Raw genomic sequence first — 110,810 nt, forward strand, 5'->3', positions numbered from 1 at the left:
CGAGGTCGTCTCGGTGCGGGTGTTCGACCTGCTCACCGCGCGGGGCGACATCGGTGCGGCCGCCGCGCAGGCGCTCGTGCTGGCCGCGATCCTCGCCGTGCTCGTCGGCATCTACCTGAAGTTCTTCGGCAAGCAGGAGGAGCAGGCATGAGCGCGCAGACCACGACCCGCGCCCCGCGCCGCGGCCTGACCCGCGACAGCTTCGAGAACGGCCTGTTCCGTGTGCTCCGCCCGATCGTGATCGTGCTCCTGGTGCTCGCCGCGGTCGTGCCGTTCTACTACATGGTGCTGCTGAGCTTCCGGTCGCTCGACTCGCTGCTGCAGAACCCCGGGGCGCTGTGGATCACGATCGAGGAGCTCGACTTCTCGACGTATCTCGACGTGCTCGCCCCCGTGGATGCCGGTGGGCAGGGCTTCATCGTCTTCATGCGCAACTCGCTGCTCGTCGCGCTGGCGACCGTCGTGCTCACGCTGCTGGTCTCGATCCCGGGTTCGTATGCGGTCAGCCGGCTCGCGTTCTTCGGACGCCGTCAGGTGTCGGGACTCTTCCTCGCGGTGTACTTCTTCCCGGCGATCCTGCTCGCGGTGCCGCTCTTCGTGTTCTTCACGCAGATCGGGCTGCGCGGCTCGTTGGTCGGCCTGCTCATCGTGTACGTCTCGCAGGTCGCTGCCGTGTCGATCTACACGCTCCGGAACTACTTCGCGACGATCCCGGTCTCGCTGGAGGAGGCGGCGGCGCTCGACGGGGCCAGCAGGTTCCAGATCATGCGCAAGGTCAGCATCCCGCTCGCGATGCCCGCCATCGTGTCGAATGGCCTGTTCATCTTCATGATCGCGTGGAACGAGTTCCTGTTCGCGCTGCTGTTCCTCGTCGAGAAGCGCGACTCGTGGACGGTGTCGCTCGGTCTGTCCCAGCTCGCCGGCAGCATCGAGGTCCCCACCACGGTGCTGATGGCCGGGTCCGTCATCCTCACCCTGCCCATCATCCTGCTCTTCTTCGCATCGGAGCGGCTCCTCGTCGGGGGCCTCACCGCCGGTGCGGAGAAGGGCTGAATCACCCGTCGATCCTGGAAGGAAGGCACAGCCCGTGCCCCATGTCGTGCAGTTCTCCGCCGTCCGCGAGGTCGAGCTGGTCGAGATCGAGGCCCAGCCTCTGACACCCGGATCGGTCCGGATCGCCACCTGGTACTCCGGCATCTCGGCAGGGACCGAGCTGACCGCGTATCGCGGGACCAATCCGTACCTCACGTCGACGTGGGATGCCGAGCGGCGGCTGTTCGTGCCTGGCGAGCCGAGCTTCGGCTACCCGGTCAGCGGCTGGGGCTACTCCGAGGTCGGTCAGGTCGTCGAGGTCGCGGATGACGTGACCGACGTGCGCGTCGGCGACGTGGTCCACGGCATCTGGGGTCACCGCAGCGACGCCGTCGTCCCGGCCGCGGCGGTCGCCGGGCGCATCGTGCCCGACGGCGTCGACCCGGTGCTCGGCACCTTCGCCCGCGTCGGCGCCATCGCGCTCAACGGCGTCCTCGCCGCCGACGTGCGGCTGGGCGAGCAGGTCGCGGTCTTCGGGCAGGGCGTCATCGGACTCCTCGCCACCCGGCTCGCGTCGCTCTCGGGCGGCCGGGTGATCGCCGTCGACACGCTGGCCGCCCGCCTCGCCATGGCGACGACCTTCGGGGCCGTCCACGCGGTGGATGCGCTGCGAGAAGGCGGCGCGGGGGAGAGGATCCGCGAGCTCACCGGCGGGGGCGCCGACAGCGCGATCGAGCTCTCCGGCACCGATCGGGCGCTGCACGAGGCCGTGCGTTCCGTCGTGACCGAGGGGCTGGTCGCGGCATCCGGCTTCTATCAGGGCGGGGCGTCGAACCTGCGCCTCGGCGAGGAGTTCCACCACAACCGCGTGCGCATCGTCGCGAGCCAGATCTCCGGCGTGCCGGTCTCGCTCGGGGGCCGCTGGAATCAGGCGCGGCTGGTGCGCACGGTCATGGGCCTCGTGTTCGCCGGCGACGTCGACGCGGGCGCGCTCGTGTCGGATGTCGTGCCGGCGGAGGATGTCGCCGGCGTGTTCGCGCGCCTGGATGCCGGTGACCCCGAGATCCTGCAGGCCGTGCTGCGGTTCGAGGCGGCACCGGAGCAGGTGCAGTGAGCTCCGAGATCCCCGACGACGCCGTCCCCTCGTACCGCCCGTCGTTTCCGGACCGCCTTCTCGGCGTCGGGCTCGTCGGCGCCGGGGCCATCGCGCGCTCCGCGCACCTGCCCGCCTATCGGGCCTGGGATGTGCCGGTGGTCGCCGTGACCTCTCGCACCCGGGCCGACGCCGAGGCGCTCGCCGCCGATTTCGGCATCGAGACCGTGCACGACTCGCTCGACACCCTGCTCGCCGATCCCCGCGTCGAGGTGGTCGACCTCGCGACGGGGCCGACGGGACGCCTCGAGCTCATCGCGGCGGCCGTCGCCGCAGGCAAGCATGTGCTCGCGCAGAAGCCCCTGGTCAGCGACCCATCCGAACTGCCGCGGCTCGCCGAGGTGCTCGACGAGGCCCGAGCGAAGGGCATCCGCGTCGCCGTCAACCAGAACGCGCGCTGGGCACCGGCCTGGCGACTCGCGACGCTGCTGATCCGCGAAGGGCGCATCGGCGATGTCGTCGGCGTCACCCACCTGCATGACAAGCCGCTGCCGCCGCTCGCGGGCACTCCGTTCGACGACGTGCCGCACATGCTGCTGAACGACTACCTCGTGCACTGGATCGACATCACCCGCTGCTGGCTCGAAGGCACGTCGGTCGTGGCTGTCGCGGCATCCGATCATCGCGTTCCCGCGCAGCCCGATGAGGCGCGCAACCCGTGGGGAGCGGACCTGCGCGTCGACGTCTCGTCCGGCGCGAGCGCGTCGATCCGCATCGTCGGGAGCGCCGTGGCGTCAGCCGGGGGATGCCCGTTCTGGATCCACGGGACGGAGGGCACCCTGCGCGGCAGCGTGCTGCTCGGCTCCGACCGGCTCGCGCTCGACCGGGATGGGGAGAGCCGCGAGTTCGCACTGGAAGGGCAGTGGTTCACCGACGGCTTCGCCGGGGCGATGGGCGAGCTGCAGACCGCCGTCGCCGAGGGACGCGAGCCGGAGAACTCCGCCGCGCACGTCACCGCCACCGTCAGGACGACGATCGCCGCCGTCGAATCCGCGCAGGCCGGTGGGATGCCGGTGCACCCGGCCGAGCTCGAACTGACGACAGCCCTCGAAGGGAAGGCAGCAGCGTGACCGTCATCGATGAGATCCCGGTCGGGCCGGACGCCCGTGTGTACGCGGAGGGCTGGCAGAGCTGGAGCCCGACGACGTGGTCCGCTCGCGGGGAGGAGATCCACCGGCCGGCGGAGCCGTGGCAGCATGCCATGCGTTTCCGTCCTGGCACGCCCGTCGCCGACGACGCGTTGCAGGGGGAGGGCCTGCTGGTCGTCGACCCCGGTGACGGGCGTGAGGCGCGTGTGTTCGGCACCCTCGACGCGAGCCGCGAGGTGCCGACGATCCGCGCGTCGTGGCGGGACGATCGGGTCGTCGTGGAGACGGATGCCGACCCCGGGTCCCTGAGCCTGTCGGACCCTGGGTCCCTGAGCTTGTCGAACCCTGGGTCCCTGAGCCTGTCGAACCCTGGGTCCCTGAGCCTGTCGAAGGGCGCCGCCGCGCTCGCCGCCTTCGGAGACCGCTTCGGCGCAGCAGCCGACGCCCGCTTCGGGTGGGCCGCGCCGCGCGTGTGGTGCACCTGGTACCAGTACTTCGAAGAGGTGCACGCGTCCGACGTCATCGAGAACGTGCGCGCGATCGACGCCGCGGGGCTCGACGTCGACGTGGTGCAGATCGACGACGGATGGAGCCTGGGAACCGGCGAGTGGACGGCGCCGAACCCGCGCTTCGGCTCGTTCCCCGACGCGGTCGGCGCCATCCTCGACAGCGGCCGCCGCGCGGGCATCTGGGTGGCTCCCTTCTCGGTCGGCGCGACCTCATCGGTCGCGCGCGAGCATCCGGGCTGGGTGCTCGGCGACGCCGGACGCAACTGGGGCGACGACATGCGCGGACTCGACCTCACACACCCCGGCGTGCGCGATTACCTGACCCGCGTCTTCTCCGACATCCGCGATCTGGGCATCGACTACGTGAAGCTCGACTTCCTCTACTCCGGAGCGCTGCCCGGCAGCCGCCACGACGCGGATGCCACATCCATCTCGGCCTACCGCTCGGGTCTCGAGCTCATCCGCGAGGTGCTCGGCGACGACGCGTTCCTGCTCGGATGCGGCGCGCCGATCCTGCCCAGCGTCGGTCTTGTCGACGCGATGCGCGTGGCCGGCGACACGTTCCACGAGGGCGGCGAGGACGGCTCGCAGGGCCTGCGCGGACAGATGTCGGTCGAGGCGCGGTCGTGGCAGCACGGCCGCTTCTGGACCAACGACCCGGACTGCCTGGTCGCGCGCCCCGAGTTCGCGCTGCGCGAGGAGTGGGCTGACGTGGTGCTCGCCGCCCCCGGCATCCGCGGCTTCTCGGATCGCATCGACGGTCTCGACGCGCGCGGGACGGAACTCGTCCGTCAGCTTCTGAAGGAGACATCGGCATGACCTTGGAGAACGGTCTGCAGGACCGCCTCGCCCCGCTCGTCGCACAGCTCTACCCGGATGCCGCGGCCGAGGTGCTCGCCGCGCTCCTCGACCTGGCGGAGACCTGGCGCGCCCGCCTGACCTCCCCGCGACAGGACGCGGATCATGTCGGGCCGGATGAGCGCACCGCCTATCTCATCACCTATGGCGACTCGTTCCGCCGGCCGGGGGAGACGCCGCTGCACACGCTCGCCGGAGTGCTGCGCGACCACATCGGCGACGTCATCAGCGACGTGCATCTGCTGCCGATCTATCCGTGGACCTCGGACGACGGATTCGGCGTCGTCGACCACCGCCAGGTGAATCCGGCGCTCGGCACCTGGGACGACATCGCCGACCTCCGCGACGAGTACGCGCTCGCGCTGGACTTCGTCGCCAACCACATCTCCAGCTCGTCGCCGTGGTTCCAGTCCTGGCTCGCACGGGACGAGCGGTACGACGGATACTTCCTCGATCCCTTCCCCGAGAACGGGCCCGGATTCGACGTCTCGCACGTCGTCCGCCCCCGCGTCACTCCGCTCGTGCACGAGTACGTGCGCCCCGACGGCACCATGGCGCGGGCGTGGACCACTTTCGGACCCGACCAGATCGACATCGACCCGAGCACGCCCGCCGTGCTCCTCGACCTCACCGACATCCTGCTCGGCTACCTCGCGCGCGGCGCCACCACGGTGCGCCTCGACGCGATCGGCTACCTGTGGAAGCAGTCCGGCACCACCTGCATCCATCTGCCGCAGACGCACGACATCATCCGGATCTGGCGGATCCTCGTCGACGAGCTCGCGCCGGGCACCCTCCTCCTCACCGAGACGAACGTGCCGCACGCCGACAACATCACCTACTTCGGCGACGGCAGCGACGAAGCCCACATGGTCTACCAGTTCGCGCTGCCGCCCCTCGTGCTGCACGCCTTCGTGACAGGCCGGGCGACCGCACTGTCGGAGTGGGCGAGCGGCGTGGGACCCGTCAGTGATACCGCCACCTGGTTCAACTTCCTCGCGAGCCACGACGGCATCGGCCTGCGCCCCACCGAGGGGTTGCTGACGGATGCCGATCGCGCACTGCTCGTCGAGCGGACGCTCGCCCGCGGCGGACGGGTGTCGATGGCCAAGCGCCCCGACGGCAGCGAGGGGGTGTACGAGCTCAACACGAACTTCCTCGAGGCGCTGGTCGACCCGGCAGACCCGGATCCGGATTCCTCCGCGGTGCAGCGCGGCCTCGCCGCCCACGCCATCCTGCTGTCCCTCGTCGGCGTCCCGGCGATCTATCACCACTCGCTGCTCGGGTCGCAGCAGGACCACCAGGGAGTGCAGGACAGCGACATCGCGCGGCGCATCAACCGCGAGGTGCTCGACGCCGACACCCTGCACGCCGAGCTGCAGGTGCCGGGGCGTCGATCCGGCATGCTGGATGGCGTCCGCGCGATGCTCGCGGTCAGACGGGGGGCAGCGGCGTTCTCGCCGTTCGCCGCGCAGGAGATCGCGTTCCTCGACGACCGTGTGCTCGTGGTCCGTCGCGCGGCGGGAACCGATGATGAGGTCGTCGCGGTCGTGAACGTGAGCGACGAGGCGGTGTCGCTGGAGTCGCTGAGCGGCACGGACCTGCTGAGCGGGGTTCATCACGACGGACTCGTGCTGGCGCCGTTCGGCTACGTCTGGCTGGCCGCTCTGCCATCATCGAATCGAGACACCGGCGACCGCCTCTGACGGGGAGGCGACGACCACTCGGGACCTCAGGGAGGGCATCATGGCCGGGCAGACATCAGTCGAGCAGTCATCGGCATGGAAGCGGTTCTGGAACAGGGGCGGATTCTGGCGTGCGCTCCTGCTCGCCGCGGTCTACCTCGGCGTCTATGAGCTGATCGGCTTCCTGCTCGGGCTCGCCGTCCCCGAAGGGAGCGGTCTCCGCGCCGAGAAGGGGAGCGCCGGGGACGTGTTCTTCTCCACGGCGCTGCCCATCATCCTCACCAGCATCCTGCTCTTCGCGTTCGCGGCATCCGTGGGCTGGCTGAAGGAGCTGTTCGCGCGTCAGACTCTCGGCGGCCGCCGGTGGATGTGGATCGCCCTGATCGTCGTGCTCGTCATCAACGTCGGTGCGTTCCTCACCATCGACTACGCGAAGGCGGGGATCACCCTGGTCGGCACCTGGCTGCTGGCCGGGCTCTTCGTCGGCCTGGTCGAGGAGCTCGTCACCCGCGGGTTCGTGATCAACCTCATGCGCAAGGGGGGCCACCGCGAGATCGCCGTCGCCCTCGCCTCGGCGGGCATCTTCGCCGCCCTGCACTTCACGAACCTCTTCACGTCGGACCAGGGGCTGGGGACCACGCTCCTGCAGATCGTCTACACGTTCGCGTTCGGCATCTGCATGTACCTGATCCTGCGGGTGACGCGCACGCTGATCGCGCCGATGCTCGTGCATGCGAGCACCGATCCGTCGATCTTCCTCTTCGGCGCGTTCCCCACCAGCGGCAACCCGCTCGTCCTCCTGCCCGCGCTGAGCACGTACATCGTCATCGTCACGGGCTTCATCCTGCTGATCGTGTTCCTCGTCAGCGAGCGGCGTCGGCGTCGGAGCGAGGTCAGCGCATGACCCGGGTCATCGTCGAGGAGTAGCCTCCACCGAGACCCGGGCGCCAGGGTTCGCCCGCCCCGGGATGCGGTGGGCGGGGAGTGGAGAGCCCCGCCCACCGGCCGCCCGATGAGGGGAGGGCGGCGCTTTCGCTTCCGCCCCGGGACCCCTCCCGAGACGGCTGCTCTTCCAGTGGACCAGAACCGCCTCCACGTTTCTCCGGAAAGGTGTGAAACATGGAGGCGGAGGACGCCGCGGGGTCGGTCGTCAGTCGTCGGTGTCGGTGCCGACGACCGCGAACTCGGCGGTGAAGTCGATGTCGATCGAGCGGTTGTCCGTGGTGAGGACGGAGGCGTCGTAGGGGCTCACGTCGTCGCCGTCGACATCGAGGTCGGTGATCAACCCGTCGGCTTCGGCCAGCGCCGCGGAGACCAGCGAGCGGATCGCCTCGTCGTCGAGCACCAGCGTCGGGCCGGAGTCATCGCCGTCGGCGGCCTCGGTCGAGACGACGGTGGCCGCGAGCTTCTCGTCGACGCGGACCTCGGTCTCGTCGCCCGCCGCGGCGGTCAGCTGCACCTCCCACGCGCCGTCGCGCCTCGCGTCGATCGAGGTGACCTCGCCGTCGGCCGCTCCGCGCGCGGCATCCGCGATCTCGATGAGCTCGTCGGCCGAATCCGTGCCGATCCCGGTGACGGGACCCTGGGCGGACGACGTCGATCGGCCGTCGTCATCGCGGTCGTCGGCGTCGTGGCGAGGGCCGTCCGATACCGAGGTCCGGTCGTCGTCGTCGCCGATCTCGTCGCCGATCGCGGCGCCGACGGCGACGCCGCCTCCCACGAGCACCACGGCTGCCGCGATCCCGCCGCCGATCAGAAGGGCACGGGTGCGTCGGGGCTTGGTCCCGACCGCAGCGGACGCGGCGGGCGGAGCCACCGGGTGCTGACCGGCGGCCGGAGCCTGAGGTGCGGCATCCGTCGTCGGGGTGACGGGCACGGTGGGCTGGTCGTCGCCGTGGTGGGGAGTCTGGTCGGGGGTGGGTGTCTTGTCGTCCATGTGACGATGCTCCCGCGCCGGCACTGAAGCCTTCCTGAAGCGTCCTGAAGAGCTCTTCAGGAACCCGTCAGGAGCTCAGGGGAAGGGTGACGACGAACCGGGCGCCGCCCCAGCGGGAGTCGTCGACGACGACGGTCCCGCCTTCGGCCGCCGCGATGCCGCGCGCGATCGCGAGGCCGAGGCCGCTGCCACCGGCGTCGCGGCTGCGGGCCTCGTCGAGGCGGACGAAGCGCTCGAAGATGCGCTCGCGCTCCTTGACCGGCACGCCGTCGCCGTCATCCTCGATCGTGACGAACACGTGGCGGTCCGCCGGCGTCACCCCGATCGCGAGCCGGCCGCGCGCGTGCCGGGCGCCGTTGTCCGCCAGGTTGCGCAGGAGCTGGCCGAGCAGGCGCGGGTCACCGGAGACGCGGGCGGCCTGGATGCCGGAGCCGTCGACCTCCTGCCCCGCCGCGCGCAGCCGGCGCACCTCGCCGAGGGCCAGGTCGTCGAGATCGACCGGCTCGTCGTGCGGGGTGACGCCCTCGTCGAGGCGCGCGAGGAGCAGCAGCGACTCCACGATCCCCTGCAGCCGGACCCCCTCCTCGGACACGACCTCGGCCAGCTCGCCGATGCTCGTCACGCCCGGGTGCGCCTGCGCCAGCTCGGCGTGCTGTCGGATCGTCGCGAGCGGGGAGCGCAGCTCGTGCGAGGCGTCGGACACGAATCTCCGCTGCGCCGTCGCCGCGGCATCCAGCCGATCGAGCATGCCGTTCATGGTCGTCGCGAGCGCGGCGACCTCGTCGGCAGAGTCGGGCACCGCCACGCGCCGGTGGAGTCGCTCGGCCGTGATGCCGTCGACCTCCTGACGGATGCGCGTCACGGGTCGGAGCGCGCGACCGGTCACGAACCACGTGGTGCCCGCGACGAGCAGGAGCACGAGAGGGACCGCCACGGCCAGCAGCGTCGCGACCGTCGCCAGGGTCTCGGTGTCGTCCTCGACCGACACCGCGAGGACGATCGTCTGGTCGTCGTCGATGTCATCCGAGACGATGAGCATCGGCTCGCCGTCGACGGTCATCGTCTGCGCGTCGTCGGCGACCGGGAGGGGCGTCGACCCCAGTGCCTCGCGGGCATCCTCGCTGGCCGCTCGCACGGTGCCGTCCGCTCCGAGGATCTGCACGAACTCGTCGTCGAGGGTGTCGATGCCGGCGCCGTCGGACGCGCCCTCGCGATCGCCGAGCTGCTCGACGCGCTGCTGGGCCGCCTGCTCGGTGCTGCCGCGCACACTGCTGCTCAGCACGGCGTAGAACGAGACGGCTCCGATGACGAGGGCCACCGCGACGATCAGGGTGGCGCCGAGCGTCGTGCGGCCACGCACGGAACGCCACCAGCGACCGGCCACCGAACGGTCAGCCACCGTCGGCCGCCAAACGGTATCCGGCACCGCGGATCGTCTCGATCGCCTCGCGCCCGAACGGCTTGTCGAGCTTGCGGCGCAGGTGACCGACGTACACCTCGACGATGTTCGGGTCGCCGTCGAAGTCGTCATCCCAGACGCCGTCGATCAGGGCCCGCTTGGTCACGACCTGGCCGCGGTGACGCATCAGGTACTCGAGCACCGAGAACTCTCGGGCGGTCAGGGTCACCGGCGTCTCGCCCCGCCAGACGCGGTGGGCGGCGGGGTCGAGGCGCAGGTCGCCGGCCTCCAGGATCGCCGGTCGGGCGACCGCGCCGCGACGGACGAGTGCCCGGATGCGTGCGACGAGGATCGCGAACGAGAACGGCTTGGTGACGTAGTCGTCGGCACCGGTCTCGAGCGCCTCGACCTGATCCCATTCGCCGTCCTTCGCGGTCAGCATGAGAACCGGCGTCCAGTTCTCCTCGGCGCGCAGCGCCTCGCACACCTTCCAGCCGCTCATCCCCGGCATCATCAGGTCGAGCACGATCGCGTCGTACCGGGTCTCGCGCGCCCGCCAGAGTCCGTCGACCCCGTTGTGCGCGACGTCGACGGCGAAGCCCTCGGCCTCGAGCCCGCGCCGCACGCCGTCGGCCAGGCGCACCTCGTCGTCGACCACCAGGATCCGCATTCCTCCAGTGTGGCGGTCCCACGCTGAATCGGGGCTGAAGCCGGGGCGGGGCGGTCTCACCGCGCGGTCGCGAAGTCCTGCCGGGTGAGGAGCTTCCCGTTCGGCAGCGGATGCTCGACCTGCGCCGTCAGCGACAGGCCGACCGCCGTCAGCGCAGCGGTGAGCCCGCCCGGGTCGACCTCCGAGGCGACCGATGCCAGTCCCGCGAAGGCCGCAGAGTAGCGGGTGCTGCTGACGAGCCCTGCCGTGCCGTTCTGCTGCGTCACGCACGAGAGGATGCCGATCCGCGCGGAGTTGGCGGCGACGAACGCGGCGAACTCCGGCAGCCCCACGTACTCGATGATGAGGTTGGCGAGCAGCAGATCGGTCGGTTCGATCGTGAGCGAGCGGTCGATCGAGCATTCCCGCAGCTGCATCCGCGCACCGAACGCCTCGCCGTACCTGGCGCGGCAGGCATCCAGATAGTCCGGGTTGATGTCGTACCCGGTGAGCGCATCGATCCGGGTCGGATCGACCTCATCCAGGCCGTTGCCGCCGGCGATGCCCAGGATGCCGATCCGGCGGGACGGGTGATCGCGCAGCTGATCGGCCGTGATCCGGCGCAGCAGGTCCAGCTGCCCGACGGACTGATCGCTCATGTGCGACTCGTACACGTCGAGACGGATGTCGCGCCAGGGGTTCGCCTCCATCCGTCCACTCTAGGGACGTGCGCGGTCAGATCTCGCCGAGGTGCTCCTGGATCTCGCGGATGACAGCGCCCAGCACCCCGGAGGCGAGCAGGCCGGGGCCGAGCGGGCCTGCCGTGTCCTCACCGAGGAGCGGCAGCCGGCGGAGTGCATCCGCCGCGTCGGGGGAGAGGCGATCGAGCTGCCAGGCCACCTCCCGACCGCGCACCCCGGGGTTCTCGGGGTGCGCGAGTTCGACGGCCTTCGCCGCGTAGGCCGCCGCCCCGAGCGCGTGGGCGCCCATGTGCGCGACCCCGGCGGCCTGGGCTGCGGCGCGCGCCGCGGCGACTCCGGCCGGCGTGCGCGCACTCGCCGCCGCACGCCCCGCGACGAAGCGGCGGCGGATCTCACCCGCGGCGTCGAGCTCGCCCCGGGCGTACGCCCGGGCTCGGGCGATGGCGTCGGCGGCGCGGTCGTCTTCCGGAGCCTCCACCGCGAACAGCGGCAACACGTGCTCCGCGCAGTCGGCGGCCCAGGCGGCGACGATCCGTCGCTCGGCGTCGCTCAGGGACTGGGGAGAGGCTGTTCCGGCCATGCCGCCCTCACCGCGCCCGACGAGCCGTGCGCGACCGGGCCGCCTCGTGGGCGTCGCGGAGCAGGGCGAGCACGGCATCCGCTGTCTTCTCCGCCGGGTCGATCACGCAGACCCAGCCGGCGGTGCCGTAGAGCGGATGCCGCTGGAACACATCGGCGTCGGTGGCGTGCGCCTCCGTCACGACGAGGGCGTCGGCGCGCTCCCGCCCGACATGGATGTTCACGCGGAACCGGTCGGGGGTGCCGAGATCGGACGACGTGTCGTCGGGGTAGTCCTTCGTGATGATGGTCCCGTAGGGCTGCGTGCGCTCCGGCATCCGGCCGTCGGGGGCGTGGTAGAAGTACGCGTCGCCCCACGAGAGCTCGGGGAAGTCGCTTCCGATCTCGGGGGCGACGACCAGTGCGCCGTCGAACCCGCGGACGTTCTCGATGATCTGCTGCATCTCCATGCTTCAATGATGAGCTTGAAGTGCTTATGTGGACTTCGACGCTAGAAGACAGGAGGATGCCGTGACGAACCCTCAAGTGCCTTCCCTCACGACGGCGCAGGTCGGACGGCTGCTCGGCTATTCGACGCAGCAGGTTCGCGACCTCGAGCGGCTCGGGGTGATCCCCTCCGCCGCCCGCGGAGTAAACGGGTACCGCCACTATCAGGAGAAGCACCTCGTGGCGCTCCGGGCCTATCGGGCGCTCGCCGCGGCCATCGGCCCGGTGCCGGCTCGGCAGCTGATGCCGGTGCTGATAGGCGGCACCGTGGAAGGCGCGGCCGCGCAGATCGACGACCTCCACGCGGCGCTGGCCGGTGAGCGCTCCCGCGTCCGCGAGGCGCTCCGCGGTCTGGACGTCGCCGTGCAGGATTCCACCGAGGTCTTCGGCGACGAGGATGCGATGACGATCGGCGAGCTCGCGCAGGCCCTCGACGTGCGCACCTCGGCCCTGCGCCACTGGGAGCGCGAGGGGATCCTCCATCCGCTGCGCACCGGTTCGTCCGGCTCCCGCTCCTACGGGTCGAGGGCGATCACCGAGGCCCGGGTCATCGCGGCGCTTCGCGCCGGCGGCTACGGCATCCCGCCGATCGCCCGCATCCTCGACCAGCTGCGCGGTCACGCGCTGACCGCCGACGCGCAGCGGATCCTCACCGACCGGCTCGTCGAGCTCACCCGCCGGAGCGTCGCCCTCCTCGCGGCCGCCGGCGCGCTGCACGATCTTCTCGACGCCGCCGCCGCGGGAGGGCTCCGACCTCAGGGAGCCACGGGGTAGTGGCTGGTGATCGCGATGCGGTTCCAGCTGTTGATCACGACCGTCAGCCAGGTCACCGCGGCGATCTGCTTCTCGGTCAGGATGCCGTCGACGTCGATGCCGCGATCATGAAGTCGACCGTGATCGCCGATCAGCGTCACCCGCTCGGCGATCTGCAGCGCCGCCTGCTCCTCGGGGGAGAAGTACTGCGACTCCCACCAGCCCGCGAGCACCGCGAGGCGATCGGCCGTCTCGCCGTGCTTCACGGCATCAGCCGAATGCATCCGCAGGCAGAACGCACAGCCGTTGAGCTGCGAGGCGCGCACCTTGACCAGTTCGACGAGCAGCGGCGACAGCCCGGCATCCGCTCCTGCCTCGGCGGCCTTCGCGGCGAACTCCAGCATCGCCTGGTACGGAGCCGAGTAGATCTTGCCGATGTTCACATGGGACACGTGGTCTCTCCTTCTTCCGGGCGCGTCTGCGCCCCCACCAGGATCGACGACGCAGCCCCGGGAGATGTGAGGCGCTGCGCGCTCCGGCATCCGTAGGCTGTACTCATGACCAAGAACATCTGGACCATCCTCGGCGTGATCCTGGCCGTCGTGATCGCCTGGTGGCTGGTGAGCGCCCTCTTCTCCGTGCTGTGGTTCATCGCCAAGCTGGCGATCGTCGCGGTGGTCGCCGTCGTGGTGTTCGTCGTGATCCGGAGCGTCTTCAGCCGCGCCGACGACTGAGTCGCCCGCGCCGTCGATCCGCCGTGACCATGACGGCCGCGATGACCACGGCGAGGACGTAGAACCAGGTCGCGAACTGGAAGACGGCGGCGTATGCGCCGGCGTCCGCCTGCGCACCCGCGCTCGTCGTCGCGTTCGCTGCCGCAGCGGTGAAGACGACGGTCAGCAGCGCCAGGCCGATGGTTCCGCCGAGCTGGTGCGCCGTGTTGACGAGACCGGATGCCGCGCCGTTGTCCTCCGGTGCGACGCGCGTCATGCCGAACTCGGTCAGCAGGATGATCGCGATCCCCTGCCCGACGCCGAGGACGAGGAGCGGTGGCAGGATGCCGCTGAAGAACGGCGTGTCCGTGTCGATCGCGCTCAGCCACAGCATCCCGCCACCGGCCACCGCGAGCGAGACCAGGAGGAGAAGCGGCTTGCCGATCCGCGCGCTCAGCGGGCGCACGAGGTACACCATCGCGAAGAACATCAGTGTGAGCGGGACGTAGGAGAGTCCGGCGACGACGGCGCTGAAGCCCTGCACGTTCTGCAGGTACTGGCTCAGGAAGTAGAACGTCGAGAACATCGCGCCGACGATGAGGATCCGCACGAGGTAGGCGCCGGATCGGGTGACGTCGCGGAACAGCCCCAGCGGCGTGATCGGCTGGATCGCCCGGCGCTCGATGAGGACGAAGGCGACGAGGAGGGCGACTGCCGCACCGAGGGTGGCGATCGTGACGGGGGCCGTCCAGCCGGACTCCGCGGCGCTGACGAGACCGAAGACGAGTGCGGTCATGCCCGAGGTCACCGTGAGTGCGCCCGGCACGTCGACGCGGCCGGCGGCCCGCGGCGTCTCGGGCAGGAAGCGGGGGGCGAGCAGCAGCACCGCGATGCCGATCGGCACGTTGATGAGCATCCCCCAGCGCCACGACAGCAGATCGGTGAAGAGTCCGCCGACGATGATGCCGGCGCTGCCGCCGGCGCCGATGACCGCGCTGTAGATGCTGATCGCGCGCGTCCGCTCCTCCGGCTGCGGGAAGGACTGCACCAGGAGGGCGAGCGTGGCCGGGATGGCGAACGCGGAGGCGATGCCCTGGAGCACACGAGCGAGGATGAGGACATCGGCCGAAGGCGCGAGGCCCGCCATGAGGGAAGCGGCGGTGAACAGGCCGACGCCCGCAGCGAAGACCCGCCGCCGCCCGAGCAGGTCGCCCGTGCGCGCCCCGAGCAGCAGCAGGCCGCCGAAGGCGAGTGCGTAGCTGTTCTGCACCCAGGAAAGGGAGGTGTCGGTGAATCCGAGTTCGCGCTGGACGTGGGGGAGCGCCGTGGTCACGATCGAGGTGTCGAGCACCATCATGAGCTGGCAGCCCATGATGACGGCGAGGACGACGGTCCTGCGCCAGGCGGGAGGGGTGCCGACGGGGACGTCGACGGATGCGGTGGACATGGAGAACTCCTAAGTAACTGACTGGTTCGTTACATAGCATCGCTCGTGTTATCGGCTTTGTCAACTAACTGGTTACTTGTTAGAATGGGGATCATGGTCAGGGACGCAGAGGCGACGAAGAAGCGCATCCTGGATGCCGCGGAGGAGGAGTTCGCCCGCTACGGCATCGCCGGCGCGCGTGTCGACCGCATCGCCGAGAACGCGCAGGCGAACAAGGCCATGCTCTACCGCTACTTCGACAGCAAGGACGGCCTGTTCGACGAGGTGTTCTCGCAGCGGGTGGTCGCGGTCAGAGACGCCACCGCGTTCGATGCGGAGGATCTCCCCGGCTACGCCGCTCGCTCCTTCGACCTGTACGAGCAGAACCCGAACACGCTCCGTCTGACGAACTGGCACATTCTCGAGCGCGGAGAAGCGGCGCTCGATGTGCTGACGAAGGCGCACGCCGAGAAGCTCGCGCAGATCGAGCGCGCGCAGAGGTCAGGCCATCTGCCGACGGATCGCTCGCCGATCGAGCTGCTCACGGCGGTGCGTGCTCTCGCGATGGCGTGGCACACCCTCACGCCGGAGATGAATCGCGTGCCCCTTCCGGACGCCGCGCGTCGGCGCGAGGTCGTGGTCGAGAACGTCCGGGCGCTGCTCGCCTGATCGCCGCGAGGCTCACACTCATCCCCGGTGATTCGTCGGAGAGGTATGAGACGACTCCATATCCTCGCCCTCGCCCTCTCCGCCGCGCTCGGAGTGTTCGTCGGCGGCTGGGCGTACTTCGCGCCCCAGGGTTTCTACGACTCGTTCCCCGGCGCGCTCGGGTCGTGGGTGTCCGTCGACGGTCCCTTCAACGAGCATCTGATCCGTGACGTCGGCGCGATGTACCTGGCGCTCGCCGCGGCGAGCATCGGCGGACTGCTGTGGCGCAGCACAGTCGGCTTCCGCGTGCTCGGCATCGCCTGGACGGTGTTCGGCGTGCTGCACTTCCTCTATCACGCGCTCCATCTGGAGCACATGTCGCTCGAGTCGGCGATCGGCGAGATGGTCGCCCTGGGTGTCAGCCTCGTGCTCGGTGTCGTGCTGCTGCTCCCCGAGCGCGAGGCCCACAGGCCTACGCGGTGACGCGCGACCCGATGCGGTACTTGGCCGCGCGGTGCGTGTCCTGCACGCGGTCGCCCTTGCCCTGCAGCTTGTGGCGCAGGGTCCCCGGCGTGTACTCCTCCGGGTAGGCGCCGCGGGCGCGGAGCACCGGGATGACATGCTCGATGACGTCCTGCCAGGTGCCGGGCGTGACCGCGTAGGCGAGGTTGAATCCGTCGATGTCGGTCTCGTCGACCCAGGACTGCAGCTCGTCGGCGATCTCCTCGCCGGAGCCGACGACCGTGGGGCCGAGGCCGCCGATCGCGTTGTGCCGGCCGAAGTCGCCGACGGTCCACTCGCGTCCGAGATCCGCCTCTTCCTTCAGGTGCTGCAGCACCGACTGGATCGCGTTCGACTCGACGTTGCCGACGGGCTCGTCCTCGCGGTACTGCGACAGGTCGACGCCCATCCAGCCCGACATGAAGGTCAGCGCGCCCTCGGGGCTCGCGTAGGTGAGGTACTCGGCGTGCTTCGCGGTCGCCTCTTCGCTGGTCGCGCCGGTGATGACCGTGAGCAGCGTGTAGATGCGCGCGTCGTAGCGGTCGCGGCCGGCGGCTTCGAGGGCGTCGCGGATGCGCTTCACGGTTCCCGCGAGCACCTCCTTCGAGGGCGCGGCGACGAAGATGGCCTCGGCGTTCTCGGCCGCGAAGCGCACGCCGCGCGGGCTCGCGCCGGCCTGGTAGATCACGGGAGTGCGCTGCGGAGAGGGCTCGGAGATGTGGATGCCGGGAACGCTGAAGTGCTTGCCCTCGTGCCCGATCGGATGCACCTTCGTGTGGTCGGTGAAGATGCCCCGCTCGCGGTCCTCGACGACGGCGTCGTCCTCCCAGGAGCCCTCCCACAGCTTGTAGAGCACCTCGACGTACTCGTCGGCGTGGTCGTACCGGTCGTCGTGCGCGAGCTGATCCTCCTGGCCCATGTTCCGCGCGGCGCTGGGCAGGTAGCCGGTGACGACGTTCCAGCCGATGCGGCCCTGGGTGAGGTGGTCGAGCGTGCTCAGGCGGCGGGCGAACGGATACGGGTGCTCGAAGGCGGTACCGGCCGTGATGCCGAAGCCCAGGTGCTCGGTGACCGCGGCCATCGCGCTCACGAGCAGGATCGGGTCGTTCACGGGCACCTGCGCGCCGTTGCGGATCGCGGCCTCGTTCGTGCCGCCGTACACGTCGTAGGTGCCGAGCACGTCGGCGATGAAGATGCCGTCGAAGGTCGCGCTCTCGAGCAGCTTCGCGAGATCCGTCCAGTAGCTGATCGTGTTGTACTGGCGCGAACGATCCTCCGGATGCCGCCACAGCCCGGACGACTGGTGGGCGACGCAGTTCATGTCGAAGGCGTTGAAGCGGATCTGACGAGTCATGGAGACCATGAAACGTCACCGGGCCTCAGTAATCCAGCCTCGGTGAAACGCGCGGACACACGGGAGCGGGGAGCCGGAACAGCGGACGACGCCCGCTGCCGGGGAGGCAGCGGGCGTCGTCGGCGGGGGCGGGTGATCAGGAGGAGACAGGCGCCGATGCGGTCGCGATCAGGTCGTCCATGAGCGAGCGGGCGTTGCCGTAGCCCTCCGCGATCGCGGCGTGCTGCATCGCGAGCAGCACGTAGTCGGCGTTCTCGGCGACCGCGAACTCCTTCTCGATGGTCGTCCAGGCGGGCAGCACCCAGGGCTTGTCGTTCGCGCGCGCCGCCGCGATCACACGGCGGAAGTCGTCGAAGTCGGCCTCGGTCTGCCGGTACGCGCCGCGGCCGCTCATGGCGGCCAGGTCGCCGGGGCCGATGAAGATGCCGTCGACGGTGGGCAGCGCCGCGATCGCCTCGACGTCGCGCAGGGCCCGCGGATCCTCGACCATCGGGAACACCTTGATGTCGCGGTCCTGCGCGGCGATCCACTCGTCCGAGTATCCGCGGTAGCTCATCGTGCGGCCGCCCGCGAGGCTTCGCGAGCCGAGCGGCGGGAACTTCGCGAAGTCGGTGACGAGCTTCGCGTGCTCGAGCCCTTCGATGTGGGGGATGATCACACCGTCTGAGCCGAAGTCGAGGGCCTGCTGGATCGCGCCGCGCTCGGGGACCAGCACCTTCGACAGCACCTCGAGCCCGAGGCCCTTGAGCAGCGGGATGAAGCGCTCAAGGATCGAGAGGTCGAACGAGCCGTGCTCGATGTCGAGCACCACGAAGTCGTATCCGAGACCGGCGACGATCTCGCCGATCGCGCTGCTGCCGTCCGACAGCCAGGCTCCCTGCTTGAGCGAATGAGACATGTTGTTCCTTTCTTTCGGTGCCGACGGCGTCAGGCCGAGGCGACCACGGTGAAGCGGCGGTTGGCGAGCGAGGGATTGACGGAGCGCACCTGGGCGACGCGTTCGGGCGTGGCGTCGGCGACCGCGATGCCGCTGCTCTCGCCGATCTCGCCGAGCGTGATGCCCATGGGATCGACGATGATGCTGCCGCCGGTGCCGACGCCGGGTCCCTGCGACACCGCGGCGACATACAGGGTGTTCTCGATCGCGCGGGCGCGGGCGAGCGTGTTCCAGTGGTCCTCCTTGCGGGCGCCCGGCATCCACGCCGCGGGGTAGAGCAGCAGGTCGACGCCGGCGTCGGCGTGCTCGCGCGCGGCCTCGGGGAAGCGCAGGTCGTAGCAGGTCAGCATCCCGATCGTGACGTCGTCGATCGTGAACGTCACGGGGCCGTCGATGTCGCCGGGGCGGATGTGCTCGGACTCGAGGAACCCGAACGCGTCGTACAGGTGGAGCTTGTGGTACACCCGGGAGAGGCCGTCATCCGGCGTCACCAGCACGAGCGTGTTGTATCCGCGCGACTCGTCGTCGATCGACTCGAGCATGCCCGCGACGATCGCGACTCCCGTGCGGCGAGCCAGTCCGGCCAGCGCCGTCACGAACGGACCATCCAGTGCCTCGCCCTGCTTCACGAACTCGGCGTCGAGGTTCGGGACGTCGAACATGGCGAACTCGGGGAACACCACCAGGCGTGCGCCGGCGGCGGCCGCCTCTTCCGTGAGACGGGTGATCTCCTCGAGGTTGGCGGCCTTGTCGCCGCCCGAGACCATCTGGCCGATCGCGAACTTCATGATTCTCCTTTGATCGAGACGAGGCTCTCCGGATCGGAGAGCACGGTGATGCAGTGCTGCACGAAGGCGCGCCCGACCGAGTCGAGTCGGCGTTCGAACCACGAGATCGAGGTGGTGAGTCCCACCGAGGGATTGACCAGCGTGCGGTACACGACGTTGTGCTGCGGGATGTCCGACAGCGATTTCGGGATGAAGCACACGCCCATGCCCGCCGACACCATGGCGGCCTGGTCGAGGTACGAGCCCATGACCTCGAGCGAGCGCGGGGAGAACCCGGCGCGCATGCACGCCGTCACGACGGCGTCGTAGCCGGTCGGGTTGGCGGTGCGCGGACCCTGGAGGATGCGCTCGTTGCGCAGCATCGCGAAATCCACCTCCTCCACGCCGGCGAGCGGATGGTCGTCGGGCAGGGCCACGAGGTAGTCCTCGGAGAACAGCGCGGCCGACGAGAGATCCTTGAGGTCGGGCTCGGTGAGCAGGATCGCGACGTCGATCGACCCCTGCTCGAGCTCGTCCACCAGCAGGGAGGTGGGGATGCTGCGCACCTGGACGGTCGCGGTCGGATGCGCGCGGATGAACTGCCGTACGGCTCCCGCCGGCGAGCTGAACATCATCGCCGGGACGATCCCGACCCGCACCCGCCCGAACTCATGGCTGCGCTGATCGTCGAGCAGCTGCGTGATGTGCTGCATGGCCTCGAGCACGCGCCGGCACCGATAGTAGAACTCGCGTCCGGCCTCGGTAGGCGTGATGGGCCGTGTGGAGCGGTCGATCAAGGCGACACCCACGTCCTTCTCCAGCCGTGAGATCTGCTGCGAGAGTGCGGGAGCGGTGATGAAGAGGCTGTCGGCGGCCTGCTTGAAACCGCCGGCGTCGACCAGCGTGACGAACAGCTCGAGGCGTCGCGTCTCCATGTCTAGGCCCCCCTCAGTGCGTGCCGCTCGGCGCGACGCACCCTCTGGATCTCGGGATCGGGAACCGGCGCCGCCGCGATCAGACGCTTGGTGTACTCATCGACCGGATGGTGCAGCACGTCCTCCGTGGGGCCTTCCTCGATCACGTCGCCATGACGCAGGACCACGACGCGGTTCGACAGGGTCTCGACCACCGAGAGGTCGTGGCTGATGAACAGACACGAGAACCCGAGTTCGCGCTGGAGCGCGAGGAACAGGTCCAGCACCTGCGCCTGCACCGACACGTCGAGCGCCGAGGTCGGTTCGTCGGCGATCATGAGCACGGGGTCGGTCGCGATGGCTCGGGCGATGCCGATGCGCTGACGTTGACCGCCCGAGAGCTCGTGCGGGTAGCGGTCGCACCAGTCGGGGTTCAGCTGCACCTGCTCCAGCAGCTCCTTCGCGCGGGTGCGGCGTGCGCGGGGATCCCGGACGAGTCCCTGCCACAGAAGCGGGTCGGAGATCGCCTGCCCGATCGTGCGCCGAGGGTTGAGCGACGACGCCGGGTCCTGGAACACCATCGTCACGTGGCGGCGCAGCTGACGCAGCGCCCGCCCCGGGCGACCGGTGATGCGTTCGCCGCGGACCTCGAGCAGGCCCTCGGTCACGGGCAGCAGCCCGATCGCCGCCTTGCCGATCGTGGACTTGCCAGAGCCCGACTCGCCGACGAGACCGACGATCTCGCCGCGTGCGACCTCCAGATCGATGCCGTTGATGGCCTGGAACCCGGGCCGCCGCCAGCGTCCGGGATAGCGGATGACGGCATCCTGCAGGCGCAGCACGGTCTCGGGCAACGGGGTGGCGGCGGTCACGCCGTCGATGCGCAGCTTGTTCCTCGCCGCCGACAGGAAGTCGTCCGCCTTGCCCAGGTGCGGCACGGCCGCGAGCAGCGCCTGCGTGTACGGCTCCTTCGGGTGGCGGAAGAGCTCCGCCGACGGGGCGCTCTCCACGACCCGGCCGTCCTTCATCACGACGACCTGATCGGCCACATCCGCCACGACGCCCATGTCGTGCGTGATGATCAGCACGGCCATGCCCATCCGCTCCTGGATCTCGGCGATCAGGTCCAGGATCTCGGCCTGCACCGTGACGTCGAGCGCCGTGGTCGGCTCGTCCGCGATGAGCAGGTCAGGCTCCGAGGAGATCGCCATCGCGATCATCGCCCGCTGGCGCTGGCCGCCGGAGAGCTGGTGGGGATATTGATCGACCTTCTCCTCGGGCGAGGGCATGTGCACGTCGCGCAGCAGCTGCACGGCGCGCGCACGCACCGTCTTGGCGTCGAGGTCATGGTGGCTCGTGAGCGCCTCGGCCAGCTGGTGCCCGATCGTGTAGACGGGATTCAGCGCCGTCATCGGCTCCTGGAAGATGGTCGCGATGCGGGCGCCCCGCAGCGGTCGCAGCCCCTTGTCGCGCATCGGCACCAGGTCGATGCCGTCGAACAGGATGCGTCCGCTGCGCCGCGCGTTCGGGGGGAGCAGATCGAGGATCGACATCGCGGTGACGGATTTGCCAGAGCCCGACTCGCCGACGAGCGCGAGGGTCTGGCGCCGGTCGACGCTGAACGACACGTCGTAGGTGACCTGACGCGGCCCATCGGGGGTGGCGAACTCGACGGACAGCCCGTCGACCTGCAGCAGCGGTTCGGTCATGAGCGCTTCTTCGCTTTCGGGTCGAGGAGGTCCCGCAGTGCGTCGCCGAGGATGCCGAAGGCGAGGATCGTCAGCACGATCACGGCTCCGGGCACGAGCAGCACATGCGGATCGGTGGTGAGGTAGCGCTGGCCCTGCGCGACCATGGAGCCCCAGGACGGGGTGGGCGGCACGACGCCGAGGCCCAGGTAGCTGAGCCCGGACTCCATCAGGATCGCCGCAGCCATCGTGAGCGAGAACTGGACGATGATCGGCGCGGAGACGTTCGCGAGCACGGTGCGGAACAGGATCACGATCGTCGGAGCGCCGAACGTGCGCGCTGCGTCCACGTACTCCTCGCGCTTGATGGAGAGCACCTGCCCGTAGGTGATGCGGGCGAAGATGGGCGCGAAGAGCACCCCGATCGCGATGATGAGCGTGACCGGCCCTGGGCCGTACAGCGTCACGGCCAGCAGGGCGAGCACGATCGGCGGGAACGCGAGGATCACGTCGACCACGAGCCGCATGGTCACGATCTCGGTGAGCCCGTTGAAGTAGCCGCCGAGCAGTCCCAGCAGGGTTCCGAGGACGGTCGCGAGCAGAGTCGCTCCGAGGGCGATGAACAGCTCCACCTGAGCGCCGAACATGATGCGGGAGAGGATGTCGCGGCCGAGCTCGTCGGTGCACAGCAGGTGACCGGGGCTGAACAGCGGCTGCAGTCGCAGGGCGACGTTCTGCGCGATGGGGTCGTACGGCGCGAGCAGCGGGGCGAACGCCATCAGGATGAGGATGACCAGGAGGTAGATCACCATGACCGTCCGCAGAGGCGTGATCGCCTGGCGGACGCGGGGGCTGAGTTTCATGCTCGCCTCACTCGGGGGTCGAGGATTCCGTAGGTGATGTCGACGACGATGTTGATCGCGATGAACAGCATCGCGATCACGATCACGACGCCCTGTACGACCGGGTAGTCGCGCGTCGTGACGCCGTCGACGAGCAGGCTCGACAGGCCGGGGTAGTTGAACACCCTCTCGACGAGGACAGTCGATCCGAGCAGTGTGCCGAAGCCGATGCCGACCACGGTCACCACGGGGGTCAGCGAGTTGCGCAGCACGTGCCGGCGGAACACCGTGAACGGCGCCAGCCCGATCGACTTCGCGGTGCGCACCCAGTCCTGGGACTGCACCTCGAGGACGGCCGACCGTGTCATGCGCGCGATCTGCGCCGCGAAGCCGACTGCCAGCGACACCGCGGGCAGGGTGAGGCTCGTGATCGATCCGAGGAAGTCCTTCGACGGATCGACGTAGCCGCCGGCGGGGAACAGCCCGAGCGTGATCGAGAACACCAGGATCAGCACCGCGCCGAACACGAACACCGGAAGGGCGACGCCGATGGAGCTCAGGGCGGTGACGAGGGTGTCGACCCAGCCGCCGCGTCGGGCGGCGATCGCGCCCATCGCGACGCCGAAGACGATCGACAGCAGTGTGGCGAACACCACGAGGTTCAGCGTGCGGGGGAGGCGGGCGCCGATCGCCTCGAGCACGGGCTGCGAGGTGCGGAACGATTCGCCGAGGTCTCCGGTGAAGACGCCGCTGAGGAACGAGAGGTACTGCGTGAGCAGCGGCTGGTCGAGGCCGAGCTGCTCGCGGAGCGCGGCGACGGCTTCCGGGCTGGGCGCCCCGCCGTCACCGGTGCTCAGCAGCAGCACGGCGGGGTCGCCCGGGACGAGTTGGAGTGCGGAGAAGATGAGGGTGAGGACCAGCAGGACCAGTCCCACCCCCATCGCCAGCCGCTTCGCGATGAAGAGGAGCACGGGTCCTACTTCACCGAGGCGTGCGCCAGGTTGAGCGAGCTGTAGAAGACCAGGAAGCCGGGCAGGGTCTGGAATCCGCTCACCTTGTCGTTGTAGGCGTACGCCTGCTCACGGGTGTTGATCGAGGCGAACGGCACGTCCTCGGCCCAGATGTCGGCGATCTCCTGGTAGATCTCCTTCTTGGCGGCGTCGTCGTCGGCGGCACGCAGACCGTCTTCGATCAGGCCCCGCAGCGTGTCGTTGGAGTAGCCCCAGCCGACGTTGAAGTTGCGGCTGTCGACCACCCAGTTGAGCAGGTACGACGGGTCGGTGATCACACCGGCATCGCCCGAGACGGCGAGGTCGTACTCGCCGGCGTTGCCCTTGCTGACGCGGGTGGACCAGTCGGGGGCGTCGAGTGTCACGTCGATGCCGATCGCGCGGAGGTCCTCCTGCACCGACAGGGCGTTGTCCTGCAGGAACGTGTACTGCGAGGTCGAGAGCAGGGTGGCCGCGAAGCCGTCGGGGTACCCGGCCTCGGCGAGCAGCTCCTTGGCCTTCTTCGGGTCGTAGCTCCACAGCTCGGCGGCAGACGGGTCGTATGCGGGGTCGTCCTCGGGGATCACGATGCCGTCCAGCGGGGCGCCGTTGCTCTGGAACGCGGCGAGCACGGCGTTCTCGCGATTGAGCGCGTAGGCCACGGCCTGGCGCACCTTCGGATCGGCGAACGGGCCCTCCGTCACGTTGAACTGCACGTACTGGAACGGACCCTGCTGCGCGTCGACCGTGAGTCCAGCATCCGCCACCCGCTGGAAGTTCTCCCACGGGACGTACTCGATCATGTCGACGTCGCCGCTGAGCAGCGCGTTGGTGCGCGCTTCGCCGTCGGGGTAGAACTTCACCTCGATGCTGTCGAGCGCGACATCGTCGGCGTCGTAGAAGTCCTCGTCCTTCTCGACGGTGAGGCCGATGCCCTCTTGCAGGTCGGTCATCTCGAAGGGCCCGGCGCCCACCCAGTTGGGGGTGTCGGCGTTGAGCGACGTGTCGGGCACGATCGCGGCGAACGGCAGGGCGAGGTACTGCAGGAACGCCGTGTTCGGCTGGGCGAGGGTGATCGTGACGGTGTCGTCGGCGACCGTGATCTCGGTGACGTCCTTGAGGCCGGCGGCGAGCTGCGATCCGTTGGCGGGATCGCGGTAGTAGTCCAGCGAGTTCTTCACGTTCTCGGCGGTGAGCGGGGTGTCGTCATGGAACGTGAGATCGGGGCGGATGGTGAACACGTAGCTCGTCGGATCCGTGGTGTCGACCGACTCCGCGATACCGGGAACCACGGCTCCCGCCTCGTCGTAGGTCATCAGACCGCGGTGCACCATCGTGAGCAGCTGGTTGACCGCACCGCCCTGCTGCATGCCGGTGATCGGGGTGGCCGGTTCGGCGGAGAGGCCGAAGGTCAGCGTCTGCGGACCATCCGAACCGTCGGCGTCGCCGGAGTCGGACGAGCCTCCACACCCGGCGAGGACGAGGATCGAGGCGGCGCCGAAGGCGACGGCACCGATCCAGCGGTGAGCAGTCCGGCGGTCGTGTCGGGCGGGACGCGGTGAAATGGGCATGACAGAGTCCTTCCATGGTGGCGGGCACCATCGATCGAGATGTCACGAAACACGGAGTGTCACCATCGACGGCTCCGTTGCTCGTCGGGTTGTGAAGGCGTGGGGTGAAACTGAACCCTTCAGATCGATTATGTCCACGGCAGACATAAGCGGGAAGTTCGAGTTCTCAGTCGGAGATAACGCTGCACTTAACCTGTGGGTGATGACCTGGGATTTATCGACCCGATCCGGGCGTCGGGCTCACTCGGCGGCGCGGTCGCCGCCGCGATGGGGGCTCGGATCGGGGGGAAGGATCACCACGGGCGGTTGCGTTCGAGTCTGCGCCCGCCACCAGACCACGAATCCGGTGGCCGTGAAGGCGCCGTAGAACACGTACATCAGCCCGGTCGCGTAGTACCCCGAGCCGAACAGCAGAGGCACGCCGACGACGTCGACCGCGATCCAGATGAGCCAGAACTCGGTCCAGCCCTTGGCCATGCCGTAGGTCGCCAGCAGTGAGCCGACGAAGGTCCAGGCGTCGGCCCAGACCGGCTCCCACGACCCGAGGGCGCGGAACAGCGGAGTGAGCGCCACCGTGCCGATGACCATTCCGAGCACCAGTCCGATGCGCGCACTCGTCGGCGCCCACCGGGGACTCACCCGGCCGCCCTCGGCGTTCCGCCAGCGGACCCATCCGTAGATCGCGACCGCGATGAACATGACCTGCCGGCCGGCCTGTCCGAGCAGATGCGGCAGCGAGTGGTCGGGGCTGAGGATCGAACCGAGGAAGACGGTGAGCAGCAGCACGTTGCCGATGATCCCGACCGGCCACGCCCAGATCTTCCGCCGCATGCCGCCGATCGCGCTCGCGAGGCCGAAGGCGTTGCCCACGACCTCGCGGATGAGCAGCGTCTGCCCGCCCGGCAGCACCCATTGCGAGTTGAAGGCCTCGGCGAGCCAGCGCAGCAGATCCATCGGGGTCAGCGCGCCGCGTCGGGCGCGGGGCGGTCGTCGAGCGTGAGCTGGAGCATGCTCAGGTCGAGCCAGCGTCCGAACTTCGCCCCGACCTGCGGCATCCGTCCGACCTCGGCGAAGCCGAGCCGCTCGTGCAGCACGATCGAGGCGACGTTCCCGCTCTCGATGCCGCCGATCATGACGTGGATGCCGGCCGCGCGGGCTCGCTCGATGAGCGCGGCCATCAGGGTCTTCCCGATGCCGCGGCCGCGCTGATCGCCGCGCACGTACACGGAGTGCTCGACGGTGTGCCGGTAGCCGCTGTGCGGCCGCCACTGCGCGAACGACGCGTATCCGAGCACGCCGCTCTCGTCGGCGGCGACGATGACCGGATACCCGCGTGTCCTCCGATCGGCGAGCCAGGCGGCGCGGTCGGCGACGTCGACCGCGTCCTCGTTCCAGATCGAGGTGGTGTGCACCACGGCATGGTTGTGGATCTCGGTGATCGTGGGGAGGTCCGACTCATCGGCATCCCTGATCTGCACGGCTGTCATCGGGGTCTCTCGTCTTCTGCGCTTCGGGTGCGCATCGCCGACGCTAGCAGGATGCCGGGGGTCAGACGTCGCGCGAGTGCGGTGCCTTCGCGCGGAGCGCATCCCGCACGAGGATCGCGCGGCGCATGTCGACCATGATCGGATCGAAGAACCGCTCGCGGTACCGGGCCTCGCTCACGGCGGAGAACACGAACGGCAGCGAGGCGATCAGCGAGAGCAGCATGGCGGCCTTCAACAGGTTCACCGTGAGCGGCAGCTCGACGCCGGCGACGATGAGAGGCTCGACGATCAGCGGCTGGGACTCGCTGCCGGGACCGAGCCAGATCTCCACGACGCCGATCGGGATCGCGATGCTCCCGATGATGATCAGGAGGGCGGCGAGCAGCAGCGCGAAGAACAGCGCCTGCAGCAGCTGGGCGATGGTCATCGCGATCAGGATGTTGAAGCGCTGCGGTGCACGGAGACGCTGGTGCTCCGCCGGCGCCGGAAGGTGCTCGGCCGGGGTGTCGGCGAGCATCGCCCTCCGCTGGACCTCGGTGGGCGCCTGGGCGTCGTCGTCGATCTCGGACGCGCTGACCCGGAGCACGACGATGCCCGCGAGGATCGCGACGACCAATCCCACGAGGGCGATCGATCCCCAGTGCAGCGCGGACGCCATCTGCCACACCTCGGCCGAGAAGAACGCGAACACGACGAGCATCAGGATCACGGGCAGGGCGATCGACGCCATGTGACCGATCGCCGAGGCGTTGTGCACGGCGAGGCGCGATGCCCAGGAGATCAGGGCGCCGCCGCCCATGCCGGTGACGAGCACGCAGAGGATGAGGACGAGCAGAGCCCAGAAGACCGGGCCGACGGTCGCCCGCGGATTGTTCTGGTAGCCGAAGACGATGATCCCGGCGAGACACGCGATGATGAGCGCGAGCGCGATGAGCGTCCCGATGCCGACCGAGAGCCGGCGCAGGATGGCGCGGGCCGCGACGTAGCCGCCCCAGGTGGCGACGACGGTGAGAGCGAGGACGCCGACGACGACGAGGGTCAGCAGCGCGGCTTCGCCGGCTGTCGAGTCCTCGGCGAACTCGACGGTCAGCTCGATCCCGTCGCCGACCAGGTAGACGAGGATCGCCACGCCCACGATCAGCGGTGCGACGCGGCGGGGGAGATCGGTGAACCAGCGCCTCAGCGGGACGAAGGTGGGAAGCCCCTGCTCGCGGAACCAGCGATCGGCATCGCGCTTCGCGCTCCGGTTGCTCGGGGATGCGGACATGCGATGAGACTACTCGCGGGTCAGACGTGCACGTCGGCGGGGGATTCCTCGCCCTCGTGGAAGCTCGGCTTCTTGCCCAGCATCCGTCCGATGCCGAGCACGATGACGACGATCAGCAGGCCGAGCGCGAGGCCGGCGATCGCCGAGATGATGGTGTCGACGATCCAGACGACGACCGCGCCGGCCGGCTCGAGCGCGTGCTCGACGGCATGCAGCACGTCGACCGGGAAGTGCCAGCCGACCTCGCCGAGGTTCACGAGCACGAGGTGGCCGCCGACCCAGAGCATCGCGACCGTGCCGAGGATGCTGATGAAGCGGAAGACCGCGGGCATCGATCGCACGATCCGGGTGCCGGTGTGACGGACGCGCTGCACCGGGTTCTTCGCCATCTTCAGGCCGATGTCGTCGATCTTCACCAGCAGTGCGACGGCTCCGTAGACGACGCCGGTCATCAGCAGGGCGATCACGGCGAGGATCGCGAGGGTCGTCCAGATGTCGAGACCCGCCTCGAGGTTCGCGAGCGAGATCAGCATGATCTCGGTGGAGAGGATGAGGTCGGTGCGCACGGCGCCGAGCACGAGCTTCTTCTCATCGCGCGCGCCCTCGTCGGCGTGGCCGTGCTGCACGCCGAACCACTCCAGCACCTTCTCGGCACCTTCGAAGCAGAGGTACGCACCGCCGACGATCAGCAGGTACGGCAGCACCCACGGCGCGAAGGCGGTGAGCAGCAGCGCCGCCGGGATGATGATGAGGAACTTGTTCGCGAGCGAACCGAGAGCGATCTTGCCGACGACGGGCAGCTCGCGGGCCGGCGTGATCCCCTGCACGTACTGCGGTGTGACCGCGGCGTCGTCGATCACGACGCCCGCCGCCTTCGCGGAGGCCTTCATCGCGGCGCTCAGGATGTCGTCGACGACGGCGAGAAGTCCAACGGACATGTGTTCCCCCAGGGTCTGTGGTTCAGGGGGCAACTCTATCGAGTCGGGTGAAACTCACAGCCCGCTCCCAGTCCCACGGGACCAAAACGGGACCGGCATCCGTTCTCCTCTAGTGACGGCGCAGCCAGCGACGTCGGACAAGGAGTCAGATCATGTCGAACGACTACGGCAGGACCCCCGAGGCGGTCAGTGCCCTCACGCATCTGCAGTACGAGGTGACCCAGCAGGACGCGACGGAGCCGCCGTTCCGCAACGCCTACTGGAACACCCATGACGACGGCATCTACGTCGACGTCGTCTCCGGCGAGCCACTGTTCTCGTCCACCGACAAGTTCGACAGCGGCACCGGATGGCCGAGCTTCACCAAGCCCATCGATGCGGATGCCGTGACCACGCGCACCGACCGCAAGCTGTTCATGAAGCGCACCGAAGCGCGCTCGGCCGGCGCCGACAGCCACCTGGGCCACGTCTTCGACGACGGACCGCGCGACGCGGGAGGATTGCGGTACTGCATGAACTCCGCCGCTCTCCGGTTCATCCCCGCTGACAGGCTCGAGGAAGAGGGGTACGGTCGCTACAGCCGCCTCTTCGACACCACCACCGATATCTCTGAGGAGCAGTCATGACCGACACCGGAACCATCACCCGCACCCCCGGCACCGAGACCGCCGTCCTGGCCGGTGGCTGTTTCTGGGGCATGGAGGACCTGATCCGCCGCCAGCCCGGCGTGCTCGACACGCGCGTCGGCTACACCGGAGGCTCGAACGACCACGCGACGTACCGTAACCACCCGGGTCACGCCGAGGCCGTGGAGATCGTGTTCGACCCGTCGAAGACGACCTACCGCGACATCCTCGCGTTCTTCTTCCAGATCCACGACCCGTCGACCAAGGACCGTCAGGGCAACGACATCGGCTCGAGCTACCGCTCGGCGATCTTCCCGCTCAGCCCCGAGCAGGAGACCGTCGCGCGCGACACGATCGCCGACGTCGACGCCTCCGGTCTCTGGCCGGGCAAGGCCGTGACCACGATCGAGCCCGAGGGTCCGTTCTGGCAGGCCGAGGAGGAGCACCAGGACTACCTGATCAAGTACCCGAACGGCTACACCTGCCACTTCCCGCGTGCGGGATGGGTGCTGCCGAAGCGTGAGAGCGCGACCGTCTGACCGTCACGGTGCTTCGACAAGCTCAGCAGCCCCGTCCGCTGGGTCCCTGAGCCTGTCGAAGGGCCCTCCGTCTCTCAAGGCGGAGGGCCTTCATCGTGCCCGGGCCTCGTAGGAGCCACCGCCGCGCGCGACGTGGGAGGAGATCTCCGCGTCGGGAGGAGCGGATGCTTCGCATCCTCAGCCCATGCGTGTGATCTCAGCCCGACGATGCGCCGCATGACCCGGGCTTGGGCGTCAGCCCTCCGCGAGGAAGGCCAGCGCGGCTTCCTTGAAGTCCCGCGAGCCCGGCGCGTTGAAGTGGTTGCGGTTCGGGATCTCGAAGAACCGCCCGTCGTGGGCGGCGGATGCCAGGGCGCGCGAACCTTCGATGATCGCGTCCTTCGATCCGGTGGCGAACAGGATCGGGCGGGCGGGCGCATCCGCCGGATCCGGGTCGATCGTGCCGGATGCCCGCATCCCCTCGGCCAGCGCGACGAGCGCCTGCAGGTCATTGCCCGGCACCCGCTCGGTGAGGGCGATGTAGTTCTGCGTCGTCTGATCCGCCACGGGGGTGCCGTCGGCGATGTACGCCCGCACTTGGTCGAGATCCAGCCGTGCGAGGGGGATGCCGTCGGGCACGCCACCGAGCACCGCGCGGCCGATCCGCTGCGGCAGGTCGCGCACGACCTCCCAGCCGACGCGCGCGCCGAGCGAGTACCCCACGTAGAACGCGTCGTCGACGAGGTACGCGTCCATGACGGACTCGACGTCGGTCGCGAGGGTGCGGATGCCGTAGTCCTCCGGCTGATGCGGCTTCGCGCTGTTCCCGTGCCCGCGCTGGTCGAGGGCGAGCACCCGGTAGCCGGCACGGGTCAGCTCGCGCACCCAGCCGGTGAGCACCCAGTTGTCGCGCGCGTTGGATGCGAAGCCGTGCACGGCCACGACGACCGGGGCATCCAGGTCGCCCCAGGTGTAGGTCGCAAGCCGGGTGCCGTCTGCCGCGTACACCTGCTGCGGGTCGGGCATGCTGGTCAGGTCGGAGAGAGGGACAGCCACGGCATCCATTCTGGCCCCACCCGGTGTCGATCAGGGCGGTCGGGATGGTCTTTCTGCGTAACCCTGATGGCGTCAGCCATCACCCGCATGAGAGCGTGAGTGCGGGAGATGTCGCCCACGGCATCCGTGCTCTCGCCGAAGCTGTGCTGCAGCTCGGCGTCGAGTCCCGGACGAGTCTCGAGAGGATCCGCTGATGGCGACACCGGTGATCGCCCCGCGGTCGGGGGAGCGTGCGCCCACCGTCACGCTCTGGATGATGATGGCGCTGACGTTCGTCACCGGGCTGGTCGACGCGGTCGGATTCCTCGGGCTCGATCGAGTGTTCGTGGGCAACATGACCGGGAACATCGTGATCCTCGGCATGGCTGTCGCGGGGGCGGACGATCTGCCGGTGCTCGGGCCCGCGATCGCGCTGGGGACCTTCACCGTCGGGGCGTACATCGGCGGGATGGTCCTTCGTCGCCGTCGGAGGGAGTGGAGCGGCGGGGTGTCTCTCCTGCTCCTCACGGGGGCCTTCGTCCTCGCCCTGCTCGGGGTGGCGTATCTCATCCCCGATTGGGCGGCGTCCGACGTGCTCGAGCTCATCGCCTCCTCGACCACGGCCGCGGCGATGGGCATGCAGGCGGCGGTCGCACGCAGTCTCGCCGTCGCCGACGTGACGACTGTCGTCGTGACCTCCACCCTCACCTCTCTCGCGAGCGAGTCTCTGGTCGACGGCGGGGTGAAGGGTGTGTGGAACCGGCGTTTCGCCGCGATCGCGATCATCTTCGTCGGGGCGCTCGTCGGCGCGCTGCTCCTGCGCTTCGGTGTGGCCGTGCCGCTGCTGCTCGCGGGCGCGCTCACCGTCGCGGTGGTCGCGTTCGGTCATCGCTCGCTCCACACGCGTGCGGTCGCCGTCTGATCGCTCGCTGTTCGCGACCGTGGCGGGCTGACCCGAACCGCCTTCACTTGGATTCGGCGGCCCCCGCGGTGACGGAGGCGAGTTCGGCCGCGCCGAGCGACGAGTGCAGCGGAAGCGTCGGGCGGAGTGCCGCGAGGATGCTCTCGGCCGACGACCCGCTGAACACGAAGACCGGACCGGTCGCTCCGGCATAGGTCTCGTCGTGCCAGCCGATCGCCCCGGATCCGAGGGCGGCCTGGAGGGCGATGGTCACACCCGTCAGATCCTCGGATGCCGCGCTGTGGAGGTGCGTGCGCAGCAGCACGTACTCCGTGGAGCCGACCGGATGCTTCCGCCCGTCGACAGCGACCCATGAGCCGCGGGCGATGCCGTTGCTCTCGAGGACCCCGAGGAGCTCGATGATCGCGCGGTCGATGTCGACCGCCGTCACAGTGAGCTCGATGTCGGCCGCCACGGGCTCGCCCTCGGCCGACAGTTCGGTACCGCCGCCGTCGATCACCGCGGACGCGTCGAGCTGGGGCAGCAGCGTCCCGACGATCCCGTCCTCCTGCGCATGCCGCACGTGCGGCGACATCGGCTGTGCGAAATGGATGGTCACGGCGTGCGTGGAGCGCTGGGGCTTCCGTGAGAACAGGGGCATGCCGATACGGTACTGCGCGGCGTTCCGGCGGAGCCGGCATACCGGTATGCCGTCGGGGCGGCCTCACACGATGAAGGAGATCTCAGGTTCTGAAGGAGCATCCGTGGGATTCGGTCCTGCAGAACGTGAGATCTCCTTCATTCCGTGCGAGGAGACGCGGATGCTGCGCGGCGAGGCCGTGCCCCGCCGCGCAGCGCCGTCTCAGACCGCGCGGCGCAGGGCCTCGCCGAGCGCGGCATCCACGTTCGTCCAGTACTGGAAGAACCGCTCGCGGATCTCGTCGATCGTGATGCCGCGGCCCTGACCGGTCAGGGTCTCGAGGAACCGGGCGCGCTGCTCGTCGTCGAAGACCGTGCGGTACAGGGTGCCGGCCTGACCGAAGTCGTCGTCGTCGAGGTGCAGCGTCGCGGCACTGCGCATGAGCTCGCCGTCGGACTCCCAGCTCGCCTCGACGCCGGCGACCGGGTCGGCCTCGGGCCCGCCGGCAGCGCCGAAGGAGTTGGGCGTGTAGACGCGGTGCTCGGCCGGGTTCGGCTTGTACTGCATCTGGCCCTCGTGCATGTAGTTGCGCACCTCGGCCGCGTGCGGCTGGTTGACGGGCAGCTGGTTGTAGTTCGCGCCGATGCGGTAGCGCTGCGCGTCGGAGTAGGCGAAGACGCGGGCCATGAGCATCTTGTCGGGCGAGATGCCCGTGCCGGGAACCTGGTTGCCCGGCGAGAAGGCGGCCTGCTCGATCTCGGCGAAGAAGTTCTGCGGGTTGCGGTCCAGCGTGAACGTGCCGACCTTGATGCGCGGGTAGTCCTTCTTCGACCACGTCTTGGTCAGGTCGAACGGGTTGAAGCGGTACTCCTTGGCCTCGTCGTACGGCATGACCTGCACGTAGACATCCCACGACGGGTAGTCGCCGGTGTTGATCGCGTCGAACAGGTCGCGACGGTAGAAGTCGGCATCCGATCCTGCGAGCTCCTGCGCCTCGGCGGCGCCCATCGCCTCGACACCCTGCTTCGACAGGAAGTGGTACTGCACCCAGAAGCGCTCGCCCGCGGCGTTGACCCACTGGTAGGTGTGCGAGCCGTAGCCGTTCATGTGCCGCCAGCTGCGGGGGAGTCCGCGGTCGCCCATCAGGTAGGTGACCTGGTGCGCGGTCTCGGGGGAGAGGGTCCAGAAGTCCCACTGCATGTCGGCGTCGCGCAGGCCGGAGTCGCCGAGGCGCTTCTGCGAGTGGATGAAGTCGGGGAACTTCATGGCGTCGCGCAGGAAGAAGGTCGGAGTGTTGTTGCCGACGATGTCGAGGTTGCCCTCGGTCGTGTAGAAGCGCAGCGCGAAGCCGCGCACGTCGCGCCACGTGTCGGGGGATCCCTGCTCGCCGGCGACCGAGGAGAAGCGGAGGAGCGTCTCACTCACGGCGCCCGGCTGGAAGGCCGCCGCCCGCGTGTAGGCCGAGACGTCTTCGGTCACCTCGAACGTGCCGAACGCGCCGCCGCCCTTGGCGTGCGGGTTGCGCTCCGGCACGCGCTCCCGGTTGAAGGAGGCGAGCTTCTCGACGAGGTAGCGGTCGTGCAGGACGGTGGGCCCGTCGGCACCCACGGTCAGCGAGTGGGCGTCACTCGGTGCCGGGGTACCGGTCTGCGTCGTGGTGGCCGGCTTCGCCGGGATGTGCGGATTCGTCATTTCTTCTCCTTCTGCGCGCAGGCGCGACGAGTACCCCTGCCCGGGCGGGCAGGCGGGCGCGTCGGACTACTGCGCGACGTTCTGGCAGCTGGGGCAGAGGCCCCAGAAGGTGACTTCGGCTGTCTGGACGGTGAATCCCCCGGCCGAGGACGGGGTGAGACACGGCGCTTCGCCGACCACGCAGTCCACGTCGCCGATCGCACCGCACCCGGTGCAGACGACGTGGTGGTGGTTGTCGCCGATGCGCCGCTCGTAGAGCGCTGCGGAGCCTGCCGGTTCGATCCGGCGGATGAGGCCCGCCGTCGTCAGGTCCGCAAGGATGTTGTGCACCGACTGGATCGACGTGGTCGGAAGCACGTCGGACACGGCGCGGTAGACCCGCTCCGCATCCGTGTGGGCCATGGAGTCCAGTGCCTCGAGAACGGCGACGCGGCCCGCGGTCGCACGCAGTCCGGCACCGCGCAGTGCCGACTCGAGTGCTGTCTCCATGTCTTCGACCCTACACGGTGTTTTGAGTGATTCAAAAGAAGGATGCTGGCATATCGGTGCTGGCTTCCCAGCAAACTTTCAGGCTATCTTTCAGCTATGGATTCGATCACCTCGCAAGCCGACCTCACGGCGCTCTATGGCGTCTACGGCGTCATCAGCCTCGTCCTCTACGTCATCATCGCGATCGCGCTCTGGAAGGTCTTCACGAAGGCCGGCGAGCCCGGCTGGCTCGCGATCATCCCGATCGTGAACGCCTTCGTGCTCGTCAAGATCGCCGGCTTCTCGATGTGGCTGGGACTGCTCTACCTCATCCCCATCGTCAACATCGTCCTGCACATCATCGTCGCCCTCCGCGTGGGCAAGGGCTTCGGCAAGGACACGGTGTTCTCCGTCTTCCTGCTCTGGCTGCTCTCGGTCATCGGATACCTGATCCTCGGATTCGGCTCCGCGACCTACGACCGCTCGCGCATCTCCTGAGTCCAGCCGACGACGAGACCCTCGCAGCCGCCGGCTGCGGGGGTCTTCTGCGTGCCGGGGTCAGGACTCCGACGGGGCCAGAGGCAGCTCGCGGCCGTAGTTCCACGAGAGGATGGCGGGCTGCTCGCGGTAGTAGCTGAGGACCGATACGGATCCCGCGTCCAGGCTGATCTGCGCGCCGAATCGCGGGGCCTGCCGCAGGAACACGGCCGTCAGGATGCGCAGGAGATGGCCGTGCGCGACCAGCGCCACATCTCCGTCGACCAGGGCGGGGAGCACGCGCGTCAGCACTCGTGAGGCCCGCGCGGCCACTTCCTCCACCGTCTCTCCCGGGGTCTTGCCCCGGATGACGCCGTGGGTGAAGGCGCTCCAGTCGTAGCCGAGCTCCGTGCGGATGTCCTTCGTGCTGCGGCCTTCATATCCGCCGTAATCCCACTCGACGAGAAGCGGATCCACGTCGGCGTGGAGTCCCGCGAGCTCCGCGGTGCGCCGGGCCCGCTGCAGCGGCGAGGTCAACACGAGCGAGAAGTCGTAGTCGGCGACCAGTTCGCCGGCACCCCGGGCGAGGTCCTCCCCGCGAGGGGTCAGCGGGACATCCGTCAATCCGGTGTGCAGACCTGCTCTCGACCACTCCGTCTCGCCGTGGCGCAGGAGCACGAGCTTCCCGGTGGGGTTGTCGGGGGCGGGACGGTCGGGCAGCGGATCGATCGTGGGCACACTGTCAGGCTGTCACGATCAGCGGAGCCTGTCACGATCGGCCGACACATCTGCAGGTTTCGTCCGCAGATCGGGCACATGTCCGCTGATCGAGACCGGCGTCAGCTCTCCGTCGCGCAGTGCGCGGCCCCACGGCTCAGACGGGTCGTGGATCGCGACCGCCAGCGTCGTGTCGGACTGCCCGTAGTAGGCGAACCAGGTGCCCTGGAACTTCACGAGTCCCTCGACGAAGGTCACGTTCGAGACGAGCCCGTGCATGTCCTCGAAGGTCTGCGGGCGCAGCCAGGGTTCCTGCAGACGGGCGATGACCTTCGTCGGCTCGTCGGGGTCGATCGCGATCTGGCCGCAGCGGTAGTCGACGTCGACCGAGCCGTCGTCGTTCACGACGCGGGTGGCGCCGTTCGTCAGGAACAGCAGCAGCCCGTTGTCGGTGACCACCGGGGATGTGCCGATCTCGACGAGTGCCTCGTCCCAGGTGCCGGGGGTCGGCGAGTACATCGGCTCGGTGTCGGCCGTGCCGGGGGTCCAGTGGATGAGGTCGTCGCTGGTCGCCCAGTAGATCGCACCTTCGCCGAAGTACATCCACCACTTGCCGTGCATCCGCTGCGGAACGATGACCCCGGCCTTCGACCAGTTGAACCCGCGAGGGTCCATGGTCTTGAAGGTGTCGAAGTCGTCGAACAGCGGGCCGTGCTTGGTCCAGGTGCGGAGGTCCGTCGAGGTCGCGAGGCACAGCTGGGCGCTCCGGCGATCCCAGCCCGTGTAGGTGAGGTAGTACGTGCCGTCGATCAGCGCGATGCGCGGATCCTCGCAGCCGTACGTCTCGTAATCCTCGGATGGGGACAGGATCGGCGCGTCCTCGCGCGTGAAGTTCACGCCGTCGCTCGACCGGGCCAGGCCGATGTGGGAGACGATGTCGTCGGCGTGTGCCCGATACAGCAGCACGACCTCGTCGCCGTCGACGATCGCCGCCGGGTTGTAGAGGTTCGCCGACTCCCAGCTGTCGCCGCGGGGCCGCAGGATCGGGTTGCCCTCGTAGGGGGTGAACGGACCGAGGGGGAAGGAGGCTCCGGAGAACATGGTGGATGCCCTTTCTGGCTGGACGGCGGCTGCTGGACGGCGTGGAGTCAGCCCTTGACGGCTGCGCCGAGGTCGGTGGCGCGGAAGAACCGCTGGAAGACGATGAACAGGATGACGACGGGGAACGCGAGCGCCGTGGCACCGGCGAGGATCGCCCCGTTCGGGTTGGCGGTGGACTGCGCCACGTTCGAGATGTAGTTCGCGAGGGACACGGCGAGCGGCTGCAGCGTCGCGTCCTTCGTGATGAGGAACGGCCAGAGGAACTCGTTCCACGGACCGATGAACGTGACGAGCACGACGGTCACCAGCACGGGCTTGATGAGCGGGATCGCGACCGATGTCAGCAGGCGGATCTCGCCTGCGCCGTCGATGCGCGCCGCCTCGAAGATCTCCACGGGCAGCGCCTTGAAGAACTGCACGAAGATGAACACCGCGGTCGTGTTGATGAGGAAGGGCAGGATCATGCCCAGATACGAGTCGCCGAGCCCGTAGCTGCGGGTGATCTGCACGTAGAGCGGGATCATCAGCAGCTGGAACGGCACCATCTGCACGAGCAGCATGAGCACCCAGACGACGCCGCGTCCGCGGAAGTCGAGTCGAGCGATCGCGTAGCCCGCCAGGAGTCCGAAGACGACGGTGCCCAGCAGCACGCCCGCCGTGAAGATGAGCGAGTTCAGCAGGGAGCCGACCAGGTCGATCCGCGAGTCGATCGCGACGAAGTTGTCGACGGTCCATCCGCTGGTCGGGAAGAGCTCGTTCGGCGCGTTCGTCGGACTCTCCTGGAAGGCCCCGACCAGCATGAAGTAGAACGGGAAGGCGAACCCGATGGCGGCGACCGTGAGCAGGATGATGCTCAGGATGCGTGGGGCCTTGCTTCTGCGTCTCATCATCGCTCCCTGGTCGCGCGGTTGGCCATCAGCGACAGCATCCCGACGAGGATCACGAGGATCATGCCGATCGCTGCGGCCGTGTCGGGGTTCTGCTGCTGGATGCCCAGCTGGTAGATGAGCAGCACCGGGGTCGACGAGGCGCCGTCGGGGCCGCCGCCGTTGGTGAGCAGGTACGGCTCGGTGAAGAGGTTGGCGCCGGTGATGATCGACAGGATCAGCACGAGCGTGGTGGCGCTGCGCACCCCGGGGACGGTGACGTGCAGGAAGCGCTTGAACGCGCCGGCGCCGTCGGTCTCCGCCGATTCGTAGAGCTCCTTCGGCACGTTCTGCAGTGCCGCGAGGTAGAGCAGGATGTAGAAGCCCAGCTGCTTCCACGTCACGTACAGCGCGATCATCGGCATCGCGAGACCGCTGTTCACGAGCCAGGACGGATCGGGGGCGAGCGGGCCGAGGATCGAGTTGATCAGCCCGTTGCCCGAGAACAGCAGCATCCAGACGCCGACGAGCGAGACGCTCGCCGTCAGGTACGGCACGTAGAAGGCCACCCGGTAGGCGGCCACCCAGCGGATGCCGGAGTTCAGGGCGGCCGCCAGGACGAGCGACAGCACCGCGGTCAGCGGCACGTTGATCACCAGGAACACCAGCGTGTTGCGGAACGAGCCGAGCACGCGCGGATCGGTGAGCACGGTGACGAAGTTCTCGAAGCCCACGAAGGGCCGCTCGACCTCGGTGCCGGGTGCGGTGAAGAAGTAGTCGTGGAAGGCGATGTAGACAGCGAACGCGAGCGGATACGCGAAGATCGCGATCACGAACACGAAGTACGGCAGCGCGAACAGGCCGCCGATCGGCTGCGCACCCAGCCATCGGGTGCGCAACCGCCGGTTGTCGGTCATCAGATCACTCGGCGACGAGCTCGTCGATCTTGGACGAGGCGTTCTTCAGGAAGTCGTCGATCGAGTCCTTGCCGAAGATCACCGCGGGGGAGTATGCGTCGCGGAAGGCCTGCCAGGCCTCGACCGAGTTCGGGATGCTGGGCACGTCGGCCGTGGCCTCGGCCTGCTCGGCGAACGCGACGTAGTTCGGGTTGGCCTCGAAGTAGTCCGCGAAGGTCCCGGTCAGGTCGGTGCGCATCGGCATCTGGCCCGTGGCCTCGAGGAACTGGCCGTCGCTCTCGACGCTGGTGGAGAACTTCAGGAACTCCCATGCCGTGGCCTGGTTCTCGCAGGCCGTGAACATCGAGACGCTCTTCGAGTCGGCGAAGGTGACCGGGTTCTCGCGGCCATCGCTCGTCGGCACGGGCATGAAGCCGACGTCGACGGTCTCGGCGTACGAGGGGATCGCCCAGGGGCCGGCGAGCTGCATCGCGGTCGTGCCGGACGACATCGCGTCATCGGTCGCGGCCTCGTTCGGCGCCAGCTTGTCCTTGTAGATGCTCGCCCAGAACTCGGAGACGGTGCGGCCGGCATCCGAATCGATCGTGGCCTTGCCGTCTTCGACGAGCATCGTGCCGTCGGTCTCGGCGAGGTACAGCGGGTAGAAGTCGAACCACGGCTGGTAGAACTCGCTGGTCGGCGCCGGCCAGATCGCGCTCTGCACGCCCGAGTCGACGATCTTCTGCGCGCCGCCGAGGAACGCGTCGTACGTGTTCATCTGCGGGTCCTCGGGATCGATGCCCGCGGCCGTGAACAGCGCCTTGTTGTACATGACCATGACGGGGTTCGACTTCCACGGCAGCTGGTAGTAGCTGCCGTCGCTGGAGTACGACTCGACGTCTCCGCCGCGCTCGGTGATGTAGTCGCTGCCGCCCTCGATCGTGCTGAGGTCGACGAGGCCGCCCTGCTTGACCCATCCCGAGACGGCTGCAGGTGCCACGTTGTAGACGAGGCAGGGCGCGGTGCCTGCGGTGATCGCGGCGGTGATGGCCTCTTCCGACGACGACCCGGCGGGGATCTCCTGCGCGGTGACCTTCTCGTCGGGGTGCTCGTCGTTCCAGGCCTTCACCACGGCCTGCCCCCACTCGACCTCCTGCTCGTTGTTCGAGAGCCAGACGTCGATGGGGCCGGTGCCCGAGGCATCGCCTTCTCCGCCACCGCCTCCGCCGGCGGAGCATCCGGTGGCGATGAGCGCGACAGCGCCGATGAGCGCGACTGCACGGATCTTCTTCATGGTGTCCTCCTCGACACAGGTGGTGGATCTGATGCGGGTGATGCGGATGCCGACTATGCGGTGCTCTCGCGGAAGTGCACGACGTTGCAGTCGACGATCTCGGTGCGCGGGTGCGCTCCGAGGATGACTTCCCGCAGGATGCGGGCGGCGGCGCGACCGCGCGCCGCCGGGTCCGACGAGACGCTGGTCAGCGCCGGAGAGAGATGGGCCGACAGGTGGTCGTCGTCGAATCCGGAGATCGCGAGATCCTGCGGGATCGAGAGTCCCTGCGAGCGGGCGTAGGAGAGGCCGGCGATCGCCATCGTGTCGTTCGAGTACAGGATGGCGGTGGGGCGCTCGGGCAGGGCGAGCAGCTCTTCGGTGAGGTCGCGTCCGCTGGCGGCGGTGAAGTCGCCCTCGCGGAGCAGCTCGTCGTCGCCGATCTCGGCGAGGTAGGCGTCGGCGCGTGCGCGCGAGTGCACGTAGTCGAGGGGCCCTGCGACGTGGGCGATGCGCTCGTGCCCGGCGGCGCGGAGGTGGGCGATGATCTCGTGCACGGGGGCGGCGTCGTCGGTGCGGACGCACGAGAAGGTGGTCGGCTGGTCGTAGGCGCCGACGAGGACCGTGGGAAGCCCGAGCCCGAGCTCGTCGAGCAGAGGGACGCGCCAGTCGTCGGTGCGGAGGTCGAGCAGGAGCGCGCCGTCTGCGCGGCCATGGCTGAGGGCGCGGTAGGCACGCTCCTCGGCGTCACGCCCCGGCACGACCTGGAGCAGGAGCGCGGTCTCGGTCTCGGCCAGCACGGATTCGACGCCGGCGATGAAGGCGGGGAAGAAGGAGTCGTTCGCGATGACCTCGGGGTCGCGGGCCAGCACGACGGCGACCGCATTGGCGCGGCGGGTGGCGAGTGCCCTGGCGCTCTGGCTCGGCACCCAGTCGAGCTTCGCGGCTGCGGCGAGGACCTTCGCCCTGGTCTCCTCCGAGATCGGGCGGTTGCCGCTGAGCGCGTGGGAGACCGTCGCTTTGGTCACGCCGGCCTCGCGGGCGACATCGGCGATCGTCGTGCGGCTCATGACACCTCCTCGTGGAATCGCACCGGAGCATGCTGCATCAGCGTTGAACCGGTTTGATTGAGAGTAAACCGGTTTGCGTTGCCTTGTCAACGGTGTCCGTGGCGGAACGTCGCGTCAGACGGCGGCATCCCACCAATCGAGCACACGGGTTCCGAACAGGGTGAGCCAGCGCGACGGCTCGCCCTCCGGAGCGTCGACCGCGAACCAGGTGCGGCCCGCGAGCGGCGAGCCCTGCAGCCAGGTGCCATCGGGCCGGCGGGCAGCGCGGACCAGTTCGACGGCCTCCGCCAGCCGGGGATCGGGGCGCGCGCCCTCGAGAAGCGCGGCGTCGCGGAAGTGGTCGAGCGCGGTCAGGGCGCTGTACTGATGGCGGTGCGGGTACGTGTAGCGCGACACGAAGCCGTCGACGACCTCTCCGGTGGACTCCCGGTACAGGAGACGGCGGCGGAGCAGATACTCCTCGCCGCCGTGACGGGCGTCGCGCACGGTCGTGTCGCCGGTGAGGCGCTCGTAGGCCAGCAGCCCGACCGCGGCGTTCAGCGTCGAGTGGAACGACGACCGTGTCGACCGCCCCTCCTCGGCCTCGCAGTTCCAGCCGCCGTCGGCCAGACGATGCTCCACGAACCACCGTGCCAGCTCGCTCATGTCGACACCGAGCCAGGCACCGCTCGCCAGCGTGTAGGCATTGATGCACACGTCGACCTCGCCGTCCCAGAACGGGCGGTCCTCGTATTCCCAGCGGCAGTTCGCGGCGAGCTTCTCGACCGTCCCGTCGAGAGCAGCGGCATCCGCGCCCCACTCCCGGAGATCCTTGAGCGACCAGCTCGTCGCCACCCAGGGCTGACCCTCCGTCTCAGCCTCGGGGCTGTCGAAGAAGCCCGCGGGGAAGTGCGCGCCGCCGGCCCACTGCCCATCGGCATCCTGTCGAGCCAGCAGTGCGGCACCGAAGCCTTCGGTCGCCACCCGCGCCCTGGTCGCCTGCCAGACCTCGGGTGGTGCATCGAGGAGGTCGCGCTCGACCTGCCAGCGCAGCACGGGATCGGAGTCGAGCAGCCAGTCGCGCAGTGCGGTCGAGATCGCCATTCGCGCACGCTACTCCTGATCGGAGACGGGCAGAACCCTCGGCTCAGGCGAAGCGGGTCAGCTGGGTGAGCCGCGTGCGGATGTCGAACAGCTCGTTGCCGCCGATCACGCGGGACTCCGGCAGGCCCTTTCGCAGCAGCAGGGGGAGCGCGCTGCGCCGCACCACGACCACCGGCAGGCCGCGGATGCTGCCGAGCGGGGTGACCGCCTGCGACAGGTCGTCATCGGGCAGGGCGACGACGGCCCCGCTGAACCGCACCCGCGCGGTGCGGGCGACGACGTTGATCTGGGCGAGGAGCGTCGTGACCGGCGCCCGGTGGCCCAGGCTCGGGCCGGTGATCTCTCCTCGTCGGAAGCCGACGACGCCGCCGAAGTCGGCCGACATCACCCCGTAGAGGCCGGAGGGGCCGAGCACGATGTGATCGAGCCGGTCCGCGGCATCCGTCGTCTCCGCATCGGCGGATGCCGAGACGGCCACGCCGTGCCAGAGCGTGAAGCCCATGCCGAGGCCTGCGACCGCCTGGGCCGTCCCCTCCTCGGCGAGGGCGTCGGCGAGCAGGCGCTTGAGCTCCCGCGGAGCCGCCCGCACCAGGGTGGGCGCATACGGGTCGGCGACCTCTTCTCCAGCCCAGTCCTGCAGCAGGGCCACGTACCTGGCGCGCCGCCACGCACCGGGCTCGCCATACGACTTCGGGCGCGGGCGCGTGTCGGTGCGAGCGGTGGGGGCCCGCCATCCGCCCCACTCCGTCTCGACGCCGATGCCGTGGCTGCGGTCGTACGCCGCCCGGCCCTCGGGGGTGCCGACCAGCTCCCACGCGCGCTGCACCCGGATGAACACGGCCGCATCGCCGCCGGTGTCGGGGTGGGTCTGCCGCAGCCGCAGTCGGTAGGCGCGCCGCAGGTCGTCGTCGCCGGTGGTCGACGGGACGCCGAGGACCTCGTAGGCCGACGCCGAGAGCGGGCTGTCGAACATCGCGCTCCTTCCGCCGCCGCAGCATCCAGGCTATTGCGTCGGTGACGGGGTTCCGGTCGCAGGTCCGGCCATCCCGGTTCAGCGGTCGACGAAGCTCATCTGCTGCGGGTTGTACCGGTCGCCCGCGACGCCGACCCGGTCGGCCAGCCGGTCGAGGTCGGCGACCTCGTCGGCCGACAGCGCCACGGCCGACGACGCCGCGTTCTCGGCGATCCGCGTCGTGCGACGGGTTCCGGGGATCGGCGCGATCCACGGCGCGCGGGCGAGCAGCCAGGCGAGGGCGATCTGGCCCGGAGTGGCGTCCTTCGCCGTGGCGAGGTCGGCGACCTGTCGCACGAGCGCCTGGTTGGCCGCGCGGTTCTCCTCGCTGAAGCGCGGGATCGTGCCGCGGATGTCGCCGTCCGCGAAGGACGTGTTCTGATCGACCGTCCCGGTGAGGAATCCCTTCCCGAGCGGGCTGAACGGCACGAAGCCGATCCCCAGTTCACCCAGCACCGGAAGGATGTCGGCTTCGGGATCGCGCGTCCAGAGCGAGTACTCGCTCTGCAGAGCGGTGACGGGCTGTACGGCGTGCGCGCGGCGGATGGTGGATGCGGACGCCTCCGACAGCCCGAAATGGCGCACCTTGCCTTCGGCGATCAGCTCGGAGACCGTGCCGGCGACGTCTTCGATGGGCACCTCGGGGTCGACGCGGTGCTGGTAGAAGAGGTCGAGCACGTCGGTGCGCAGCCGCCGGAGCGACTCCTCGGCGACGCGGCGGATCTGCTCGGGCCTGCTGTCGAGGCCGATGCTGCGACCGTCCTCGATGCGCCAGCCGAACTTGGTGGCGATGACGACCTCGTCGCGGAGGGGCTCGAGGGCCTCGCCCACCAGCTCCTCGTTCACATAGGGGCCGTAGACCTCGGCCGTGTCGAAGAACGTCACGCCGTGATCGAGGGCGGAGCGCAGCACGCCGATCATCTCGGCGCGGTCGCCGGGGTTCGGCCCGTAGCTCTGTGACATGCCCATGCAGCCGAGTCCGACCGCGGAGACCTGAAGACCCTGTCCGAGCGTGCGCATGTGCATATGTGGTCCTTTCGTCGGAGATGCGGCCGTCTGCGCGGCCGTGCCATCGACGCTACGCGCGCCCCGTCGCGCGAGGGAGGGCCTGGCGGAACCTCCCTCCTCGACCGGATCGACCGGATCGACCGAACGATGGAGGCGCCGGATGCCCGTCGGGGGGAAGAATGTGAGGATGCCGTCCACCGAGCCGCCGCCGCGAGAGCCCGCGCACACGTGGGCGAACCTGATCGGGTCGATCCGCATCGGCCAGGCGGTCATCACGGTCGTGCTGCTCGTGATCGGGGCCGTGCGTGCGTCGGCCGACGGCATCCCGCTTCCCTGGGTCCTCGCGCTGTCGCTGGTGTTCCTCGGCTGGTACGGCGGCGGTCTGCTGCTCGGTGAACGCACCGCGGATCGGCGCCTGGCGACCTGGTGGCTGCTCGGGCTGACGCTGATCTGGCTCGGCACGGTCGCCGTCTCGCCCGAATTCGTGTGGCTCGCCTTCCCGCTCTGGCTGCTCGCCGGCTTCGTGATGCGCCTGCGGTGGGCGCTGCTGCTCAGCGCCGTGGTCCTCGCCGTCGTCATCGCCGCCCCGCTGCTGCACACCGGTGCGACGAGCTATGCGAACGTGATCGGTCCGCTCGTGGGCGGCGTCTTCGCGTTCGGCATCTCGCGCGGCTACCTCGAACTCGTGCGCGACGGGCGCGAGCGGCGACGGCTGATCGCCTCGCTCGTCGCGACGCAGCAGGAGATGGCCGCGCTGCAGGACGAGCTCGCCAGGACGCAGCGCGAGTCGGGTGCCAGCGCGGAGCGCACGAGGGTCTCCCGCGACATTCACGACACCGTCGCCCAGAGCGTCTCGTCGATCGGGATGCTGGCGCGCTCCGCGCTGGAGGCGGATGACGCCGCGCAGAGCACCCGCGCGCTCGGGCAGATCGGCGCGCTCGCCGCAGAGGGTCTGGCCGACGCACGCCGCATCGTGAACGCGCTGATGCCCGCGGAGCTCGAGTCCACAGCACTCGGCGACGCCCTCGGGCGGATGCTCGTGCGTCTCGCCGAGGAGACCGGGATCGCGACGACGCTGCACGTCGACGACGACCTGCCGTCGCTCGGCATCGACGCCGAGGTCGCACTGCTGCGCACGGCGCAGTCCGCTCTCGCGAACGTGCGCTCGCATGCGGACGCCACCCGGGTGGTGGTCACCCTTGCCGATGCGGGCGATGCGATACGACTCGACATCGTCGACGACGGGATCGGGTTCGACGCGACCCGCTGGGACGCCCAGGGCGGGATGGGCGGCGGCTATGGGCTGCGTTCCATGCGCGCGCGCCTGCGGGAGCTCGGCGGAGGACTCGACGTGGAGAGCGCCCCGGGAGACGGCACGGCGCTCTCGGCGCACGTCCCGCTCGGCGGCCCTGTGCCGGCCCGGGGTGCCGGAGGCGACGGATGACCGTGGTGCGGGTGCTGCTCGTCGACGATCACCCCATCGTCCGTGCGGGGGTGCGCTCGCTGTTCGACCATCGCGACGACGTCGAGGTGGTCGGAGAGGCGGCGTCGGGGGAGGAGGCCGTGCGTCTCGCCCGGCACCTGCATCCCGATGTCGTGCTCTGCGACCTGCGCCTCGGCGAGGGGATGGACGGCGTGCGGACGACGGCCGCGCTGCGCGCGCAGCATCCGGCTCCTGCCGTGATCATCCTGACCACGTTCGATCGCGACGCCGAGATCCTCGGTGCGATCGAGGCGGGAGCGGCGGGGTACCTGCTCAAGGACGTCGCGCCCGACGACATCGTGCGCGCGATCCGTCAGGCGGCGGCCGGAGGGCTCGTGCTCGGGCCGGGGCTCAGCGAGCGGGTCGGGCGGGTGATGCGGGCTCCGCGCGTGCGCCTGACCGAGCGCGAGCGGGAGGTCCTCGGCCTGCTCGGGACCGGAGCGACCAACCGTGAGATCGCGAAGACCCTGTTCGTCACCGAGGCGACCGTGAAGACCCACCTCGTGCACGTGTTCGAGAAGCTCGGGGCCGACAGCCGCGCCCGCGCCCTCGCCATCGCCAGGGACACCGGTCTGCTCTGAGGCCTGCGCAGCCCAGAGCCATCCGCATCTCAACCGTTCGATGGATCCCCGGATCGGCCGCTGCGCCGAGGCTGGAAGCGACCCGAAAGGAACACCCATGCGCAGGCTCTTCTCCGCCGCGTTCGCCTACATGCTCGTCGGCGTCGCCTCCGGACTCTTCTATCGAGAGTTCACCAAGATCAACGGCTTCCCCGAGGGGGAGGCGACGCAGCTCGGCCTCGTGCACACGCACCTGCTGGTTCTGGGCTTCGTCGTCCTCCTCATCGTCCTCCTCCTGGAGAAGGCGTTCACCCTCTCCGAGAGTCGGCTCTTCAGCTGGTTCTTCTGGATCTACAACGCGGGCCTCGTGCTGACGTCGGCCATGCTCGTCTGGCACGGCTGCCTCACCGTGCTCGGTCAGGAGTCGTCGAAGATGATCGCCGGCATCGCGGGCACCGGCCACATGCTGCTCACCGCCGGCATGGTGCTGCTGTTCCTGGCGCTCCGCAAGCGGATCCTCGTCGCGAAGGCGGCCGCTCCCGAGGCGGCCGCCATGGCGCAGGCCCAGTCCTGACCGGAAGGACGGATGCCGCGACGCGCGGCTCCGTCCCCCACCGGGGCCCGGCCTCCTTTCCCTGCACTTCCTGGGAGCCGGTCTTCCGTTGCGCCGAATCGATTCGATAAACTGGAGCCTCCCCCGATCACCCCCCAGTTCTGCGAGCCGCTTCTTCATGGCCACTCCTCTCACCACGGGTCGCCCGTGGCGTGTCATCCTCGCCTTCTCGATCCCGCTCCTCATCGGCAATGTCGTGCAGCAGCTGTACCACTTCGCCGACGCCATCGTCGTGGGGCGGCACCTCGGTGTGGACTCCCTCGCCGCGGTGGGAGCCACCGGGCCGCTGCTGTTCCTGCTGCTCGGCTTCGCGTGGGGTCTCACCAGCGGATTCGCCATTCCGATCGCTCAGGCCTTCGGGGCGCGTGACGATGCGGCGGTGCGTCGCTCGGTCGCGACCGGAGTGATGCTCTCCGGCATCACGAGCGTGCTGCTGACCGTCGTCGCTCCGCTCATCGCGGCACCCCTGCTCGCGCTGCTGCAGACGCCGCCCGAGCTGATGGCCGAGGCGACGGTCTTCACGCAGATCAGCTTCCTCGGCGCCGGCGCGACGATGTTCTTCAACTACCTGTCGGCGATCATCCGCGCGATCGGCGACTCCCGCACGCCGCTGGTCTTCCTCACGGTGTCGTGCGCGCTGAACGTCGGGCTCGTCGTGCTCATGGTCGGGCCGCTCGAGTGGGGCGTCGCCGGCGCGGCGCTCGCCACGGTCGTCGCGCAGGCGGTCTCGGTCCTGCTGTGCCTCGAGTTCGTCCGCCGTCGTCTCCCGATGCTGCACCTGCGGCGCGTGGACTGGCGCGTCACCCGCGCCGACGTCGCCGAGCATCTGCGCCTCGGACTCCCGATGGGCTTCCAGGCGTCGATCATCGCGATCGGCACGCTCACGGTGCAGGTCGCGCTGAACACCCTCGGCTCCGACGCTGTCGCCGCCTACACCACTGCTTCGCGCGTCGACAGCCTGGCCGTGGCGCTGCTGTCGTCGCTCGGCCTGGCCGTCTCGATGTACGCCGCGCAGAACCACGGCGGTCGCCGTCCCGACCGCATCCGTCGCGGCGTCGTCGAGGCCACCTGGATGGCGATCGTCTCCGGCATCGTGCTCGGCGGCCTGCTGATCGCCTTCGGCGCCCCGATGGTGCGCCTGTTCATCGGCGCCGGGTCCGACGAGGTCGTGGATCTCGCGCATCAGATGCTCATCATCAACGGATGCGGCTACTGGGCCCTCGGCATGCTCTTCGTGCTCCGCGGAGCCCTGCAGGGACTCGGCCACACGCTCGTGCCGACGGTCACCGGTGTGATCGAGCTCGTGATGCGCGTCGGCGCGGCGGTCGTGCTCGGCGCTCTGATCGGCTTCGTCGGTGTCGCGCTGAGCAACCCGCTCGCCTGGGTCGGCGCGATCGTGCTGCTGATCCCCGCGTACGTCCGCGCGCACCGCGAGCTGGCCCGGATGCCCGTCGAGCCGGCGGAGGCGACCGAGACCTCGGCCATCGCGATCGTCGGCCCCACCGACGGCTCCATGGTCGTCGACGCGGTCGTGACGCAGCCCATCGCCACCGTCCGCACCTCGCGGCTGCGGAAGCTCACGCTGCGCCGGCGCCGCTCCGAACGCGCCCGTCGCTGACCGAAAAGAACGGAACGCGCAGGAAAAAGATCCTTCTCGAGGATGATGCGCAGTCGCACTTGAGACGGATGGCTTCCCGCTGGCACTCTCTTAGTGTCGAAGGAGCGGATATTCCGCTGACGGGGGGTCGTCATGACGACATTCAGAATGGCCAGCGATCTGGCTGAGGTGATGGTTCCGATCGGGATCGCGGGGGCGGCATTCGCCGGCGTCTGCGCCGTCGTGGCAGCGATCGCGATCATGCGAGGTGCCGGAGGGCTCACGGGAGGTGCCGTGGGTCTGTGGATCGTCGGTGCGCTGATGAGCTTCACGGCATCCTTCGCGAACCAGTGGCTGCCGCTGCTCGCCGCGTGCGCCGCGCTGGTCGCCATGCTCGTGATCGGCGGCGTCGTCCGCGCGATCGTCAGCGCCGCCGACCTCGGTCGGACGATGCGACGCCGCGCGCGCGAGCAGGATGCGGCGCCTTCCGTCGTGAAGCCGGCACCGGCGCTGCAGAGCGCCTCGACCGGGGCGATCGCCGTCGTCTCCTGACGCCTCAGCGCGAGAGCAGGCCGCTGCCGTCGCGCAGCTCGAACACGAGCTGGGTCTCGGTGCCGCGGACGACCGGATGGATCGTGATGTGCTCGAGCACGATGTCGCGGAGCGCCGTGGCATCCTGCACCGCGACGTGCACGAGGAAGTCGTCGACCCCCGCCACGTGGAACACCTGCAGCACGCGGGGGATGCTCGCGAGCGCATCGAACAGGGCGGTGACCTTGGGGCCGGTGTGGTTGGCGAGGCGCACCTTGATGATCGCCTGCAGGGGGTAGCCGAGCGCCGCCTCGTCGACACGGATGCGCGTGTCGCGGATCACCCCGCGTTCCCGGAGCGCTCGGACCCGATGGGCGCAGGTCGACTCCGCGAGGCCGAGGCGATGCGCGAGGGCCTTGTTCGTGACCTCCGCGTCGTCCAGGAGGGCGGCGAGCAGCGCGAGGTCGACCTCGTCGAGCGGTGAGCCTTGTGTTCTCGCCAAAGTCGCCTCGTCTCCACGGTCGTCTCTTGCTCAGAATAGCGAATTGCTCATGTTTGATGGCGGATGCTGTCGATCTTTACCGAGATGTCCGGATTTCCTGCAACCTGGAAGCATGACTGCACCGTTGCATCCTGACACCGTCGCCGTCCACAGCGGTCGCTCCGATCTCGAGGGTCTCGGGGTCCATGCCCTGCCGATCGACCTGTCGACGACGAACCCGCTTCCCGACATCGAGCGTGGGGGCGACTCGTACGAGGCGATGGCGACCGGTGGGCGCCCGCCCGAGGGTGGCAGCATGGTCTACGCCCGTCTCTGGAACCCGACGGTCGCGCGCTTCGAAGGCGCGCTCGCCGAGCTGGAGCACGCCGAGGCATCCGTCGCGTTCGGGTCGGGCATGGCGGCGATGACGGCCGTGATCCTCGCTCACACGAACGCCGTCGGCAAGGGGCACGTCGTCGCGGTGCGCCCGCTCTACGGCGGCACCGATCACCTTCTCGGCTCCGGACTCCTGGGTGCCGAGACGACCTACTGCCACCCGCACGAGGTGGCCGACAGCATCCGCCCCGACACCGGACTGGTCGTCCTCGAGACGCCGGCCAACCCGACGCTCGACATCGCCGACATCGCCGACGTCGTCCGCCAGGCGGGGGAGGTGCCGGTCGTCGTCGACAACACCTTCGCGACGCCCGTCCTGCAGAACCCGATCGACCTGGGCGCCGCGATGTCGCTGCACAGCGCGACCAAGTACCTCGGCGGTCACGGAGACGTCATCGCCGGCGTCGTGGCCTGCAGCGAGGAGACCGCCGAGGCGCTGCGCCGGGTGCGTGCGGTGACCGGAGGCCTGCTGCATCCTCTCGGCGCGTATCTGCTGCACCGCGGGTTGGCGACTCTGCCGGTGCGGATGCGCCGACAGCAGGAGACCGCGCGCCGCGTCGTGCAGTGGCTGATCGACCGTCCGGAGGTCGACGAGGTGTTCTACCCGGGGCTCGACGGCGATCCGCACGGCATCCTGGACCGGCAGATGCGCGGCACCGGCGCGATGATCGCGATGCGGATGCGAGGAGGCTTCACCGCCGCGTCGACGATCACGACGGCGACGGCGCTCTTCACGCACGCGGTGTCGCTGGGCGGGGTGGACTCGCTGATCCAGCATCCGGCGGCGCTCACGCACCGTCCGGTGCCGCCCGAGGCCCGACCAGCCGCCGACGTGCTGCGGCTGTCGATCGGCCTGGAAGAAGCCGACGACCTGATCGCCGACCTCGCGCAGGCTTTCGCGGCGGCCGCCGCCACGACCGCCGAACCACCCCTTTCTGTGCGGGCCACGCCCGTGAACGACGCCCATACGGGGGCCGTTCGCGCATAGGAGGGTGGCTCGGCGTCAGCTCGGCAGGCGGATCGTCCCGGTCGCGAGTCGCTCGGTCGGCATGCGGTCGCGGTCGTAGGTGATGTCGGTGTAGCCGTGCGGAGTGGGCGCGCCGTCTTCATCGAGGCTCACGAACACGATCTTCTCGATCGTGAGGAGCCGCTTGCGCGTGATCATGTTGCGCGCCATCGCCTTCATGGTGAGCGAGGTGCGACCGAAGTGCGTCGCCGTGAGACCGATCTCGACCAGGTCGCCCTGCACAGCCGACGCCTCGAAGTTGATCTCGGAGATGTGCTTCGTGACGGCGCGGTAGTTGCCGAGCTGCACGATCGCGTAGATCGCCGCCTCCTCGTCGATCCACTTCAGCAGGCTCCCTCCGAACAGGGAGCCGTTCGCGTTGAGGTCCTCGGGGCGCACCCACTTGCGGGTGCGGAAGTTGATCCCGTCTTCCGACCACTGCCATGCCGGTGCCGTCTGCTTCGCCATGATCCCGAGCGTAGGAGCGCCGTGAGTCGGGGGTGTTACGGCCGGTTTTCGTTCTCCTGCCGGTCGGCGGCGGCACGCGTCTGCTCAGGGCGGATCCGCCGGGGGCGGATACCGGCCCGCCGGTGCGGGGAGCGGCGGATGCTGGGGGCATGAGCGAAGACAACCCCATCCCGCAGTTCGGGCCCGAAGCCCGACGCGCCCTGTTCCACGAGCGCGTGCTCGTGCTCGACGGCGCCCTCGACGATGACAACGGCACGCTGCTGATGACGCAGCTGCTCGCGCTGTCGGCGGAGGACGCGACGACCGACATCGCCCTCTGGATCCACTCGCCGGGCGGCTCGGTGCCGTCGATGCTGGCGATCCGCGACCTGATGCAACTGGTGCCCAACGACGTGTCCACGCTCGCGCTCGGCCTGGCGTGCAGCGCCGGGCAGTTCCTCCTCTCCGCCGGCACGAAGGGCAAGCGCCGCGCGCTGCCGCACGCCCGCATCCTCATGCACCAGGGCTCGGCGGGCATCGGCGGGTCGGCCGGCGAGCTCGAGACGCAGGCCGACGATCTGCGGCACATGCGCGACACCGTGCTCGGCCTCATCGCCGACGACACGGGCCAGCCGGTCACGCGGATCTTCGAGGACTCCCTGCACGACCGCTGGTACACGGCCGCCGAGGCGCTGGACTACGGATTCATCGACGAGATCGTCGGTTCGCTCGCGGACATCATGCCGCGTCGACGCGCGCGCGTCGGTCTGGGGACGAGCGCATGAGCACCTACTCGATCCCGAACGTCATCGCGCAGCATCCGCGCGGGGAACGCATCATGGACGTCTACTCGCACCTGCTGGCGGAGCGCGTCATCTACCTCGGCACCGGCATCGACGCCGGTGTCGCGAATGCGCTGATCGCGCAGCTGCTGCATCTCGACGCCGACAGCCCCGAGAGCGGCATCCAGTTCTACATCAACAGCGAGGGCGGCGACCCCGGTGCCGCACTGGCGATCTACGACACCATGCACCACATCCGTCCGCGCATCGCCACGACCTGCGTGGGCCAGGCGATCGGACCGGCCGCGCTACTGGTCGCCGCGGGTGCCGCAGGAGAGCGGGCGGCCCTGGCGCACGCGCGCATCGTGCTGCATCAGCCGGCAGGGCAGTCGCGTGGTGCGATCCCCGACCTCATCCTCGCGGCCGACGAGGTGGTGCGCGTCCGCTCCGACATGGAGGCCATCCTCGCCAGGCACAGCGGCCGCACGGTCGAGGAGCTCCGTGCCGACACCGACCGCGACCGGGTGTTCACGGCATCCGCCGCGCTCGACTACGGACTCATCGACACGGTGCTCGGCGAGCGAGGCTGACGGCCCTTCGACAGGCTCAGGCCGCCAGCGCGAACATCGCGCGCCCGGCCGAGACCACGGCGGATGCCGGCGCGACGGTCGACCGGAGGTCGTCGGCGACCGCGCTGGTGAGCTCGATGAGCGAGGTCTCGAGCGCTCCGCTGATCGCGGCGATCATCTCGCTGGACGGCTCCTTCAATCCGCGCTCGACCTCGGAGAGGTACTGCGGCGAGACACCGGCCTTCTCTGCTGTCTCGGTGAGCGTCTCCTCGCGTTCGTGCCGGCGCCGCCGCAGCTGATCGCCGAGGAGCTGGCGCCAGAGGGGCTCCGGGTCGCTCGGCCGCGGGCGGCGGGAAGGACGAGGGGCGCGGGGGAACGGGACGATGTCGGCCATGCCTCACGATAGGCCGAGACATCCGCGCTGTTCGAGCGGTTCTGCTCAGAGCAGAACGAAGAGCCGAAACCGATATTCCAGCATCTTCCACAGCAGGCCGATTTCGCGTGAACAGCCGGCTGATAGCTTTCTGCCCGCCGGGACGACGACGATTCACCGTCGCCCCTGCGGCCCTGTGGGGGACATGGGGGTAGGGCGGGGAGTGAGGCGGCCGGAGTCGCTCTCACTCCCCACGCCCGCAGTAACCATCGGAGAGAGCGGACAGAGCAATGATCAACGGATTCAAGGAATTCATCCTTCGCGGCAACGTCATCGAGCTGGCGGTCGCCGTCGTCATCGGCGCCGCGTTCACGGCCATCGTCAACGTCCTCGTCGAGGCGCTCATCAATCCGCTGATCGGCCTGTTCTTCCAGGCGGGGAGCCTGGATGAGGCGATGCAGGTGGAGGTGCCGACGCTCGGCGGAGGCACCTCGGTCTTCGCCTTCGGCCTGATCATCGGCGCGGTCATCAACTTCCTCGCGGTCGCCGCCGTCGTCTACTTCGTCTTCGTCCTTCCGATGAACAAGGCGAAGGAGCGCGCCGACCGCCTGCGTCCCGCCGTCGTCGAGCCCGAGCCGCTGCCCACCGAGGCCGAGCTCCTCATCGAGATCCGCGACCTCCTGCAGTCGCGCCGAAGCGTCTGACGACGCCATCCTCCGACCAGACCACCGCTAAGGGGCCCTGCGTGTCACCGTCATCCGTCTTCGCCCGCATCATCGGCACGAGAGAAAGGCGATCGCCTCGGTCCCGACCGATCGCCGCGGTCACCGCCGGCGTGCTCGTCGCCGCCGGCCTCACGGTCGCCGGAGCGGCCGCTCCGGCGGCAGCGGCGGCCCCCCTGGCCTGCATCAACACCCTGTACTTCAGCAACGGCACGGTGGGGAACGTCGGTCAGCTGGACCTCTCGACGGGTACGACCTCCGCCGCGCCGGTCTTCGCGACCCCGGCGAATGCGGGAACGAGCACGAACCAGCTGGGGATCGGCGCCGACGGCACCGTCGCGATCACCGGAACGACCACGAGCGTCGTCGAGTACGAACCGGCGGCGAGCGCGGACGGCACGGTCACGGCCTCGCCCAAGACGGCGGGCGTCGCCCAGGGGACGATGGGCGCGATCAACCCGGCGACCGGGCTGTACTACTACGGCGGATTCTCGGGGAGCACCGTCAACCTCTACGTCTTCGACCCGGCGACGAACAGCGCGCCGGCGGGGCCCGTCGTGTCGATCACGACGACCAACCCGCCCGGTCTGAACGGCGACATCGCGTTCGACAAGACGGGTCGGCTGTACGTGGTCGCCGGAGGCGCGAACCAGGCCGCCCTCTACGTCGCCGACGGCACGGTCCCGACCTCCGGCACCGGCACCACCCTGAGCTCGCGCGAGCTGTCGCGCGGCTCGACCACGGCGGCGACGAACGGCATCGCCTTCGGATCCGACGGCTTCCTCTACCTCGGCGGTCTCACCGTGCTGCAGAAGACGAACCCGATCACGGGCGCGCCGACCGGGACCACGTTCACCCTCACGGGCGCCACCTCGACCGACCTCGGCTCCTGCGCGAACCCGTCCACCGCTCAGACCGTCACAGGATTCGACGGCCCCCGCGCGCAGCCCACCGATCAGGTGCGCGTCGTGCTCGAGGGCGGCTCGTACGGTCCTGACGGGACCACGCCGGACTTCCCGGACAGCGACTCCGGCCCCGACGGCGACGGCGACCCCAGCGAACCCGGCCTCATCATCCCGGGGGAGACCTACACGATGCGGCAGGAGCCCGTCGGCACCACGGACCTCGACGACTACACGACGACCTGGACGTGCACCGATGCGACCGGTGCCGTCGTCGCGAGCGGCACCGGCAACAGCGCCACATTCACCGCGCCGGCCGGCACGGACGGCGCGAACATCGTCTGCGCCTTCGTCAACGTGCTCCCGCCGCCCGTCGCGGTCCCGGATGCCGGCATCGGCGCCTTCGGCGCCCCCATCCCGCTCCCGGGAGCCAAGAACGACCAGCCGGGAACCGGCACCATCCTGCCCGAGCAGACCGTGTTCACGGATCCGACCGCGACCGACGGCGGCAAGAGGCTCCAGACCCCCGACGGCGTCTGGACGATCGACACCGACGGCGGGATCACCTTCACCCCGGCCCCCGGGTTCAGCGGCGACGCCACCGCCGAGTACCGCATCGTCGACGACAACGGGCAGACATCCACCGCCACGGAGACCGCGACGGTGCGCCCCGGTCCCACGGCCGTCGCCGACACCGCTGCGACGACGCAGGGGACCAGTGTGCAGATCCCCGCGCTCGGGAACGATGCACCCGGCCAGAACGCCGACGGCACTCCGGGGGCCGTTCCGCCGGCATCCGTCGTCTTCGAGACGACCGGGCAGCCGGCCGGATCCGTCGTGAGCTCCGACGGCCGCCGTCTCGAAGTGCCGGGCGAGGGCGTCTACACGATCGACCAGACGACCGGCGTCGTGACCTTCGCGCCGGATCCGACCTTCGACGGCCCGACGACGACGCCCGTCGCCTACCGCTTCACAGACAGCCTGGGCAATCCCGCGGCGTCGACCATCACGGTCACGGTCACGGCCGTGACTCCGACGGCCGTGAACGATTCGACCACCACGCCGCACGCGACCCCGGTGACCGTCGACGTCGTCGGCAACGACGTCCCCGGACCCGGGGGCGCGATCGTCCCCACCTCGACGGTCTTCACCGATCCGGCCGCCACCGACGGCGGCACGTCTCTGGTCACACCCGAGGGCACCTGGCGCGTGACCCCGGAGGGGCAGGTCGAGTTCACTCCGGCGGACGGCTTCACCGGCACCGCGTCGACGCCGTATCGGATCACCGATGCGAACGGCCAGCAGAGCACCGCGACCGTGTCGGTCACCGTTCGCCCAGGACCGACCGCGAACCCGGACAGCGCCTCGACACCCCAGAACGTCGACGTGTCGTTCCCGGTCCTCGGCAACGACGTGCCCGGCACGGCGGCCGACGGCAGCGCGGGCGCCTTCGACCGTGATTCGTTCCGGTTCAGCGTCACGCCCGGGCTTCCCGCCGGCAGTGCGGTGGGCGGCAGCGGTCGCGTGCTCACGGTTCCCGGGGAGGGCGTGTACACCTTCGATCCGGCGACCGGTGACGTCACCTTCGACCCCGAGCCGCTGTTCACGGGCGCTGCGACGCCGGTCACGTACATCGTCACCGACTCGTTCGGCAACGACGCGTCGACGACGGTCTCCGTCACGGTCACCGCGGTGACGCCGACGGCGATCGGCGACGCCGCGAAGACTCCCGGGTCGACTCCCGTCGACATCGACATCCTCGCCAACGACGAGCCGGGCGCTCCCTCGGCGCCGCTCGTGCCCTCATCGGTCGTCTTCACCTCGCCGGATGCGACGGACGGGGGCAAGACGCTGGTCGTTCCCGGCGAGGGGACCTGGGTCGTGCGGGACGACGGCACGGTGCGCTTCAGCCCCGTCCCGGGCTTCGCCGGTCCGACCGCGCCGGTGGTCTATCGCGTGGCCGATGAGAACGGCACCCCCGCCACGGCCGAGATCATCGTCACCGTGGGCAGCGGGGCACTCGCTGCACCCGACGCGGAGACGACGCTGCAGAACACACCGGTCGTCCTCGACGTCCTGGACAACGACTTCGCGAGCGATCTCGGGAGCCCGTGCGATCCCGGTGAGACGAACGTGCCGGCCGGGTGCGACACGGGGATCCTCGTCCCGCCGAGCGTGATGTTCCCGACGGCGGGTCAGCCGGTGGGCGCGATCGTCACCGACGGCGGCACGACGCTGACCGTGCCGGGCGAGGGCGTGTACTCGGCCGATCCTGCCGGCAGAGTCACCTTCACCCCGGAACCGGCCTTCACCGGAACCGCGACGAGCGTCGTCTACGGCGCGACCGACTCCCACGGCGCGACCGTCTCATCGACCATCACCGTCACCGTCACCGGGGTGACGCCCCAGGCTCAGGACGACAGCGCGACCACACCGTTCGGAGTGCCCGTCGCTGTCGACCTGCTCGACGACGACAGCGCCGGCGACGCCTCGGCGCCGCTGGTGCCGGCCGCCACGGTGTTCCCGGCCACGGGACAGCCGTCCGGCGTCACCGTCTCCGCCGACGGAAAGACGCTCACGATCGACGGGCAGGGCACGTACGTGCTCGACGCCGCGGGCTCCGTCGTCTTCACGCCGGCCGATGGCTTCAGCGGAACGACGACCCCCGTGATCTACCGGATCGCCGACGCCAACGGCACGACCGACGACGCCCGCGTGCAGATCACCGTCCGGCCCGGACCGGTCGCGGCTCCCGACACGGACTCGACGCCGCAGGGCGTCCCGGTGACCCTGCGGCCGCTCGACAACGACACCCCGTCCCGCAACGCCGACGACTCGGAGGGCGCGTGGGATGCGAGCACTCTGCGCTTCCCGACCACGGGCCAGCCGGCCGGCGCCCAGGTGCTCGACGGGGGCACCCGCCTCGTCGTGCCCGGGGAGGGCACCTACACCGCGGCCGCCGACGGCTCGGTCACGTTCACGCCGCTCCCCGCCTTCGCCGGCCTCGCCTCCGTGGTGTCGTACACCGTCACAGACGCGATCGGGAACGGGGTCACCTCGACCATCGTGATCGAGGTCACCCCGGTCATCCCGACCGCGACCGACGACGCGGCCGTGACACCGTTCGCGACTCCCGTGACGTTCGACCTCGCCGGGAACGACGAGCCCGGCGACCCCGCGGTTCCTCTCGACCTCACCTCCGTGGTCTTCGAGGCGTCCGGTATCCCCGCCGGCCTCACGGCCGAGATCCGCGACGGCGGCAAGACGCTCGACGTCGCCGGCGAGGGCGTCTACACGCTGCGCGCCGACGGGACGGTGACGTTCACGCCCGCGGAGGGTTTCAGCGGCACGACGACCCCGGTCCGCTACACGATCCTCGACGAGAACGGCTCGTCCGCGAACGCCGCGCTCACCGTGACCGTGCGACCGGGGCCCGACGCGAACGCCGATGTCGAGAGCACGCCGCAGAACGTGCCCGTGACCGTCGACATCCTCGGCAACGACAGCCCCGGACAGCAGGCGGACGGGACGGACGGTGTGCTCGACCCCGCGTCCCTGGTCTTCCCCGCGACGGGCCAGCCGGTCGGCTCGACCGTCGGCGGAGGCGGCAAGACGCTCGACGTCCCCGGCGAGGGCACGTACGAGATCGGATCGGACGGACGGGTGACCTTCACGCCTGTTCCCGCGTTCCGCGGAGCGGCGACGCCCGTGACGTACGCCGTGACCGATTCGCTCGGCAACTCCGCCAGCTCGACGGTGACCATCACGGTCGCAGGCGTCGATCCGATCGCGCGGAACAACGCGGCGACCACCGCGCCGGGAGTCCCGGTGGTGATCGATGTGATCGGCGACGACGCTCCGGGTACCACCGGAGTGCCGCTCGACCGCTCGACCCTCCGCATCGTGGGCGCCGACGGCGCGCTCGTGACAGATCTCACCGTCCCCGGTGAGGGCGTCTGGACCGTGGTGGATGGCAAGATCGTGTTCACGCCCGCGCCCGGGTTCGTCGGCAGGACCACGTCGATCACCTACTCGGTGGCGGACGCGAACGGCACGCGGGTCACCGCGACCGTGACCGTGACGGTGGCCGCTGGCGCGAGCACCGCTCTCCCGACGACCGGTGGTGCCGTGCCGTGGATCCCCCTCGGGGCGGGCCTCCTGCTGCTGCTCGCCGGGATCGCGATCCTGATCCGTCGACGTTCGGCCTGACGTGAGGGCCACCGTCCCGACCGTCGTCGCGGCGCTCGCCGCGGCGGCGGTCCTCGCCGGATGCAGCCCGTCAGGACCGCCCGCGCCCTCGGTCACCGGGGGGACGAGTGCCGTGGAGGATCTGACGATCGATGAGTGCCCGCCGGGGAGCGGACGTCTGACGTCGACGGGTTCATTGCAGAACAGCGAAGGCGACGCGGGCGACTATCTCGTGCGCGTGAGCTGGCTCGACACCGACGGATCCGTGATCGCGTCGGCGTGGCAGGAGATCGAGGCGGTGGATGCGGGAGCATCCGCCGACTGGTCCGTCTCCGCCGATCTCGGCGAGGCCTCCGCGAGCAGCTGCACCGTCGCCCTCACGCGCGGCGTTCTCTGACCCCACGGAGGCGCGGGCGCTACAGAGCGGCGGTCACCCCGGGCAGCAGCTTGGTGAGGATCGTGCCGAGCTGCGCGCGCTCCTCGTCGCTGAGCGGACCCAGGACCAGCTCGCGGATCTGCGCGACGTGCACGGGCGCCGCCGACCGCAGCAGCTCACGTCCGGCGGGGGTGAGGGTCGCCGAGAGCGTTCGCCGGTCGCTGCCGCACGAGGACCGCGCCACCCAGCCGCGCTCCTCGAGAGAGTCCAGGGCGTGGCTGAGGCGCGACCTGCTGAGCCCGGCGATCTGCGCGAGCTCGGTCATCGTGACCGTGCTCTCGCCCCGGCCGGCGAGCGTGATCAGGATCGCGTAGTGGGCGTGGTTGAGTCCGGTCTCGGCCTTGAGGGTGCGGTCGAGCACCTGCGGGAGCAGCTGCACGAACCGGATCGTCGGCAGCCACGTCGCCATCTCGGCGTCGTCGAGCCGACGCTCGTCCATCACGCGGCGGACAGGTCGATGGTGTGCGCGGTGTGATCGCGCTTGGCCTGCAGGTAGCGCGAGTTCGCGTCCGACAGGTGCACCCCGGTCGGCACACGGTCCGTGACCCGGATGCCGAGTCCCTCGAGCTGCACCGCCTTGTCGGGGTTGTTGCTGAGCAGACGGATGCCGTCGACCCCCGCGGCCCGCAGCATCTGGGCTGCGACGGTGTAGTCGCGCTCGTCCTCGCCATGGCCGAGAGCGACGTTGGCCTCGTAGGTGTCGAGGCCGGAGTCCTGCAGGGCGTAGGCGTCGAGCTTGGCGTAGAGGCCGATGCCGCGACCCTCCTGGCGCAGGTAGAGCAGGAAACCGCCCTCGTCCGAGATCCGCTCGACCGCCTCGCGCAGCTGCGGGCCGCAGTCGCAGCGCTCGGAGCCGAACACGTCGCCGGTCAGGCACTCGCTGTGCGGGCGCACCAGCGGTGCGTCGCCACCGGCATCCGCTCGCTCCATCGCCGCGCGCCAGTCTCCGAGTCCCAGCAGCAGGTGCTCACGGCCGTCGACGAGTCCGTCGAACGTGACCACATCGGCGGTCGTGGCGAAACCATCGGCGAAGCGCAGCGGCACGCGTACCCGCGTGCGCTCGGTGGCGACCGGAACGACGGTTGAAGTTTCAATCATGCGAGATGCAACGCGTCGACGGGTCGTCTATTCCCGCCGACGACGGATCAGCTTCAGCTCGCTGACGAGGATGCCGAGCACGACGAGCGCCCCACCGATGAGTGCGGTGACCGGCAGGCGCTCGCCGGCGATCCGCCCGATGACCCCGGCCCACACCGGTTCTCCGGCGTAGATGATCGTCGCGCGGGTCGGCGACACGGACTTCTGCGCCCAGTTCATCGTGAGCTGGATCAGGCAGCTGGCGGCGCCGAGCCCGACCGCGCAGCCCACCCAGATCCAGGAGAACTCGGGGATCCCCTCGCCGACGACCGGCATGGTCAGGAGCCCGAGCGCGCCGGCGGTCAGCAGCTGCACGACGGTGATGCGTCCGAGGTCGATCTTCCCGGCGAACACGCTGATGAGGATGATCTCGGCGGCGATCGGGAGGGTGCTGATCATCGTCGCGATCTCGCCGGTGCCGAGGCTGAGCGTGAAGGCGTCGGGGCCGGCGATGAGCACCAGTCCGACGAAGGCGAGTCCCGCGCCGATGAAGGCCATGGCGGGTGGGCGCTTGCGGAACACCGCCCATTGCGCGAACGGGACGAGCGGCACGTACATCGCGGTGATGAACGCGGAGGTGCTGCTGTCGATCGTCTGCAGCCCGAACGTCTGCAGGCCGTAGCCGAGGTAGATCATCACGCCGATCGCGACGCCGGCTCCCACGTCCCGCCACCGGATGCCGCGCAGGACGCGCCGGAAGATCACGACGCTGATGAGTCCGGCGATGAGGAAGCGCACGCCGACGAAGAACCACGGCCCGGAATGCTGCATGGCCCAGTGCACGAGCAGGAACGTGCTGCCCCATACTGCGGTGATGGCGATGAGGGCGGCTTCCTGCGGGCGGAAGCGCATCCAGCGAAGACGAGAGGGCATCGTTGCCCTTTCTCGACGTTGCCGGATCGAGCCTATCCGCCCGACGGTGACGCGAGAAGACGGGCCGGCGCCGGATGCCGGAGCGACTCGATAGCCTCGGAGGATGAGCAGCTTCGTGAGCGTGAACGCGGTGAATGACCTCCTGTCTCAGGGCGCCCCGGTGCGCCTGATCGACGTGCGGTGGCGACTCGATCGTCCGGAGGCCGGGCATGACGACTATCTGACCGGGCACATCCCCGGTGCGGTCTTCGCCTCGCTCGACACGGAGCTCTCGACGCACGGCGAGCCGTCGGAGGGTCGGCATCCGCTGCCGTCGACCGCGACCCTCCAGGCGGCGGCGCGCCGCTGGGGCGTGAACGACGGCGACATCGTGGTCGCATACGACGACGCCAAGAGCACGGCTGCGTCGCGCGCCTGGTGGCTCCTCCGCCAGGCCGGCGTCGACGTGCGCGTGCTCGACGGCGGCCTCCGCGCGTGGAAGGCCGCCGGGTTCGACATCGCCACCGACGACGTGATCCCCGAGACGGGTGAGGTCGTGCTCGAGGAGATCGGCGGCGATGCGCTCTCGATCGACGAGGCGGCCGCGTTCCCGGCATCCGGTGTCCTGCTCGACGTGCGCGCTCCCGAGCGCTACCGCGGCGAGACCGAGCCGCTCGACCCGCAGGCCGGGCACATCCCCGGCGCACGCAACCTCCCGACGATGCTGCATCTCGACGCCGAGGGGCGCCTGCTCGATCCGGAGACCGTCCGCTCGACATTCGCGGGGATCGGAGTCGCACCGGGCACACCTGTCGCCGCGTACTGCGGCTCCGGCGTCACTGCTGCGCACACGGCGCTGATCCTCAGCGAGGTCGGCATCGACGCGAAGGTGTTCCCCGGGTCGTGGAGCCAGTGGTCGAACACGCCGGGTCGTCCGGTCGCAACGGGTGATCAGCCCGGCTGATCACCGGCGTCATCGCGGGGGCCGTACCCCCACAGCAGCTCCACGGCGCCCGGGCCGAAGGCGCGGTGGACCAGGTGCACCGACCCGCCGCCGTTGGGCGTCACCGGGGTGATCGTGATCCCGGATGCCGTCTCGACGCGCTCCTCGCACCAGTCCGGCAGCGCATCCGGATGGAACCGCACCCAGACCAGCAGTTCGCGGCACTGCCGGGCCACACCGTGGCCGGTCTCGCGCGTCGGCGGATAGTCCGGCGGGTACTCGACCGACCATTCGACCATCGTCGTGTCGGGCGCGGACAGGGGAGCGTCGAGTTCGAACAGCACGCCGTGGACCTCGCCGCCGGCATGCGAGTACTCTCCCGCGATGCGTCCTCCCGACACCGCGCGGAAGATCGGCGAGGGGGTGCGGGTGCCGGGCGTCAGCTCGAGGAAGGGGGTGCCCGTCATCGTGCCGGACGTCGCCTGGAGGACGCTCCTCGTGATGCAGTACGACACGTTGCCGTCGGCGTCGACGTCGGTCACGGAGTGCGTCGTGATCTCGCGTGAATGGTCGGGATACGGGGCTCCGAGCGCGGCGTACGCGTCTTTCACCGCCGTCTCGAGGTCGTGCTGGTCGATCGGGAACTGACTCGGCCCGAGGGGGCCCGTCCGCTTGGTGGACGGGAGGAGCCCGGCCAGGGCGTCATCGTCGAGGCCGAGCAGCTGCTCGATGTCGGCCAGCGCCGCCAGGGACTGTGCGCCTTCCGGTCGCCGGGCGCCGGAGCGCCAATAGCTGAGCGTCGCCATCGAGACGCGGTTCCCCCGACGCTTCAACTGCCGCTGCAGCCAGGAGAGAGTGACGTCCTTCGCGTTGATGGCGTTGCGGAGGGCCCCCGCGAACGCCTCCGAGGAGGACCCGTGATCGTCATATTCGAAACTCATCACACCACCCCTCCGGTATGTGAAGGCCATCGTCCTAAAGTGAGCATACGACCGCACACGCGCACCTCAGGGGACCGGGTGGGCGAGTGGGGTCGATCGACTGTGTCGTCGAAGGGCAGGGTGCCCGACCTTGCGTACGACCAGTCTCACGCAGTGACGCCCCCTTACTGCGTTCGTCGTGAAGCCCGGTGATCGATCTGGGGAGATCCACCGGGCTTCACGAACACCCCTCCCGTGCGCTCCCGCGCGCGGCTCCGCGGCTTCGCGGCCCCGCGTAGACTGGGAGGAACACCCCGGAGGACTCTGGATCGTCATGTCTGCCCCTGCCCGCGCATTCACCATGCGACACGTGCAACTGCTGCGCGCGCTCTTCGCCGCCGTCGCCGCGCTGATGATCACGTTCTCCTCCGACCACTCGGCCCCGGTCGGGCTCTCCGTCTTCAGCGGCTTCGTGTTCGTCACGGCGCTCGTGCAGGTGCTGGCTGCGTGGCTGGTGCTGCCGGAAGGGTCGCGCTGGCCGCAGGTCCTGCTCGCGGCGCTCGGCGTCATCGCCGGCATGGCGAGCGGCATCCCCGCCTGGCGGTCGGATGATCTGTTCTTCGTGGTGGTCTCCGTCTGGGCCATCGTCACCGGCGGGGTCGAACTCCTCGCCGGCATCCGCGCGCGCCGCACGGCCGACCCGCTCGCGCGTGACGCGATCACCATCGGTGCGCTCGGCATCCTCCTCGGTGTCGTCCTCCTGCTGATCCCGGCCGGATTCGTGCAGGAGTACACGATCGACAAGGCGGGCACGTTCCTGCTCTCCGGCATCATCCTCGGGGTCGGCATGTTCGGCGGCTACGCCGCGATCGTCGCGGTCTTCCTCGGCATCGCGGGCCTCACCCCGAAACGAGCGGATGCCGCCGACGTCGACGTCTCCGCAGCGCCCGCTGCCGCCGGTGCTGACCGCGCCGCGGCATCCGGTACCGATCAGAGCGCAGCCTCGGCCGAGCGCGGAGGAGAGCGATGAGCGACGAGAAGCCGACCCGGCGGGACATCCTGCGTCCGCTGCACCTGCTCGGCATCGCGCTGGGCTGCGGCATCTTCGCGATGGTCGTCACCCTGGTCTCCACCGGCGCCTTCACCGCGCGGGTGAACACGGCGATCGCGGACGGCAGCTACGACGGCCTGACGCCGGTCGCGCTCGGCCTCGTCGTCGGCGGCGGCGCGTTCATCGCGACCCTGCTGATCCTCGCGATGCTGATCCTCGCCGTCGATCCGGCCGACGTCACCAAGACGATCGACCGTCCGGTGCTGTACGACGCGGAGCCCGACGAGGACTCCGGCACCGACAAGCCGGCCCACCCCGCTTCCTCCTGACGACCGGATTCCTCTCCGCGCCGGAGCGGGGGTCGGCCGGACGTCGATCCTCTCGTCATCGACGATCCCGCACCGATCTCTGCGCGCTCTCCCCGAGACCATGACCTCCTAACATCCGATCAAAGCCGCCCTGAACGCGCCGACCGGGAGGACTTTCGTCGAAAGAGGTACCCATTCGTCCATAGACATCCGAGGTCTGCTGTCGCACACTGACTTGTGGCGGACACGACGCACCGTTGCGCGAGCTGCCGATGCCCCAGATGACGATGATGCTCCGGAGGTTGCAGTGATGATGGTCCCCCTTTCCCGTCGACAGGTTCTGCAGGTGGGCGGTCTCGCCCTTCTCGCCCCGTTCGCCCCCCAGTTCCTCGCGGCTCGGCCCGCCGCGGCGATCGTTCACGGCGCAGGAGTCTCCCTGCGCGCCGTCGCCGCCGGAGCGATTCCCCGACCGGAGCTGTCGCCGCACGCGCTCTGGTACGGCACGCCTGCGGCGAACTGGGAGACGCAGGCGCTTCCGATCGGCAACGCCCGCCTCGGTGCGAAGCTGTTCGGAAACCCGGATGCCGAGGTCATCCAGTTCAGCGAGCAGAGCTTCTGGGGTGGCGTCAACGACTACGACAACGCCCTCGCCGGGCAGCCCGACGGTGCGTACGACACCAGCGTGACCGGATTCGGCTCGTTCCGCGACTTCGGCGAGGTGACGGTCGCGTTCGGAGCACGCAACACCGTGACCTCCCCCGGCGGACCGTATGAGGTGTCCGGGGGAGAGAGCGTCGAGAAGACCTATGACGGGGATTCCGGCACGAAGTGGTGCCTGATCGCCCCGCCCGCCGAGGTGATCTGGCAGGCGGACCTGGCCGAGCCGACCGCCGTGTCGTCGTACTCGCTCACGAGCGCGAACGACGTGCCGGATCGCGACCCCCAGGACTGGCGGCTCGAGGGCTCCGCCGACGGAGCGACGTGGATCGCGCTCGACTCGAGGGCCGAAGCCCCGTTCGCGCAGCGATTCCTCACGAAGAGCTTCGACTTCGCGAACACGGAGGTGTACGGCCACTACCGGATCGTCTTCGCGCCGAAGGCCGGTATCAGCCACTTCCAGGTCGCCGAGATCTCCCTGGGCGGCGTCGACCTGGCGCAGGGAAGCGCCGTATACGTCTCTTCGCCGAGCGGGCACGCGGATGCGCTGGTCGGCAGCGTCGACGCCGATCCCACGACCGTGTGGGATGTCCCGACCACCGGGTCCGGAGCGATCTGGCAGGTCGAGCTGAGCGCGAAGCGCGCGCTGACCGGCTACGTTCTCGCGAGTGCTCCGGATGAGCCGGAGAAGGACCCGCAGAGCTGGACGGTGTCCGGGTCCGACGACGGGCGGGACTGGACCGCGCTCGACACCCGGTCCGGTGAGACGTTCCCCGATCGCGGCACCGGACGCGCGTTCGCGTTCGCCAACTCCACCGCCTACGCGATGTACCGGATCGTCTTCTCCGGACCCTCGGCGTTCCGTCTGGGGGGCATCGCGTTCACGGGCGACGGCTACAGCACGGCGGGCGCACGCGCCGTCGTCGACTACCGCCGCGCGCTCGACATCGCCGACGGCACCCACAGCACGCATTTCGCGACGGCGCAGGGGACAGTGCTGCGGGAAGCCTTCGCGAGCCGCGACGCCGATGTCATCGCCGTCCGCTTCACCGCAGATCGGCCCGCTGCCCTCGACGCCCTCATCACGATGGTCTCGAAGCAGGAGGGTGTGCCCACCACGGCCGATGCCGCCGGACGTCGGCTGAGCTTCTCCGGGACCATGGCGAATCAGCTCGCGCACGCGGCCGTCGTCCGCATCGCCGACACCGATGGAGAGATCACCGCCGAATCCGGCGGACTGCGCGTCGCCGGGGCGTCGTCGATCACGCTGCTGCTCGACGCTCGCACGGACTATCGGCTGAGCGCCGCCCACGGATGGCGCGGCACGGCTCCCGAGCCGGTCATCGAAGACGCCCTCACGGCCGCGGCATCGCTGTCCTGGGACGACCTGCGCGCCGCTCACACCGAGCAGGTCGCCAGCCTGATGCAGCGGGCGAAAGTGCAGTGGGGGCAGTCCGATGACGAGGTGATGGCCCTGCCGACCGACCGTCGACTCGCGCGCTACGGAGCGGGGGAGTCCGATCCGACTCTCGAGCAGACCCTGTACGCCTACGGGCGCTACCTGCTCCTCAGCTCCTCCAAGCCGGGCGGTCTTCCCGCGAACCTGCAGGGGCTGTGGAACAACAGCAACCAGCCGGCCTGGGCGAGCGACTACCACACGAACATCAACATCCAGATGAACTACTGGGGAGCGGAGTCCGCCGACCTCCCCGAATCCCACGAGGCTCTGGCCGCGTTCATCCGCGAGGTGGCCGTGCCGAGCCGGGTCGCGACGCGCAACGCGTTCGGCGCCGACGTGCGCGGGTGGACCGCTCGCACCTCGCAGAGCATCTTCGGCGGCAACGCGTGGGAGTGGAACACGATCGCCAGCGCCTGGTACGCCCAGCACCTCTATGAGCACTGGGCATTCACGCAGGACAAGAAGTATCTGCGCGACCTCGCCTACCCGCTCATCAAGGAGATCTGCCAGTTCTGGGAAGACCAGCTCAAAGAGCTCCCCGACGGAACCCTCGTCGCGCCGATGGGCTGGTCGCCGGAGCACGGGCCGCGCGAAGACGGTGTCATGCACGACCAGCAGATCATCTGGGACCTCTTCCAGAACTATCTCGAGTGCGCGGAGGCGCTCGACGTCGACAAGAAGTATCAGAAGGCCGTCGCCGACATGCAGGAGCGGCTCGCTCCGAACAAGATCGGCCGGTGGGGGCAGCTGCAGGAGTGGCAGACGGACCGCGACGACCCCGAGGACATCCACCGGCACACGTCGCATCTGTTCGCGGTCTATCCCGGGCGCCAGATCACCCCCGACACCCCCGAGCTCTCGGCTGCGGCGCTGGTGTCCCTGAAGGCGCGCTGCGGCGAGAAGGAGGGCGTGCCCTTCACCGCCGCGACCGTGTCGGGAGACAGCCGGCGCTCGTGGACCTGGCCGTGGCGAGCAGGTCTCTTCGCCCGCCTCGGCGACGCCGAACGTGCCGGCATCATGGTGCGCGGCCTGCTCACCTACAACATCCTGCAGAACCTGTGGGCGAACCATCCGCCGTTCCAGCTCGACGGGAACTACGGCATCGTCGGCACGATGGTCGAGATGCTCCTGCAGAGCCACGGCGGGGTCATCCGGCTTCTTCCGGCCCTTCCTGCGGACTGGTCGGCGACCGGGTCGTTCGAAGGACTGCGGGCGCGGGGCGGATATCGGGTCGACTGCGAGTGGCGGGACGGGGAGGTCGTGTCCTACGACATCGTCGCGGATCGAGCGCCGAACATGAGCAACGTGATCGTGGTCGTCAACGGACAGCGGCGCAAGGTCAAGCCGGGCAACCCCAAGAACGGCAAGCCGATGCGCGATCTCGGGCCTGCCGACTGACCCGCACGGTGCCGGCGGCCGGGCTCTCCCGGCGCCGGCACCCCGCGTGCCCGCCACGCCGATCCGGAATACTCCCGGAGACGCGGGGCTTGTGCCTAGAGTGACTGCCTCCGTCGACCGCGCCTCCATCGGACTGCGCTCGGCACGCGGACCGGTCCTCGGTGCGCTGATGCTCGCCACCGGACTCATCGCCATCGATGCCACGATCCTCGCGACGGCCGTGCCCAGCATCGTCCGCGAGCTCGGCAGCTACCAGCAGTTCCCGTGGCTGTTCTCCGTCTACCTGCTCGCACAGGCGGTGAGCGTGCCGATCTACTCGCGCTTCGCCGACACGGTGGGGCGCAAGCCGATCATCCTCCTGGGCATCGGTCTCTTCCTGCTCGGCTCGATCCTCTGCGGGTTCGCATGGAGCATGCCCGCCCTCATCGTCTTCCGCGTCATACAAGGCCTCGGCGCGGGGGCGGTGGCTCCGATGTCGATGACGATCGTCGGCGACATCTACACCGTCGCCGAGCGCGCCAAGGTGCAGGGCTACGTCGCGAGCGTCTGGGCCGTCTCGTCGGTCGTCGGTCCGGCGCTCGGCGGCATCTTCGCGCAGCTGGACGCCTGGCGGTGGATCTTCTGGGTCAACATCCCGCTCTGTCTGATCGCCGGATGGATGCTGCTGCGCAAGTACCACGAGAAGAAGCAGACTCAGCGGCACCGGATCGACTACGCCGGAGCGGTACTACTCACCATCGGACTGACCGGCATCATCCTCGGGATGCTCGAGGGCGGCAACGCCTGGGCGTGGCTCTCGGTGCAGAGTGCTCTCTGCTTCGGCATCGGCATCCTCGCCCTGGCGGCGTTCGTGCTCGTGGAGCGCCGCACGCCCGAGCCGATCGTCGACCTGCGCCTCGCGCGGAGGCGGCTCATCCTCACGACCACGATCGTCTCGCTCGGCGTCGGGGCGCTGATGATCGGCGTGACGAGCTTCGCGCCCGCCTACCTGGAGGGGTCCATCGGCATCGCACCGCTGCTGTCCGGACTCGCGGTCGCGGCGCTGACCCTCGGCTGGCCGCTCTCGGCGGCGAACGCCGGACGCCTCTACCTGCGGATCGGCTTCCGCCGCACCACTCTGATCGGGATGAGCATCGCGACGATCGCGGCCATCGCGCTCGCCGCCGTGTCACCGTGGCCGAATCCGTTCGTGATCGCCGGGGTGGCGTTCCTGTTCGGCTTCGGTCTGGGCTGGAGCGCCGCCCCCACCCTCATCGCCGCACAGGCCTCGGTCGGCTGGGGCGAGCGGGGCGCGGTCACCGGGATGAACGCGTTCGCACGGTCGGCGGGCAGCGCCGTCGGCGTCGCCGTGTTCGGTGCGATCTCGAACTCCGTGATCGCGCAGGGCCGCGGACCGGGAGACCCCGACACGATCATCTCGGCATCCGTCTGGGTGTTCGTCGCGGTCGCCGTCACCGCCGTGCTCACGCTGATCGCCGCCGCCTTCATGCCGAAGGACTCCGTGCCGCAGCGCTCCGGCGAGGTCGACGACTAGATCCGCAGCCCGGCTCGGCGTGCGGTATTCAGTCAGGACTCAGGTCTGGACGGAACCTCGTCCGGGAAAGACGGGGACGTCAGGTCCCGACGCCCACGGTCTTGCTGAATTGTGAACGCGGTCTGCTCGGCCCCGCTGAGCCGGAGGTCTGGTCAGCGCGCGAGCTGCTCCGCGATGCCCGTGTAGGTCGCGGGCGTCAGAGCGAGCAGGCGCTGCTTCGCGGCGTCCCCGATCTCGAGGCCCTCGACGAACTCCGCCAGGTCGGCGCCGCCGACGCGGTGTCCGCGGGTGAGCTCCTTGAGCAGGGCGTACGGGTCGCTGATCGTCGAACGACCGGCCACGACCTCGGCGCGGATGACGGTCTGGATGGCCTCGGCGAGCACCTCCCAGTTGACGTCGAGGTCGGCGAGCAGTACGTCGCGCGACAGCGAGATCGCGTTCAGACCCCGGCGCAGGTTGTCGAGCGCGAGCTGCGAGTGACCGAAGGCCACGCCGATGTTGCGCTGCGTGGTCGAGTCGGTCAGGTCGCGCTGCAGACGGCTGGTGACCAGCGTCTGTCCGAGCGATGCGAACAGGGCGCCCGAGATCTCGAGGTTCGCCTCGGCGTTCTCGAACCGGATCGGGTTGATCTTGTGCGGCATCGTCGACGAGCCGGTGGCGCCGGCGACCGGGATCTGAGCGAAGTACCCGAGCGAGATGTACGTCCAGATATCGGTGGCGAGGTTGTGCAGGATGCCGCCGGCGTGACGCACCCGGTCGTAGAGCTCGACCTGCCAGTCGTGCGACTCGATCTGCGTCGTGAGCACGTTGAAGCCGAGCCCCAGGCCCTCGATGTACTCGCGGGCGATGGTCGGCCAGTCGGCGTCAGGGTCGGCGGCGAGGTGCGCCGACCAGGTGCCGGTCGCGCCCGAGAACTTCGCCAGATAGTCGGATGCCGCGATCTGGCCGCGCACGCGCTCGAGGCGCCACGCGAACACGGCGATCTCCTTGCCCATGGTCGACGGCGTCGCGGGCTGGCCGTGGGTGCGGGAGAGCATCGGGGCGTCGGCGTGCTCGACCGCGAGCTCGCGGAGCTTGGCGATCACGGTGTCGAGAGCGGGCAGCCAGACCTCTTCGACCGCGCGCTTGACCGTGAGGGCGTAGGAAGCGGAGTTGATGTCCTCGCTCGTGCAGGCGAAGTGGGTGAGCTCGGCGATCGCATCCAGCCCGAGCGTCGAGAGACGGTCGCGCACCAGGTACTCGATCGCCTTGACGTCGTGCTGCGTGACGGCTTCCTTCTCGGCGAGCCAGTCGATCTCGGCCTGGCCGAAGTCGCGGTACAGCGCGCGCAGACGCTCCTTGTCGGCATCTGACAGCGGTGTGGTCTCGAACAGCGAGCGGTCGGTGAGGGCGATCAGCCACTCGACCTCGACCTCGACACGTGCGCGGTTCAGTCCGGCCTCGGAGAGGAAGTCGGCGAGTCCGGTGACGGCGCCGCGGTAGCGGCCGTCGAGAGGGCTCAGGGGCTGCGGCGGGAGCGAGGGCTGGAAAGTCAGGGGAGTCCTCCTGATGAGGCCCCGGAGTTCCGGGGCGTGCGGGGGAGACGAAGGGCGGGTTCGAGCTGGCGGAACAGGCCCCGTGTCGACGCCTCAATCATACCGAGCACCGAATCGAACATGTCGGCGCCCGCGTAGTAGGGGTCGGGGACGTCGTGCGTCGAGGCATCCGGATCGAAGGCCAGCAGCAGGGTGACCTTGCCCTCCTCGTCCTCGTCGCGGGCCCACTCGCGGAGGATGCGCTCGTGCGTGCGGTCGAGCGCGACGACGAGGTCGTTGTCGGCGAAGGACGCCGCGGTGAACTGCCGCGCGCGATGCTGGGACCCGTCGTAGCCCCGCCGAGCGAGCGAGTCGATCGTGCGGTGGTCGGCGCGCTCGCCGAGGTGCCAGTCACCCGTGCCGGCGCTGCGCGAGATGATGCGGGACCCGAGTCCCTGCCGCTCGGCGAGGTCCCGGAAGACGACCTCGGCCATGGGAGACCGGCAGATGTTCCCCGTGCAGACGAAGATCACGCGAAAGGGATCCGGGGAAGTCACCCGTCCATTCTGCCTGGCGTCGGCTGTCCTGCACAGCGCGCGCCGGCATACCGGCTCTCCACCGCTGCGGATATTCCGGGTCGGATGGGAGCGGTGGATCACGGATGCTGGGCGCATGCACTCCTTCACACATGCAGAGGCCTACGCCTCGGACGCCTTCTGGGCATGGGTGACCGCGCGGCGAGAGATCGACGCCGCGATCACCGCGCTCGAATCGGCGGGGGCCGCGCTGGTGGCTCTCGTCGACGATTCCGACTGGCGGTCGGACGGGGTCAGGGCGCTCCACGAACTGCTCGGTCGCGTCCAGGACGGCACAGGATCGGAGATCGGCGGACTGCAGGTGCGCGCGTGGGAGCTGGAGGCGGTGGTGCAGGGATGAGCGGCGACCTGGAGATCGATCACGGAGGTGCGATCGCCGTCGACACCGAGGCGATGCGCGATGTGGGCAGGCGCATGACGTCGCTGGCATCCCATCTCGAGGAGGCGCGGGACGCGGTCATGCGGGCTCGCGGGATCATCGTCGGCGCACCGGGCTTCGCCGAGCAGGTCGACGTCGGCGCGCTGGAGGCGAGCCGCGATCGCATCGGCGCCCTGCGATCCGAGGTGGACGAGGCCAGCATCGGCACGCTGCTGATGGCGGATGCATTCGAGATCGTCGAACTGCGCGCCGAGGCCGAGGCGCTGGCGCACACCGACGCCGCTGCCGCTGCCGCGCTCGAGGCCCGGATCGATCGGATGGTGGCCGCCGACGCGCGCATCGGCGCGATGGCGGACCAGCTCGTCGCCCAGTGGGAGAACGAGCGGTTCGAGGGGCTCGACACGCAGTGGGACATGGGTGAGCTCCTCCCGCCGTTCTTCACGATCGGCGCGTTCATCGGCACGACCGCGCGGCTCGGCCATGTGCTGCCGGGCATGACGCTCAAGGGCGATGTCGAGCCGGTGTCCGTCACCACCGTGAAGTCCTCCACGCCGGATGCGCCTCCGGCGACCCTTCGCGGGGCCTTCGAGAGGATGCCGAAGGACGCGAGTGCGCAGGTGGCCGTCGAGAAGCTCCGGTTCGACGACGGGTCGACGAAGTACATGGTGTATCTCAAGGGCACGCAGAACTTCGTGCCCTGGCAGGCCGGCGGGCCCGAACCCTGGGACATGAAGTCGAACGCCGAGCTGTACACGGGTGAGAAGTCGGCGTCCTACCAGGCGGTGATCGACGCGCTCCATGCCGCGGGCGCGGAATCCGGCGACACCATCGGCGTCGTCGCCCACTCTCAGGCGGGAATGATCGCGGTGCACATGGCGATGGAGAGCTCTTTCGATGTCGAGTTCGTCGCGACCGCGGGCAGCCCGACGGTCGGCACCTTCCGCGACGACCAGCTGGCCGTGCAGATCCTGCACACCGACGACGTCGTAGGCAGCATGTCCGGCGGAGGATCGCCCGCGGGCAGCGGATCGCCCGACAGCTTCATCGCGACCCGGGTGGCCGATCCGAATCCCGGGATCCAGGATCTGGCGCTCGCGCCGCACAGGTTCGAGCCCTACCTCGAGACCGCGGAGATGATCGACGAATCAGACGACCCGCGGGCTGTCGCACTCGGCGACTACTGGACGCGGTTGGGCGAAGCCGTCTCGGTCGAGCGCACCGAGTATCACGCGGAGCGCATCCGGTGAGAGATGGCTGATTGCCTGATCGCCGCCGTCGCCATCCGTCGCGATGTTCCGCTCCTGCAGCGGGATCGCGAGTTCGCGTTCCTCGCGGAGATCAGTCCGTTGCGGTTGCACGCGGTCGGCGGCTGACCGAATCCGTCTCAGTCGCGGCGCTGCTTCTTCGTCTGCGGGCGCAGGATGAAGCCGAAGATGCCGTTGATCACCGAGATGATGAGCGCGGCCAGCACGCCCCACCAGAAGTCGCCGACGGTCAGGCCCCAGCCGAACCCGCTCGTGATCCAGGCCGTGAGCCACAGCAGGAAGCCGTTGATGATGAGCCCGATGAGGCCGAGCGTGAGGATGTAGAGCGGGAAGGCGACGATCTTCACGACCGTGCCGATGATGGTGTTCACGATCGCGAAGATCGCGGCGACCGCGAGCAGCGTCAGCACCAGCTGAAGGGTCTCGCCGGGCGGGAACGCGGTGATCACGACCTGCAGGGCGGGGATCAGAGTGACCACCCAGAGGGCGAAGGCGTTGACGACGACGCGGATGATGAAGCGCATAGTGCGTCCAGTGTCGCACGCCCGCCCGCGCTTGTCAGGAAGCGGACGTCCCTTGCAGTGGAATGCGATGCGCTCGGATGCGCCGCTCGGATTCATCGAGGTCGATCTCTCCGGACGCGACGCCGACGACGAGGTCGAACGCATCGTCGGTCGCGAAGTTGTGCTTCCAGCCGTTGATCCAGAGGAACGCGACGAAGGTGGTCCACGCCGTGCGCTTGTTCCCGTCGGAAAGGGGACGGTTGCGAGCGAGCGACTCCAACAGCGCAGAAGCCTTTCGGTCGATCGTCCCGTAGGCATCGTCGCCGAACAAGGATGCCGCCGGGCGGGCAAGCGCGGACGCGAGAAGCCCGGCGTCGCGCACGTGGAAGCCGAGCCGGTCGACGGTGAGGAGTCCGTCTTCGAGAGTGAGGTACTCGGTCATGCGTCTTCGAGACGCTCCAGGAGTGCACTGTCATTGGTGAGGACGAAGTCGACCGCCGAGTTCACGAGTGCGGTGCGCGAGGTGTCGTTCGCGAATCGCGTCGCCGCTTCGATGATCACCGCGTGCTTCGACATGTGCCGGGCGCGGGCGATCGCCTCGAGCTGGGCATCGAGTTCTTCCGGGAGTCGCACGGTCATAGCCATACCAGAATGGTATCACTCGCTTTCCCCGGAGCCCGGGGACCCGAGACTTCTAGACTGGCGATGTGACCGAGCCGATCCTGCCCCGCATCCGCCCCGCCATCGCTGCGCTCGCGCCGTATCGGCAGGGCAGGCAGGCGGGTCCCGATGCGTTCAAGCTCTCCAGCAACGAGAACCCCTTCGAACCGCTGCCGTCGGTGCTCGACGCTCTCCAGCGCACGACGCCGATCAACCGCTACCCGGATGCGACCGCCGGGCGTCTGCGAGCGCGGCTCGGAGAGCGCTACGGGGTCGAGGCCGACCAGGTGCACGTCGCGTCCGGCAGCGTGTCGATCCTGCACCAGCTGATCCTCGCGACGGCGTCGGTGGGCGACGAGGTCATCTACGCGTGGCGCTCCTTCGAGGCGTACCCGAGCCTCCCGCTCGTGGCGGGCGCGACCGGGGTGCAGGTGCCCCTCACGGCCGGCTCCCGGCACGACCTCGACGCGATGGCGGATGCCGTGACCCACCGCACCCGCGCGATCATCGTCTGCACGCCCAACAACCCGACCGGGCCGATCGTCACGAGCGCGGAGTTCGCCGCGTTCGTCGCGCGGGTCCCGGCCGACGTCCTCATCATCCTCGACGAGGCGTACGCCGAGTTCGTGACGGCGTCCGACGCGGTCGACGGCCTCGCCGAGCGCGTCTTCGAGCAGCACCCGAACGTCGTGGTGCTGCGCACCTTCTCGAAGGCCTACGGGCTCGCGGGACTCCGCGTCGGCTACGCGATCGGACACGAGAAGGTGCTGGATGCCGCGCGCACCACCGGCATCCCGCTCTCGGTCACGTCCGCCGCCGAGAACGCTGCGATCGCGAGCCTCGACGCCGAGGGGGAGCTCCTCGAGCGCGTCGCCGTGATCGTCGAGCGCCGCACCCGCCTGGTGGAGGGCCTCCGCGCGCAGGGCTGGGACGTCCCGGACTCGCAGGCGAACTTCGTCTGGCTGCCGACGGGGGAGAGCACCGAGGAGGTGGCCGCCGCCTTCATCGAGAACGACCTCGTCGTGCGGCCGTTCCCCGGCGACGGCATCCGCATCTCCGTGGGCGAAGAGGGCTCCATCGCCCGCGTCCTCGAGGTCGCGGCCGCCGCCCGCTGAGCTCGCGTCGCGCGTCGTTCCGCCCCGATTCTCCGGTTTCCCGGGAGATACGAGGGGGTCCTAGGTATGCGTGACCGGGCATGCCGGCGCGGGTACCGTGAGGATGTGACCTCGTCTGAGACTGAACTCGTCCGCGTCCTCGATCAGGACGGCCGCTACGCTCCCAGCCCCGCCGCCGAGCAGTATCTGCCGTTGATCGAGGCGATCAGCGATGCAGAGCTCGAGCAGTTCTACCGCGACATGGTGGTCATCCGCGCCATCGACACCCAGGCGACCAACCTGCAGCGTCAGGGGCAGCTCGCCCTGTGGCCGCCGAGCCGCGGCCAGGAGGCGGCACAGGTCGGATCGGGCCGTGCCGCGCGCGCACAGGACACGATCTTCCCGTCGTACCGCGAACACGCGGTGACGCGGATCCGCGGCGTCGACCCGCTCGACATCATCAAGCTCATGCGCGGTGTCTCGCACGGCGGGTGGGACCCGACGGACCCGAAGAACGGCAACACCCGTCTCTACACGCTGGTACTCGGCTCGCAGGTTCTGCACGCGGCCGGCTACGCGATGGGCCTGTCCTTCGACGGACGCAGCGGCACCGGCGATGCCGATCGCGACGAGGCCGTCATCGTCTACTACGGCGACGGCGCCTCGAGCCAGGGCGATGTCCACGAGGCCATGGTCTTCGCCGCGAGCTACCAGGCCCCCACGGTCTTCTTCCTGCAGAACAACCACTGGGCCATCTCGGTTCCGGTCACGACGCAGTCGCGCGTGCCGCTGGTGCAGCGCAGCGCCGGCTACGGCATCCCGAGCGTCCGGGTCGACGGCAACGATGTGCTCGCCAGCTATGCGGTGTCGCGCGTGGCGCTGGACGAGGCCCGCAGCGGCCAGGGGCCGCGCGCGATCGAGGCGGTCACCTATCGCCTCGGCGCGCACACCACGAGCGACGACCCGACCAAGTACCGGCACACCGACGAGGAGGACATCTGGGCGCTCCGCGACCCGATCGTGCGCATGCGCACCTTCCTCGAGGGTCGGGGAGCTGCGGCATCCGTCTTCGACGATGCGGATGCCGAGGGCGCGGATGCCGCGGAGGATCTGCGTGCCCGGACCGTCGAGCTCGGACCGCCGCCGGTGAGCCGGATGTTCGACCACGTCTACAGCGATCCGCATCCGCTGATCGAGGAGCAGAAGGCCTGGCAGGCGAAGTACGAGGCGTCGTTCGAGGGAGGAGCACTGTGACTCTCGAGACGATGCCCCTGAGCAAGGCCATGAACGCCGGTCTGCGCAAGGCCATGGAGAACGACCCGAAGGTCATCCTGATGGGGGAGGACATCGGCAAGCTCGGCGGCGTCTTCCGCGTCACCGAGCACCTGCAGCGCGACTTCGGTGAGAAGCGGGTGCTCGACACCCCGCTGGCCGAGTCGGGGATCGTCGGCACGGCGATCGGACTCGCGATGACCGGTTTCCGTCCGGTCATCGAGATCCAGTTCGACGGGTTCGTGTTCCCCGCGTTCGACCAGATCACCACGCAGCTGGCGAAGCTGACCAACCGGCACGAGGGGAAGCTATCGCTGCCGATCGTGATCCGCATCCCCTACGGCGGGCACATCGGCGCGGTCGAGCACCACCAGGAGAGCCCGGAGGCGTACTTCACGCACACCCCGGGGCTGCGGGTGGTCTCGCCGTCGACGCCGAACGACGCCTACTGGATGATCCAGGAGGCGATCGCCTCGAACGATCCCGTGATCTTCATGGAGCCGAAGAGCCGCTACTGGCCCAAGGGCGAGGTCGAGCTCGACGCCTCTGCCGCCCCGCTGCACGCTTCGCGGGTCGTCCGCACCGGCAGCGACGTCACGCTCGTCGGCCACGGCGCCATGGTCACGACGCTGCTCCAGGCCGCGGCGCTCGCCGAAGCCGAGGGCACGAGCTGCGAGGTCGTCGACGTGCGATCGCTGTCGCCGGTCGACTACGAGCCGATCCTCGACTCGGTGCGCAAGACCGGTCACATGGTCTACGCGCAGGAGGCGCAGGGCTTCACGAGCCTCGGCAGCGAGATCGCCGCGACCGTGATGGAGCGCGCGTTCTACGCGCTGGAGGCTCCGGTGCTGCGCGTCTCCGGCTACGACACCCCGTTCCCGCCCGCGAAGCTCGAGGGCGTGTATCTTCCGGATGCCGACCGCATCCTCGAAGCCGTCGACCGCTCCCTGGCCTACTGACGCTGTTCCGAAAGGCATCCTCATGAGCACGCAGAACTTCAACCTCCCCGACGTCGGCGAGGGCCTGACCGAGGCCGAGATCGTGTCGTGGAAGGTCGCCCCGGGCGACACCGTCGCGATCAACGACGTGATCTGCGAGATCGAGACCGCGAAGTCGCTCGTCGAGCTGCCGTCGCCGCACGCCGGTGTCGTGGGCGAACTGCTCGCGGCCGAGGGGACGACGGTCGAGGTCGGCTCGCCGATCATCACCTTCACCACGGCGGATGCCGCTGCAGCGCCCGCGGTCGCGGTCGCCCCGGCACCCGAGGAGGGCGGCGGTTCCGTGCTCGTCGGCTACGGCACCGGGGGAGGAGCGACCTCGCGCCGCAAGCGCCCGGCCGAGCGCGCCGTGCGGTCATCCGTCGGCGTCATCGCGAAGCCCCCGATTCGCAAGCTCGCCCGCGACCTCGGCGTCGACCTCACCGCGGTCACGCCGACCGGCGCCGACGGCGAGGTCACGCGTGACGACGTCGTGAAGCACGCCTCCCAGGCGAGCGTGTTCCGCAACATCGAGACGCCCGAGTGGGGCGAGGTGCGCGAGGAGACGGTTCCCGCTCCGCAGAGCGCCCCGGCCGGACTGGCCCGCGGGCTCGCGCCCGCTGCGGCTCCCGCTGGCACGAGCGACGACGGGCGCACCGAGTCCATCCCGGTCAAGGGCGTGCGCAAGGCGACGTCGTCGGCCATGGTGCAGAGTGCCTACTCCGCGCCGCACGTGACGGTCTGGAAGGAGATCGACGCGAGCCGCACGATGGAGCTCGTCAAGCGTCTCAAGGCCTCGCCCGACTACGCCGACATCCGCGTCTCGCCGCTGCTGATCATGGCGCGCGCCGTCATCTGGGCGGCCCGCCGCACGCCGATGGTCAACGCGGCGTGGATCGAGACGGATGCCGGGGCCGAGATCTCCGTGCGTCACTACGTGAACCTGGGCATCGCGGCCGCGACCCCGCGCGGCCTGCTCGTGCCGAACATCAAGGATGCGCAGGACCTCGGCATGAAGGACCTCGCCCGGGCGCTCAATCGCCTCACGGTCACGGCCCGCGAGGGCAAGACCTCGCCGGCCGACCAGCAGGGTGGCACGATCACGATCACCAACATCGGCGTGTTCGGGATGGATGCCGGCACCCCGATCATCAACCCCGGCGAGGCCGGGATCGTGGCCATGGGCACGATCAGCCAGAAGCCGTGGGTCGTCGACGGAGAGGTGCGTCCCCGCTGGGTGACCACGGTCGCCGGCTCCTTCGACCACCGCGTGATCGACGGCGACGGCATGAGCCGGTTCATCGCCGACGTGGCATCCGTGCTCGAGGAGCCGGCGCTGCTCGTCGACTGATCCGCGGGCTCTGCGGCGTCGGCATCCGACGCCCGGCGAAGGGGATCCCACGATCTGAAGGAGCGCTGTTCGCGCAGGCTCCTTCGCATCGTGAGATCCCCTTCGTTTCATGCTTCCGCATTCGCGGGTTGACAAAACCCGTCCTCAGGACTCATGATTCATGGGTGCGAGAACGTTCTCGCAGAATCGCAACTCCGAAAGGCTCAAAGATGCGCACCCGAACGACGTTGTCCGCACTAATGCTCACGGCTCTCGCCGCAGCGACCCTCAGTGGATGCTCCGCCCCGGCGCCGTCCGACGGCGATGTCTCTGCCGCTCCTACGGACGCGGCGCAGGTGACCGGGCCCCTCAACATCGCCTGCTCGCAGCAGGAGGATTTCTGCCAGAGCATCACCGCCGCCTTCTCTGAGGCCACTGGAATCGACGCGACCTACGTGCGCCTCGGCTCCGGCGAGGTCCTCGCTCGGCTGGAGACGACGCCGGGCGAATTCGATATTTGGTCCGGTGGACAAGCCGAGAACCACCTCATCGCCGACGACCGCGGTTTCATCGAGGCCTACGTCTCACCGAACGCAGAGAAGCTCCCCGCGCAGTACAACGATGCGGACGGGATCTGGTCCGGGTTCTACACGGACTCCGTCGGCTTCTGCTCGAACAAGGCGGAGTTGAAGAAGCTCGGCGTCGACGCTCCCACATCCTGGGACGACCTTCTGGATCCGGCGCTGAAGGGCGTCGTCTCGATGCCCCACCCGGCGACGGCGGGCGTCGGCTACATGGCGATGTACACCGTCGAGACGTTGAACGATGGCGACACCGATGAGACGGTCGACTACTTCCAGGAACTCAACGAGAACATCCTGCAGTACTCGAAGTCCGCGGCCACCGGCACCGAGCTCACTGGCCGCGGGGAGGCGGCAGTCGCGATCTCGCTCGACTCCGACTGTGTGAAGGCCAAGGAGGCCGGATACTCCGACCTGGTCGTCACCTACCCGAAGGAAGGCACCGGATACGAGGTCGGTGCCGTGTCCGTCCTGAAGGATGCACGGAACGCCGCGGCGGCGCAGGCCTACATGGACTGGATTCTGACGGTGGACGCGCAGGACCTCTATGCCGACGTGCCCTCCTTCGCGGCACCGACGCTGCCGGACGCCGAACGAGGCGAGACGGTTCCGGATCAGGAGAAGGTCGACAAGGTCGACTGGGATCTGCAGGATGCCGCCGACAGCCGCGACGCTCTCGTCGGACTCTTCGAGAGCGACATCGCGTCGTCCGCAACCGCGCAGTAATCCACGGGCGAATGCCGGAGCGATCTGCGTCCGCCCCCACTCACGGGACTCACCATGAACTCACTTCCTCTTCCGCAGCAGGAGACGGCGACCGCCACTCTCGTGCGCACCAGGCGCAGCAGGCGAATCCACGTAACGGCGCACCGCAGCGCAGGCGTGTGGCTCGTGCTCGCGATCGTGCTCGCCTGCCTGACTCTTCTGCTCGGTCTTCCTGTCGGCAAGCTCCTCCTCGCGGGTGCGTCCGCGGACGGACTCGCGGCAATCACTGCGGTCGTCGTCGGGAGTGACGCGCGTGCGCTGCAGAACTCGCTCCTGCTCGGCCTGTGCGTCGGCATCATCGGCACGGCCGTCGGCTTCATCACGGCATACGCGCAGGTGTTCCTGGAGTTTCCCGGCAAACGTCTCCTGCACTGGCTCACTCTGCTTCCACTGATCTCGCCGCCGTTCGCGGCGGCGACCGCGATCATCACGCTGTTCGGTAGACGTGGGCTCATCTCCTACCAGCTGTTCGGAATCGAGCTCGACATCTACGGGCTCCCGGGACTGATCATCGTGATCGCGATGACGTTCACCCCGCTCGCGTACATGAACATCCGCGGCATGATGGAGAACCTCGATCCGTCGATGTTCGAGGCCGCCGCCTCACTCGGCCTCTCCGAGCTCCGTACGCTCTTCCGTGTCACGATCCCCATGGTCGTGCCCGCTCTGCTGACCTCGTTTCTGATCCTCTTCGTCGAAGCTCTCGCCGACTTGGCCAACCCCCTGGTCATCGGCGGAGACTTCCGAGTGCTCGCCAGCCAGATCTACTTCGCGATCGCCGGAAGCGGTGACATCGCCAAGGCGGCCGGGCTTGCAGTGGTGCTCCTCGTTCCCTCGCTCCTCGTCTTCGTGATCCAGAAGTACTGGGCGGGGAAGAAGTCCGTGATCACGGTCTCGGGCAAGCCGGCGGGAGCGTTCCGGCCGATCCGCAGCCGGTCCGTGCGGATGCCGGTGCTGATCCTCGCGAGTCTCTGGATGGCGCTCGTGGTCATCGTCTTCGGCACCATCCTCGTCGGCGGATTCGTGTCCATCCTCGGCGTCAACAACACCTTCACCCTGGACCACTACGAATTCGTGTGGCGCCTCGGAGCCGATGCCATGCAGACCACGTTGCTCATGACGCTCGTGGCCGCGCCCATCGCCGCCGCGCTCGCGGTCCTCATCGCCTGGCTTGTCGTCCGACACTTTCAACGCTTCGGTCGCGTGCTCGATTTCGTCGGAATGCTCGGCTCCGCGATCCCCGGGACCGTTCTCGGGCTCGGGTTCGCACTCGCCTACTCGCAGCCCACCTACTTCCTCGGCGCGACCGTCCTCCCGGCACTCGCCGGTGGTCTCGCCGTGGGCGGAGGTTCTGCCGCGATCATCATGGTGTTCATCGCTCGAGGGATCCCCACCGGACAACAGGCCTCCATCTCGGGACTGAAACAGATCAATCCGCAAGTGGATGAGGCCGCGATCTCTCTCGGGGCGGGCCAGCTCGCCACTTTCGTGCGGGTCTCGCTGCCGCTGATCACTCCGGCGATCGTCACGGCCGTGACCTATGCGATCACCAAGTCGATGACGACGATCACGGCCATCATCTTCATCACCACGCCGCAGACGAAGGTGATGACCTCCCAGATCCTCGATGAGGTCGACGCCGGGCGATTCGGCAACGCGTTCGCGTACTGCACCGTCCTCATCGCGATGGTCCTGGTCATCCTGACGCTGACGACGCTCCTCCTTCGCAGGCTCAACCGATCAAAGAGAACGAAGCAATGACACGCACAAAGCAGACCACGACGAACGACGGCAGCAGCGAGAAGGAAGCCAGAGCGCTCGGTGCCCTCGAACTCCGTGATGTCGACAAGACCTACTCGACCCGCCGCGCCGCGGGTAAGGCCGTCGACGGATTCAGCCTCTCGGTGGAGCCGGGGCAGTTCGTGACGCTCCTCGGCCCGTCCGGCTGCGGCAAGACCACGACGCTGCGAATGATCGCCGGCTTCGAGACGCCGACCGGGGGCGACATCCTCATCGACGGTCGTTCCGTCGTCTCGGTCGCGCCGAACAAACGCCCCATGTCGATGGTGTTCCAGTCATATGCGCTCTTCCCCCACCTCAACGTTCAGGACAACGTCGGATTCGGACTCACCGCCCGGCATGCGAGCAAGATCGAACGGAAGCGGCGCGTGGATGCCGTCATGGAACTGATGGGTATCGCTCAGTACGCTGTGCGATACCCGCATGAGCTGTCCGGCGGACAGCAACAGCGGGTGGCACTTGCCAGGGCCGTGGTGATGGAGCCGAGCATTCTCCTGTTCGACGAGCCGCTGTCGAATCTCGACGCGAAGCTGAGAGTGCGGATGCGCGAGGAGATCCGAGGACTGCAGCAGCGTCTCGGCATCACCTCGGTGTTCGTGACGCACGACCAGTCCGAGGCGATGACGATGTCCGACATCGTCGTGGTCATGAAGGATGGGCGGATCAGGCAAGTCGGAACGCCGCAGGACATCTATCACCGTCCGGCCGACACGTTCGTCGCTTCCTTCCTCGGGACGGCGAACTTCCTCGACGCCGTCATCGACAACGTGGAGGAGGTCGACGGCGCGAGCTTTGCGACCATGTCCATCGGCAGCCAGACCGTCATCGTGCCCTGCGCCGACGACGTCGTGGCGGGCGAGAGCACAAAGGTTCTCATCCGCTCCGAGAACCTGCACATCATCTCGCCTGAGGCGAGCGCCGGTGGGCACGCCTTCCCAGGGACGATCCGCTCGACCTCTTTTGACGGATCCATCACCAGATACACGGTCGACACGCTCCAGGGAGTCCTCCACGGCCAGGCCCCCGGAACGGAGACGCCGATCGGTCTCGGCGCGTCCGTGCGATGCGTCTATGACCCGTCGGACGCATGGGTCGTGGGGGAACGCGAGTGACGCGCCTCGGCGGCGGGTCGTCGGGCGGGCGGAGGTAGGAGGCGTGCAGCGATTCTTCGACCTCCCGCATGCGCAGTGGCGTCGCATGGACCGTTGTCTGCACCTCTACGCGATCCCCGAGCCATCGAGTGAGCTGCTCAGCGCATCGGATGAAGCGATCGCAGCGCTCCGGGAGATTCAGGGCATCGAGGTCCAGCCCCCGGAGTTCGTTCACGTGACTTTGCAGCGACTCGATGCCTACGAGGAGGACCTCCGTGCCCCGGCATGGCGGAAGCTCCTCGCGGCGGCACCGTCCGTGCTGTCTCATCGGCGGACGTTCGAGCTGGCGTTCGAGAAGCCACGCGCGATGAGTCACGCGGTGGAGGCGGTCGCGGAGGGCGGCGTCCACTGGGCGAGGCTGATAGCCGACATCAGGCAGATGGTGCTCGCGCACCTTCCGGACGGCGTTCTCGTGCCGCCGCCGCTCGTTCCGCACTACTCTTTGGCCTACTGCACTGAGGACCGATCGGACGAACCCGTCGAGAGTGCGCTGAAGCCCACCGCGACGCGCACGCGCATGCGCGTCGCTGAGGTCTCACTCGTCTCGGTCACGCAGGCTCCGCGCGAGGGCAGGTTCTCCTTCGACGTGCTGGAGCGCTGGCCGCTCGGCGATAGACTTCCTCCGTCGCGTCTCGCACAAGAGCAGGAGCATGTCCGGTGAATTTTCGCCCCGCTGTCGGGCTCACTGACGTCGCGAAGGCCGCCGGGGTCTCGGTGGCCACCGCGAGTCGAGCACTGCGCGGGGCGGACCGGGTCAGCCAGGAGACGGTTGCTCTGGTGCGCGAGACGGCCGCTCGCCTCGGATACGTCCCCGACAAGAGGGCGGTGAACCTGCGAAGTCACACGCCCGCGGCTGTGGGACTGCTCCTGCGCAGCGCTGAGCTCTCCTTCTACGGCGCCATCGCCGCGCAGATGCAGTCGGAGGTCGACTCTCACGGCATCGACCTGCTGATCGCCAACGGCGGAGACGACCGGAGCTCGCAGTCGCGAGCGATCGAGACTTTGGTCGGGCACCGTGTGGCGGGCATCGTCTTCGCTTCTGGCCGCGCAGCGCCGGAAGCGATCGAGAAGGCCGCGGCATCCGTCCCCACCGTTCTCGTCGGCGCCGTCTCCTCGGTGGAAGGCATCGCTTCGGTCGTCATCAGCGGGGAAAGCGAGGCGCAGATGGCTCGTGCCGTTCTCGAGGCCGGCCATAGGCGTGTGGCGGTGACGAGGTCCCTGGTGGCAGGGACAGCAGTGCTCCAACGCCGGTCGGAGCGGTACGAGGAGACGTTGCGTCTCGGTGAGGCCCGTGTTCTCGCCCTGGAAGTCGGTGATGGACAAGCGGGACTCACCGAGCAGGTGGATCGAGCGCTGCGACAGGGGGTGACGGCGATCATGGCCGGCGACGATCTCACGGCGCTGCACATTCTCGAGATCCTGGCGGAGCGAGGTGTCCGGTGTCCGGAGGAGATCTCTGTGACGGGTTTCGATGGCGTCGGTGTACTGCAGTCGCCTCTGTTCGGACTGACGACGATGAAGCAGCCGGTGAGGGACCTGGCCGCCACCGCCACCGCATTGCTACTCGCTCGTCTGACGGGAGGTCCGGCGACGGCGACGCAGGACAGCATCCCGGGGCGGTTCGTGCCAGGGCGCACGCTGCGCAACCTTCAGCGCAGCGAGTACCCGCCGTCGACGTAGAGCGTCGAGCCGGTCGTGTAGCCGTTCACGAGCAGGTGGATGACGGCATCCGCCACCTCGCCCTCGGTGCCGGGGCGGCGGAGCAGCGTGTCGGCGCTGAACTGCGCGAACGCAGCCGCGCGGGCCGCCTCATCGCGGTTCGCCCAGAGGTTCCCGTCGATCGTCCCGGGTGACACGGCATTGACGCGCACCGGGGCGAGTTCCACGGCCAGACCGCGAGCGAGCCCTTCGATCGCCGCATTCGCGGCGACGTACGCGGGCGCCGCAGCGGGAGGGCGCACGCTCGCCGCCCCGGACATCAGCACGATCGAGGCATCGGGGGAGAGCAGGTCCAGGGCGGCGCGCACGACCCGGTACTGACCCCAGAACTTCGACTCGAAGGGGGAAGCGGCCGCCTGCGGATCCAGGTCCCGCATCGACCCGACGACATAGTCGGCCGCGGTGGTGAAGATCCCGTCGACGGTCGGGATGTCGGCGAAGAAGCGGGTGACCGACTCGTCGTCGGAGGTATCGACCGTGTTCCACCGCGCCCGCGGGCCGAGTTCGGCGACGGCCGCCTCGAGACGGCTCGGCGTGCGGCCGCCGAGCACGACCTCGGCTCCGAGGGCGAGGGATCGCCGTGCGACCTCGAGGCCGATTCCGGAGCCGCCCCCGATGAGGACGACCGTCCGATCGCGGAGGCGTGCGTCGAGGGGGTCTGTGGAGAGGGACATGCATCCATTCTGCGACGCCTTCATCGACGCGCGAATATGCGGTGTGCACATCCGTCACGAGAATCAGTGCACTCTGCACGTTCCTGTGCGATGGCTGCACGGATACCGTGGCCGCAACCCGTCCACATGACTCTGGAGAACACCATGGCCACCACGGCACACGCCGACGATTTCGCCCTCAGTCGCGTCCGTCCGGAAGCGCAGAAGCCCTGGTTCGGGATCGCGGTCCAGCGATTCGGTCAGGTCTCCGCCCTCTCGCAGTTCCTGCTGGGCGCCACGCTCGGCTACAGCATGACGTTCGGCGAGGCCTTCCTCGCCCTCCTCCTCGGTTCGATCATCCTCGAGGTGATCATGTGCATCGTCGGCATCATCGGCCAGAAGGAAGGGCTCAACACGGCCCTGTTGGCACGATGGACCGGATTCGGAGAGGTCGGCGCCTCCCTCGTCGGCCTCGCCATCGGCATCAGCCTGATCGGGTGGTTCGGCATCCAGAGCGCGATCTCCGCCGAGTCGCTCGATGCGCTGCTGCCCGGCGTCATGCCGATCTGGGCCTGGAGCCTGCTCTTCGGCCTCGCGGTCACCGCGATCGTCGCCTTCGGATTCAAGGGCATGCAGTGGCTCGCGAACATCACCGTGCCGCTCTTCCTGATCCTCGTCGGGTGGTCGATCATCAGCGAACTCGTCGACCACGATCTCGGCGAGCTGATCACCGGACCCGCTCCCGGCCCCACGATGAGCGTCTTCGCCGGCACGGGCATCGTCGCCGGAGGGCTCATCGTCGGCGCGATCATCACCGCCGACATGACGCGCTTCAACCGGTCCCGTGCCGACGTGATCAAGCAGACGGTGGTCGGCGTCTCGCTCGGCGAGTTCGTCATCGGGCTCGCGGGAGTGCTCCTGGCGCACGCCGCGGCCTCGGGCAACATCGTGGCCATCGTCACCTCGTCGATCGGCTTCGTGGGTCTGATCATCGTGATCACGGGCACGCTCAAGATCAACGACTGGAACCTGTACTCGTCGACGCTCGGACTGGTCAACTTCATCTCGACCGCGTTCAGCAAGAACCTCCACCGCGTCACCACGACGATCGTCCTCGGCGTCGTCGGCTCGGTGCTCGCCGCCGTCGGCATCCTCGGCCAGTTCTCGGGCTTCCTCATCATCCTCGGCGTCGCCTTCCCGCCGATCGCGGGCATCATGGTCGCCGAGTACTTCATCGTGCGCCGCTGGCGTCCCGAGCTGGACGCGAGCAGGGAGACCGGACGCCTCCCCGACACGGCACCGCGCATCGTCCCGGCCACGCTCGTGATCTGGCTGGTGTCGGCCGTCGTCGGCTACGTCGTCACGTGGGGCATCCCGCCCGTGCTGTCGCTGCTCCTCTCGATGGTCCTGTACGTGATCGCGGGCAAGCTCGGCTGGGTGCGCGGCATCGGAACCGCCCGCACGGCGCAGCCGGAGCTCGAGACGGATGCCGCCCCCGACGCGGTCCCCGGTCTCGGCGCCACCAACTGACCCACCGCAAGAGAAGCAACACACGCAGCAGAAGCAACAGAAAGAGAACCACCCTCATGCACATCGGAATCGATGTCGGCGGAACCAATACCGATGCCGTGCTCATGGACGGCACCCTCACCTTGGCGGCGGTGAAGCACGCCACGACGGAGGATGTCACGAGCGGCATCGTCCAGGCGATCGACGCCCTGCGGTCCGGGCACCACTTCGACGGGGACCACATCTCCGCCGTGATGATCGGCACGACGCACTTCATCAACGCGCTCGTGGAGGCCAAGCGGCTCGCGCCGACCGCGGCGCTCCGGCTGGGCCTCCCCGCCACGAAGGCCCTTCCGCCGCTCGTGGACTGGCCCGCCGGACTCGTCGAGGCGATCCAGGGCCGGAGCTACCTCGCCCACGGCGGCTACGAGTTCGACGGGCGGCCCATCTCCCCGCTCGACCCGGACGAACTCCGCGCGCACGCCGCGGACATGCGCGCCAACGGCATCCGCTCTGTCGCCATCTCCTCGGTCTTCAGCCCGGTCAATCACGACCTGGAGGTCGAGGCGGCGCAGATCATCGCCGAGGAGCTCGGCGATGACGTCGCCATCTCGCTCTCTCATGAGATCGGACGGATCGGGCTCCTCGAGCGGGAGAACGCCACGATCATCAACGCCGCCCTGCGCGAGCTCGCGTCGGAGATCGTCGACGGCCTCACGGCCGCGGTGCGCCGGCAGGGGATCGAGGCCCCGATCTTCCTCAGCCAGAACGACGGCACGCTGATGGACGAGGACTACGTGCGCCTGTATCCGGTGGCGACCTTCGCGTCGGGGCCGACGAACTCGATGCGAGGCGCCGCCCTGACCAGCGGTCTCGCGACGTGCGCCGTGGTGGACATCGGAGGAACGACCACCGACATCGGCCTGCTCATCAACGGGTTCCCCCGCGAGACGGCGAACGAGGTGAAGGTGGCCGGCATCCGCACCAACTTCCGGATGCCGGATGTGCTGTCCATCGGAATCGGCGGCGGATCCATCGTCGACGAGGAGACCGGCGAGGTGGGGCCGGAATCCGTGGGCTACCGGCTCACGACCGAGGCGCTCGTCTTCGGCGGGTCCACGCTCACCGCCACCGACATCGCGGTCGCGGCCGGCCGAGCCGACATCGGCGACGCCTCGAAGGTCGCTCACCTCGATCGCGCGTTCGTCGAGCGGGTGCTCGAGCGGATCGGCGAGCGGGTCGCTGAGGCGGTGGATCGCATGCGCACCTCGCCCGAGCCGATCCCGGTGGTCGCCGTCGGTGGCGGATCGATCCTCGTCTCCGGCGAGCTGCCGATCTTCGGTGCCGTGCAGCGGCCCGAGAACTACGCGGTCGCGAACGCGATCGGCGCCTCCATCGCCCAGGTCGGCGGCGAGATCGACAAGGTCTACGCGATCGAGCCCGGTCGCCGCGAGGAGGCCATCGCCGCGGTGCGCGCGGAAGCCGTCGACAAGGCCATCGCCGCCGGCGCCTTCCCCGCCTCGGTCGACATCGTCGACTTCGACGAGGTCCCGATCCCGTATCTCCCCGGCAACGCCACCCGCATCCGGGTCAAGGCCGTGGGCGACCTCGACATGGGCGGTGTGCGATGAGCTGGACGATCACCCGCGACCTGATCCCCGGGCTCGCCCGCGGTGCCGCCGTGCTCGGCACGGGCGGCGGCGGCGACCCGTACATCGGTGCCCTGCTCGCCTCGCAGGCCCTGCGCCTGCACGGCGATGTCACGGTCGTGTCGCTCGACGAGGTGCCGGACGACGCGCTCGTGCTGACCGTGGCGATGATGGGTGCGCCCACGGTCATGGTCGAGAAGCTGCCGAGTCTCGACGAGGTCACCGCCCCGGTGCGAGCGCTGGGGGCGGCCCTCGGCCGCGCCGTCACGCACATCGCGTGCGCGGAGGTCGGCGGCGTCAACTCGACCATCCCGATCGCCGCGGCCGCCGCGCTCGGGCTGCCGCTCATCGACGGCGACGGGATGGGCCGCGCGTTCCCGGAACTCCAGATGGTGCTGCCGACGCTGTACGGCATCGATGCGTCGCCGCTCGCGTTCAGCGATGAGAAGGGCAACGTGGGCGTGCTGAACACCGTCGACAACAGCTGGACCGAGCGCATCGCCCGCGTCGCCTGCGTGGAGATGGGCTGTTCTGTGATGATCTCCGGCTTCCGGATGTCGGGGGCGCAGGCGCGCGAGGCGCTCGTCGCCGACTCCCTGTCGCTGTGCCGCGAGATCGGCGAGGGCATCGACTCTGCGCGGGAGGCCAAGACGGATCCCGTCGCGCGGGTGGTGGCTCTTCTCGGCGGACGGGAGCTGTTCGAGGGGAAGGTCGTCGACGTGGAGCGCGCGACCACCACGGGCTTCGCCCGCGGCAGGGCGAGGATCGAGGGTGCGGACTCGGCACTGGAGCTCTCGTTCCAGAACGAGCACCTCATCGCGACGCTCGACGGACAGACCCTCGTGACGACACCGGACCTCATCATCGTGCTCGACCACGACTCGGGTGAGCCGATCACGACGGAGGGACTGCGCTACGGGCAGCGGGTCCGCGTGATCGCCGCACCGAGCGATGAGCGCTGGCACGGCGCCGCCGCGCTGGCGATGGTCGGGCCCGGCTACTTCGGGTACGACCTGCCCTCTCATCGATTCGACGGCCGGGTCGAGACCCTCGTCGAGGAGGCTGCCGCATGAGCTGGCAGCTGACCAGCGCGGATCTTTCCGATCTCGCTCGCGGCGCCACGCTGCTCGGAACCGGCGGTGGAGGGGACCCGTACATCGGCAAGATGCTGGTCGAACAGGTCCTCGGCGACCGGTCGATCACGATCCTGGATCCCGAGGATCTGACCGACGACATGTTCGTGATCCCGACGGCGCAGATGGGAGCGCCGACCGTGATGATCGAGAAGATCCCGGCCGGCTTCGAGGCCACGCTCGCCCTGCGCACGCTCGAGGAGCACCTCGGGCGGACGGCGGATGCGACGATGCCGATCGAGTGCGGCGGCATCAACTCGATGATCCCCCTCATGGTCGCCGCCGAGACCGGCCTTCCGGTCGTCGATGCGGACGGGATGGGGCGCGCGTTCCCCGAGCTGTCGATGGAGACCTTCGCGGTCTACGGTGTGCACGGCTCTCCGCTCGCTCTGGCGGGCGAACGGGGCGAGCGCGTGATCATCGACACCGGGGACGACGACCGGCAGATGGAGTGGCTGGCGCGCGGGATCACCATCCGCCTCGGCGGCGTCGGTCACATCGCGGAGTACGCGATGTCGGGCGCGGATGTGAAGCGTACGGCGGTCCCGCGCACCATCTCGATGGCGCTCGCGCTGGGGCGGATGATCCGGGAGGCGCGAGAGGCGCATCGATCCCCGTTCGAGGCGATCGCGGCGACGCTGTCCACGACGCTCTACCCGCACGTGCGTGAGCTGTTCGTCGGGAAGGTGACCGACGTGGAGCGCCGCACGACCGAGGGGTTCGCGCGCGGTACCGCGATCGTCTCGGCATCCGATCCGTCGAGTGACGACCGTCTGGAGATCTCCTTCCAGAACGAGAACCTCATCGCGCGCCGCAACGGCGAGGTGGTCGCCATCGTGCCCGACCTGATCTGCGTGGTGGACCACGAGTCCGCGGAGCCGATCACGACGGAGGGGCTGCGCTACGGGCAGCGCGTGCGCGTGCTCGGCATCTCGACGCCGGAGATGATGCGCACGCCGGAGGCTCTGCAGGCATTCGGGCCCGGGGCGTTCGGGTTGACCGAGCCCTTCTCGCCGGTGGAGGCAGCGGAGGTGGCGAGCCTAGGCTGAGCCCATGCCGGTCACCCTCGATCTCGACAGCCTCCCCGCGCTGGCAACGGGGTTCGCGCTGCTCGGCTCGGGCGGTGGCGGCGGGACGACCATGCTCGAGCTCGTGCTGCGGGATTCCCCGGACTGGCCGATCACCCTGCATGACGTCGACGAGCTGGATCCCGACCTCCCGGTCCTCGGGGCCGCTTTCGTCGGTTCGACCATCCTCCTGGGCGAGCGGCTCCCGGGAACCGCCCCCTTCGCTCGGCTCATCGCCGCGGCGGAGCGCTGGTTGGGATATCGCGTTCCGGTGGTCTGCTCGCTCGAGGGCGGCGGACTCAACGGCCTCGCGTCGTTCACGCTGGCCGGCGAGCGGATCATCGTCGACGCCGATCTGACCGGCCGGGCCGTTCCGGCGCTCGACCAGATGTCGCTCCTGGTCGACGGCGTCCCGAACATCATCGTCACGTGCGACACGGGTGCCGGCGGGGTCGCCCTCGTCGAGACCGACCGCGCGCTCGACATCGAACGCATCGTGAGGGCGGCGACCGTCCAGGCGGGCGGTGCCGGCGGCATGGTCTTCGCGGGCTTCACCGTCGGGTCCCTGCGCGAGCACGCGATCGTCGGCAATGCCGCGCACGCGCTGCGGCTGGGAAAGGCGTTCCTCGGCGCCGAGACCGGGCCGCTCGATCATCTGGCCGGGACGCTGGGCGGGCGGCTGCTCGCGGAGGGGCGCATCACCGCGATCGAGATCGACGAGCGGGATCCGCACGTCACCGTCTTCGGAATCGAGGGGAGCGCGGGCGAGGTGCACAGACTCGTGGCCCGGTCCGAGAGCCTCGCGCTGATGACCGACGGAAGGCTCGAGGCCGCAGCCCCGGATCTGGTGGTCGTGCTCGACGCGATCTCGCGCGACATCCTCGAGGTCCCCAGTCTGTCGATGGGCCGGTACGTCGCCGTGATGCAGCTGGATGGACCGGCGTGGTGGTCGCACTCCACCGCGCGCCTTCGCCATGTGGTCCCCTCGGTCTACGGGCTGGATGAATTGGACGGCCTCTCATGAGCGACGCCCTCCTGCTGAGCGCCCTGCTCGCCCATCCCGAGAACGGCGGCGTCCGTGCGATCGCCGGACCGGAGGATGTCGAGTGGACCGGCGTCGTCGTGGAGTCGGACGAGACCCTGCTGCCGTCGGACGGTGCCGGGCGCCTGGTCATCCTCACCGAGTCGCCGCCCGACCGCTCCTGGCAGCAGGACGCGCTCATCCGCCGCACGCGCGATCGCGGCTTCCGGGCACTCGCGGTGCCCCGCGCCGAGGGGTTCGGCCCGGGTACCCGCGCGCTCGCCGCGCGGCTCGGGTTCACCGTGCTGCACGTCGATCGACCGATCCTGCTGGCGAAGGCCTGCTGGCAGCTGGTCGAAGCGCGCGATGCGCTCGCCCTGCACTACGTGCGGAAGGTCGCGCAGTCGATCGAGTACCACGCGGACAGCCTTGCCGACCTGCTCCGCCACCTCTCCACGAGCGTGCGGCACGGCGTCGCTCTGCTCGATGCCGAGGGCGTGCTGCTCGAATCCGGAGGAGCACTGGCCCCGGACGTGCACGCGTCGATCGATTTCGCCCCGTGGCTCGACATCGTGCGTGCGCCGGGCGGCTCCGCGGCCTCCGTGCGTGTCGACAGTCCGAGCAGAGAGGGTCTGCGACTGGCGTTCTTCGGCGAAGGCCTCGACGAGCGCCAGGTCACCGCGCTCGCGGTCGCCGCCGAGGTGGCGATGCCCGCCGTCGCCGCCCGGATCCTGATCGACGAGGTGGAGGAGGTCAACGACGCCTCGGTGTCGTCGGGAGTGCTGCGGGATTTCGTCGATCTGCGCGGCACACCGGATCTCGATGTGGAGCGCCGCATGCTCGAGCGCGGATGGCGGACGAGCGGATACCACCTCGGCTTCCGGCTCATCGGGCGCACCCGTGTGGACGCGCTCCAGCTCCTCCGTTTCGTGATCGGCGAGCTCGGTCGCATCTCCGTCGATTCGCACGCGACCACGGGTGGTCGCGGCGTGACCGGCTGGCTGACCTTCACCGAGCCGCCGGCGCCGCCGCAGATCGAGCAGTGCGTGGCGGCCCTGCGGGAGCTCCACGTCGCCGCCCGACGCTCGTTCAACGTCGCGACCGGGGTCGGGTCGGTGGCGAACGGCTCCGCGGGGCTCACGACATCGTTGAGCGAGGCGTCCGATGCTTCGAAGATCGCCGTGAACCGCTCGGCCACCGGCTGGTTCGTGCGTGTCGACGGACTCGGGCTCGAACGGCTCCTGCTCGCATGGACCGGCAACGACACGTTCGTCCCGGCGGCGCAGTCGCTCCTCGCGCCGTTGCAGGAGGGACGCGGCGAGCTGTTGACGACGCTGTCGGCGTACCTGGATCATGAGTCGGCCCTCGCTCCGACCGCGGCCGCCCTCGGTCTCCACCGGAACACCGTCGCCAGTCGCATCCATCGCGCACAGGAGCTGCTCGGCGTGGACATGAGCGATCCCGAGGTGCGGTTGGCCCTGCACCTCGCGTGCCGCGCGGTGCGCTGACGGCTCGCACCCGACTCGCGGAAACCCGACGGAGGTGGCGACCTGCGTCTATGGAGCGCGTCTCGGCAGCGGGTCACACTGGGGGCGGCGAGCGCACGGGGCCTCGCCTGCGTGAGGAGACGACATGTCCGACGAGAAGAAGATCCCTGCCGACGCCGAAGCCAGCGCGACAGCGTCCGCCGAACTGACCGACGAGCAGCTCGCCGAGGTCGCCGGCGGCAACGGCCATCCGATTCCGGGGCGGCACATGGACAAAGCCGAGATCGAGAAGGCCCTCCGCGGCGGGAATTAGCGCGCCGACGCGGCAGAGGAGGCGACCTGCGTCTATGGAGGCGGCTTCGCCGGCGGAACACACTTGTTCTGCGAGTGCACAAGGCCTCGCCTGCGTGAGGAGACGACATGTCCGACGAGAAGAAGATCGCTGCGGAAGCCCCCGCCCCCGAAGAGACGGCACCGCCAGAGCTGACCGAAGAGCAGCTCGAGCAGGTCGCCGGCGGCGGCGCCTACCCGGACCAGGGGCGCGGGGGTGGGAACATCTCCCTCGAGGAGAAGGTCCTCCGCGGCTGGAAGTAGAGGAAGCCGGAGGCCGAGGCTAGGCGCGCATGCGGAGACGCTGCTCCGCGAGCCTCGGCACCGCCTGCTCGCGCGCGGCCCGGCGGGCGGTCGCGACGGCGCCGACCGACACGACCTCGGCGCCGAGCTCGGAGGCGAGGATCTCGGGTGCCGGCAGGTGCAGCTCCCCGGGGAGCACGCGGCGCGCCGCGGCCAGCACGGGCTCGACGCTCTCGGCGACGGCGCCGCACACGATGACGCGCGCCGGGTCGTACATGCTGCCGAGCACACCGACGACGCGGGCGACCGTGCCGCCGACGCGGTCGGTGACGAGCATCGCGTCCTCGTCGCCTGACGCGGCGAGGGTCAGGACCAGTCGGGGGTCGATGCGCTCCGCCGCGACGAGGCGCCCGACCGCGCTGTCACGATCGATCTCACCGGCGTCGACGGCCGCCTGCGCGTGGTTGCGCACGGCGTACGAGAGCCCGAACGCCGAGCCGACGCCGATGATGTGGTCGAACACGACACCCTCGCCGACACCGCCGTGCGCCCCGTGCAGGACGTGGCCGTCGACGACGACTCCGCCGCCGAAGCGCTCGCTGGCGAGCAGAGCGACGTAGTCCCGGCATCCGATCGCGGCTCCGACCGCGCCCTCGGCGATCGCGGCGAGCTGGGCGTCGTTCTTGATCTCGACGACCGGCGCCCAGTCGCGCAGGGCATCGGCGAGTCCCGGGTTGGTGCGCTCCCAGAAGCCATCAGGGTGCGGCGGTGAGATGCCGTTGCGGTCGACGGGAGCGGCGACCCCGACGCACAGGGCCAGGACCTGCTCGCGGGTCACTCCGGCTTCCGCGAGCGCCGCGCGCAGACTCTCGATGATCGTCGCGCGCCGCTCTTCGGCGGAGTGGGTCGGGTCGACCTCGATGCGATGGTGCACGAGCGTCGTCTCGAGCGGATCGGCGACGGTCACCGCGAGATGCGTGTCGCCCGCGTCGATGCCGACGACGACGCCGAGGTCGGGGGAGAGGGAGAAGCGGCGAGCGGGGCGGCCGGAGCGGTAGCTGCCGACCGCGCGGGCGTTGGGGAGCTCGCGCAGCACCTCGGCGTCGAGCAGCGTGTCCATCGCGTCGATCGCGGTGGAGCGGGTCAACGACGTGCCCGCCATGACCTCGGTCGCCGTGAACTCGCCCGCCGCCCAGGCGAAGTCGAGCACCGCTCCGACGCTTGCGCGCCCGGTGCCGAGATCCGCCGAGACTTCTGTCACGCCCCTTGACCTTTCTGTCGTGCCAATGAGAGAGTACCTCTCGACAGAGTAAATTCGCTCACTAGATTTAGTACGCGGATATACGGGGACCGAGAGGACGATGGTGTCTGAGAAACGAACACGCGCACTGCGGACGATCGCGGGAGCCCTCGGGCTCACCCTGGTCGGAGCCGCACTCACGAGCTGTGCGGCCGGCTCGGGGGCGGAGACCATCCGCTTCACCTTCAGCAAGCGCGAGGCCATCGAGTTCATGACCGAGCTCGTCGCGGAGTACAACTCCTCGCAGGACGACGTGAAGGTCGAGATCGACACCTCGGGTGTCGACGTCGTCTCCGCCAGTTTCGTGCGGGGCAACCCGCCCGACATCATGCTCGCCAACTACAACTACGAGATCGCCCGGTTCGTGCAGCGCTGCGCCCTCACCGATCTCTCCGACACCGATGCCGCCGCCGGCATCCGCGACGACCTGCAGCCTCTGATGGACCAGTACGGCTCCTGCGAGGGCCGCACCAGCGCTCTCCCGTACTCCGTGATGGCGGCATCCGTCATCTACAACAAGGAGATCTTCGACGCGCAGGGTCTCGACGTCCCGCAGACCTGGGACGAGCTGCTCGCCGTGTGCGACCAGCTGAAGCAGGCGGGCATCGACCCGTTCTACGCCACCTTCAAGGACGACTGGACCGTCGCGCAGGGCTGGTACGACTACACGGCCGGCGGGTCGGTCGACGTGATCGACTTCTTCGACGCGCTCGCCGAAGAGGGCACGGAGGTCGGCCCCGACTCTCCGGTGTCCTTCCAGCAGGACTTCGCCGAGCCCATGGACCGGATGATGCAGCTCGCGAGCGAGTACACGAACACGGATGCCGCGAGCCGCGGCTACGGCGACGGCAACCTCGCGTTCGGCAAAGGCGAGGCGGCGATGTATCTGCAGGGCCCATGGGCCTTCAGCGAGATCGAGAAGACCGCGCCGGACCTCGACCTCGGCACCTTCCCGCTGCCGATGACCGACGACCCCGCGGACCTGGGCGTGCGGGTCAACATGGACCTCGCCGCGATGATCCCCGAGGAGTCTCGTCACCAGGAAGCCGCGCGGGACTTCCTCGAGTACCTCTACCTCCCCGAGAACATCGAGGCCTACAACGCCTCGCAGCTCGGATTCACGCCGACGACCGGTGCGCCGGCGCCGGACGATCCGCGGGTCGAGGGGATGATCGAGTACTACGACAACGGCCAGATCTACCAGGGGCCGTCGGTGCTCGTGCCCAAGACGCTCCCGATGTTCAACTACGCGCAGGCCATGGTCCTCGGCGCATCGCCCGAGTCGACGCTGCGCACGATGGACGCCGACTGGGCGCGGATCGCCTTCCGCGCACCGATACCCACCACTCAGGATTCCGCATCCGGCGAGACATCCTCATCCGGCGAGACAGAGGAGTCGACGCCATGACGAACACCGCTCTGCCGAACCCGGCAGTCCCGAGCATCACCAAGCCTCCGGCCCCGTCGACCGACACGACGTCGGTCATCACCGGCGGCGCGCGCGGGCTGCGTCGCCGCACCAAGCGCGTCGAGCCGATCTACTACCTGTTCCTGCTTCCGACCCTGGCGCTCTTCACGCTCGCGATCACCGTGCCGGGCGTGGTGGGCATCTTCTTCAGCTTCACCGACTCGATCGGCATCGGCGAGTGGAGCTTCAACGGGCTCACCAACTACATCGCGATGTTCAGCGACCCGGCGATCCTGCAGAGCTATCTGTTCACCTTCGGCTTCTCGATCGCCACCGTGATCGTGGTCAACGTGGTCGCCTTCCTGCTCGCGGTCGGCCTGACCTCGCGCATCCGCTTCAAGACCGGCCTGCGGACGATCTTCGTGATCCCGATGGTGATCTCGGGCATCATCATCGCCTACGTCTTCAACTTCCTGTTCTCGAACTCGATCCCGGCCGCAGGTGCCGTCACCGGCATCCCGTGGCTGCAGACCAGCCTGCTCGCGAACCCGGATCTCGCCTGGATCGCGATCGTGATCGTGACCGCCTGGCAGGCGGTTCCCGGCACGCTGCTGATCTACATCGCCGGACTCCTGTCGGTGCCCGGCGAGGTGTACGAGGCCGCGAGCATCGACGGCGCGAACAAGAGGCAGCAGCTTCTGCGCATCACGCTCCCGCTCGTCGCCGGCTACGTGGTGATCAACGTGATCCTCGGCTTCAAGGGCTTCCTCAACGCCTACGACATCATCGTCGGGCTCACCAACGGCGGACCCGGCACCTCGACCCGCAGCGTCGCCATGACGATCATCGCGGGCTTCAACGGCGGCGACTACGCCTACCAGATGGCCAACGCGACTATCTTCTTCATCGTCGCCGTGCTCATCTCCCTCCTCCAGCTGTCGCTGACGCGCGGAAGGAACGCACTCTGATGTCGACGCAGACGATCACCACCCAGACCGCGGGCAAGAAGCCCCGCATCAAGATGGAGCGGCCCAACTGGTCGGGCACGATCATCCTGATCCTGTGCACGGTCACCGTTCTCCTCCCGCTCTACGTCACCATCTCGATGGCGTTCAAGACCACAGGGCAGGCCGTCGACGGCAACGCCTTCTCGCTCCCCGCGCCGTTCAGCATCGACGGGTTCGTCGAGGCGTGGAACCTGACGAAGTTCCCGGTCGGCGCCGGCATCTCGCTGCTGGTCACCGCGGGCACGGTCGCGGCGACCATCATCCTCGCGGCGTTCGCGTCCTACGCGATCGTGCGCAACTGGGACCGCAGGCTGTTCCGCTGGTCGTTCTTCTACCTGCTCGCGGCGATGTTCATCCCGTTCCCGGTCGTGGCGCTGCCGCAGATCCAGCTCACGGGACGCGTCGGGCTCGACAATCCGTTCGGCGTGATCATCCTGGCCACGATGTTCCAGCTGAGCTTCAGCGTGCTGCTGTTCACCGCGTTCCTGCGGTCGATCCCGATCGAGCTCGAGGAGAGCGCGCGGATCGACGGCGCCACGACCTGGCAGACGTTCTGGCGGCTGATCTTCCCGCTGCTGGCTCCGATGAGTGCGACGGTCGGCATCTTCGCGTTCCTCTACGCCTGGAACGACTTCATGATGCCGTCGCTGATCATCTCGGACCCCGCGATGCAGACGCTCCCGGTGCGGCAGAACCTGTTCCAGAACCAGTTCAGCAACAACTACAACGTCGCCTTCGCCTCGTACCTGATGGCGATGGCCCCCGCGATCCTGGCGTACCTGTTCACGCAGCGCTTCGTCATGGAGGGCGTCACGCAGGGCGCCGTCAAGGGCTGACGACCCATGGGTCCCTGAGCCCGTCGAAGGGCCACCGACCGCAACAAGAAAGAAGGAGTTCTCCCCTCATGACCGACGCGCTTCTCGTCGAGACCCGCAAGGCCGATTCCGCCGCCTGGTGGCGGCAGGCCGCCGTGTACCAGATCTATCCGCGGAGCTTCGCCGACGCGAACGGCGACGGGCTGGGTGACATCCCCGGCATCGTCTCCCGCGCCGACTATCTCAGAGACCTCGGCATCGACGCGGTGTGGCTGAGCCCGTTCTACCCCTCGGCGCTCGCCGACGGCGGCTACGACGTGGCCGACTACCGGAACGTCGATCCCCGCCTCGGAACGCTCGACGACTTCGACGCGATGGTCGAGGCGCTGCATGCCCGCGGCATCCGGGTCGTGGTCGACATCGTGCCGAACCACAGCTCCGATCTGCACGTGTGGTTCCAGGAGGCGCTCGTCGCGGGCCGCGGTTCGGCGGCGCGCGAGCGCTACATCTTCCGCGAGGGGGCAGGTCCCGAGGGATCCGAGCCGCCGACGGACTGGGGCGCGGCGTTCGGCGGCAGCGCCTGGGAGCGTGTCGAGGACGGGCAGTGGTACCTGCACAGCTTCGCGGTGGAGCAGCCCGATCTGAACTGGGATCACCCGGAGGTGCGCGCCGACTTCCTCGAGACGCTGCGCTTCTGGTCGGACCGCGGAGTCGACGGCTTCCGCATCGACGTCGCCCACATGCTCACGAAGGACCTCACCGAGCCGCTGCCGAGTCAGGCCGAGCTCGATGCGATGGATCGCACGTCGGGCCGGCATCCGCTCCTCGATCGCGACGAGGTGCACGAGATCTACGCCGAGTGGCGTGCGGTGTTCGACGAGTACGATCCGCCGCGCACCGCGGTCGCCGAGGCCTGGGTCGAGACCCCGGAGCGCCGCGCCCGCTACGCCTCGGCCGAAGGGCTCGGGCAGGCGTTCAACTTCGACCTGCTCGTCGCCGAGTTCGTCGCCGAGGACTTCCGCGACGTCATCACCGAGAACCTCGAGCAGGCGCAGGCGAGCGGTTCGTCGACGACCTGGGTGCTGTCGAACCACGACGTGACCCGGCACGCCACCCGCTATGGGCTGCCGTCGCTGCGCGGCCGCGCGGTCAAGCAGGGCACGGAGTGGGTCGCCGCGGGCGGCCCGTCGGACCAGCTCGACCGCGAGGGCGGGCTGCGCCGTGCGCACGCCGCGACCCTGATGCTGCTCGGCCTTCCCGGCAGCACCTACCTCTACCAGGGCGAGGAGCTCGGGCTGCACGAGGTCGCGCAGATCGCGCCCGAGCAGCGCCAGGACCCGGCGTTCCTGCGCGAGGAGGCGTTCGACGGACTCGGGCGAGACGGATGCCGCGTGCCGCTGCCGTGGACGGCATCCGGCTCTTCCTTCGGTTTCGGCTCGGGTGACGCGCACCTCCCGCAGCCCTCCTGGTTCGCGGAGTACGCGGTCGACGTCGAGGCGGCCGACCCGACATCGACGCTCTCCCTCTACCGAGAGGCGCTGCGCCTGCGGCATGTGCTGCAGGCTGAGGAACGTCTGGAGTGGATCGAGACCGGACGCGATGACGTGCTGCGCTTCGCCCGCCCCAACGGGTGGCAGGTCGTGACGAACTTCGGCGTCGAGCCGTTCGACCTCGGGGCGGATGCCGCTGACGTCGTACTGGGCGAGGTCGTCGACGGGGCCGTTCCGGGAGAGACGACGGTCTGGATCGCGCCGGCGGGTCTCGTCGGCTGATCGCGCGAGAGGGGGAGCGGCTCGTGATGAGTCGCTCCCCCTCCTTCACGCCTCTGGCACAGCGGCCGGCGCGGCACGGCGCGCGCGTCGGGCCTCGAGGATCAGGACGATGATCGTCGCCGGCACCGACAGGAAGAGCAGGATCTGTCCGATGGCGGCGAAGGCGTTCAGCACTCCGAAGAGCGGCGATCCGGCACTGCCCTGCGCGGCCATCTGGAGGAAGTTGTTCGTGAAGTGCACGGCGATCGCGAGCCAGAGACCCCCGGCCCGTCGTGCGAGGTAGCAGGCGGTGCCGAGCACGAACGTGAACAGCAGCTGGCTGAGCGTCGACGGCAGGTCAGCCCCCGAGATCAGGTTCAGCAGGTGCATCGCCGCGAATCCCGCCGACGTGATCAGCCACACGGCCCATTCCGGCACGCGTGAGCCGCGCAACCCGACGAGCACCACTCCGCGCCACCCGATCTCCTCCTGGAAGACGATGCCGCCCATGGCGATCACCTGCAGGACGATGAGAGAACCCGAAGGTTCCGGTGTCGCGGCGATGCCGAGGATCGCCGTCAGGGCGAATGCGCACGCGGTCGCCCACGGAACGATGGCGAACGCACGCGGGCGCAGCGGTGTCGGCTCGAACTGCAGCACCCGCCACCATCCGGCGACGGTGATGATCGCCACGATCACGAGGACCTCGTACGCGGGGCCGTCGAAGAAGTAGTCGGCAAGCGCCCTCTGATCGGTGAGCAGCCCGAAGACGTCGCTCGCATTGGGCTCGGGAGGCTTCCCCCCGAACGGCATCGCGAGGAGCAGGACGAGTGGGGCGATGAGCCACACCAGCACATAGACCGTTGCGAGGGGCGCCGTGGGTCGGAGGGCACGCCCTTCGAGGGGGAGCGGCAGGGCGGGGGAGCGGCGGGTGCGGGGAGGGATGGTCATCTGAACTCCGAAAGGTCGGCTGGGGTGAGAAAGGCCCGAGCCTAGTGAGGCGGCTTCCACGTCACTCCGACCGGCTGTGAACGGCACCGCCGTCCCGAGTTGATAATGGTTCTCATTAGCACGTAGAGTGAGAGCATGCACAAGCCCTTCGCCGCTCTCGCCCTCGCATCCGTCGCCGCTCTCGCGCTCGCCGGATGCTCCACCCCCGCCGCGGGCGGGAGCGAAGACGGCAAGGTCCAGGTCGTGGCGAGCACCAACGTCTACGGCTCGCTCGCCGCGCAGATCGGCGGCGACCGCGTCGACGTGACCTCGATCATCACCTCCGTGACGCAGGACCCGCACTCCTACGAGGCGACCGCCCGCGATCGCCTGACCGTGCAGAAGGCCGACCTCGTGATCGAGAACGGCGGCGGCTACGACGCGTTCATCGACGACCTGCTCGACGGATCGGATGCCGAGGTGCTCACGGCCGTCGAGTTCTCGCACGACTTCCCCGGCAACGAAGGCCATGAGGAGGGCGACGCCGACGCGGAGGAGCACGACCACGATCACGCCGAGGGCGAAGAGGGTCACGAGGGTCACAACCACATCGAAGGCTTCAACGAGCACGTGTGGTTCGACCCGCACACGATGATCCACGTCGTGGAGGACATCGCGGCCGACCTGGCGGAGCTCGACCCCGAGGGCAAGGCCGACTTCACCGCTGCGGCCCACGCGATCGTCGCCGAGCTGGAAGGGTTCGAGACCGACCTCGAGACGATCAAGACGGAGGCCGCCGGCGCGAAGGTCTTCATGACCGAGCCGCTCCCCGGCTACATCGCCGCAGCCGCCGGACTGACCGACGTCACCCCCGAGGGCTTCGCCGAGGCCGTCGAGGAGGGCACGGATGTCGCCCCTGCCGTGCTGCTGGAGGCGCTGAACGTGATCGACAGCGGCGAGGTCACCGCGCTGCTCACCAACGCGCAGACCGGCGGTGCCGAGACGGACCGCGTGGAGACGGCCGCGAACGACGCCGGCATCCCGGTCGTGGCCTTCACCGAGCTCCTGGAGGACGGATCGTCGTACTCTGAGTGGATGCGTGACGCGATCAAGAGCCTCGCCGCCGCCGTCCAGCCGTGACGGCGCCCGGTCGAGAGGGTCAGGGGCCCGACTCGGGCGACCGCCCGGTGCTGGAGATCTCCGGCGCCGCCCTCCACCGCGGGGACCGTGAGCTGTGGTCGGGGCTCGACCTGAGGGTGGAGCCGGGCGAGTTCATCGCCGTGCTCGGCCCGTCGGGATCCGGCAAGACCACGCTGCTGCGCAGCATCCTGGGTCTCCAGCCTCTGTCGTCGGGGACGATCACCGTCGCGGGTCAGCCCGTGCACCGCGGCAACGCGCGCATCGGCTACATCCCGCAGCAGCGCTCGCTCGCGCCCGACACGAGCATGCGGGCGCGCGACCTGGTGGCGCTCGGCGTGCAGGGGAGCCGCTTCGGATTCCCGATCCCGCACCGCGGCGACCGGGCCAAGGTCGATGGCCTCCTCGAGGCGGTGGGCGCCGCGCACTTCGCCGATCGTCGCGTCGGCCTGCTCTCCGGCGGCGAGCAGCAGCGGCTGCGCGTCGGCCAGGCGCTCGCCGACGAGCCGTCGCTGCTCCTGTGCGACGAGCCGCTGTCGAACCTCGACCTGGCGAACCAGCTCGGCGTGACCGACATCATCGACCGGCAGCGCCGCGAGCGCGGCGCCGCGGTGCTCTTCGTCACGCACGACATCAACCCGATCCTCAACCGCGTCGACCGGATCCTGTACATCGCGGGCGGGCGCTTCCTCCTCGGCACCCCGGAAGAGGTGCTGCAGACGCGCGTGCTCACCGACCTCTACGGGACACCCGTCTTCGTGCTCCGCGCCGGGGATCGCCTGGTCGTCGTCGGAGTACCGGATGCCGAGCCGCACCACGACCACGGCGACCACGAGCACGGAGCAGACGCATGATCGCGTCGGCGGGCCTCGTGCCGATGGTCGACTGGAGCGACGTCTTCTCCTTCCAGGACTACGGCGAGCTCGTGGCCCTTCTCGCCAACTCGATCATCGCCGGCGCCGTGCTCGGCATCGTCGGCGGTCTCATCGGCGTCTTCGTGATGCAGCGGGACCTCGCGTTCGCGGTGCACGGGGTGAGCGAGCTGTCGTTCGCGGGTGCCGCCGCCGCCCTCCTGTTCGGCGGCAGCGTCGTCGCCGGGTCGCTCGGCGGAGCACTCGTGGCAGCGATCCTCATCGGCGTGCTCGGGGCGAAGGCGAGAGACCGCAACTCGATCGTCGGCGTGCTCATGCCGTTCGGCCTCGGCCTCGGCATCCTGTTCCTCTCGCTGTACGACGGGCGCAGCGCCAACCGCTTCAGTCTGCTGACCGGGCAGATCGTCTCGGTCTCGAGCCCCGACCTCGGCTGGCTGATCGGCATCAGCATCGTCGTGCTGCTCGGGCTGCTCGTGATGTGGAACCCGCTGCGCTTCGACTCGCTCGACCCGGAGTCGGCCGCCGCGCGAGGAGTGCCCACCCGTGCCGTCAGTCTGATCTTCATGGTGCTGCTCGGACTCATCGTCGCGGTCAGCGTGCACATCATCGGCGCGCTGCTCGTCATGGCGCTGCTCGTGACACCGGCCGCTGCCGCGATGCGCATCACGGCGGGGCCCGTCGCGGTGCCGCTGCTCGCCGCGCTGTTCGGCTTCGTCTCGGCCGTCGGCGGCATCCTGCTCGCCCTCGCCGGCACGCTCCCCGTGAGCCCGTACATCACGACCCTGTCGTTCACGATCTACGTCGTGTGCTGGATCGTGCAGCGCGTCCGGGCCCGCGTGCGCCGCGTGGCCTGACCGCGGCGGGCATGCGCATGGCGGGAATATCGCTACGCGTGCGGCGGGTTGCTACACTGTAGTGCATGGTAGCTCCCACCAACGTTCGCTTCAGTGAGCCTGTCCATGAGGCCCTGACCCGATACGTGCACCTCACCGGTCAGACGAAGTCCGGGGTCATCAACAGTGCCGTCGAAGAGTGGTTGAGGATGCAGGTGCACACCAGCATCCGGTTTGTCACGATCGAGACCGGTGAGAGGCGCGCGCGACTTGTCGACGGACCCGAGGTATGGACCATCGCGGAAGCATGGCTGGCGCACGAACCGGAGAGTCGCAGGGTTCCCGAGCTGGTGGACGTTCTCGGGTTGCCGGAGCGGTCGATCGAGGCTGCTCTGAGCTACTGGGCGGACTTTCGCGCTGAGATCGACGGCGTGATCGAGCGGCATCGCGCTGCCCAAGACGAGGCGCTCGCGGCCTGGGAGAGGCGCCGCGCGATTGACGCCGCCTGACGTCCGATTTCTCCTCGACGAGCATTACCCGGCGTGGTTGGCCGACGCGCTTCGCGACGGAGGCATCGACGCAGAAGCCGTCGTCGAGCGGGAGGACCTTGTCGGCGCCCCCGACACGACCGTCCTCCAGGTCGCCACCGATGAGCATCGGCTCGTGATCACCGAGGATGTGAATACCTTCGCGCTCGCCATGCATCGCATCCCTGAGCACGGCGGAGTCGTCTTCAGCCACCACAGGCGCTTCCCTCGGAACCGGCATGGGCTCGAAGGTCTGAGGCTGGCCCTGATCGCCTTTGCGGCGGCGCCGCCTTCGTCGAGCGGTGAGCCGTCCTTCGTGTGGTGGTTGTGAAAGCGAATCGTCGGATCAGGAGCGGACCCCGCCGCTCACACCCGGGCGAGCGCCTCGATGTCCTCGAGGAACTGGGCGGCGGTCTCCGGCGACACCGTCGTGCGCGTGCCGGCGATCGCGTCGAGGTAGTCCTGCGTGCTCGGGCCGACGGCATCCGCTGCCGCGTCCGCGATGCCCGGCGTCCGTGACCCGACAGCCGCCTCGAACGCCCGCTGCGAGGCGCTGCGGGCGGCGAACTCGATGTCGGCCGGCGAGAATCCGTCGGTGCGCTGGACGAGCACGTCGATGTCGACGACATCGCGGGTGATGTCGGGGATGTAGCGGCTCCAGATGGCGGCACGCGCGGCACGGTCGGGCAGCCCGATCGGGATCACGTAGTCGAACCGGCCGTGGCGCAGGAACGCGCTGTCGAGGGCGCGGATGAAGTTCGTCGCGCACACCAGCAGGCGGCCGGGCTGCTCGCGGAACGCCGGGATGATCTTCAGCAGCTCGTTCGTCACGCCCTGCAGCGGCGACGGCGGCTCCCCGGAGCGCTGGGCCGCGATCTCCTCGACCTCGTCGATGAAGACCACCGCGTGCTCGAGCTCCGAGATCTTGGTGAAGGTCTCGCGCAGCGCCCCCGCCAGCCCCTTCGGGTCGGCCGCGAGGCGCGAGGGGAACACCTCGACGAACGACCATTCGAGCCGCGAGGCGATGGCCTTGGCGAACGTGGTCTTGCCGGTGCCGGGAGGGCCGAACAGCACCACCGCGCGCGGGGGCACGACGCCGAAGCTCTCGGCGAGATCCTGCTCGGCCAGCGGCAGCACGAGTCTCTGCTCGAGGATGTCCTTCTCGCGACGCATACCCGACACCGATTCCCACAGGTCGCGCGGCATCTGCCGGCCGCCCAGCTCGGCGAGCGAGGTGAGCTCCTGCCGCTGCACGGGGATGCGGCGCTCGAAGTAGCGGAGGTGATGCTTCTGCTCGAATCCCCGGGCGTCGAACGCCGCCAGACGCGTCTCGACCTCGGGCATCAGAGCAGACAGCTTGGTCAGGCCGTACGGGGCCATGCTCTTCTCGAGCGCGGCGAGCAGCGCCGATCCGATCCCGCGATCGCGCCAGGCGTCGTCGATGGCGAAGAACACCACCCAGCCCTGATCGTGGGCCGCACGTCCCACCACGGCCGCGATCACCTCGTCGCCGTGGACCGCGACGATCGCGTGATCCTTCTGGCAGGAGGCGACGACCTCGCTGAGGTCGTACACCGGCTCGGAACCCGAGCGCTTCAGCTCCTCCCAGAGATGGAGGATGCCGCCCAGATCGTCGTTGTGGAACTCGCGCAGTCGCCAGCCGGTCATCGGGACTCCCTCGTCTCGGATGCCGCCACGATACCGGCGCGGTGCGCCATCACCCAGACGGGTGCGTAATACGAGACGCTCCCAGCCCTCGCCAACCCCCGCCGCCTAGACTTGTCCCATGGCTCAACGGAACACCTGGCAGCGCGAACGCGTGCGCGAAGCGCTCGCCGACGCGCGTGGTTTCGTGAGCGCGCAGAACCTGCACGCCGCGCTGCGTGACGACAACACCGGGATCGGACTCGCGACCGTGTACCGCGCGCTCGCCGGACTCGCCGCATCCGGCGACGCCGACTCGCTGCAGAGTCCGGAGGGCGAGGCGCTCTATCGCGCCTGCACCACCCAGGCCCACCACCACCACCTCATCTGCCGTTCCTGCGGTCTGACGGTCGAGATCGAGGCGAAGGACGTCGAGCAGTGGGCGCACCGCACCGCCGCTCTCCACGGGTTCACCGAAGCCGCGCACGTGGTCGACATCTTCGGACTGTGCACGCCCTGCACGAACAAGCGCGACGCCGAACGGGCAGCGAACGCGTGAGCCCCTCGGCAGGCACGGCGACCCGCCCGGGGCATACGCACGCGCACCGCCCGACACGCTCGCCGCGTTCCGCGTGGGTCGGCCTCGGCCTCGGCGTCGCGATCATCGCGGCGCTCTTCCTCGTCGACCGATTCCTGCCGTCCCTCTTCCCCGCGTCGCTGCCGACCCGCGCGCAGGACGGGCTCACGCTCGCCCTCAGCGTGCTCATCGAGGCTCTGCCGTTCGTGGTCCTCGGCGTTCTGCTCTCGATCGTGGTGCAGGTCTGGCTCCCGGCCGACGTCATCCACCGGTGGCTGCCGAAGCGCGCCTGGGCACGTCGTGCGGTGCTGTCGCTGCTCGGGATGCTGATCCCGGTCTGCGAGTGCGGCAACGTGCCGTTCGCGCGCGGCCTCATGATGCGCGGGCTCGCTCCGGCCGAGGCGCTGACGTTCCTCATCGCCGCGCCGATCGTCAATCCGATCGTGATCCTCACCACCCATGCGGCATTCGGGTGGGACGGCGGCATCCTCATCGCCCGCCTCGTCGGCGGGTACCTGATCGCCAACCTCATCGGCTGGATCTATAGCCGGCATCCGTCGCCCGACTCCCTGCTGACGCAGCGCTTCGTCGACACGTGCGACCGTGTCACGCACGAGCCGGGCACGCCGGTGCGCCGCAGCCTCACGCAGTTCCTCGTCGAGCTGCGTGCCGTCATGCCCGCGCTCGTGATCGGATCCGCGCTCGCCGGAGCCGTGCAGGTGCTCATCCCGCGTGACATGCTCCTCGCGATCGGATCGAATCCGGTGCTCTCGATCGTCGCCATGATGGTGCTCGCGATGACCGTCGCCATCTGCTCGAACGTCGACGCGTTCTTCGCCCTGTCCTTCGCGTCGACGTTCTCGTCCGGCGCGCTGGTCGCGTTCCTGCTGGTCGGGCCGCTCGTCGACATCAAGATGCTCGCGCTCATGCGCACCACGTTCACCGGACGCACACTGGCCGGCATCGTCGGCGTCGTGGTGGCGGCGGCCTTCGCGATCGGGATCGGGGTGAACGTCCTTGTCTGAGCAGACGACATCGCGAGCGCGGGCCCTCGGCACGCGCTGGCTCGGCGTCGGCCTTGCCGCGGTCATCGCCGTCGTCACGCTCGGTCTCGGCATCACCGGACGGCTGACCCTCTACATCAGCCCCGAATCGGTGTGGTTCGCGTGCGCCGCGGCCGTCGTGACCCTGGCCGGAGCGATCTGGTCGTTCGCGCTTCCCCTCGGCGAGGAGGGCGACCACGATCACGGGCACGGCCACGATCACGGGCACGGAGCGGATGCCGCAGACGACGCGCATGACGCGCCGCGACCGGCGGCCTCGCCCCGGCGAACCCTCGCCGCCGTCGGCGCGGTCACCGGCGGAGTCGTCGCCACGGGCGTGGTCGCCGCCGCCCTCGTGCTGCCGCCGGCGTCGCTGTCGGTGGAACTGGCGATGTCGCGCGCGGGGGAGCAGACCGCACTCTTCGCCGGGGCCGACACCGTCGCTCTCGGCGTCGCGGACACCACGACCTTCGGCATCGGCGACTGGGCGAGCGTCTTCGCCACCGCGACGAACACGACCGCGTACGACGGGGCCGCGGTCACCCTCACCGGCTTCGTCACGCCCGGTGCTTCGGGCGACGACGGCGTGAACCTCACCCGTCTGGTCATCACGCACTGCGTGATCGACGCGCAGACCGCCACCCTGCCGGTCTCGGTCGATCCCGACGAGTACCCCACCGGCCAGTGGGTCGAGATCACCGGAACCGTCAGAGCGGATGCCGACGGCGACCTCCACATCGAGCCGACCGACGTCGTCGCGATCGATGAGCCGGGGGATCCGTATGAGTACTGAGGACGAGCGGCCGGAGATCCCCGCCGTCCCGCGCACGCGCGCGGAGATGCGCGCCGCCCGTGAGGCCGCAGAGGCCGCGGAGGCGGAGCGGATCACTCGCGCGGCCGCGCCCGCGGAGCAGACCGAACGGAGCGCCGAACAGCCGGATGCCGGCGCGGACGAGGCGGCTGTTCGAGAAGCGGCTGCCCGGGAGGCGGCTGCCCGTGAGGCTGTTCGCCTGGCCGGTGAGCGCGAGATCGCCGAGCAGGAAGCCGCTGCCCGGAAGATGGCCGCCTTCGAAGCCGCGGCTCGGGAGGATGTCGAGGCGACTGCTCAGGAGGATGTCGAGGCGGCTGTCGCGGCCGACCTCGGTGAAGGGCTCGAGAGGGACGCGGTTTCCGCGGTTCCCGTCGCCCCCGAGTCGGTGCTGGCCGGGCTGACGCCGGTCGCCCCGGACGCTGCCCCACGACCCGTCCCGGGGACCGACACCGCGACATCGGTCCCTCGCGGGCCGGTGCGGAACCCGCGCCGCTTCCTCATCGCCCTCGGCGCCGTCCTCGGCGTGCTGGTGCTGGTCGGAACCGGCCTCGGCATCGTCAGCCTCCTGCAGGGACCGCGCATCTCCGAGGTGCAGGTCGATCCGGCGCAGGCGATCGAGTCCTCGGGCAGCCGAGTCATCATCACCGCGAACCAGGCGCTCGCCGACATCGACCCCGAACAGGTCACGGTCGAGCCCGCGGTGCCGTTCACGGTCGACGCGTCCGGCCGCGGAGTCGGCATCCGCTTCACCGTGCCGCTCGACGAGTCGACGAAGTACACGGTGCGCGTCGCCGATGTCGCGGGAAGGGGCGGCGGGCCGTCGACCGACCTCCGCACGACGTTCACGACCCCGGCCTCGAACATCTTCCTGCTCCGGCGAGACGCCTCCGGCGATGACACCATCTTCCGCACCGACCTCAGCGGCGAGAACGCCGTGCCCGTGTTCTCGCACGAGGAGATCAACGACTTCCGGGCGACGTCGACCCAGCTGGTCGTCTCCGTCGCGGAAGACGACGGCTCCCGGCTGCTCGTGATGGACCGCGACGGCACGGACGAGCGCGAGCTGAAACTCCCCGGCGTGGGATTCGTCGGGGCGATCCAGGTCTCCGAGCGCGGCGGGCTCGTCGGCTACAGCTACTCGGACCGCGAGCTCAGCGACACCGAGGGCCGTGCCAGCGTGCTCGTCACCCAGTCGCTGAGCGGGGACGACGATCCGCAGATCATCGAGGTCGGCGACGCCGAGGCGAGCGTCTTCGTCTGGCAGTTCGTCCCCGACAGCGCCGCCGTGCTGTTCATCGACTTCGACGGTGCGCTGTCGCTCGTCGACCGTTCGACCGATGCGGGAGTGCAGTCGCTGGGACTCGCGTCCACGATCCAGGGGATCTCCCGCGGAACGTACACCGCGATCGTGGAGCGCGTCGACGGCTCCGTGGTGGAGATCAACCTCGCCGACGGGTCGGAGGCGCCGCTCGCGGCATCCGATCCCGACTACGGCACGGCGACCTCGATCACCCCCTTCCCCGGCGGCACTCTCCGCCATGTCGTGCAGCGCGACGCGAACGGCATCCCGGTGGGGCAGGCGGTCATCCGCGTGGACGAGGACGGCACGGCGACGCCGCTGGTCGAGGTCGGCTCGTCCGACCGGATCCTCCAGGCCTGCGCATCGCCGAGCGGACAGTACGCCGCGGTGGCCCTCGCCGCCGACATGGCGAACAACCCGTACGACGGGATGCTCCTGCCGCTGCCCGAGAACGTCGAGACGCACCTCATCGACATGGATTCCGGCAAGGAGCTCGTCGCTCTCACGGGCTTCGACGCCTCCTGGTGCCAGACGGCTCCGCGGTTCTGAGATGGGCTCG

General features: G+C 69.4%; 113 protein-coding genes (1 of these 113 running past the window's edge). 64 read left to right on the forward strand and 49 right to left on the reverse strand.

Annotated elements, in window-relative coordinates; translation table 11 throughout:
• The 7 genes in view from MRBLWH11_RS05580 to MRBLWH11_RS05610 are tightly spaced (at most 40 nt apart) and all read left to right on the forward strand, a layout consistent with a single transcriptional unit that may run on beyond the window.
• A protein-coding gene (locus tag MRBLWH11_RS05580; RefSeq protein WP_116633431.1) for a sugar ABC transporter permease crosses the window boundary here: on the forward strand, window positions 1-151 show its final stretch. It extends 854 nt beyond the left edge of the window; only the last 151 of its 1,005 coding nucleotides appear in the window; its start codon lies beyond the left edge, outside the window; the stop codon is at window positions 149-151.
• The gene (locus MRBLWH11_RS05585) at window positions 148-1,053 is read left to right on the forward strand and encodes a carbohydrate ABC transporter permease (RefSeq protein WP_341947050.1); all 906 of its coding nucleotides are present in this window, start codon (window positions 148-150) and stop codon (window positions 1,051-1,053) included. The genes MRBLWH11_RS05580 and MRBLWH11_RS05585 overlap by 4 nt, the downstream gene beginning before the upstream one ends.
• A gap of 34 nt (window positions 1,054-1,087) precedes the next feature.
• Entirely contained in the window at window positions 1,088-2,146 is a 1,059-nt protein-coding gene (locus MRBLWH11_RS05590) for a zinc-binding alcohol dehydrogenase (protein ID WP_341947051.1), read from the forward strand.
• On the forward strand, window positions 2,143-3,255 hold the full coding sequence (locus MRBLWH11_RS05595; protein ID WP_341947052.1) for a Gfo/Idh/MocA family oxidoreductase: 1,113 nt from the start codon (window positions 2,143-2,145) through the stop codon (window positions 3,253-3,255). The genes MRBLWH11_RS05590 and MRBLWH11_RS05595 overlap by 4 nt, the downstream gene beginning before the upstream one ends.
• The gene (locus MRBLWH11_RS05600; RefSeq protein WP_341947053.1) at window positions 3,252-4,601 is read left to right on the forward strand and encodes a glycoside hydrolase family 36 protein; all 1,350 of its coding nucleotides are present in this window, start codon (window positions 3,252-3,254) and stop codon (window positions 4,599-4,601) included. The genes MRBLWH11_RS05595 and MRBLWH11_RS05600 overlap by 4 nt, the downstream gene beginning before the upstream one ends.
• The gene (locus tag MRBLWH11_RS05605; protein WP_341947054.1) at window positions 4,598-6,346 is read left to right on the forward strand and encodes an alpha-amylase family glycosyl hydrolase; all 1,749 of its coding nucleotides are present in this window, start codon (window positions 4,598-4,600) and stop codon (window positions 6,344-6,346) included. The genes MRBLWH11_RS05600 and MRBLWH11_RS05605 overlap by 4 nt, the downstream gene beginning before the upstream one ends.
• A gap of 40 nt (window positions 6,347-6,386) precedes the next feature.
• On the forward strand, window positions 6,387-7,229 hold the full coding sequence (locus tag MRBLWH11_RS05610) for a CPBP family intramembrane glutamic endopeptidase (protein WP_341947055.1): 843 nt from the start codon (window positions 6,387-6,389) through the stop codon (window positions 7,227-7,229).
• A 246-nt stretch (window positions 7,230-7,475) separates the two neighbouring features.
• On the opposite strand, the gene MRBLWH11_RS05615 is transcribed toward MRBLWH11_RS05610, so the two are convergent.
• The 6 genes from MRBLWH11_RS05615 to MRBLWH11_RS05640 all read right to left on the reverse strand — a co-directional run bounded on the left by MRBLWH11_RS05615 (window position 7,476) and on the right by MRBLWH11_RS05640 (window position 12,038).
• Window positions 7,476-8,261, reverse strand: coding sequence for a hypothetical protein (locus MRBLWH11_RS05615; protein WP_341947056.1), 786 nt, complete (start codon window positions 8,259-8,261; stop codon window positions 7,476-7,478).
• Between the two features lie 67 nt (window positions 8,262-8,328).
• Window positions 8,329-9,660, reverse strand: coding sequence for a HAMP domain-containing sensor histidine kinase (locus MRBLWH11_RS05620; RefSeq protein ID WP_341947057.1), 1,332 nt, complete (start codon window positions 9,658-9,660; stop codon window positions 8,329-8,331).
• The gene (locus tag MRBLWH11_RS05625; RefSeq protein WP_116633441.1) at window positions 9,653-10,330 is read right to left on the reverse strand and encodes a response regulator transcription factor; all 678 of its coding nucleotides are present in this window, start codon (window positions 10,328-10,330) and stop codon (window positions 9,653-9,655) included. The genes MRBLWH11_RS05620 and MRBLWH11_RS05625 overlap by 8 nt, the downstream gene beginning before the upstream one ends.
• 56 nt (window positions 10,331-10,386) lie before the next feature.
• Complete coding sequence (locus MRBLWH11_RS05630; RefSeq protein ID WP_341947059.1) at window positions 10,387-11,019, reverse strand: hypothetical protein; 633 nt, start codon at window positions 11,017-11,019, stop codon at window positions 10,387-10,389.
• Window positions 11,020-11,044: 25 nt separating this feature from the next.
• Window positions 11,045-11,590: a putative immunity protein gene (locus MRBLWH11_RS05635; RefSeq protein ID WP_341947060.1), complete on the reverse strand. Its 546-nt coding sequence runs from the start codon at window positions 11,588-11,590 to the stop codon at window positions 11,045-11,047.
• A gap of 7 nt (window positions 11,591-11,597) precedes the next feature.
• On the reverse strand, window positions 11,598-12,038 hold the full coding sequence (locus tag MRBLWH11_RS05640; protein WP_341947061.1) for a DUF6194 family protein: 441 nt from the start codon (window positions 12,036-12,038) through the stop codon (window positions 11,598-11,600).
• A gap of 61 nt (window positions 12,039-12,099) precedes the next feature.
• Here MRBLWH11_RS05640 and MRBLWH11_RS05645 point away from each other — a divergent pair, with 61 nt between their 5' ends.
• The gene (locus MRBLWH11_RS05645; protein WP_341947062.1) at window positions 12,100-12,849 is read left to right on the forward strand and encodes a MerR family transcriptional regulator; all 750 of its coding nucleotides are present in this window, start codon (window positions 12,100-12,102) and stop codon (window positions 12,847-12,849) included.
• Here MRBLWH11_RS05645 and MRBLWH11_RS05650 read toward each other — a convergent pair.
• Window positions 12,831-13,280 (reverse strand): carboxymuconolactone decarboxylase family protein, encoded by a 450-nt coding sequence (locus MRBLWH11_RS05650; protein WP_341947063.1) that lies wholly within the window; start codon window positions 13,278-13,280, stop codon window positions 12,831-12,833. The two genes, MRBLWH11_RS05645 and MRBLWH11_RS05650, sit on opposite strands and share 19 nt — an antisense overlap.
• A 105-nt stretch (window positions 13,281-13,385) precedes the next feature.
• On the opposite strand from MRBLWH11_RS05650, the gene MRBLWH11_RS05655 reads away from it, so the two are divergent.
• A complete protein-coding gene (locus MRBLWH11_RS05655) occupies window positions 13,386-13,562 on the forward strand; it encodes a hypothetical protein (RefSeq protein ID WP_165807961.1) in 177 nt (58 codons plus the stop codon).
• On the opposite strand, the gene MRBLWH11_RS05660 is transcribed toward MRBLWH11_RS05655, so the two are convergent.
• Window positions 13,543-14,988, reverse strand: coding sequence for an MFS transporter (locus MRBLWH11_RS05660; protein ID WP_341947065.1), 1,446 nt, complete (start codon window positions 14,986-14,988; stop codon window positions 13,543-13,545). The two genes, MRBLWH11_RS05655 and MRBLWH11_RS05660, sit on opposite strands and share 20 nt — an antisense overlap.
• 93 nt (window positions 14,989-15,081) lie before the next feature.
• On the opposite strand from MRBLWH11_RS05660, the gene MRBLWH11_RS05665 reads away from it, so the two are divergent.
• Window positions 15,082-15,636, forward strand: coding sequence for a TetR family transcriptional regulator (locus MRBLWH11_RS05665; RefSeq protein ID WP_341947066.1), 555 nt, complete (start codon window positions 15,082-15,084; stop codon window positions 15,634-15,636).
• A 45-nt stretch (window positions 15,637-15,681) separates the two neighbouring features.
• Window positions 15,682-16,098, forward strand: coding sequence for a hypothetical protein (locus MRBLWH11_RS05670; protein ID WP_341947068.1), 417 nt, complete (start codon window positions 15,682-15,684; stop codon window positions 16,096-16,098).
• On the opposite strand, the gene MRBLWH11_RS05675 is transcribed toward MRBLWH11_RS05670, so the two are convergent.
• The 12 genes from MRBLWH11_RS05675 to MRBLWH11_RS05730 form a co-directional block, all read right to left on the reverse strand.
• Window positions 16,088-17,470 (reverse strand): LLM class flavin-dependent oxidoreductase, encoded by a 1,383-nt coding sequence (locus tag MRBLWH11_RS05675; RefSeq protein ID WP_116633985.1) that lies wholly within the window; start codon window positions 17,468-17,470, stop codon window positions 16,088-16,090. The genes MRBLWH11_RS05670 and MRBLWH11_RS05675 overlap by 11 nt on opposite strands.
• A gap of 136 nt (window positions 17,471-17,606) precedes the next feature.
• On the reverse strand, window positions 17,607-18,368 hold the full coding sequence (locus MRBLWH11_RS05680) for an aldolase/citrate lyase family protein (protein ID WP_116633448.1): 762 nt from the start codon (window positions 18,366-18,368) through the stop codon (window positions 17,607-17,609).
• Between the two features lie 29 nt (window positions 18,369-18,397).
• Entirely contained in the window at window positions 18,398-19,195 is a 798-nt protein-coding gene (locus MRBLWH11_RS05685) for a carbon-nitrogen hydrolase family protein (protein ID WP_341947070.1), read from the reverse strand.
• On the reverse strand, window positions 19,192-20,109 hold the full coding sequence (locus MRBLWH11_RS05690) for a LysR family transcriptional regulator (RefSeq protein WP_116633450.1): 918 nt from the start codon (window positions 20,107-20,109) through the stop codon (window positions 19,192-19,194). The genes MRBLWH11_RS05685 and MRBLWH11_RS05690 overlap by 4 nt, the downstream gene beginning before the upstream one ends.
• A 2-nt stretch (window positions 20,110-20,111) precedes the next feature.
• Window positions 20,112-21,797 carry an ABC transporter ATP-binding protein gene (locus MRBLWH11_RS05695; protein ID WP_341947072.1) on the reverse strand — a complete coding sequence of 562 codons (1,686 nt, stop codon included), beginning with the start codon at window positions 21,795-21,797 and terminating at the stop codon, window positions 20,112-20,114.
• Entirely contained in the window at window positions 21,794-22,639 is an 846-nt protein-coding gene (locus MRBLWH11_RS05700; protein WP_341947073.1) for an ABC transporter permease, read from the reverse strand. Before MRBLWH11_RS05700 ends, MRBLWH11_RS05695 begins: the two co-directional genes overlap by 4 nt.
• Window positions 22,636-23,589 (reverse strand): ABC transporter permease, encoded by a 954-nt coding sequence (locus MRBLWH11_RS05705; protein WP_341947074.1) that lies wholly within the window; start codon window positions 23,587-23,589, stop codon window positions 22,636-22,638. Before MRBLWH11_RS05705 ends, MRBLWH11_RS05700 begins: the two co-directional genes overlap by 4 nt.
• A 5-nt stretch (window positions 23,590-23,594) precedes the next feature.
• On the reverse strand, window positions 23,595-25,178 hold the full coding sequence (locus MRBLWH11_RS05710) for an ABC transporter substrate-binding protein (protein ID WP_116633453.1): 1,584 nt from the start codon (window positions 25,176-25,178) through the stop codon (window positions 23,595-23,597).
• Window positions 25,179-25,418: 240 nt separating this feature from the next.
• A complete protein-coding gene (gene pnuC, locus MRBLWH11_RS05715) occupies window positions 25,419-26,132 on the reverse strand; it encodes a nicotinamide riboside transporter PnuC (protein WP_341947076.1) in 714 nt (237 codons plus the stop codon).
• A 5-nt stretch (window positions 26,133-26,137) separates the two neighbouring features.
• Window positions 26,138-26,665 carry an N-acetyltransferase family protein gene (locus MRBLWH11_RS05720; RefSeq protein WP_341947077.1) on the reverse strand — a complete coding sequence of 176 codons (528 nt, stop codon included), beginning with the start codon at window positions 26,663-26,665 and terminating at the stop codon, window positions 26,138-26,140.
• Between the two features lie 61 nt (window positions 26,666-26,726).
• Window positions 26,727-27,932: a hypothetical protein gene (locus tag MRBLWH11_RS05725; protein WP_341947078.1), complete on the reverse strand. Its 1,206-nt coding sequence runs from the start codon at window positions 27,930-27,932 to the stop codon at window positions 26,727-26,729.
• A gap of 20 nt (window positions 27,933-27,952) precedes the next feature.
• Window positions 27,953-28,870 (reverse strand): DUF808 domain-containing protein, encoded by a 918-nt coding sequence (locus tag MRBLWH11_RS05730; protein ID WP_341947079.1) that lies wholly within the window; start codon window positions 28,868-28,870, stop codon window positions 27,953-27,955.
• Window positions 28,871-29,022: 152 nt separating this feature from the next.
• On the opposite strand from MRBLWH11_RS05730, the gene msrB reads away from it, so the two are divergent.
• Window positions 29,023-29,496: a peptide-methionine (R)-S-oxide reductase MsrB gene (gene msrB, locus MRBLWH11_RS05735; RefSeq protein ID WP_116633457.1), complete on the forward strand. Its 474-nt coding sequence runs from the start codon at window positions 29,023-29,025 to the stop codon at window positions 29,494-29,496.
• The gene (msrA, locus tag MRBLWH11_RS05740) at window positions 29,493-30,035 is read left to right on the forward strand and encodes a peptide-methionine (S)-S-oxide reductase MsrA (RefSeq protein WP_116633458.1); all 543 of its coding nucleotides are present in this window, start codon (window positions 29,493-29,495) and stop codon (window positions 30,033-30,035) included. The genes msrB and msrA overlap by 4 nt, the downstream gene beginning before the upstream one ends.
• 234 nt (window positions 30,036-30,269) lie before the next feature.
• On the opposite strand, the gene MRBLWH11_RS05745 is transcribed toward msrA, so the two are convergent.
• A complete protein-coding gene (locus MRBLWH11_RS05745; protein WP_341947080.1) occupies window positions 30,270-31,070 on the reverse strand; it encodes an alpha/beta fold hydrolase in 801 nt (266 codons plus the stop codon).
• 193 nt (window positions 31,071-31,263) lie between these two features.
• Between MRBLWH11_RS05745 and MRBLWH11_RS05750 the strand changes: the two genes are divergently transcribed.
• Entirely contained in the window at window positions 31,264-31,971 is a 708-nt protein-coding gene (locus MRBLWH11_RS05750) for a YoaK family protein (RefSeq protein ID WP_341947081.1), read from the forward strand.
• Between the two features lie 43 nt (window positions 31,972-32,014).
• Here MRBLWH11_RS05750 and MRBLWH11_RS05755 read toward each other — a convergent pair whose 3' ends face one another.
• From MRBLWH11_RS05755 to MRBLWH11_RS05765, 3 genes are all read right to left on the reverse strand, one after another.
• Window positions 32,015-32,611, reverse strand: a complete 597-nt coding sequence (locus MRBLWH11_RS05755) for a hypothetical protein (RefSeq protein WP_341947082.1) — start codon at window positions 32,609-32,611, stop codon at window positions 32,015-32,017.
• A gap of 201 nt (window positions 32,612-32,812) precedes the next feature.
• A complete protein-coding gene (locus MRBLWH11_RS05760) occupies window positions 32,813-34,282 on the reverse strand; it encodes a catalase (RefSeq protein ID WP_116633461.1) in 1,470 nt (489 codons plus the stop codon).
• Window positions 34,283-34,348: 66 nt separating this feature from the next.
• The gene (locus MRBLWH11_RS05765) at window positions 34,349-34,771 is read right to left on the reverse strand and encodes a Fur family transcriptional regulator (protein WP_116633462.1); all 423 of its coding nucleotides are present in this window, start codon (window positions 34,769-34,771) and stop codon (window positions 34,349-34,351) included.
• 96 nt (window positions 34,772-34,867) lie between these two features.
• Here MRBLWH11_RS05765 and MRBLWH11_RS05770 point away from each other — a divergent pair, with 96 nt between their 5' ends.
• Window positions 34,868-35,248 carry a DUF5684 domain-containing protein gene (locus MRBLWH11_RS05770; protein ID WP_116633463.1) on the forward strand — a complete coding sequence of 127 codons (381 nt, stop codon included), beginning with the start codon at window positions 34,868-34,870 and terminating at the stop codon, window positions 35,246-35,248.
• A gap of 60 nt (window positions 35,249-35,308) precedes the next feature.
• Here the strand turns inward: MRBLWH11_RS05770 and MRBLWH11_RS05775 are convergent, their stop codons facing one another.
• The 9 genes from MRBLWH11_RS05775 to MRBLWH11_RS05815 form a co-directional block, all read right to left on the reverse strand.
• Window positions 35,309-35,965, reverse strand: a complete 657-nt coding sequence (locus tag MRBLWH11_RS05775) for a histidine phosphatase family protein (protein WP_341947083.1) — start codon at window positions 35,963-35,965, stop codon at window positions 35,309-35,311.
• A gap of 18 nt (window positions 35,966-35,983) precedes the next feature.
• Entirely contained in the window at window positions 35,984-37,045 is a 1,062-nt protein-coding gene (locus MRBLWH11_RS05780; protein ID WP_341947084.1) for a glycoside hydrolase family 130 protein, read from the reverse strand.
• Window positions 37,046-37,092: 47 nt separating this feature from the next.
• Window positions 37,093-37,935 (reverse strand): carbohydrate ABC transporter permease, encoded by an 843-nt coding sequence (locus tag MRBLWH11_RS05785; RefSeq protein ID WP_341947085.1) that lies wholly within the window; start codon window positions 37,933-37,935, stop codon window positions 37,093-37,095.
• The gene (locus tag MRBLWH11_RS05790) at window positions 37,932-38,828 is read right to left on the reverse strand and encodes a sugar ABC transporter permease (RefSeq protein WP_116633466.1); all 897 of its coding nucleotides are present in this window, start codon (window positions 38,826-38,828) and stop codon (window positions 37,932-37,934) included. Before MRBLWH11_RS05790 ends, MRBLWH11_RS05785 begins: the two co-directional genes overlap by 4 nt.
• A gap of 4 nt (window positions 38,829-38,832) precedes the next feature.
• Window positions 38,833-40,101 (reverse strand): extracellular solute-binding protein, encoded by a 1,269-nt coding sequence (locus MRBLWH11_RS05795; RefSeq protein WP_341947087.1) that lies wholly within the window; start codon window positions 40,099-40,101, stop codon window positions 38,833-38,835.
• A gap of 53 nt (window positions 40,102-40,154) precedes the next feature.
• Window positions 40,155-41,150: a LacI family DNA-binding transcriptional regulator gene (locus MRBLWH11_RS05800; RefSeq protein WP_341947088.1), complete on the reverse strand. Its 996-nt coding sequence runs from the start codon at window positions 41,148-41,150 to the stop codon at window positions 40,155-40,157.
• Window positions 41,151-41,264: 114 nt separating this feature from the next.
• A complete protein-coding gene (locus MRBLWH11_RS05805) occupies window positions 41,265-42,233 on the reverse strand; it encodes a squalene cyclase (protein ID WP_341947089.1) in 969 nt (322 codons plus the stop codon).
• A gap of 43 nt (window positions 42,234-42,276) precedes the next feature.
• Entirely contained in the window at window positions 42,277-43,206 is a 930-nt protein-coding gene (locus tag MRBLWH11_RS05810; RefSeq protein WP_341947090.1) for a DnaJ domain-containing protein, read from the reverse strand.
• Between the two features lie 78 nt (window positions 43,207-43,284).
• Window positions 43,285-44,271: an aldo/keto reductase gene (locus tag MRBLWH11_RS05815; RefSeq protein WP_341947091.1), complete on the reverse strand. Its 987-nt coding sequence runs from the start codon at window positions 44,269-44,271 to the stop codon at window positions 43,285-43,287.
• A 169-nt stretch (window positions 44,272-44,440) separates the two neighbouring features.
• Here MRBLWH11_RS05815 and MRBLWH11_RS05820 point away from each other — a divergent pair, with 169 nt between their 5' ends.
• The 5 genes from MRBLWH11_RS05820 (at window position 44,441) to MRBLWH11_RS05840 (ending at window position 49,058) form a co-directional block, all read left to right on the forward strand.
• Window positions 44,441-45,697, forward strand: coding sequence for a sensor histidine kinase (locus MRBLWH11_RS05820; protein WP_341947092.1), 1,257 nt, complete (start codon window positions 44,441-44,443; stop codon window positions 45,695-45,697).
• A complete protein-coding gene (locus MRBLWH11_RS05825) occupies window positions 45,694-46,317 on the forward strand; it encodes a response regulator transcription factor (protein WP_341947094.1) in 624 nt (207 codons plus the stop codon). Before MRBLWH11_RS05820 ends, MRBLWH11_RS05825 begins: the two co-directional genes overlap by 4 nt.
• Window positions 46,318-46,414: 97 nt before the next feature.
• A complete protein-coding gene (locus tag MRBLWH11_RS05830; protein ID WP_341947095.1) occupies window positions 46,415-46,870 on the forward strand; it encodes a DUF2871 domain-containing protein in 456 nt (151 codons plus the stop codon).
• A 157-nt stretch (window positions 46,871-47,027) separates the two neighbouring features.
• Window positions 47,028-48,527 (forward strand): MATE family efflux transporter, encoded by a 1,500-nt coding sequence (locus MRBLWH11_RS05835; protein ID WP_341947096.1) that lies wholly within the window; start codon window positions 47,028-47,030, stop codon window positions 48,525-48,527.
• A gap of 132 nt (window positions 48,528-48,659) precedes the next feature.
• Window positions 48,660-49,058 carry a hypothetical protein gene (locus tag MRBLWH11_RS05840; protein WP_341947097.1) on the forward strand — a complete coding sequence of 133 codons (399 nt, stop codon included), beginning with the start codon at window positions 48,660-48,662 and terminating at the stop codon, window positions 49,056-49,058.
• 4 nt (window positions 49,059-49,062) lie between these two features.
• Here MRBLWH11_RS05840 and MRBLWH11_RS05845 read toward each other — a convergent pair whose 3' ends face one another.
• A complete protein-coding gene (locus tag MRBLWH11_RS05845; protein ID WP_116633477.1) occupies window positions 49,063-49,539 on the reverse strand; it encodes an Lrp/AsnC family transcriptional regulator in 477 nt (158 codons plus the stop codon).
• A 112-nt stretch (window positions 49,540-49,651) separates the two neighbouring features.
• Here MRBLWH11_RS05845 and MRBLWH11_RS05850 point away from each other — a divergent pair, with 112 nt between their 5' ends.
• Window positions 49,652-50,902, forward strand: a complete 1,251-nt coding sequence (locus tag MRBLWH11_RS05850) for a PLP-dependent transferase (RefSeq protein WP_341947098.1) — start codon at window positions 49,652-49,654, stop codon at window positions 50,900-50,902.
• Window positions 50,903-50,917: 15 nt separating this feature from the next.
• Here the strand turns inward: MRBLWH11_RS05850 and MRBLWH11_RS05855 are convergent, their stop codons facing one another.
• Window positions 50,918-51,388, reverse strand: coding sequence for a hotdog domain-containing protein (locus MRBLWH11_RS05855; protein ID WP_116633479.1), 471 nt, complete (start codon window positions 51,386-51,388; stop codon window positions 50,918-50,920).
• Window positions 51,389-51,537: 149 nt separating this feature from the next.
• Here MRBLWH11_RS05855 and MRBLWH11_RS05860 point away from each other — a divergent pair, with 149 nt between their 5' ends.
• The gene (locus MRBLWH11_RS05860) at window positions 51,538-52,152 is read left to right on the forward strand and encodes an ATP-dependent Clp protease proteolytic subunit (RefSeq protein WP_341947099.1); all 615 of its coding nucleotides are present in this window, start codon (window positions 51,538-51,540) and stop codon (window positions 52,150-52,152) included.
• On the forward strand, window positions 52,149-52,739 hold the full coding sequence (locus MRBLWH11_RS05865) for an ATP-dependent Clp protease proteolytic subunit (protein ID WP_341947101.1): 591 nt from the start codon (window positions 52,149-52,151) through the stop codon (window positions 52,737-52,739). The genes MRBLWH11_RS05860 and MRBLWH11_RS05865 overlap by 4 nt, the downstream gene beginning before the upstream one ends.
• Window positions 52,740-52,755: 16 nt before the next feature.
• Here the strand turns inward: MRBLWH11_RS05865 and MRBLWH11_RS05870 are convergent, their stop codons facing one another.
• Window positions 52,756-53,112 (reverse strand): helix-turn-helix transcriptional regulator, encoded by a 357-nt coding sequence (locus MRBLWH11_RS05870; protein WP_116633482.1) that lies wholly within the window; start codon window positions 53,110-53,112, stop codon window positions 52,756-52,758.
• A 269-nt stretch (window positions 53,113-53,381) separates the two neighbouring features.
• On the opposite strand from MRBLWH11_RS05870, the gene mscL reads away from it, so the two are divergent.
• From mscL to MRBLWH11_RS05885, 3 genes are read left to right on the forward strand one after another with little or no spacing between them, the layout of a single operon-like run.
• Window positions 53,382-53,795 carry a large conductance mechanosensitive channel protein MscL gene (gene mscL / locus MRBLWH11_RS05875; protein WP_116633483.1) on the forward strand — a complete coding sequence of 138 codons (414 nt, stop codon included), beginning with the start codon at window positions 53,382-53,384 and terminating at the stop codon, window positions 53,793-53,795.
• Window positions 53,796-53,836: 41 nt separating this feature from the next.
• Window positions 53,837-58,924 (forward strand): tandem-95 repeat protein, encoded by a 5,088-nt coding sequence (locus MRBLWH11_RS05880; RefSeq protein WP_341947102.1) that lies wholly within the window; start codon window positions 53,837-53,839, stop codon window positions 58,922-58,924.
• Between the two features lies 1 nt (window position 58,925).
• Window positions 58,926-59,300 carry a hypothetical protein gene (locus tag MRBLWH11_RS05885; RefSeq protein ID WP_341947104.1) on the forward strand — a complete coding sequence of 125 codons (375 nt, stop codon included), beginning with the start codon at window positions 58,926-58,928 and terminating at the stop codon, window positions 59,298-59,300.
• 19 nt (window positions 59,301-59,319) lie between these two features.
• On the opposite strand, the gene MRBLWH11_RS05890 is transcribed toward MRBLWH11_RS05885, so the two are convergent.
• From MRBLWH11_RS05890 to MRBLWH11_RS05900, 3 genes are read right to left on the reverse strand one after another with little or no spacing between them, the layout of a single operon-like run.
• Entirely contained in the window at window positions 59,320-59,778 is a 459-nt protein-coding gene (locus MRBLWH11_RS05890; RefSeq protein ID WP_116633486.1) for a MarR family transcriptional regulator, read from the reverse strand.
• Window positions 59,778-60,437 carry a GTP cyclohydrolase II gene (gene ribA / locus MRBLWH11_RS05895; protein WP_116633487.1) on the reverse strand — a complete coding sequence of 220 codons (660 nt, stop codon included), beginning with the start codon at window positions 60,435-60,437 and terminating at the stop codon, window positions 59,778-59,780. Before ribA ends, MRBLWH11_RS05890 begins: the two co-directional genes overlap by 1 nt.
• A gap of 27 nt (window positions 60,438-60,464) precedes the next feature.
• Window positions 60,465-61,349, reverse strand: coding sequence for a DMT family transporter (locus MRBLWH11_RS05900; RefSeq protein ID WP_341947105.1), 885 nt, complete (start codon window positions 61,347-61,349; stop codon window positions 60,465-60,467).
• 103 nt (window positions 61,350-61,452) lie between these two features.
• Here MRBLWH11_RS05900 and MRBLWH11_RS05905 point away from each other — a divergent pair, with 103 nt between their 5' ends.
• Window positions 61,453-62,292 (forward strand): sulfurtransferase, encoded by an 840-nt coding sequence (locus tag MRBLWH11_RS05905; protein WP_341947106.1) that lies wholly within the window; start codon window positions 61,453-61,455, stop codon window positions 62,290-62,292.
• Here MRBLWH11_RS05905 and MRBLWH11_RS05910 read toward each other — a convergent pair.
• Window positions 62,280-63,212, reverse strand: coding sequence for a hypothetical protein (locus tag MRBLWH11_RS05910; protein ID WP_341947107.1), 933 nt, complete (start codon window positions 63,210-63,212; stop codon window positions 62,280-62,282). The two genes, MRBLWH11_RS05905 and MRBLWH11_RS05910, sit on opposite strands and share 13 nt — an antisense overlap.
• Window positions 63,213-63,525: 313 nt before the next feature.
• Between MRBLWH11_RS05910 and MRBLWH11_RS05915 the strand changes: the two genes are divergently transcribed.
• From MRBLWH11_RS05915 to MRBLWH11_RS05930, 4 genes are all read left to right on the forward strand, one after another.
• Complete coding sequence (locus tag MRBLWH11_RS05915; RefSeq protein ID WP_341947108.1) at window positions 63,526-64,221, forward strand: acyl-CoA synthetase; 696 nt, start codon at window positions 63,526-63,528, stop codon at window positions 64,219-64,221.
• Window positions 64,218-64,571, forward strand: coding sequence for a hypothetical protein (locus tag MRBLWH11_RS05920; RefSeq protein ID WP_341947109.1), 354 nt, complete (start codon window positions 64,218-64,220; stop codon window positions 64,569-64,571). The genes MRBLWH11_RS05915 and MRBLWH11_RS05920 overlap by 4 nt, the downstream gene beginning before the upstream one ends.
• Window positions 64,572-64,860: 289 nt before the next feature.
• The gene (locus MRBLWH11_RS05925; protein ID WP_341947110.1) at window positions 64,861-68,064 is read left to right on the forward strand and encodes a glycoside hydrolase N-terminal domain-containing protein; all 3,204 of its coding nucleotides are present in this window, start codon (window positions 64,861-64,863) and stop codon (window positions 68,062-68,064) included.
• 100 nt (window positions 68,065-68,164) lie between these two features.
• Window positions 68,165-69,598 carry an MFS transporter gene (locus MRBLWH11_RS05930; RefSeq protein ID WP_341947111.1) on the forward strand — a complete coding sequence of 478 codons (1,434 nt, stop codon included), beginning with the start codon at window positions 68,165-68,167 and terminating at the stop codon, window positions 69,596-69,598.
• A gap of 152 nt (window positions 69,599-69,750) precedes the next feature.
• Here MRBLWH11_RS05930 and purB read toward each other — a convergent pair whose 3' ends face one another.
• Both purB and MRBLWH11_RS05940 read right to left on the reverse strand, forming a co-directional pair.
• A complete protein-coding gene (purB, locus tag MRBLWH11_RS05935) occupies window positions 69,751-71,133 on the reverse strand; it encodes an adenylosuccinate lyase (protein ID WP_116633494.1) in 1,383 nt (460 codons plus the stop codon).
• Complete coding sequence (locus MRBLWH11_RS05940; protein ID WP_207769868.1) at window positions 71,130-71,669, reverse strand: low molecular weight protein-tyrosine-phosphatase; 540 nt, start codon at window positions 71,667-71,669, stop codon at window positions 71,130-71,132. The genes purB and MRBLWH11_RS05940 overlap by 4 nt, the downstream gene beginning before the upstream one ends.
• Window positions 71,670-71,784: 115 nt before the next feature.
• On the opposite strand from MRBLWH11_RS05940, the gene MRBLWH11_RS05945 reads away from it, so the two are divergent.
• The 3 genes from MRBLWH11_RS05945 to MRBLWH11_RS05955 are packed head-to-tail and all read left to right on the forward strand — an operon-like array spanning window position 71,785 to window position 73,460.
• On the forward strand, window positions 71,785-72,048 hold the full coding sequence (locus MRBLWH11_RS05945) for a hypothetical protein (protein ID WP_341947112.1): 264 nt from the start codon (window positions 71,785-71,787) through the stop codon (window positions 72,046-72,048).
• Window positions 72,045-73,334 carry a hypothetical protein gene (locus MRBLWH11_RS05950; RefSeq protein WP_341947113.1) on the forward strand — a complete coding sequence of 430 codons (1,290 nt, stop codon included), beginning with the start codon at window positions 72,045-72,047 and terminating at the stop codon, window positions 73,332-73,334. The genes MRBLWH11_RS05945 and MRBLWH11_RS05950 overlap by 4 nt, the downstream gene beginning before the upstream one ends.
• A gap of 3 nt (window positions 73,335-73,337) precedes the next feature.
• Window positions 73,338-73,460 (forward strand): hypothetical protein, encoded by a 123-nt coding sequence (locus MRBLWH11_RS05955; protein WP_341947115.1) that lies wholly within the window; start codon window positions 73,338-73,340, stop codon window positions 73,458-73,460.
• Window positions 73,461-73,471: 11 nt separating this feature from the next.
• Here the strand turns inward: MRBLWH11_RS05955 and MRBLWH11_RS05960 are convergent, their stop codons facing one another.
• The 3 genes from MRBLWH11_RS05960 to MRBLWH11_RS05970 are packed head-to-tail and all read right to left on the reverse strand — an operon-like array spanning window position 73,472 to window position 74,500.
• A complete protein-coding gene (locus MRBLWH11_RS05960) occupies window positions 73,472-73,876 on the reverse strand; it encodes a phage holin family protein (protein ID WP_116633498.1) in 405 nt (134 codons plus the stop codon).
• A 34-nt stretch (window positions 73,877-73,910) separates the two neighbouring features.
• Window positions 73,911-74,297 (reverse strand): Fic family protein, encoded by a 387-nt coding sequence (locus tag MRBLWH11_RS05965; RefSeq protein ID WP_341947116.1) that lies wholly within the window; start codon window positions 74,295-74,297, stop codon window positions 73,911-73,913.
• Window positions 74,294-74,500, reverse strand: coding sequence for a ribbon-helix-helix protein, CopG family (locus MRBLWH11_RS05970; protein ID WP_341947117.1), 207 nt, complete (start codon window positions 74,498-74,500; stop codon window positions 74,294-74,296). The genes MRBLWH11_RS05965 and MRBLWH11_RS05970 overlap by 4 nt, the downstream gene beginning before the upstream one ends.
• 62 nt (window positions 74,501-74,562) lie before the next feature.
• Between MRBLWH11_RS05970 and MRBLWH11_RS05975 the strand changes: the two genes are divergently transcribed.
• The 9 genes from MRBLWH11_RS05975 to MRBLWH11_RS06015 all read left to right on the forward strand — a co-directional run bounded on the left by MRBLWH11_RS05975 (window position 74,563) and on the right by MRBLWH11_RS06015 (window position 85,165).
• Window positions 74,563-75,630 (forward strand): histidinol-phosphate transaminase, encoded by a 1,068-nt coding sequence (locus MRBLWH11_RS05975; RefSeq protein WP_341947118.1) that lies wholly within the window; start codon window positions 74,563-74,565, stop codon window positions 75,628-75,630.
• Window positions 75,631-75,735: 105 nt separating this feature from the next.
• Complete coding sequence (locus MRBLWH11_RS05980; RefSeq protein WP_243408749.1) at window positions 75,736-76,863, forward strand: thiamine pyrophosphate-dependent dehydrogenase E1 component subunit alpha; 1,128 nt, start codon at window positions 75,736-75,738, stop codon at window positions 76,861-76,863.
• Between the two features lie 11 nt (window positions 76,864-76,874).
• Window positions 76,875-77,840, forward strand: a complete 966-nt coding sequence (locus tag MRBLWH11_RS05985; RefSeq protein WP_165807986.1) for an alpha-ketoacid dehydrogenase subunit beta — start codon at window positions 76,875-76,877, stop codon at window positions 77,838-77,840.
• Between the two features lie 22 nt (window positions 77,841-77,862).
• Entirely contained in the window at window positions 77,863-79,209 is a 1,347-nt protein-coding gene (locus tag MRBLWH11_RS05990) for a dihydrolipoamide acetyltransferase family protein (RefSeq protein WP_341947119.1), read from the forward strand.
• 335 nt (window positions 79,210-79,544) lie between these two features.
• Window positions 79,545-80,495 (forward strand): ABC transporter substrate-binding protein, encoded by a 951-nt coding sequence (locus tag MRBLWH11_RS05995; protein WP_341947120.1) that lies wholly within the window; start codon window positions 79,545-79,547, stop codon window positions 80,493-80,495.
• Between the two features lie 54 nt (window positions 80,496-80,549).
• Window positions 80,550-82,295, forward strand: coding sequence for an iron ABC transporter permease (locus MRBLWH11_RS06000; RefSeq protein ID WP_341947121.1), 1,746 nt, complete (start codon window positions 80,550-80,552; stop codon window positions 82,293-82,295).
• Window positions 82,292-83,446, forward strand: coding sequence for an ABC transporter ATP-binding protein (locus MRBLWH11_RS06005; protein ID WP_341947122.1), 1,155 nt, complete (start codon window positions 82,292-82,294; stop codon window positions 83,444-83,446). Before MRBLWH11_RS06000 ends, MRBLWH11_RS06005 begins: the two co-directional genes overlap by 4 nt.
• 43 nt (window positions 83,447-83,489) lie before the next feature.
• Window positions 83,490-84,146, forward strand: a complete 657-nt coding sequence (locus MRBLWH11_RS06010) for a 2'-5' RNA ligase family protein (RefSeq protein WP_341947123.1) — start codon at window positions 83,490-83,492, stop codon at window positions 84,144-84,146.
• Window positions 84,143-85,165: a LacI family DNA-binding transcriptional regulator gene (locus MRBLWH11_RS06015; protein ID WP_341947124.1), complete on the forward strand. Its 1,023-nt coding sequence runs from the start codon at window positions 84,143-84,145 to the stop codon at window positions 85,163-85,165. Before MRBLWH11_RS06010 ends, MRBLWH11_RS06015 begins: the two co-directional genes overlap by 4 nt.
• Here MRBLWH11_RS06015 and MRBLWH11_RS06020 read toward each other — a convergent pair.
• Window positions 85,135-85,878: an SDR family oxidoreductase gene (locus MRBLWH11_RS06020; protein WP_341947125.1), complete on the reverse strand. Its 744-nt coding sequence runs from the start codon at window positions 85,876-85,878 to the stop codon at window positions 85,135-85,137. The genes MRBLWH11_RS06015 and MRBLWH11_RS06020 overlap by 31 nt on opposite strands.
• 144 nt (window positions 85,879-86,022) lie before the next feature.
• Here MRBLWH11_RS06020 and MRBLWH11_RS06025 point away from each other — a divergent pair, with 144 nt between their 5' ends.
• The 8 genes from MRBLWH11_RS06025 to MRBLWH11_RS06060 all read left to right on the forward strand — a co-directional run bounded on the left by MRBLWH11_RS06025 (window position 86,023) and on the right by MRBLWH11_RS06060 (window position 94,317).
• On the forward strand, window positions 86,023-87,387 hold the full coding sequence (locus MRBLWH11_RS06025; RefSeq protein WP_341947807.1) for a cytosine permease: 1,365 nt from the start codon (window positions 86,023-86,025) through the stop codon (window positions 87,385-87,387).
• Between the two features lie 56 nt (window positions 87,388-87,443).
• Entirely contained in the window at window positions 87,444-88,997 is a 1,554-nt protein-coding gene (locus MRBLWH11_RS06030) for a hydantoinase/oxoprolinase family protein (protein ID WP_116633522.1), read from the forward strand.
• Complete coding sequence (locus MRBLWH11_RS06035) at window positions 88,994-90,088, forward strand: DUF917 domain-containing protein (RefSeq protein WP_341947126.1); 1,095 nt, start codon at window positions 88,994-88,996, stop codon at window positions 90,086-90,088. The genes MRBLWH11_RS06030 and MRBLWH11_RS06035 overlap by 4 nt, the downstream gene beginning before the upstream one ends.
• Window positions 90,085-91,197 (forward strand): DUF917 domain-containing protein, encoded by a 1,113-nt coding sequence (locus MRBLWH11_RS06040; RefSeq protein WP_341947127.1) that lies wholly within the window; start codon window positions 90,085-90,087, stop codon window positions 91,195-91,197. The genes MRBLWH11_RS06035 and MRBLWH11_RS06040 overlap by 4 nt, the downstream gene beginning before the upstream one ends.
• 4 nt (window positions 91,198-91,201) lie before the next feature.
• Window positions 91,202-92,239 (forward strand): DUF917 family protein, encoded by a 1,038-nt coding sequence (locus tag MRBLWH11_RS06045; RefSeq protein ID WP_341947128.1) that lies wholly within the window; start codon window positions 91,202-91,204, stop codon window positions 92,237-92,239.
• Window positions 92,236-93,744 (forward strand): helix-turn-helix domain-containing protein, encoded by a 1,509-nt coding sequence (locus tag MRBLWH11_RS06050; RefSeq protein WP_116633526.1) that lies wholly within the window; start codon window positions 92,236-92,238, stop codon window positions 93,742-93,744. The genes MRBLWH11_RS06045 and MRBLWH11_RS06050 overlap by 4 nt, the downstream gene beginning before the upstream one ends.
• 124 nt (window positions 93,745-93,868) lie before the next feature.
• Window positions 93,869-94,036, forward strand: a complete 168-nt coding sequence (locus MRBLWH11_RS06055) for a hypothetical protein (RefSeq protein ID WP_341947129.1) — start codon at window positions 93,869-93,871, stop codon at window positions 94,034-94,036.
• A gap of 107 nt (window positions 94,037-94,143) precedes the next feature.
• Entirely contained in the window at window positions 94,144-94,317 is a 174-nt protein-coding gene (locus tag MRBLWH11_RS06060) for a hypothetical protein (RefSeq protein ID WP_341947130.1), read from the forward strand.
• Between the two features lie 19 nt (window positions 94,318-94,336).
• Here MRBLWH11_RS06060 and MRBLWH11_RS06065 read toward each other — a convergent pair whose 3' ends face one another.
• The gene (locus tag MRBLWH11_RS06065; protein WP_341947131.1) at window positions 94,337-95,557 is read right to left on the reverse strand and encodes an ROK family protein; all 1,221 of its coding nucleotides are present in this window, start codon (window positions 95,555-95,557) and stop codon (window positions 94,337-94,339) included.
• A 103-nt stretch (window positions 95,558-95,660) separates the two neighbouring features.
• Between MRBLWH11_RS06065 and MRBLWH11_RS06070 the strand changes: the two genes are divergently transcribed.
• The 4 genes from MRBLWH11_RS06070 (at window position 95,661) to MRBLWH11_RS06085 (ending at window position 100,598) form a co-directional block, all read left to right on the forward strand.
• Window positions 95,661-97,004: an ABC transporter substrate-binding protein gene (locus MRBLWH11_RS06070; RefSeq protein ID WP_341947132.1), complete on the forward strand. Its 1,344-nt coding sequence runs from the start codon at window positions 95,661-95,663 to the stop codon at window positions 97,002-97,004.
• Window positions 97,001-97,972: a sugar ABC transporter permease gene (locus tag MRBLWH11_RS06075; RefSeq protein ID WP_341947133.1), complete on the forward strand. Its 972-nt coding sequence runs from the start codon at window positions 97,001-97,003 to the stop codon at window positions 97,970-97,972. Before MRBLWH11_RS06070 ends, MRBLWH11_RS06075 begins: the two co-directional genes overlap by 4 nt.
• On the forward strand, window positions 97,972-98,847 hold the full coding sequence (locus tag MRBLWH11_RS06080) for a carbohydrate ABC transporter permease (protein ID WP_341947135.1): 876 nt from the start codon (window positions 97,972-97,974) through the stop codon (window positions 98,845-98,847). Before MRBLWH11_RS06075 ends, MRBLWH11_RS06080 begins: the two co-directional genes overlap by 1 nt.
• Window positions 98,848-98,915: 68 nt before the next feature.
• The gene (locus MRBLWH11_RS06085) at window positions 98,916-100,598 is read left to right on the forward strand and encodes a glycoside hydrolase family 13 protein (RefSeq protein ID WP_341947136.1); all 1,683 of its coding nucleotides are present in this window, start codon (window positions 98,916-98,918) and stop codon (window positions 100,596-100,598) included.
• Window positions 100,599-100,643: 45 nt separating this feature from the next.
• On the opposite strand, the gene MRBLWH11_RS06090 is transcribed toward MRBLWH11_RS06085, so the two are convergent.
• Entirely contained in the window at window positions 100,644-101,528 is an 885-nt protein-coding gene (locus tag MRBLWH11_RS06090; RefSeq protein WP_341947137.1) for a CPBP family intramembrane glutamic endopeptidase, read from the reverse strand.
• 135 nt (window positions 101,529-101,663) lie between these two features.
• On the opposite strand from MRBLWH11_RS06090, the gene MRBLWH11_RS06095 reads away from it, so the two are divergent.
• From MRBLWH11_RS06095 to MRBLWH11_RS06115, 5 genes are all read left to right on the forward strand, one after another.
• Window positions 101,664-102,647 (forward strand): zinc ABC transporter substrate-binding protein, encoded by a 984-nt coding sequence (locus MRBLWH11_RS06095; RefSeq protein WP_341947138.1) that lies wholly within the window; start codon window positions 101,664-101,666, stop codon window positions 102,645-102,647.
• Complete coding sequence (locus tag MRBLWH11_RS06100; RefSeq protein WP_116633532.1) at window positions 102,644-103,498, forward strand: metal ABC transporter ATP-binding protein; 855 nt, start codon at window positions 102,644-102,646, stop codon at window positions 103,496-103,498. The genes MRBLWH11_RS06095 and MRBLWH11_RS06100 overlap by 4 nt, the downstream gene beginning before the upstream one ends.
• 23 nt (window positions 103,499-103,521) lie before the next feature.
• Complete coding sequence (locus MRBLWH11_RS06105) at window positions 103,522-104,370, forward strand: metal ABC transporter permease (RefSeq protein ID WP_341947808.1); 849 nt, start codon at window positions 103,522-103,524, stop codon at window positions 104,368-104,370.
• 65 nt (window positions 104,371-104,435) lie between these two features.
• Window positions 104,436-104,858, forward strand: a complete 423-nt coding sequence (locus tag MRBLWH11_RS06110) for a hypothetical protein (protein WP_341947139.1) — start codon at window positions 104,436-104,438, stop codon at window positions 104,856-104,858.
• Window positions 104,845-105,207 carry a DUF5615 family PIN-like protein gene (locus MRBLWH11_RS06115; protein WP_341947140.1) on the forward strand — a complete coding sequence of 121 codons (363 nt, stop codon included), beginning with the start codon at window positions 104,845-104,847 and terminating at the stop codon, window positions 105,205-105,207. Before MRBLWH11_RS06110 ends, MRBLWH11_RS06115 begins: the two co-directional genes overlap by 14 nt.
• 35 nt (window positions 105,208-105,242) lie before the next feature.
• On the opposite strand, the gene MRBLWH11_RS06120 is transcribed toward MRBLWH11_RS06115, so the two are convergent.
• Entirely contained in the window at window positions 105,243-106,544 is a 1,302-nt protein-coding gene (locus MRBLWH11_RS06120) for a GNAT family N-acetyltransferase (RefSeq protein WP_341947141.1), read from the reverse strand.
• 118 nt (window positions 106,545-106,662) lie between these two features.
• Here MRBLWH11_RS06120 and MRBLWH11_RS06125 point away from each other — a divergent pair, with 118 nt between their 5' ends.
• The 4 genes from MRBLWH11_RS06125 to MRBLWH11_RS06140 are packed head-to-tail and all read left to right on the forward strand — an operon-like array spanning window position 106,663 to window position 110,800.
• A complete protein-coding gene (locus tag MRBLWH11_RS06125; protein ID WP_116633536.1) occupies window positions 106,663-107,079 on the forward strand; it encodes a transcriptional repressor in 417 nt (138 codons plus the stop codon).
• Complete coding sequence (locus MRBLWH11_RS06130) at window positions 107,076-108,122, forward strand: permease (RefSeq protein WP_116633537.1); 1,047 nt, start codon at window positions 107,076-107,078, stop codon at window positions 108,120-108,122. Before MRBLWH11_RS06125 ends, MRBLWH11_RS06130 begins: the two co-directional genes overlap by 4 nt.
• The gene (locus MRBLWH11_RS06135) at window positions 108,115-108,933 is read left to right on the forward strand and encodes a TIGR03943 family protein (protein ID WP_116633538.1); all 819 of its coding nucleotides are present in this window, start codon (window positions 108,115-108,117) and stop codon (window positions 108,931-108,933) included. The genes MRBLWH11_RS06130 and MRBLWH11_RS06135 overlap by 8 nt, the downstream gene beginning before the upstream one ends.
• A complete protein-coding gene (locus tag MRBLWH11_RS06140; protein ID WP_243408755.1) occupies window positions 108,923-110,800 on the forward strand; it encodes an Ig-like domain-containing protein in 1,878 nt (625 codons plus the stop codon). The genes MRBLWH11_RS06135 and MRBLWH11_RS06140 overlap by 11 nt, the downstream gene beginning before the upstream one ends.
• Window positions 110,801-110,810 lie beyond the last annotated feature (10 nt).

The organism is Microbacterium sp. LWH11-1.2 (assembly GCF_038397745.1).
Classification (GTDB): Bacteria; Actinomycetota; Actinomycetes; order Actinomycetales; family Microbacteriaceae; genus Microbacterium.

Coding starts and splice junctions, on each gene's coding strand:
- MRBLWH11_RS05920 (WP_341947109.1), top strand. CDS start 64,218: ATGAGCGACGAGAAGCCGACCCGGCGGGACATCCTGCGTCCGCTGCAC.
- MRBLWH11_RS05635 (WP_341947060.1), bottom strand. CDS start 11,590: ATGGCCGGAACAGCCTCTCCCCAGTCCCTGAGCGACGCCGAGCGACGG.
- MRBLWH11_RS05780 (WP_341947084.1), bottom strand. CDS start 37,045: ATGTTCTCCGGAGCCTCCTTCCCCCTCGGTCCGTTCACCCCCTACGAG.
- MRBLWH11_RS05605 (WP_341947054.1), top strand. CDS start 4,598: ATGACCTTGGAGAACGGTCTGCAGGACCGCCTCGCCCCGCTCGTCGCA.
- MRBLWH11_RS05985 (WP_165807986.1), top strand. CDS start 76,875: ATGCCCCTGAGCAAGGCCATGAACGCCGGTCTGCGCAAGGCCATGGAG.
- MRBLWH11_RS06120 (WP_341947141.1), bottom strand. CDS start 106,544: ATGACCGGCTGGCGACTGCGCGAGTTCCACAACGACGATCTGGGCGGC.
- MRBLWH11_RS05855 (WP_116633479.1), bottom strand. CDS start 51,388: ATGGCGAAGCAGACGGCACCGGCATGGCAGTGGTCGGAAGACGGGATC.
- MRBLWH11_RS05625 (WP_116633441.1), bottom strand. CDS start 10,330: ATGCGGATCCTGGTGGTCGACGACGAGGTGCGCCTGGCCGACGGCGTG.
- MRBLWH11_RS05965 (WP_341947116.1), bottom strand. CDS start 74,297: ATGACCGAGTACCTCACTCTCGAAGACGGACTCCTCACCGTCGACCGG.
- MRBLWH11_RS05970 (WP_341947117.1), bottom strand. CDS start 74,500: ATGGCTATGACCGTGCGACTCCCGGAAGAACTCGATGCCCAGCTCGAG.
- MRBLWH11_RS05765 (WP_116633462.1), bottom strand. CDS start 34,771: ATGGAGACAGCACTCGAGTCGGCACTGCGCGGTGCCGGACTGCGTGCG.
- MRBLWH11_RS06050 (WP_116633526.1), top strand. CDS start 92,236: ATGAGCGACGCCCTCCTGCTGAGCGCCCTGCTCGCCCATCCCGAGAAC.
- MRBLWH11_RS05790 (WP_116633466.1), bottom strand. CDS start 38,828: ATGACCGACAACCGGCGGTTGCGCACCCGATGGCTGGGTGCGCAGCCG.
- MRBLWH11_RS05755 (WP_341947082.1), bottom strand. CDS start 32,611: ATGCCCCTGTTCTCACGGAAGCCCCAGCGCTCCACGCACGCCGTGACC.
- MRBLWH11_RS06125 (WP_116633536.1), top strand. CDS start 106,663: ATGGCTCAACGGAACACCTGGCAGCGCGAACGCGTGCGCGAAGCGCTC.
- MRBLWH11_RS06000 (WP_341947121.1), top strand. CDS start 80,550: ATGAACTCACTTCCTCTTCCGCAGCAGGAGACGGCGACCGCCACTCTC.
- MRBLWH11_RS05800 (WP_341947088.1), bottom strand. CDS start 41,150: ATGAGCCGCACGACGATCGCCGATGTCGCCCGCGAGGCCGGCGTGACC.
- MRBLWH11_RS05795 (WP_341947087.1), bottom strand. CDS start 40,101: ATGAAGAAGATCCGTGCAGTCGCGCTCATCGGCGCTGTCGCGCTCATC.
- MRBLWH11_RS05770 (WP_116633463.1), top strand. CDS start 34,868: ATGGATTCGATCACCTCGCAAGCCGACCTCACGGCGCTCTATGGCGTC.
- MRBLWH11_RS06045 (WP_341947128.1), top strand. CDS start 91,202: ATGCCGGTCACCCTCGATCTCGACAGCCTCCCCGCGCTGGCAACGGGG.
- ribA (WP_116633487.1), bottom strand. CDS start 60,437: ATGATTGAAACTTCAACCGTCGTTCCGGTCGCCACCGAGCGCACGCGG.
- MRBLWH11_RS06035 (WP_341947126.1), top strand. CDS start 88,994: ATGAGCTGGACGATCACCCGCGACCTGATCCCCGGGCTCGCCCGCGGT.
- MRBLWH11_RS06040 (WP_341947127.1), top strand. CDS start 90,085: ATGAGCTGGCAGCTGACCAGCGCGGATCTTTCCGATCTCGCTCGCGGC.
- MRBLWH11_RS05665 (WP_341947066.1), top strand. CDS start 15,082: ATGGTCAGGGACGCAGAGGCGACGAAGAAGCGCATCCTGGATGCCGCG.
- MRBLWH11_RS05990 (WP_341947119.1), top strand. CDS start 77,863: ATGAGCACGCAGAACTTCAACCTCCCCGACGTCGGCGAGGGCCTGACC.
- msrA (WP_116633458.1), top strand. CDS start 29,493: ATGACCGACACCGGAACCATCACCCGCACCCCCGGCACCGAGACCGCC.
- MRBLWH11_RS05610 (WP_341947055.1), top strand. CDS start 6,387: ATGGCCGGGCAGACATCAGTCGAGCAGTCATCGGCATGGAAGCGGTTC.
- MRBLWH11_RS06005 (WP_341947122.1), top strand. CDS start 82,292: ATGACACGCACAAAGCAGACCACGACGAACGACGGCAGCAGCGAGAAG.
- MRBLWH11_RS06095 (WP_341947138.1), top strand. CDS start 101,664: ATGCACAAGCCCTTCGCCGCTCTCGCCCTCGCATCCGTCGCCGCTCTC.
- MRBLWH11_RS05785 (WP_341947085.1), bottom strand. CDS start 37,935: ATGATGAGACGCAGAAGCAAGGCCCCACGCATCCTGAGCATCATCCTG.
- MRBLWH11_RS05730 (WP_341947079.1), bottom strand. CDS start 28,870: ATGTCCGTTGGACTTCTCGCCGTCGTCGACGACATCCTGAGCGCCGCG.
- MRBLWH11_RS05660 (WP_341947065.1), bottom strand. CDS start 14,988: ATGTCCACCGCATCCGTCGACGTCCCCGTCGGCACCCCTCCCGCCTGG.
- MRBLWH11_RS05710 (WP_116633453.1), bottom strand. CDS start 25,178: ATGCCCATTTCACCGCGTCCCGCCCGACACGACCGCCGGACTGCTCAC.
- MRBLWH11_RS05905 (WP_341947106.1), top strand. CDS start 61,453: ATGAGCAGCTTCGTGAGCGTGAACGCGGTGAATGACCTCCTGTCTCAG.
- MRBLWH11_RS05955 (WP_341947115.1), top strand. CDS start 73,338: ATGGCTGATTGCCTGATCGCCGCCGTCGCCATCCGTCGCGATGTTCCG.
- MRBLWH11_RS05750 (WP_341947081.1), top strand. CDS start 31,264: ATGGCGACACCGGTGATCGCCCCGCGGTCGGGGGAGCGTGCGCCCACC.
- pnuC (WP_341947076.1), bottom strand. CDS start 26,132: ATGGATCTGCTGCGCTGGCTCGCCGAGGCCTTCAACTCGCAATGGGTG.
- MRBLWH11_RS05960 (WP_116633498.1), bottom strand. CDS start 73,876: ATGCGCTTCATCATCCGCGTCGTCGTCAACGCCTTCGCCCTCTGGGTG.
- MRBLWH11_RS05915 (WP_341947108.1), top strand. CDS start 63,526: ATGTCTGCCCCTGCCCGCGCATTCACCATGCGACACGTGCAACTGCTG.
- MRBLWH11_RS05950 (WP_341947113.1), top strand. CDS start 72,045: ATGAGCGGCGACCTGGAGATCGATCACGGAGGTGCGATCGCCGTCGAC.
- MRBLWH11_RS06025 (WP_341947807.1), top strand. CDS start 86,023: ATGGCCACCACGGCACACGCCGACGATTTCGCCCTCAGTCGCGTCCGT.
- MRBLWH11_RS05690 (WP_116633450.1), bottom strand. CDS start 20,109: ATGGAGACGCGACGCCTCGAGCTGTTCGTCACGCTGGTCGACGCCGGC.
- MRBLWH11_RS06030 (WP_116633522.1), top strand. CDS start 87,444: ATGCACATCGGAATCGATGTCGGCGGAACCAATACCGATGCCGTGCTC.
- MRBLWH11_RS05585 (WP_341947050.1), top strand. CDS start 148: ATGAGCGCGCAGACCACGACCCGCGCCCCGCGCCGCGGCCTGACCCGC.
- MRBLWH11_RS05700 (WP_341947073.1), bottom strand. CDS start 22,639: ATGAAACTCAGCCCCCGCGTCCGCCAGGCGATCACGCCTCTGCGGACG.
- MRBLWH11_RS05870 (WP_116633482.1), bottom strand. CDS start 53,112: ATGGCCGACATCGTCCCGTTCCCCCGCGCCCCTCGTCCTTCCCGCCGC.
- MRBLWH11_RS06075 (WP_341947133.1), top strand. CDS start 97,001: ATGACGAACACCGCTCTGCCGAACCCGGCAGTCCCGAGCATCACCAAG.
- MRBLWH11_RS06020 (WP_341947125.1), bottom strand. CDS start 85,878: ATGTCCCTCTCCACAGACCCCCTCGACGCACGCCTCCGCGATCGGACG.
- MRBLWH11_RS05825 (WP_341947094.1), top strand. CDS start 45,694: ATGACCGTGGTGCGGGTGCTGCTCGTCGACGATCACCCCATCGTCCGT.
- msrB (WP_116633457.1), top strand. CDS start 29,023: ATGTCGAACGACTACGGCAGGACCCCCGAGGCGGTCAGTGCCCTCACG.
- MRBLWH11_RS05815 (WP_341947091.1), bottom strand. CDS start 44,271: ATGCACATGCGCACGCTCGGACAGGGTCTTCAGGTCTCCGCGGTCGGA.
- MRBLWH11_RS06060 (WP_341947130.1), top strand. CDS start 94,144: ATGTCCGACGAGAAGAAGATCGCTGCGGAAGCCCCCGCCCCCGAAGAG.
- MRBLWH11_RS05640 (WP_341947061.1), bottom strand. CDS start 12,038: ATGGAGATGCAGCAGATCATCGAGAACGTCCGCGGGTTCGACGGCGCA.
- MRBLWH11_RS05680 (WP_116633448.1), bottom strand. CDS start 18,368: ATGTCTCATTCGCTCAAGCAGGGAGCCTGGCTGTCGGACGGCAGCAGC.
- MRBLWH11_RS05720 (WP_341947077.1), bottom strand. CDS start 26,665: ATGACAGCCGTGCAGATCAGGGATGCCGATGAGTCGGACCTCCCCACG.
- MRBLWH11_RS05675 (WP_116633985.1), bottom strand. CDS start 17,470: ATGACTCGTCAGATCCGCTTCAACGCCTTCGACATGAACTGCGTCGCC.
- MRBLWH11_RS05655 (WP_165807961.1), top strand. CDS start 13,386: ATGACCAAGAACATCTGGACCATCCTCGGCGTGATCCTGGCCGTCGTG.
- MRBLWH11_RS06055 (WP_341947129.1), top strand. CDS start 93,869: ATGTCCGACGAGAAGAAGATCCCTGCCGACGCCGAAGCCAGCGCGACA.
- MRBLWH11_RS05835 (WP_341947096.1), top strand. CDS start 47,028: ATGGCCACTCCTCTCACCACGGGTCGCCCGTGGCGTGTCATCCTCGCC.
- MRBLWH11_RS05890 (WP_116633486.1), bottom strand. CDS start 59,778: ATGGACGAGCGTCGGCTCGACGACGCCGAGATGGCGACGTGGCTGCCG.
- MRBLWH11_RS05850 (WP_341947098.1), top strand. CDS start 49,652: ATGACTGCACCGTTGCATCCTGACACCGTCGCCGTCCACAGCGGTCGC.
- MRBLWH11_RS05945 (WP_341947112.1), top strand. CDS start 71,785: ATGCACTCCTTCACACATGCAGAGGCCTACGCCTCGGACGCCTTCTGG.
- MRBLWH11_RS06085 (WP_341947136.1), top strand. CDS start 98,916: ATGACCGACGCGCTTCTCGTCGAGACCCGCAAGGCCGATTCCGCCGCC.
- MRBLWH11_RS05695 (WP_341947072.1), bottom strand. CDS start 21,797: ATGACCGAACCGCTGCTGCAGGTCGACGGGCTGTCCGTCGAGTTCGCC.
- mscL (WP_116633483.1), top strand. CDS start 53,382: ATGATCAACGGATTCAAGGAATTCATCCTTCGCGGCAACGTCATCGAG.
- MRBLWH11_RS05830 (WP_341947095.1), top strand. CDS start 46,415: ATGCGCAGGCTCTTCTCCGCCGCGTTCGCCTACATGCTCGTCGGCGTC.
- MRBLWH11_RS05810 (WP_341947090.1), bottom strand. CDS start 43,206: ATGTTCGACAGCCCGCTCTCGGCGTCGGCCTACGAGGTCCTCGGCGTC.
- MRBLWH11_RS05865 (WP_341947101.1), top strand. CDS start 52,149: ATGAGCACCTACTCGATCCCGAACGTCATCGCGCAGCATCCGCGCGGG.
- MRBLWH11_RS06105 (WP_341947808.1), top strand. CDS start 103,522: ATGGTCGACTGGAGCGACGTCTTCTCCTTCCAGGACTACGGCGAGCTC.
- MRBLWH11_RS05820 (WP_341947092.1), top strand. CDS start 44,441: ATGCCGTCCACCGAGCCGCCGCCGCGAGAGCCCGCGCACACGTGGGCG.
- MRBLWH11_RS05900 (WP_341947105.1), bottom strand. CDS start 61,349: ATGCCCTCTCGTCTTCGCTGGATGCGCTTCCGCCCGCAGGAAGCCGCC.
- MRBLWH11_RS05725 (WP_341947078.1), bottom strand. CDS start 27,932: ATGTCCGCATCCCCGAGCAACCGGAGCGCGAAGCGCGATGCCGATCGC.
- MRBLWH11_RS06080 (WP_341947135.1), top strand. CDS start 97,972: ATGTCGACGCAGACGATCACCACCCAGACCGCGGGCAAGAAGCCCCGC.
- MRBLWH11_RS05805 (WP_341947089.1), bottom strand. CDS start 42,233: ATGGCGATCTCGACCGCACTGCGCGACTGGCTGCTCGACTCCGATCCC.
- MRBLWH11_RS06140 (WP_243408755.1), top strand. CDS start 108,923: ATGAGTACTGAGGACGAGCGGCCGGAGATCCCCGCCGTCCCGCGCACG.
- MRBLWH11_RS06110 (WP_341947139.1), top strand. CDS start 104,436: ATGGTAGCTCCCACCAACGTTCGCTTCAGTGAGCCTGTCCATGAGGCC.
- MRBLWH11_RS05860 (WP_341947099.1), top strand. CDS start 51,538: ATGAGCGAAGACAACCCCATCCCGCAGTTCGGGCCCGAAGCCCGACGC.
- MRBLWH11_RS06090 (WP_341947137.1), bottom strand. CDS start 101,528: ATGACCATCCCTCCCCGCACCCGCCGCTCCCCCGCCCTGCCGCTCCCC.
- MRBLWH11_RS05925 (WP_341947110.1), top strand. CDS start 64,861: ATGATGGTCCCCCTTTCCCGTCGACAGGTTCTGCAGGTGGGCGGTCTC.
- MRBLWH11_RS05760 (WP_116633461.1), bottom strand. CDS start 34,282: ATGACGAATCCGCACATCCCGGCGAAGCCGGCCACCACGACGCAGACC.
- MRBLWH11_RS05630 (WP_341947059.1), bottom strand. CDS start 11,019: ATGGAGGCGAACCCCTGGCGCGACATCCGTCTCGACGTGTACGAGTCG.
- MRBLWH11_RS05615 (WP_341947056.1), bottom strand. CDS start 8,261: ATGGACGACAAGACACCCACCCCCGACCAGACTCCCCACCACGGCGAC.
- MRBLWH11_RS05840 (WP_341947097.1), top strand. CDS start 48,660: ATGACGACATTCAGAATGGCCAGCGATCTGGCTGAGGTGATGGTTCCG.
- MRBLWH11_RS05685 (WP_341947070.1), bottom strand. CDS start 19,195: ATGAAGTTCGCGATCGGCCAGATGGTCTCGGGCGGCGACAAGGCCGCC.
- MRBLWH11_RS05670 (WP_341947068.1), top strand. CDS start 15,682: ATGAGACGACTCCATATCCTCGCCCTCGCCCTCTCCGCCGCGCTCGGA.
- MRBLWH11_RS05910 (WP_341947107.1), bottom strand. CDS start 63,212: ATGAGTTTCGAATATGACGATCACGGGTCCTCCTCGGAGGCGTTCGCG.